The organism is Ruegeria sp. BHSC223 (genome assembly GCF_059613025.1).
In genome coordinates this window covers 389579-497909 of record NZ_JBXWRR010000002.1, presented here as the reverse complement: position 1 = coordinate 497909, position 108331 = coordinate 389579, and the positions used below count along the sequence as shown (strand labels likewise).

Below are 108331 nucleotides of genomic sequence, written 5' to 3'. Positions count from 1 at the left end.
CCGCCCTGCGCCTGCTAACGGTCATCCTTGCGGCGGCGGGCTGCGGTTTTGCCCTGCGCCATTGGGGTGCGCGGCACCTGAGTGATCTGAACCGCCGCGCGATGGACGGGCTGACGGTGATCGCGCTGGCGGTGATCGTGATCGCGCTGATGTCGGCGGTGCGCCCGGCCATGACCGAACGCCCGGGCGAGCTGGCCTTTTGGCTGCTGGCGGCTTTTGCCATCAATCTGGGCGGGCAGGCACTGTGCTTTCTGACCCTGCGCGCCACGGGCGGCGCCGATCCGGTACCCACTTCGATCGTTGCGGGCAACCGCAACTTTGCTCTGTTCTTTGTCGCTCTGCCCAGCGAAGTGACCGAGCCGCTGTTGATCTTTCTGGGATGCTACCAGTTTCCCATGTACCTGACCCCGACCCTGATGCGGAGGCTCTATGACCCGCGCTGACCCCTTTCCCCTGATACGGACCGTCGGTCTGGATGGTGCACTCGTCACCTTTGCCGACACCATGACCGAACCGTCGAACCGGGCCGCGCTGGCCTTTCGCGGCGCGCTGCACGAGGCCGGGTGGGAGGGCGTAGTGGAAAGCTCGACCTCGCTCGCCTCGGCCTATCTGCGCTTTGACCCGCTGCGGCTGAGCCATGCCGAGGTGCAGGCCCGGCTGGCCGCCCTGCTGGCCGAACGCGACTGGTATGCCGCGCCACTGCCCTCGGGCCGCAAACTGTGGCGGGTGCCCACGGTCTATGGCACCGATCTGGCGCCGCAGCTCGAGGACGCCGCCGCCGCCGCGGGTCTGGACGTGGACGAGGCGGTCCGCCGTCTGGGAAAATCGCGCGTGCGGGTGCTGACCATCGGCTTTGCCCCCGGCCAGCCCTATCTTGGCCCGCTGGCGCCCGAGTTCGACATTCCGCGCCTGCAACAGCTGACCCCGATGGTGCCAGAGGGCGCATTGGTCTGCGCCATTCGCCAGCTCATTGTCTTTGCCGGGCCCACACCCACCGGCTGGCGTCATATCGGACAGACCGCGTTCCGCTGTTTCCGTCCGGGGATGGAGCCGACATTTGCTCTCAACCCCGGCGACGAAATGGTGTTCGAACCTATCGAGCGGGCGGAACTGGAGCATATCCGCGCCCATAACGAGGACGGCACCGGCGGCGCCACGGTCGAGGAGATCGCGGCATGAGCCTGATCGTCCGCCGCATCGGTCCCGCCTGCACCATCCAGGACCAGGGTCGCGAAGGCTACCTGGACCAGGGCCTGTCCCGCTCGGGCGCCGCCGATCTGCGCGCGCTATACGAAGGGGCGGCGCTGCTCCGTCAGAAACCCGATCTGGCCGCGCTGGAAATGGCTGGCATGGGCGGCGAGTTCGAGGCCGTCTCGCCTGTGCGCATCGCACTCACCGGTGCACCGATGCAGGCCAGCATAGACGGCAGCCCGGTCGCCTGGAACGCCTCGCACGCGCTGGCCAAGGGCCAGAGGCTGAGCATCGGCGCGGTGCTGAAGGGCGGCTATGGATATCTGCATCTGGGTGGCGGCATTGCGAGCGAGCCTTTTCTCGGCTCACGCTCGGCGCATCTGGCGGCGCGGGTCGGCCGTGCGGTCGCCGTGGGCGATACGCTGGAAAACGGGCCGGACAAGGGCGAGGCGGGCATGAAGATCGCCGCCGAAGATCGGTTCTGTGGCGGCACCCTGCGGGTGGTGGCCAGTTTCCAGACCGCGCTGTTCGATGCCGAAACCTTGGCCCGGTTCGAGGCGACCGAGTTCCGCCGTGGCCCGCGCGCCAACCGGATGGGCATGCAGATGGACAGCGACGGTCCGGGTTTTGCCGCCAAGGGACAGCTCAACATCCTGTCCGAGGTGATCTCGCCCGGCGACATCCAGATGACCGGCACCGGCAACCCGTTCATCCTGTTGCCCGAATGCCAGACCACGGGTGGCTATCCCCGGATCGCGACCGTGCTGCCCTGCGACCTGCCGCGTGCGGCACAGACGCCGCCGGGGGGCGCAGTGCGCTTTCAGTTCGTGTCGCTGGACGAGGCGGTCACGCTGCACGCGGCCTGGCTCAAGGACCTTGCGCGGCTGTCAGCTCGGGTCGAACCGCTGGTGCGCGACCCGCATGACATTCCCGACCTTCTGTCCTACCAACTGATCAGCGGCGTCGTGTCCGCCAATGACTGAGGAGCATAGCATGACCCAAGTGGACCTGAACGCCGACATGGGCGAAAGCTTTGGCCCCTGGAAGATGGGCGACGATGACAGCCTGCTGAAGATCATCACCTCGGCCAATATCGCCTGCGGCTTTCATGCGGGCGACCCGGACGTGATGGCGAAGACCATGGCGCTTGCGGCGGAAAACGGCGTGGGGATCGGCGCGCATCCGGGCTTTCCCGACCTGCAAGGGTTCGGGCGCCGCAACATGAAGGTACCACATGACAGCCTGCGCAACATGGTGCGCTATCAACTGGGCGCGGCGCTGGGCATGGCGCGGGCGGTGGGCACGCAAGTGCGCCACCTGAAACTGCACGGGGCGTTGGCCAACATGTGCTCGGTCGATCAGGATATGGCGCGTGCCTGTTACCAGGGCGCGCTGGACGTCGACCCCGATATCATCATCATGGTGCTGGCGGTCACCAAACAGGAACAGGCGGTGCGCGAACTGGGCTGCAAATGGGTGGGCGAGATCTTTGCCGACCGCGCCTATAACGACGACGGCACGCTGGTCGACCGGTCGCTGCCCGGCGCGGTTATCCATGACCCGGAGGTGGCTGGGCCGCGCATGCTCGAAATGGTGCGCGCGGGCGCCATCATCACCGAAAGCGGCAAACATCTTGAGAGCTCGGTCGACACGATCTGCCTGCATGGCGATGGGCCGACCGCTGTCCAGATCGCCCGCTCGGTGCGGGCGTGCCTGGAAGAGGGCGGCGTCCGCGTCACCGCATTCGAACGCTGAGCGAGCGGGCAAAGAAAAGGCCGCAGCTTGGGACTGCGGCCAATACTCACGAGGTCGTCGTGCGCCGGGCCTTATGACGGCCCGATCATGAAACAGGTGACGTTGCGGGCCTGAAGTCGGCGGCAGGCGCGGTCGGCCTGATCGCGGGTCATGCCCTGAAACGTGGCTTCGAACCCTTTCGAGGACTGGTGCACCTTGCGCAACGAACCGTCCAGTGTCGACACTTCGGCCAGCGCGGTGCGCAGTAACACCTTTTCCGCGTCATAGCGGTTGGGATAGCGCCCGATATTGATGCCCCAAAGATGCCCGCCCGAGGTCGACAGCCGGGTGACCACCTCGCGTTCGGGTTCCGGTTCGGCATCGGGTTCAACCGCTGCAAGGATCAGGTTTTCAGGCCGCATGCTGGGACGGACGCCCACATTGGGAGCGTCGGTTTTCTGCGTGACGACATCGGCCTGGGCCATGGCGGCATTGATGCCGGCCTGAATGCGGTCTTCGTCTTGACGGGCGGTTTCGGCAACCGCCTGTGCAACAACGGTGGCGATAGCGCCGCCCGGGCGCTGATTGGGTCGCAGGCTGCTGCTGGGGGCGCCGGCGACGCGCACGGTTTTCGAGCTTTCCCCGACCTCGCCTGCATAGAGCGGCATGTCGGGACGTCGGATCGGTGCACGCGACGGCGCCTTGCGGAAACCGAGATCCAGCAACTCGGCGACCTTGGCGTTGCGCGCGGTGCTCGATTTGCCGCCAAAAACGGTGGCGATCACCCGCTCGTCGCCGCGCTTGGCCGAGGCGACAAGGTTGAAGCCGGCCGCCTGAGTATAGCCTGTCTTGATCCCGTCGGCACCCTGATAGGCGTCCAGCAGGCGGCGGTTGGTATTGGCAACGGTCTTGATCCCGGCGCTGGTCTGGCGGCGCGAGAACAGGTTGTAGTACTGCGGGTAATCATACAGCAGATGCCGCCCCAGCGTGGTCATGTCACGCGCGGTGCTGAGATGGCCGGATTCGGTCAACCCATGGGCGTTCTTGAACGTGGTGCGCGTCATCCCCAGCGCCTTGGCAGTACGGTTCATGCGCCGGGCAAAGGCGGCCTCTGACCCGGAAATGGCAATGCCGATCGATGTGGCGGCATCATTGGCCGATTTCACTGCCGCGGCCCGCACCAGATAGCGAAAGGCGATCTTCTGTCCCGCGCGCAGGCCCAGTTTCGAGGGCGGTTCCTTGGCCGCGAACGGGTCGATCCGCACCTGGGTGTCCATGGTCAACTCGCCATTCCGGACCGCCTCGAAGGCGATATAGAGCGTCATCATCTTGGTAAGAGAGGCAGGGTGCAGACGGGTATCGGCATTGGTGGAATGCAACACCTCACCGGTCCGCGCGTCGATCACCATCGCCGCATAGGGAGCTGCCCTGACAACGCCAGCGAGAACCGCGATCATCCAGAACGCGAAGAATAGCATTAGGCCCAAACGGGCCGGCATTGTTTGCCGAACCTGCACGATCATTGCCTCTGTCTGCCTCACGCCGCCGGTTTCCGGCTGGCTAGTTTGTTTTGCTTGCTACAAGGCTAACACAGCGGATTCCCGAAATAAACCCGCCCGCTGCATGCTTCGGCGGATTTTCCTTCGCTCAAGTGAACCATATGTAGGGGCTGGTTCAAAGCCTGACCCAACACCGGCGATCATGGCAATTTTGTGGCGCGAGACCACGTGATTCGAATGTGTACGCTTCGTAACACAGGTCACAAGACATGTTGGTTCTGCGTCAGTCGAGCCGCGCGACAAGACTGGCCAAGGCACCTAGGTCGGGCAGGCTGTGAAACCGGGACCGGTCCTCGGGCGGGTCGGCCCTTTCGATCTCCCATTCCAGGCCGTGAGGCACATGAACGCCCCAGGCCCCCGCCTGGATCGGCGCCAGCACATCCGAGCGCATGGAGTTGCCGACCATCATCGCCCGACCGGCCCCCTCGCCATGACGTTCGAAGACCCTCTCATAGGTTTTGGCCGTCTTTTCCGAGACGATTTCGACCCCGTGAAACAGGTCACCCAGCCCTGATTGCGCCAGCTTGCGTTCCTGGTCTATCAGGTCGCCCTTGGTGATCAGCAGCACACGATGGGTCTGCGCCAACGCCTCGACCGTGGCGCGGGCATGCGGCAACAGCTCGATCGGGTGCGCCAGCATCTCTTGCCCGGCCTCGATCAACTGCCGGATCACGGCCGCGGGTACCCGATCCTCGGTCACCTCAATCGCGGTTTCGATCATCGACAGGGTGAACCCTTTGACCCCGTAGCCATAGTGGCGGATGTTGCGCCGTTCGGCGGCCAACAGCCGCTCCATCAGGTGATCGGCTTCGGCGAAATCGGCCAGCAGCCCTGCGAAATGGTCCTGCGTCATTTGAAAGAACCGCTCGTTATGCCAGAGCGTATCATCGGCATCAAGGCCGACAGTGGTCAGATTTTGCGCCATCTGTCGCGTTTGCTTTCTCTTTTCCATTTCTGCGCTAAGGTTATATAAGCTTGCGACCAAACCGAACCCGGAATCGGAAACGCGCACCCCATGACCGCACAACAGCACATGATGTCGGACAAGCATGACCAGGACAACGATGCCTCGGTCCTGTTGCAGACGCGCCCCAGAACCAAGCGACCGCCGCTGTACAAGGTGCTGCTGCTGAACGACGATTACACCCCGATGGAATTCGTCGTGCATGTGCTGGAACGCTTCTTTGGCATGAACCATGCGCAGGCGTTCGAGATCATGCTGACCGTGCACAAGAAGGGGCTCGCGGTGGTTGGTGTGTTCAGCCACGAGATCGCCGAGACCAAGGTCAGCCTGGTGATGGATTTCGCCCGCCGCCATCAGCACCCGCTGCAATGCACCATGGAAAAAGAGGACTGATGCCGCGCCATTTGCGCCGCAAGGTCCCGGAACGGATATCCGAACATGTCTTCGCGTCTTGAGCTTGCGCTGGCCTCGGGGCTGGACCTGACCGCGCCTGTTTCGGTGCTGGGTCCGACGCCCGATCACGACCTGTCGGCGCTGCCGCCCGATACCGAGGTGGTGCAACCTTATCGCCCCTGGCACGACCATTTCGCCGCGCGCGGCTTTCATACCGTGGCGCAGTCGGATGCGCCCTGTTCTGATGCGGTGGTATTCCTGCCGCGCGCCAAGGCGCTGGCGCGCGCGATGGTGGCCGAGGCCTGCCGCCGTGCCTCCGGTCAGGTGGTGGTGGACGGGGCCAAGACCGACGGGATCGACAGCCTGCTGAAAGACATTCGCAAGCGGGTCGTGGTCGAGGGGCCGCTGTCCAAGGCGCATGGCAAGATTTTCTGGTTCCGCGCCGATGCGGTGGATTTTTCCGACTGGACCCCACCCGGCGATCAGCGGGTCGCAGGGTTCCGCACCGCGCCCGGCGTGTTTTCCGCCGATGGGGTCGATCCGGCCTCTGCCCTGCTGTTGGCCGCGCTGCCGAAGAAGCCCGGAAAGGTGATCGCCGATCTGGGCGCGGGCTGGGGGTATCTGTCTGCGGGGGTCCTGGCGCGCGAGGGGGTGCGAGCGCTGCATCTGGTCGAGGCCGACCATGTCGCGCTGGACTGTGCACGCACCAATATCGACGATCCGCGCGCCAGCTTTCATTGGGCAGACGTGCTGAGCTGGCAAGCACCCGAGCGGCTGGATTGCGTTGTGATGAACCCGCCGTTTCACACCGGGCGTGCTGCCGAACCGTCGCTTGGCCAGGGCTTCATCGCGGCGGCCGCGCGCAATCTGACCGGGTCGGGGCAGCTCTGGATGGTGGCCAACCGGCACCTGCCCTACGAGGCGGCGCTGAACGAACGGTTCCAGCAGGTGGACGAGGTCGCGGGCGACAACCGGTTCAAGGTTTTCCACGCCTCTCGCCCCCGGCGCTGAACCCGGCTAAGTTGCGCCCAAAGTCAGGAGAAAGCTCATGTCCTTTTCCATCGCAGGCAAGACCGCCATCGTCACCGGCGCGGCCAACGGTATCGGCCTTGCCATCGCGCGCCAGTTCGCTTCGGCCGGGGCCAATGTCATGTTCGCGGACATGGACGAAAAGGGGCTGGAGGAGCAGCTGGGCGATTTTGCCGAAGATGGCAACATCCGCTATTTCGCCGGCGACCTGCGCGAGCGGCTGACAGTCGCCAACCTGCTATCCGCCACGATAGACGCTTTCGACCAGATCGACATTCTGGTCAACGGTGCGCGGCAGGTGATTCCCACCGATCCCTTGGATTCCGAGGACGACTCGGTGCGCGTGGCCCTGAACCAGAACCTGTTCCCGGCCTATCGCCTTAGCCAGGCGGTGGCCAAGCGGATGATCAGGCAGGCCGGAGAAAACGGCGAAGGGCAGGCGGGTGCGATCATCAATCTCAGCTCGGTCGCCGCCCGGCGGACTCACCCCGACCTCTTGGCTTACTCGGTCTCGACCGCCGCGCTGGACCAGATGACCCGCGCCCTGGCGGTGGCACTGGCGCCGCAGCGGATCCGGGTCAATGCCATTGCCATCGGCTCGGTGATGAGTGCCTCGCTGCAAGTGGCGCTGAAGGACAACCGCGACTTTCGCAAGGATATCGAGCGGCACACACCGCTGGGCCGGGTCGCCGCCGCAAACGAATTGGTGCTGACCGCGCAATATCTGGCCTCGGATGCGTCGAGCTTCATGACCGGACAGATCCTGACGGTCGATGGCGGTCGCACCCTGCTGGACCCGGTGGCCGCCCCCGCGCATTGAAGGAAGACCAGATGTTCGAGACCGAGAAATCCACCGCCTGCGCCTGGTTCCGCGATCTGCGTGACCAGATCGTTGCCGCATTCGAGGGGCTGGAAGACAGCCATTCCGAGGGGCCGTTCAGTGACATGGCGCCGGGCCGGTTCGAGGTGACCGAGACCACGCGGCAATCCGACGATGGGTCGGACGCGGGCGGCGGGCTGATGAGCGTGATGCGCGGCGGCCGGGTGTTCGAGAAGGTCGGCGTCAATATCTCGACCGTCTACGGCACGCTGGGTGAGCGGGCGCAGGCGGCGATGGCCGCGCGCAAGGGCATTCCCGGCATGGCGGACGATCCGCGTTTCTGGGCCTCGGGCATCAGCCTGGTGGCGCATATGCAGAACCCGCATGTGCCGGCGGTGCATATGAACACGCGCATGTTCTGGACCCCGCATGCCTGGTGGTTCGGGGGCGGCTCGGACCTGAACCCCTGTATCGAATACGCCGAGGACACGGCGCATTTTCACGCCACGCAGAAGGCGCATCTGGACCCGCATGGGAGCGAGCATTATCCCCGACTCAAGGCCTGGGCGGACGAGTATTTCTATATCCCGCACCGCAAGCGGGCGCGCGGCGTCGGCGGTATCTTCATGGATGATCTTTGTACCGGTGACTGGCAGGCGGATTTCGCGCTGACGCAGGATATCGGTCGCGCCTTCCTGCCCGCCTATCTGCCGCTGGTCGAACGCCGCCGGGTGCAGCCGTTCGATGAGGCCGAGAAGGAGGCGCAACTGGTGCATCGCGGGCTCTATGCCGAATACAACCTGGTCTATGACCGGGGCACCAAGTTCGGGCTGGAGACCGGGCATGACGCCAACGCGGTGCTGATGAGCCTGCCGCCGATGGCGAAATGGATCTGACCGGGTTCAGGGGGCGCTGCCCCCGTCACCTGCGGTGACTCCCCCGGAGTATTTTCGGCAAAGTGAAGGGGCGGGCCGGTTTACCCATTGTCAGGGACGGAGCCAGAAATCGTCGGTCAGCCGGTCGTAGCAATAGTTCTGTGCCATCGACGCTGTCATGTTGTCGCCGACCTTTTTGACGCTGATCGAATAGCCCGGGTTGGTATCGGCGCCTTGGGGTGGTTGCAGGGAGAACTGCACGCCCTTGCGGCCCTTGACCGTAACCGCCGGTCCCACCGCCTGCCACAGGTAGATGCGCTGGGTCGCGCTGGTACGCAGCACGCGGATAGCGTAATCACCCGCGCCGCACCAGAAATCCTTGGGCGCGGAACCATGCCGGTTGACCACTTCGAACACCCCCTTGCTGACGGGATAGACTTCGAACCGGTTGAAGGCCTGAAACCCCATCGCCATACCGGGCAGCAGCAACGCCGCGGTGACGAGGGTCCAGCCTGTCCTGCGCCATGTCATGGTATTACTCCTGCTCTTCAATGAGTTGGTCGGGACAGGATAACGGGATTCGCCGCTAGCGCCAATGATGGCGGCGCGGGTCAGGCACTGCGCCAGCCGGCCTCGCGCAGGGCGGCGCCATAGCTGGGGGCGGTTTTCATCCGGCCACCCAGCCCCTTTTCCAGCAAGAGCGCGTGCATCCGGGGCAGGTTGTAGCAGGGCACATGCATGATCATGTGATGCTCCAGATGGTAGTTCACCCAATAGGGCGCCACCAGCAGGCGGGCGATGGGCCCGGCAAGGGTGGTTCGGACGTTCCGGAACGGGTCCTCGGATTGTTCGGTGGCGCCATGTTCGGCGATATTGCGGATACGCAGGACGAACTGGAACCAGGTGAGATAGGGCAGGATCCAGAAGGCCAACCCCCACCACCAGTCACCGGCAAAGCTGATCAACAGGGCCACGCCGAGGAAGACCGGCAGCGATTTCCACAGTTGCGGCGCCTTGAAGCTTTGCGCGAAATCGGACGCGGCGGCCTTGATCGCCTCGTCATCGCCCGCAAGGCGGAAGGACATCAGGATCTGGCCGGTGAGCTGCTTGATCCCGGTGCGCCCGGTCAGGTCGCGCGCGAATTTCCGTTTCATCGAGGCATGCGAGGTGGGGAATTTCGACGACAGCACAAGGTCGGGGTCCTTGTCGGTCTGGGTAAAGCGGTGGTGGGTTAGGTGATAGTGGCGATAGGCCGCCAGTTCCGCCAGGATCGGTCGTCCGCAGAGCCATTCGCCCACCAGATCGTTGAACCGCCGGTTGCGGAAGAGCGCGTTATGTGCCGCCTCGTGCATCAGGATGGCAAGGCCCAGCTGGCGCGAGCCGATGACGATCACCGCCAGCACAAAGGTCAGCGGGTTGGGCCAGAGCCCGAAGAGCGCCACCGCCAGCGCGATGGTGCCCCAGCAATGTGTGACCAGCCAGAGGCCCATGGCGTCTGAGCGTTCGGCCAGCGGACGGATTTCCTCGGTGCTGAGATAGGCCTTGCCCGGTGTCATGTTGCGTCCTCCCTGATGGTCAGGGTCTCAGGTCGGGGGTGGGCCTGTCAAACAGAGCGCCACGTCATTGCGCGGGCAGGCCGAGATCGATCAGGATCTGGAGATTGGCCTCGTCGGCGGCAACCCAGCGCGGCCAGACCGGGAAGCGGAAGGCGCGCCGCCAGAATTCAGCCGTCAGGGCCGGGTATCTTTCGCGTGCTTGAGCAAGGTAGTGGGCGGCCTTGTCCCGGTTGCCAAGCTTGGCGTGTTTCAGCGCAGTGGCCATGAAGACGAAGTAGTCCGCATTGGGAAACCGGCAGGCAGTTTCATAGGCGGCCAGCGCCTCGGGATCGGCGGCGTCGGTGTTGCGAAAGGTGAAGGCGTTGCCAAGCTGGAACCAGAAGCCCCAGGCCATCGGGTCCTTGGGGTTCAGGCGCAGTGCGGTGCGGGCGGCCCGTTCCAGCCGGTCGCAATCTGGTTCTTGCATGAACAGGCAGGCATGGCAGCGACCGAAATGCAGCACCGCGTTGTTGGGATTGAGCGCCTCGGCCTTGTCCAGCGCGTCGGCGGCATCCTGTTCCCGCCCCGTCATGGCCAGCAGGACGCCCAGCGCGACATAGCTGAGTTCCAGCCGGTCGTCGCGTTCGACGGCTTGCGCAGCATGGTCTAACCCGGTGGAGATTTCGGCAGCCGGGTCGCGCGACCGGCCGGTGATGACCTGCACCCAGCTCAGCCGCGCCAGCAGCGCATGCGGCAGGGCGAAACTCGGATCAGCGGCAAGGGCGCGGGTGTAGAAGGCATGTGCCTGCGAATAACCCTCGTCGGTGTAGCGGGTGAATTCGGAATAACCCTTTTGGCACATCTCCCAGGCGGTCAGGCTGTCGGTGGGCTTGCGGCGGGCCAGATTACGTTCGTGCGCGCCCAATTCCGGCTCCACCCCGGACACGATGGCGGCGGTCAGCTCGTCTTGCAGATCGAACAGATCGGCCATGGTCCGGTCCTAGCGTTCGGCCCAGACATGGGCGCCGGTCCGGGCATCGATCAGCTGCGCGGTGGCGCGCAGCCGGTCGCCTGCGCGGCGGACGGAACCCTCGACCACATAACGCACGCCCAGTTCCTCGGCGATCTGGCGCACGTCCTTGTGGCTGCCCTTGTAGGCAAAGGCCGAGTTGCGGGCGATCACGGTCAGGGTGCGGAAGCGGCTGAGTTCGGTGGTTACGTCCTCGACAATGCCGTCGGCCAGGAAATCCTGTTCCGGGTCGGCCGACATGTTGTCAAAGGGCAGGATGACAACGGCGGGCAGTTCGGTGCGCACCAGGGGTTTGTCCGCGGCGCAGGCGATGCCCTCTGCGCCCACCCGCCAGACCTCGACCGGGTCGGGGAGGTTCTTGACCGGCTGCGGGCCCAGTTCGATCAGTTCGGCAGCGACCTTGCCGCGCACCTGGTCATGGACACTGCGGGAGATGCAGATGCCGCCGGGGGTGGCCAGGCTTTCCAGCCGGGCGGCGATATTGACCGCGTCGCCCAGGATATCGTCGCCATCGCTGATCACGTCGCCTAGATGGATACCGACCCGGAACAACATCCGGGTGTCGGGGGCGGTTTCGGCCTGGTCGCGCGCCACCTGTTGCAGGATGGCGACGGCCGACCGCAGGGCGGCGACGGGCGAGGCGAACTCGACCAGCATGCCGTCGCCCATGGTCTTGATCAGCCGCCCGCCTTCGCGGGACAGGCCCGGGCGGATGATGTGATCAAAGAGGTGGCGCAGGCGGGTGACCGTGCCTTCCTCGTCCGCAGCCATCAGGCGCGAGTAGCCCGACAGGTCGGCAGCAAGGATGGTGGTCAAGCGTCGGTCCATGCAAGGTCTCCGGACGGGCGCAGGAATGCGCCCCGCCTACTATGCCCGGGGAACCGGCGATGGCAAAGCGGCAAAGGCCGCGCGGATGGTCATCCGCGCCAGTCGAAGAAGCCCGGCCCCGCCTGTGCCAGCAGGTCACGCGCCATCTGGGTACCCAGTGCCGGGCCATCGGCCACGTCGCCGCTGCGGTCGAGCGCGATCGCCTCGGACCCGTCGGGGCGCAGCACCTCGCCGCGCAGACGCAGGGTGGTGCCGTCCAGCTCGGCCAGACCGGCGATGGGGGTTTCGCAGGACCCGTCGAGTGCGGCGAGCAGCGCCCGTTCGGCGGCCAGCCGCTGATCGGTCTCGGCATGGTGGATGCCGGCCAGCATGTCGGCGGCGCGGGTATCATCGACGCGTCGCTCGATCCCGATGGCGCCCTGCGCGATGGCGGGCAGCATGTCGTCAGGCGAGATCGCGGTGGCGGGCACGTCGGCCATGTTCAGCCGCCGGATACCAGCCATGGCGAGGAAGGTGCATTCGGCGACACCTTCGGAGAGCTTGCGCAGGCGGGTCTGCACGTTGCCCCGGAACTCGACAACCTTGAGGTCGGGCCGGCGATTGAGCAATTGCGCCTTGCGGCGCAGCGAAGAGGTGCCGACCACGGCGCCCTGCGGCAGGTCGCGGATCGCCGAATGGTTGGGCGAGATGAAGGCATCACGCACATCCTCGCGCGGCAGGAAGGTGTCGAGCACCAGGCCCGCGGGCTGTTCCACCGGCATGTCCTTGGTCGAATGCACGGCGATGTCGATATCGCCGCGCAGCATCGCCTCTTCGATCTCCTTGGTGAAGAGGCCCTTGTTGCCGATCTCTTTCAGCGGGCGGTCCGCCTCGATCATCGCGCGGTTGTCGCCGGTGGTGGTGATCACCACGATCTCGAATGCGTCCTCGGGCAGGTCGAATGCGGCGCCGAGGCGGCGGCGGGTCTCATACGCCTGCGCCAGCGCCAAAGGCGAGCCACGGGTGCCGATCTTCAGCGGCGATGCGGGAGAGGGAAGTGCGATTTTCATGGACGTCAGCTTTAGTCGCGTCACATTGCCCTGACAATGGGGGCTGCGCTTGACAAATTGCCGCCGAACGCAGACCCGTGGCGCAAAGTGAAGGATGGGGGCGGATATGGCCGAGACAAAGAAACTGCTGCGGGTGCTGGCGGGCGAGGTGCTGGACACCCCGCCGATCTGGATGATGCGGCAGGCCGGACGGTACCTGCACGAGTATCGCGCCACCCGCGCGCAGGCGGGCGATTTCCTGTCGCTGTGCTATAACCCCGAGCTGGCTGCCGAGGTCACGCTGCAACCGATCCGCCGCTATGGGTTCGACGCGGCGATCCTGTTTGCCGATATCCTGTTGGTGCCGCAGGCGCTGGGCGCCGACCTGTGGTTCGAGACCGGCGAGGGGCCGCGCCTGTCGACCATCGGGGCGCAGGCGGATTTCGACCGGCTGAAGCCGGTCGAGGCGATCCACGAGACGCTGGCGCCGATCTATGAGACGGTTCGTATCCTGACCCGCGAACTGCCGTCAGAGACAGCGCTGATCGGCTTTGCCGGGGCGCCCTGGACGGTCGCCACCTATATGATCGCAGGGCGCGGCACACCGGATCAGGGCCCGGCGCATGCGCTGCGCGAGGGCAATCCGGCGCTGTTCGATGCGCTGATCGAACGGCTGACAGCGGCCACCATCGAATACCTGAGCGCCCAGATCGAAGCGGGCGCCGAGGTGGTCAAGATATTCGACAGCTGGGCCGGGTCGCTGAAGGGCGAGGCCTTCACCAAGTATGCGCTGGAGCCCTGCCGCGAGATCACAAAGGCGCTGAAAGAGCGCCATCCCGGTATCCCGGTGATCGGATTTCCGCGCGAGGCCGGCGAGGGCTATGTCGGCTTTGCCAAGGCCACCGGCGTCGATTGCGTGGCGCTCGACAATTCGGTGACGCCCGACTGGGCGGCGGCGCATGTACAGGTGGATGGCTGCGTGCAGGGCAACCTGGCCTCGTCGCATATGGTGACCGGCGGTCAGGCGCTGGTGGACGAGACGCGGCGCATTGTCGAGGCGTTTTCCAAGGGGCCGCATATCTTCAACCTGGGCCATGGCATCACGCCGGATGCCGATCCTGCAAACGTGCAGCTGATGATCGACACGGTGCGCGAAGGTTGAGTGCGGAGCGAGGGGCGCTGCCCCTCGCGCTCCCCGGAGTATTTTCAGCGAAATGAAGGGGCGGGTCAGGGAGTCCCTGGCTGGGCCAGTTCTGCAAGGATTTCCGCCGTGTGTTCGCCACGCGCGGGACTGGGTTTCGGCTGCCAGTCGCGGTCTTTGAAACGGGGAGCGGGGGCGGCCTGAAGCGTGCCGTCGATCTCGGCCCAGGTGCGGCGGGCGGCGTTCATCGGGTGGTGCTGCGCCTCGTGCGGGCTGAGGACGGGCGCGACGCAGGCATCGGTGCCGAGGAAGAGATCGGCCCAGTGCTCGCGCGGCTGTGTGGCGAAGAGCGCGGCGAGGCGGGTGGTGAGCGCGGGCCAGAGCTTCGGATTGAACTGCTGCGAGAACTCGGGGTCGTCCAACAGGCCGAGCCGCTCCAGGAAGAGCGCATAGAACTTGGGCTCGAGGCATTGCACGGTGATGTGGCCGCCATCGGCGCAGGTATAGGTCCGGCTCCAATGCGGGCCGTCAAGCAGGCTGCGGCCGCGCGTCTCTGACAGGCTGCCGGTCTGGCCGAGGCTCATCAGCAGGTTCATCATATGGGCCGAGCCGTCATAGATCGCGGCATCGACCACCGTGCCCTGCCCGGTGGCGCGGGCATTCAGCAGGCCCGCGAGCAGGCCGGTCACCAGATACATAGCGCCGCCGCCGATATCGCCCACCAGTGTCGCGGGCGTCTGCGGCGCGTCGCCGGGGGCCGAGCCGTACCAGAGCGCGCCCGAGAGCGAGATATAGTTGAGGTCATGCCCGGCGGCATGGGACAGTGGCCCGTCCTGGCCCCAGCCGGTCATCCGGCCAAAAACCAGCGCCGGGTTCAGCGCATGGCACTCCTCAGGACCAAGGCCAAGCTTCTCCATCACGCCGGGGCGGAAGCCCTCGATCAGGGCATCGGCACTCGCGATCAGGGTGCGGGCGGTGGCGATATCGGCGGCATCCTTGAGGTCGAGCGCGATGGAGCGTTTGCCGCGGTCCAGAAGCGAACGCTCCGGCATGCCGGGTGTCACCGCGCCGCCCTTGCGATGCACGGTGATCACGTCGGCGCCCAGATCCGCCAGCAGCATGGCGGCAAAGGGCCCGGGGCCCAGCCCCTCGATCTCGACGATGCGGATGCCGTTCAGCATGATGCTCTCCTTCTCTTTGCGGCAGGTTCCCGGCCCCGCTTGCCGAAATCAAGCGCGGCGGTGACGCATGACGTGGCGTTGCGTTTTGTGCGCGCCGTTTCGCATGCTCTGCTAGGGTGCAGTCAGGGAGGAAGACATGTCCGTTGTTGCCTATGAAAAGGACGGGCGTATCGCCCGGATCACGCTGAACCGGCCCGAGGTAATGAACGCCATCAATGACGAGCTGCCGGGTGCGCTGGCCGCTGCCGTGGCGCGGGCCGATGCCGATCCGGACGTGCATGTGATGGTGCTGTCGGGGGCAGGGCGCGCCTTTTGCGCCGGTTACGACCTGACCTATTACGCTGAGGGCAACGGGGCGGGCGACGTGACCCAGCCGATGCCCTGGGACCCGATCAAGGATTACCGGTTCATGTGGGCCAATACCCAGCATTTCATGTCGCTTTGGCGGGCAGTAAAGCCGGTGCTGTGCAAGGTGCACGGCTTCGCAGTGGCGGGCGGATCGGATATCGCGCTGTGTGCGGATCTGACGGTCATGGCCGAGGATGCGCAGATCGGGTACATGCCCTCGCGGGTCTGGGGCTGTCCCACCACGGCGATGTGGGTCTATCGACTGGGGGCCGAACGGGCCAAGCGGATGCTGTTCACCGGCGACAAGATCACCGGGCGTCAGGCGGCGGATATGGGGCTGGTGCTGGAGGCGGTGCCGGCCGACAAGCTGGACGACCGGGTCGAGGAACTGGCCGCGCGCATGGCGACGGTGCCCATCAACCAGCTGGCGATGCAGAAACTGGTGATCAACCAGGCGATCGAGCAGACCGGGCTGATGCAGACCCAGCGGCTGGCGACGATTTTCGACGGCATCACCCGGCACAGCCCCGAAGGCATCCATTTCAAGGAACGGGCCGAGGCGGTCGGCTGGAAACAGGCGGTGGACGAGCGCGATCAGGGCACCTGGGACTGGACCGCGAACGAGGCGATCCCCAAGCGGAACCGCTAGGCTCAGACCCGGCCCGCGCGGCTGCCCGATCTTACGCCTGTTCGGCGCTGGCGTTGTTCGCGCAGGAACACGAACAGGCCTGAACCTGCGATCAGCGCCATTCCGAACCAGACCTCCCAATCCGGCAGATCGCCCCATATCATCCAGCCCCAGAATACCGCCAGCGGCAATCCGACATATTCGAAGGGCGCCACCGTTGCCGCGTCGGCCTGGCGATAGGCCTGTGCCAGGCAATATCCGATGATGGCCGAGTTGAGACCCAGACCGGTCAGGAACAGCCAGTCCTGTCCGCTGGGCCATGTCCAGGCGCGCAGCAGAAAGATCAGGCTGGGGTCCGAGCTTTCATCAACGAACCGACCATCGCCCGCGACCAGATAGAACAATGCGCCCACCAGGATGAACATCAGCTGGATATAGACCGACAGGGCCGAGGCCTTGCTGCTGACCCCCAGCGTGCGCGTCATCAGTTGCAGCAGCGCATAAGTCAGGGCAGACAGAACCGGCAGCAGCAGGACAAGCCTGCTTGCCTCCAGGCTTTCGGCCCCTTGCCACGGGCGCTGCATCAGGATCACGCCCGAAAAGCCGACCAGCACCGCGCCCAGGCGCATCGGGCCGACACGCTCCTTGAGGATTGGCACCGACAACAGCGTGATGAACAGCGGTGCTGCAAAGAACAGCGCCGTCACATCCGCCAGAGGCGCCACCGCCAGCGCGGCGAAAAAGCTCATGTTCGAGATCACGACCAGCAGGCCGCGCAGCGCGTGCAGGAAGGGATGTTTGGTTTTCAGGATGCGCAAGCCACCCTCAATCCAGACCAGTCCTAGCGACAGCACGATCCCCACCGCCGACCGGATAAAGACGATCTGGTGCAACGGATAGGCGCCCGACAACTGCTTGACCAGCATGTCGTTGAGCGAAATGGCAAGCATTCCGGCCATGATAAAGGCAATTCCGGCACCTGGCCGGTGTTGTGCGGTCTCGGTCATATCGTGGATCCTGTCCGGGCGCCCGCGCCCTGTCTCTGGCTATCACGGATTGACCGGTGTGCCATGCCCATTTTCGATAGCCCCTGTGGTTGCCGCATGCCGGGCCGGGCGTTAGCACAGGTCCGGCACGCAGAACGGAGGCACCCCATGCACCTACACGACACCCGCACGATCGCGGCCGACCCTGCAACGGTTTTTAGCGCGCTTCTCGACCCCGCGGTCCTGTGCGCCTGCGTGCCCGGCGCGCAAGAGGTGACCGGCACCGCCGATGGCGGTTTCGAGGCGGTGGTGGTGCAAAAGGTCGGCCCGGTAAAGGCGATCTTTCGCGGCACCGTCACCCTCTCGGATCTGGTGCCGGGCGCCGGGTTGACCCTGACGGGTGAGGGCAAGGGCGGCGCGGCGGGCTTTGCCAAGGGCGGCGCCGAGGTCCGGCTTGCCCCCGGTGATGCAGGCGGGACGCTGCTGTCCTACCGGGCCGAGGCGCGGGTGGGCGGCAAGCTGGCCCAGCTTGGCAGCCGGATCATCGACGGGTTCGCCCGCAAGATGGCGGATCAGTTCTTTGACAATCTGCAAGCGCAGTTCACGGCCGAGGCCGAGGAGGACCCGCAAGGGGCCAAAGAGGCCGCCCCGCCCCGCAAATCCTGGTTCGGGCGCGGCTGAGCGGGGCTGCATATTCGCTCTGTTCCCTTGCTGCGGCAGATTGTAGGGTTCCGGCCAGAACGGGACCAATACATGACGACCATTCTTTCGATCCGGGACTTGCGAAAATCCTATGCCGACGGGTTCGAGGCGCTCAAGGGCGTTTCGCTCGACATTCGCGAGGGTGAGATTCTGGCGCTGCTCGGCCCCAATGGCGCCGGAAAAACCACGCTGATCTCGACCATCTGCGGCATCACCACGCCGACATCGGGCAGCGTCACCGTGGGCGGGCACGATATTCAGGAGGAGTTCCGTGCCGCCCGGCAGATGATCGGGTTGGTGCCGCAGGAAATCGCGCTGGAACCCTTTGAAAAGGTGATGAACACCGTCCGTTTTTCGCGCGGGCTGTTCGGCAAGCGCGCAAATGATGGCCGCATCGAGGAGGTGCTGCGCAAGCTGTCCCTCTGGGACAAGCGCCGCAACGCCATCAAGGAACTCTCGGGCGGGATGAAACGCCGGGTGCTGATCGCCAAGGCGCTGGCGCATGACCCGCGCGTGCTGTTCCTGGACGAACCCACCGCCGGGGTCGATGTGGAACTGCGCAAGGACATGTGGGAGATCGTGGCCGAGTTGAAGGCCGCCGGTGTCACCATCATCCTGACCACCCATTACATCGAAGAGGCCGAGGCCATCGCCGACCGCATCGGCGTCATCAACAAGGGCGAGCTGCTGCTGGTCGAGGACAAGGCCAAGCTGATGGCACGGATGGGCCGCAAGCAGCTGGACGTGCTGCTGACCCGACCGATTTCCACGATCCCGGCCAGCCTCGCCCGTCACAACCTGTTGCTGGGCGCGGCGGGGGATGTGCTGATCTATACCTATGACACCCATGCCGACCGGACCGGGATCACCACGCTGTTGAACGACGTGGCCGAGGCCGGTCTAGTATTGCGCGACGTGGTGACCCGCCAATCGAGCCTCGAAGAGATCTTCGTCACCCTCGTCAAGGGAGAGACACAATGAACTGGGCCGCCATTGCCGCCATATATCGGTTCGAAATGGCCCGGTTCTTTCGCACCCTGGCGCAGAGTTTCATTTCGCCGGTGCTCAGCACCTCGCTCTATTTCGTGGTGTTCGGCACGGCCATCGGTAGCCGCATCCAGGAAATCGAAGGTGTCTCTTATGGTGCTTTCATCGTGCCCGGACTGATCATGCTGTCGGTGGTGATGCTGTCGATCTCGAACGCCTCTTTCGGCATCTACTTCCCGAAATTCCTCGGCACAGTCTATGAACTGCTCTCGGCGCCGGTCAATTTCATCGAGATCGTCATCGGCTATGTCGGCGCGGCGGCGACCAAGGCGCTGTTTGTGGGGCTGGTGATCCTGGTGACCGCCAGCTTCTTTGTCGACCTCAGGATCGAGCATCCCTTTGCCATGGCAGCCTTTCTGGTGCTGACCTGTCTCAGCTTCTCGCTGCTTGGCTTCATCGTCGGCATCTGGGCCAGCAATTTCGAACAGATGTCGCTGGTGCCGCAACTGGTGGTGACACCACTGATCTTTCTGGGCGGTACGTTTTACAGCATCTCGATGCTGCCACCGGTCTGGCAAACGGTGACCCTGTTCAACCCGGTGGTCTATCTGATCTCGGGGTTTCGCTGGTCGTTCTACGGGCTGGCCGATGTGCCCGTTGGGTTGAGCCTGTTAGCGATTGCCGGGTTCACGGGGCTGTGCCTGGCAGTGATCTGGTGGATCTTCCGGACCGGCTGGCGCATTCGCAGTTAAGAGGAGGAGCACGTTGCAAATATGCCCGTTCGCTGTGGGAAATGTGTTGCCGTCGCGTATCTGTCATGCCGCGCGTCTTGTTTGTCGGCAGGGCGCGCTCTACATCGGCTGCCATGACACTCGCCCTTCCGTTTAAGAAAAAGCCGCCTCTGGTGGCCGTGGTTCGCCTGTCCGGTGCGATTGGTCTCGCCGGGCGCGGGGCGCTGAACGACACCACGCTTGCCCCCATGCTGGAGCGCGCCTTTCGCAAGGGCAAGCCTGCCGCCGTTGCGCTGGAAATCAATTCGCCCGGCGGCTCGCCCGTGCAAAGCTCGCTGATCGGGGCGCGCATCCGGCGCCTGGCGACCGAGCATGAGATGCCGGTTTATGCCTTTGTCGAGGATGTTGCCGCCTCGGGCGGGTATTGGCTGGCCTGCGCCGCTGACGAGATCTGGGCCGATGACAGCTCGGTCCTGGGCTCGATCGGGGTAATCTCGGCCAGCTTCGGCGCGCATGTGTTCCTGGCGCGCCAAGGGTTCGAACGGCGGGTACACACGGCGGGCAAGTCGAAATCCATGCTCGACCCGTTCAGCCCGGAAAAGAAAGAGGATGTGACCCGGCTCAAGGGATTGCTGGGCGACATCCACCAGAACTTCATCACTCATGTCAAAGAACGTCGCGGCGACCGGCTGGATGCCACCGAAGACCTGTTCACCGGCGAGGTCTGGCTGGGTGCGCGGGCCCGCGATCTGGGGCTGATCGACGGGATCGCCCATCTGAAACCCAAGATGCAGGAGCGGTTCGGCGACAAGGTGCGGTTCCGCCGCTATGGTATCCGCCGCCCGTTCTGGTCGCGCTTCGGCGTGCATCTGGCCGAGGACGCCCTTGCCGGTATCGAGGAGCGCGCGGCCTTTGCGCGTTTCGGTCTCTGACATGCTGACAAAGATCGTCGCCCTTTTCCTGGTTGGCATGATGGTTCTCGCCATGTTCGGACGTTTGCGGTTTCCGGGCGCGTCCCGGTTAAAATCGGCAAAATGTCCGCGGTGCGGGCGCTACAGGATCGGCAAGGGCCCCTGTGCCTGTGGACATGGAGGCCGCGCATGATGCCATGGATCCTATCGGCGCTGGGGCTGGTCATCCTGCTTCTGGCCGGGGACGCGCTGGTACGGGGCGCGGTCAATCTCAGCCTGCGGCTGGGCGTGCCCGCGCTGATCGTCAGCCTGACGATCGTGGCCTTCGGTACCTCGGCACCGGAGCTGCTGATCTCGATCAAGGCGGTGCTGGAGCACGCGCCGGGCATCGCACTGGGCAATGTGGTCGGTTCGAACACCGCCAACATCCTGCTGGTTCTGGGGGTTCCCGCGCTGCTGGCGACGCTGCACACCAGCGAATGCGACAGCCGTCGCAACTATGTGCTGATGATCCTTGCCTCGGTCCTTTTCATCGGTCTGGCCTTTTGCGGCACCTTTACCGCCACCAGCGGTCTGATCCTGCTGGCCGGTCTGGGATTGATGCTGGCCAATGCCTTTCGCGAGGCGCATGCCCATCGCAAGGCCTGTGGCGACCCCTGTGCCGATGACGATCTGGAGGTGCTGGAAGAAGCCGACCCCGACATGCCCTGGTGGCGCATCGGCATCTATCTGCTGCTGGGTCTGATCGGGCTGCCGATGGGGGCGCATCTGCTGGTCGACAATGCCTCGATCATCGCGCGCACCTACGGGGTCAGCGAAACCGTGATCGGCCTGACACTGGTGGCTGTCGGTACCTCGTTGCCCGAACTGGCCACCACCGTTATGGCGGCGCTCAGACGTCAGGCGGATGTGGCGCTGGGCAATGTGATCGGGTCGAACATGTTCAACCTGCTGGCCATCATCGGTGTGGCTACGATGTTCGGCCCCATCCCGGTCGATCCGGAATTCCTGCGTTTCGACCTCTGGGTGATGTTGGCAGCCTCGCTGCTGCTTATCCCCTTCGTGTTCTTCAAGTGGGACATCACCCGCACCTGGGGGGTGTTCCTGACGGGTATCTACCTCGTCTATATCGTTGTCGTCCTCGTTTAGGCGACCCGCAACAGAGAGGAGCGGTCATGGCATTGGCGCTTGTCACCGGGGCAGGTATCCGTCTGGGCCGCGCTATGGCGCTGTATCTTGCCGGGCGCGGTCATGATGTGGCGGTGCACTATGCCCGCTCCGAGACCGATGCGGCCGAAGTTGTGGAGCGGATCCACCATTTGGGACGACGCGCCGTAGCACTTCAGGCCGATCTGCTGGACGAGGACCAGATGCAGGCCCTTTTGCCGCGCGCGAGCGAGGCGTTGGGCGGTCTTGTCACCTGCCTGGTCAACAATGCCTCGATCTTTGAATATGACAGCCTGTCCAGCGCCAGCCGTCATAGTTGGGATCGGCATATGGAAAGCAATCTGCGCGCGCCATTCGTACTGACCCAGGCGATGGCAGCACAGGGGTTGGAACCGATACTGGACGACAATGGCGAGCCGATGGCGAGCGGGCTGATCGTCAACATGATCGACATGCGGGTGCGCAAGCTGACACCGGAGTTCATGACCTACACGCTGGCAAAGGCCGCATTGTGGACCCTGACTCAAACCAGCGCTCAGGCGCTGACGCCGGCGATCCGGGTCAATGCGATCGGACCCGGCCCAACCCTGAAAGGTCACCGCCAGTCGCCTGAGCATTTCGCGGCGCAGCGGGCCAACACGATCTCGGGGCGCGGTTCGAACCCGCGGGATATCATCGCTGCTTTGGGATATTTCCTTGATGCCCCTGCGGTAACTGGACAGTTGCTTTGCGTCGATGGCGGGCAGCACCTGGGGTGGCGCACACCCGATGTTCTGGGGGTGGAATAGAGGTTTGCGCCGCGAGTTTTGCACCGGCGTCAGTCATGTTACGAAAGCGTTACAAAAACACCTTTGTTTTCATTGGCTTGCAGCGAATTAAAAAAGTTTTGTTTAGATTCAATATGTTGCATTGGTGCCTAATTTTTAGGCAACTCGGCAAACCGCCCGCGAAACAAGGGAAAATCCCGCGCGTCTTAAACTTGTCTTCAGACTTATCCACATAATCCGTGGATTTGTTTCCTCTTGAAACGGACGCCACAAGATTGCAGCGGGGTCCAGAGAATCATATCTCGGTCCCATGCAAGACACGAACCCGTCCCAACCTGATTCCCCGGTCACCGGATATGCCTGTATCCAGGACTATCTTCGCAGTCTGAGCGGTGCGCCGGGAGTCTACCGGATGCTCGATGCACAGGCGCGGGTGCTTTATGTCGGCAAGGCGCGCAACCTGCGCGCGCGGGTGTCGAACTATGCTCGCCCAGGCCATAGTCCGAGGATCGAGCGGATGATCCGCGAGACCGCCTCGATGATGTTCCTGACCACGCGCACCGAGACCGAGGCGCTGCTGCTGGAACAGAACCTGATCAAGCAGCTCAAGCCGAAATACAACGTGCTGCTCAGGGATGACAAAAGCTTTCCCAATATCCTGGTGGCCAAGGATCATCCCTTTGCCCAGATCAAGAAACACCGGGGCGCGAAGAAGGAGAAGGGCACCTATTTCGGCCCCTTCGCCAGTGCCGGTGCGGTCAACCGCACCCTGAACCAGCTGCAAAAGGCGTTCCTGCTGCGCAACTGCACCGACGCGGTGTTCGACAGCCGTACCCGGCCCTGCCTTCTCTATCAGATCAAGCGGTGTTCGGGACCCTGCGTGGGGCTGATATCCGAGGCTGACTATGCCGCCGCCGTCAAGGATGCCGAACGGTTCCTCTCGGGCCGCTCGACCCGGGTACAGGAGGAATTGGCCGAACAGATGATGGCCGCCTCCGAGGCGATGGAGTTCGAGCGCGCCGCCGCCCTGCGCGACCGGATCCGGGCCTTGACCACGGTGCAGGGCGCACAGGGCATCAACCCGCGCGGCGTGGCCGAGGCGGATGTGGTGGCGCTGCATCTCGAAAACGGCCAGGCCTGCGTGCAGGTCTTTTTCATCCGGGCCAACCAGAACTGGGGCAACCGCGATTTCTATCCTCGCGTGGGCGAGGATGTTTCGGCGGCCGAGGTGATGGAGGCGTTCCTGGGCCAGTTCTATGACAACAAGGAACCGCCCCGGCAGCTGATCCTGTCGGACGCGATCGAGAATGCAGACCTGATGACCGAGGCGCTGAGCGAGAAGGCCGGGCGCAAGGTTGAACTGCTGGTGCCCCAGCGCGGCGAAAAGGCCGAACTGGTCTCGGGCGCGCTGCGCAACGCGCGCGAGTCGCTGGCCCGGCGCATGTCCGAAAGCGCGACCCAGACCAAGCTGCTGCGCGGCCTGGCCGAGGCGTTCGACCTGGACGGCCCGCCAAAGCGGATCGAGGTCTACGACAACAGCCATATCCAGGGCACCAACGCGGTCGGCGGCATGATCGTGGCCGGGCCTGAGGGACTGATGAAGAACCAGTACCGCAAGTTCAACATCCGGGGCGACGACCTGACGCCGGGCGACGATTTCGGCATGATGAAAGAGGTTCTGACCCGGCGGTTTACAAGGCTGCTGAAAGAGGACCCGGACCGCGACAAGGGGCTGTGGCCCGATCTGTTGCTGATCGACGGCGGCGCCGGTCAGGTCAGCGCGGTGCAGGAAATCATGGTGGCGCACGGGGTCGAGGATATCCCGATGGTCGGCGTCGCCAAGGGCATCGACCGCGACCACGGCAAGGAAGAATTCCACCGCATCGGCCAGCGCCCCTTTGCCCTGAAACGCAACGACCCGGTGTTGTATTTCATCCAGCGGCTCAGGGATGAGGCGCACCGGTTTGCCATCGGCACCCATCGCGCCAAGCGGGCAAAGGCGGTCAGCGCAACTCCGCTCGACGATATCCCCGGCGTCGGCGCCGCCCGCAAACGCGCACTGCTTGCGCATTTCGGCAGCGCCAAGGCGGTGAGCCGCGCCGATCTGGCCGACTTGATCGCGGTCGAAGGTGTCTCCGAGGGTCTGGCGCAGAAAATCTACGACTTCTTCCACGAAAGCTGACTTGCCATTTGCCTTGCCCTACGCTTGGCTGACGCGGGGAGGACGTTTCGATGACAGTGATGCAGGGGTTTCCGCCAGCCGAGGGTGACCGCGCCACATTGGCCAACTGGCGCACCCGGCCCTATTCGGCCTGGGCGTTCCATCATGTGCGCGAGATCGTCCCCTCGGCGCTGATCGCCAATGCGCCGGGCGACGTGTGGGCGCTGGAGCAGAGCGCGCCGCTGCTTTCCGAGGATATGCTGAACGATATCCTCGCCCCTACCTGCACCGATGCGCTGGTTGTGCTGCATCGAGGCCGCGTGGTCCACGAGATCTATCGCAACGGAATGGGGGCCGATGATCCGCATATCCTGATGTCGGTCTCGAAATCCATGCTGGGCCTTCTGGCCGGGATTCTGGCGGACAAGGGGCTGTTGGACCTGAACGCGGCGATCACCGATTATGTTCCCGAACTGGCAGCAACCGCCTATGCCGGCGCGATGGTGCGCCAGGCGCTGGATATGCGGGTGGGCGTCGCATTCTCCGAGGATTACACCGCCACCACCGGCCCGATCATTGCCTATCGCAAGGCGGCGAACTGGAACGTGGTCGAGCCGGGTGACACGGTACCCGATCTGCGCGGGTTCCAGCAAATGCTGACCGAGCGTGACGGTCCGCATGGCGGACGGTTTCACTATGTCTCGCCGGTGACCGACCTGCTGGCCTGGGTGATCGAACGGGCGGCTGGGCGGCGTTATGCCGACCTGATGTCCGAACACCTCTGGCGGCCCATGGGCGCCCAGCAGGCGGCCTATATCACTGTCGACCGCATTGGTGGACCGCGCGCGGCGGGTGGCATGTGCGTCTCCGCCCGCGATCTGGCGCGGGTGGGGCAGTTGATCTGCCAGGGCGGCGCGCGCGCGGACGGGCGTCAGGTGATCCCCGCCGACTGGCTGGACGATATCGCAACGCAGGGTGATCCCGAGGCCTGGGCGACCGGTGATTTCGCCGACCGTTTCCCGGAATATGACATGGTCTATCGCAGCAAATGGTATGTCCACCCCGGAGCCAAACCGCTGATCCATGGCATGGGCATCCACGGTCAATACCTCTTTGCCGATCCAGCCCGCGACCTCGTTGTGGCGTGGATGGCATCCGAGTCGGACCCAACCAGCGACCGCGCCTTTGGCCTGCGCTATCGCCTGATTGAACAGTTGCGCGCGGTTGTCTGAGAGATGTGGTACTTCTGTCCTCTTTCCCATTCGCTCGGGGCAGGATAAACCCGGCGCATGAAGTGGAACCTGCCCAATATCCTGACCCTGCTGCGCCTGCTTGCCGCGCCCGGCCTGGCCGTCATGTTTCTCTATTTCACACGGCCCTATGCAGACTGGTTCGCGCTAATCCTGTTTGTCTCTGCGGCGATCACCGACTGGTTCGACGGCTATCTGGCAAGGGCCTGGAAACAGGAAACCAAGATGGGTGCGATGATGGACCCGATCGCCGACAAGGCGATGGTGGTGATCGCGCTGATGATCCTTGTGGGCTATTCCACCGAACACTGGACGCCATGGCTGGTGCTGCCTGCCACGGTGATCCTGTTCCGCGAGGTCTTTGTCTCGGGCCTGCGCGAATATCTCGGCGATGTGGCCGGCACGCTCAAGGTCACCAAGCTGGCCAAGTGGAAGACCACCGCCCAGATGATCGCCATCGCGGTCCTGTTCAGTCAGGGCATTTTCGAACACTATCTGGTGATGTCCTCGTTCGGCATGGATCAGGGGATCGTCGATCAGATCATGGCGGGCGAGGTCGCGGACCTGCACGGCCTGCGTTGGAAGCTGGATGGCATGATCTGGTCCGGACGCGTGGGCCTGTGGCTGTTGTGGATCGCGGCGGCGCTGACATTGATCACGGGCTTTGACTACCTACGTAAAGCCATGCCGCACCTGAGGGAGACGCGCTGATGGATGTTCTCTATTTCGCCTGGGTCCGCGAGCGGATCGGTGTGCCGCGCGAGCGGGTCGAAACCGGGGCGCAGACAGTGGCGCAACTGGTCGAGGAGTTGCGCGCGCGCGAGCCGCGTTACGAGGCGGCCTTTGCCGACCTGACCGCCCTGCGGGTGGCGCTGGATCAGGATCTGGCCGATTTCGACGCATCGCTCAGCGGCGTGCGCGAAGTGGCCTTCTTTCCGCCGATGACCGGGGGCTGAGCCCGATGCGGGTGGTGGTCCAGAAGGAACCCTTTGACCTTGGCGCCGAGGCCAACGCCTTTGCCGCCGCCGATACAGGCATGGGCGCCATCGTGACCTTTACCGGCGTGGTGCGCGATCTGGCGCAGGGCGATCTGGATGTGATGGAGATCGAGCATTATCCGGGCATGACCGAAAAAGCGCTGACCAGGATCGCGACCGAGGCGCAGGAACGCTGGTCGCTGGGCGATGTGCTGGTAATCCACCGCTACGGGCGGTTGGCGCCCGGCGACCGGATCATGATGGTCGCCACCGCCGCACCCCATCGCAAGGATGCTTTCGAGGCCGCCGAATACCTGATGGACTATCTGAAATCCCGCGCTCCGTTCTGGAAAAAGGAAATCACCGGGACTGGCGCAGGCTGGGTCGCTGCCAAGGACGAAGACGAAGACGCCCTGACCCGCTGGTAGGCGCCCCGCGACGGTCGCTCAGCCGTGATGATGGCGTAGCTCTTCGGCCTCTTGCCGGGCGGCGCGCAACCCGTCCATGGCAGCGCCCAGTTCTGCCTCGGTCTGGGTTAGCTGATTGGTCAGCTCGGCCTCGCGCTGTTGCAGATAGGTGATCGCCTGATCGCGGGCCTCTTCGGCCTCGTGCAATTCCTGGCTCATCCGGTCCAGATCGGCCACATCGCTTTGCCGCACGCGGGTGAACCGGTGCACCAGCCAGTTCGCGAACCATCCCATGGAAAAGGCCACGAACAGGATGATGGCGGTGGTGATGATGAATTCGGTTCTGTTCACTTACTGATCCTCCCCGGTGGCCCCGGTGGTGCTCTGTTCGGTATCCGCATCGCCGGATTGCTCTGCCTCGACCTGTTCCAGCGCCGTGGTGTGTTCGTCTGCCTGTTCCGGTCGGATCAGGCGGAATTCGATGCGGCGGTTGGCTTCGCGACCATCCTCGCTCCCGTTATCGGCGATCGGTTGGCTTTCGCCATAACCGACGGCGGCATAGCTGGCGGTCAGCACCCGGCGCGCGCGTAGCTCGTTCAGAACCGACTGTGCGCGCGCCTGGCTAAGCTGCTGGTTCATCTCTTCGCGGCCCTGACTGTCGGTATGACCCTGGATTTCCAGCCGGATCGGTCCGCAGCTCTGCAACAGCTCCGCGATCCGGTCCATCGTGCCCGAGGCACTGGCCGCAATGGTGGCAGATCCGGGTTCAAAGGCGATCTTGTCATTCGCCTGCACCTCGGCCAGCAGAGCCTCGCACCGGTCGGCGTCCAGGCTGGTTTCTGCGGGTTCTGGCGGCGCCTCATAGGCGATTTCCAGATCGAAGCTCTGGTTCTCACCCAGCTTGTCGGCCAGCAGGCGGGCGATCTCGGCGCTGGCCTCTTCCAAATGGCTGGTACCGCGCAGGACAACCAGATCAGGAGTTACCACAAGAGCGCCCTTGCTGAGCGTCGCCAGCGCCTCGAGGCCGGCCAACACCCTGACGGGCCAGTCGGCCGGCAGATCGGGAACGATCCGGGCGGCGGTATAGACCGCAGCTGCGCCGAACGCCGCCTTAGCATAGCTGTCCACCATCTCGCGGGCATAGTCGCTGCCAAGGCGACCGCGCAGTTGCACCAGCCCCTCGGGGCTTAGTGTGGCGGTAAACTCGGGCGGGCCGACTGTTTGCTTGGTTTCTGGCTCGGGCAAGACCGCATGCAAGGCAAACACATCTGGCAGACCGGTTTCCAGTTCTCCGACCACGCGGTCGAACAGGGCCGGGTCGGTGCCCTGCGCAACGACCAGCGTGATGTCGGCATCCGCGATGGTCACCGTGCCCCGGCCCAGTTCGGCCAGTGCGGCAAGGCTCAACTCGGCCGCCTTGGCCCAGCGGGGCGACGGTACGCCCATCCCGATGGTGCACGAAGCATTGCCCTGCATCCCGGCATTGCGGGCGGCGGTCAGGATACGGTCGCGGGCGGCCTCGGTGTCGGCGGCGCAGGCATCGAAGCGGGCACCCTCCTCGTCGATCAGGAACCGCAGGGTAAACGGCGTCAGCACCGGACGCGGTGCCGCGATATCGAGACCGATCCGCAGCGACGGCGGCGCGGCGCGGTTCAGCGCCTGTTCCAGTCTTTTCTTGTCGGCGCCGCTGTCCGATATGGCGCGCACGGTCACCCGTCCGGCGCTGACCGAGATTTTCGAACGCGGCAGCATACCCAGCGCGACCACCGCGTAATCGAGAGCATCCTGCCAGCCTTCGGGGACGGGATAGCTGGCGGTTTCCAGCAGATCGGCCACTTGCTGCCCGTCGGCCAGCCGTTTCAGCGAGGTCAGAAGCGCCTTCCGGTTCATCGAGGCGGGAACCAGGCCGATGATCGACACGCCGGAATCGTTGCGTAGTATTTCGATCGAAAATTTCGGAGCGGCCAAGCCGGCCGAGGGTCGTACCTGCATCATGTCGATAACGCGCGAAGCATCGACCTCGCCCCCCACCACCGACAGCGCGTTGAACCGCGTCGCCTCGTCCGGGGCCATGCCGGTAACGATGACCTGCAAGCCATTGGCCTGAACCTCAGCCCAATTGTGGCCGGCCCGATCCAACCCGCGCCGCACGGCAATTTCCGAGTTCTCCTCGACTGCAGTCACGGCAAAACTGGCGGCCACACCGCAAATCAGCGCTGCCAGAACAAAGGTCAGCGCGACCACGAGGGTCAGAGGAAGTCGCATCAACAGGTCGTATCTCTCCGGTTTGTGGAAGAGTTCTTAACTCCCCGGGATCGATGGTGCAATCACACGAACAACGCGATCAGAAAGAAGATGAGCGGAATCAGGCCGGTGTCGCGATTGACCCGAAACAGTTGCAGCAGTTTGCGATTGTCTTTGAGGTCCAGTCCACGCAGTTGCCAGGCCATGTGCCAGCCCATCGCCCAGGGTCCCGCCAGCGCCAGGACCAGCGCCAGGATCGAGGCATCTGGCAGCGCGGCCTCGATCACCGCGATCCCCATCAGGCTGACGGTTGCGACCAGGAAATAGGCCATCCATCGCGGCGTCTGGTCGCCAAACAGCCGGGCAGTGGACTTGACCCCGATCAGCGCGTCATCCTCGGTATCCTGATGCGCATAGATCGTGTCATAGAACAGCGTCCAGGCGATGCCCGCCACATAAAGGAACACCGCCCCCCATCCCAGCGAGCCGGAATGCGCTGTCCAGGCCAGTAGCGCGCCCCAGTTGAACGCCAGCCCCAGAAACACCTGCGGCCACCAGGTGAAGCGTTTCGCATAGGGATAGACCGCCACCGGCAACAGAGACAGCACGCCCATGGCAATGGCCGCCCGGTTGAACGTCAGCAGGATCATCAACGCCAACAGCGCCTGCGCCACCATCCAGACCACCGCCATCCGGACGCTCACCTGCCCCGAGGGGATCGGGCGCGAGCGCGTCCGTTCGACCCGACCGTCGAAATCGCGATCGGTGATATCGTTCCAGGTACAGCCCGCGCCCCGCATCAGGAACGCGCCCATGCTGCAACCGACAGCAATCCACAGATCGCCCCAGCGCGCATCCTGCCCGTCAAGCATGGCCAGCGACAATCCCCACCAGCAGGGGATCAACAACAACCAGGTGCCGATGGGCCGATCGGCCCGACTCAGCCGCAAATAGGGGCGCGACCAGGCCGGTGCATGGATATCGACCCAGTTGCCGGTCACCGCATCTGCGACCTGACCGTCTGGCGTTGGGGCTTGGCCTTGCATATGTAGTCTTTCATGAGTGCAAAGATCAGACTGTATGTAGAGCAGGCGCTGGGCCAGGGGCAACCGGTTCCAGTGTCGCGCGACCAGGCGCATTACCTCTTCGGGGTGATGCGGCTTGACGTGGGCGCGGCCGTGGCGCTGTTCAACGGGCGTGACGGCGAATGGCTGGCCCAGGTGACCGAGGCTGGCAAACGCGGCGGTACGCTGGTCTGCGAGACGCAGACCAGACCGCTTCAATTGCCCCCCGATCTCTGGCTGCTGTTCGCTCCGATCAAGAAGGCGCGCACCGATTTCATCGTCGAGAAAGCGGCCGAGATGGGGGCGGCCCGGATCGTGCCGGTGCAGACCGATTTCACCAATTCCGAACGCATCCGCCAAGACCGGCTCCAGGCCCACGCCATCGAGGCCGCCGAACAATGCGGCGGCACCTTCGTGCCCGAGGTGACGGATCTCCAAAAACTCTCGCGCCTGCTGGATCATTGGCCCGCCGAGCGGCAGCTGATGTTCTGCGACGAGGCCGAGGCCGGGTCCGCCCTGCGCCTCGCCTCGGAGGCGCGGAACAAACCCTGGGCCATCCTGATCGGCCCCGAGGGCGGCTTCTCCGAAGCCGAGCGCAAGCGTCTGCACACAATGACCGAGGCCCATGTGGTCAGCCTTGGCCCCCGTATCCTGCGCGCCGATACGGCGGCGGTGGCAGCCATGACCCTGTGGCAACAAGCGCTAGGGGATTGGGCATGAGCTTCGTCCGACCCGAAGCGCGCGCCGCGCTGTGGCGCTGGCGTGAGGTGCTCGCAGGGCTTGCGCTGGTCCTTCTTGGGTTCAGCTGGATCGCGGGACCGGGTGGTCTGTTGGGCTGGACCGGGTGGCCGGTCGCGGCGGCCGGCGTGATACTGGCGGTCGTCGGGGTCCAGCGCGCACGGTTCCGCACCGGTGGTGGCGGGCCCGGTATCGTGCTGCTGGACGAGGGCGAGATCACCTATATGGGGCCGCTTGGCGGCGGTTCGGTTGCAGCGGCCGAGATCGAGCGGCTGACCTTTGACCCAACCGCCACCCCGCCGCATTGGCTGCTGGAACAAAAGGGGCGCGACGTGCTTGCCATCCCCGTCAATGCCGAGGGGGCCGAGGTCCTGTTCGACAGTTTTTCGGCATTGCCCGGTCTCAGGACCGAGCGCATGCTGACCGCGTTGAAAACCGAAGCCCGCCATGCGGTGGTAATCTGGGAACGTACACCCTCACGTCCCGCGGCGCTGCCTTTGCACTGATCCGGTCAGGGTGTTGCATCGTTTCCGGTGATGGGCAGGCCAACACAACCGCGTGAGTTTCTACCCCCCATTCCATTGACACTTGCGTCAAATGTGCCACTTGTCGGCAGATCTAGTAAAGCCAAGACGGAGCCCGAGCATGTCCATTCCCCAGTCCGGCGGCGGACCGATCGAACGCCATGAACAGCTGGCCGAATACCTTGCCTCGGGCTGCAAGCCCAAGTCCGACTGGCGTATCGGCACCGAGCACGAGAAATTCGGCTACTGCAAGGACACGCTGAAACCGCTCCCTTACGAGGGCGAGCGCTCGATTCTCGCCGTGCTCCAGGGTCTACGCGACCTGCACGGCTGGGCCCCGCTGGAAGAGGGCGGCAAGCTCATCGGCCTGACCAAGGACGGCGCCAATGTCAGCCTTGAACCGGGTGGGCAGCTGGAACTCAGCGGCGCTCCGGTGGAAACCATCCACCAGACCTGCGACGAGGTGAACGACCACCTGCGCGATGTCAAGGATATCGCCGACAAGATCGGCGTCGGCTTCATCGGCCTTGGCGCCGCGCCGATCTGGACCCATGACCAGATGCCGCTGATGCCCAAGGGCCGCTACAAGCTGATGGACAACTACATGCAACAGGTGGGCACTTCGGGCACCACCATGATGCGCCGCACCTGCACGGTGCAGGTGAACCTCGATTTCTCCTCCGAGACGGACATGGTGCAGAAACTGCGTGTCGCCATCGCGCTGCAACCGGTGGCCACCGCGCTGTTTGCCAATTCCCCCTTCCTCGAAGGCAAGCCCAACGGCCATAAAAGCTGGCGCGCCCGTGTCTGGCGGCATCTGGATGACGACCGCACCGGAATGGTGCCCTTCGTGTTCGAAGAGGGGTTCGGGTTCGAACGGTGGGTGCAATACGCGCTCGATGTGCCGATGTATTTCGTCTACCGCGACGGCGCGTATATCAACGCGCTGGGCCAGTCGTTCCGCGATTTCCTCAAGGGCGAACTGCCCGCGCTGCCGGGCGAGACGCCGACGCTCAGCGACTGGGCCGATCACCTGACCACGCTCTTCCCCGAGGCGCGGATCAAGAAATTCATCGAGATGCGCGGTGCCGATGGCGGCCCGTGGCGCAGGCTCTGCGCGCTGCCCGCCTTCTGGGTCGGGCTGATGTACGACCAGTCCGCGCTCGATGCCGCCTGGGATCTGGTCAAGGACTGGGATGCCGAAACCCGCGACACCTTGCGGGTGGAAGCCAGCCGCCAGGGGCTCCAGGCGCGGGCAGGCAATATCGACATGCACGCGCTGGCGCGCGAGGTGGTGGCGATCTCCGAGGCCGGCCTCAAATCCCGCGCCCGCCCCGGCGCCGGCGGCATGGTCCCGGACGAGACCCACTTCCTGAGCGCGCTGAAAGACAGCGTCGAAACGGGCAAGACCCCCGCCGACGAACTGCTCGACCATTACAACAGCGACTGGAACGGCGACCTGAGCCAGATCTACGCACAATACAGCTATTGACTGCCCCCGGCGGCCAGTTGCCTTTTCGGGCAGAGTCCTTGCTTGACGAGCGCAGTTCGCGCGCCATATCCGGCTAGGCTGTCAGTTGCGAGCTGGCCGCGTCAGTACGACCAAAATTCTGGGCGTTTTGGTCCAAATAGGCCTCCATGCTAGCGTCGACGATAGACCACTGTTTCGAAATCATCCGGAAACGAGGAGGCGCATCATTGCTGCAACGTTATTTGACCGTCTGGGAGGAGCGGACGGTATCCGACGCATCGTCGGTGTACTTGTCGATAATCACGCCAAAAACCCTGTCGTGGCGCCACGATTTGCGGGAAGCGATATGAAGAACCTCAAGAAAATGGCCGGAGATTTCTTCATAGCTGGCTCTGGCGGGCCCGAGATTTATACGGGCAAGGACATGATTGCGGCCCACAAGCACATGAATATCAGTGGAGACGAGTTTGTCGCAGTTCTCGACGATGCGATGAACGCTCTGCAAGCGAACAATGTTGGTCAGCGGGAACAAGAAGAAGTCTTGTTTATTTTGTACAGCCTCAAAGATCAGGTCGTCGGAATCTGACTGTCTCGACACCGCGGCAACCCTGGGCATCTGTCTATGAATTGCCTGGTGAATGATGCTTACGCGCTGCTGATATTCGAACATTGCGCGATAGGCCCCTCTATTCTACATGCCGTGGCCTTGTGGACGGTTCTGCTACAGACTGCCCTACCCGCACACTACAAAACGCGACCGGCGGCAGTATGCACTGCCGCCGATCCTTGTTCCGGAAACCGGACTCAGTTCTGCAGTTCAGCCGGGCTCTTCGCGGCGATGTCGGTCCAGTTGGTGTCGGCTTTCACGATAAAGCCGGAGATGTCTTCTTCCCACTTGGCCTGGATCTCGTCGGACAGGTTCAGATACAGTTGGCCGTCAACGATCTTCCAGTTGTCCGGGTCTCCATCGAACTTGAAGCCCATCGCAGCGCCGAAGGCGCAATAGCCGCCATAAGCCGGCAGATAGGCTTCCGGGTTTGCCTCGAACGCCGCCTTGTTCTCGTTGTTGGCAAAGCGATAGGTGGCGTCATGATAGACCGAGGTGATCTTCCAGTCGCCTTCAGTGGCTTCGCCCACGGTGAAATAGGCCACCGGGTCATAGCCTTGCAGCGCCAGTCCGGTCGAGCTGGCGTTCAGTTCGACACCGGCTGCCAGGGCCGACCCGGCCAGCGTCAGCGACAGGGCGACGCCGCCGATGAAAGATTTGAGAGTGTTCATTCTATGTGCCTTTCGCGTTGATGGCCCCTTGGCGGTCTATGCGCTGTAAGGGCCCTTTGATCCCGCACGGCGTAATGCGCCGTGGTGACCCCGATCTGGGAGGTCCCCCGATCACGTTCAAAGCAACTCTTTTTGAGTGGGCGTGTTGTGTCGGTGAGCACGCCGGGAGCAGCAGGACCTAGCCCCGGTTTCCGTCGCGGCGCAACTGGCTAAGGAAGGTGATGACCTTGTCCAGCGGCATCTCGCAGGGCGCCAGCCGCGGTCCTGCGGTCAGGTCGTAGAAACAAAGGCTGATGTAATCGTTGCCGCCGCGCTCGTGCGCGACCAGCTTGATCGAGCGTCCCCCCGCAAAGACGGTCTTGCAAACCAGATAGCGCTTGCCTCCGGACCGACCGTGATGCGTGCCGAGCGGCCAGTTCCGCAGGCAGGTCAGCGCCGTCGGGATGGGGGTCAACTGGATTTCTGTCCGATGCGCGGCTCGGTGCCGGCCTTGAGGCGGGCGATATTGGCGCTGTGGCGCCAATAGACCAGCAGGGTCAACGCGATGCCCAGGAACAGTGTTGTGCCATGGCCAAGAAAGACCAGCCACAGCGTCGAGCTGGCCGCCGCTGCCAGGGCACTGAGTGACGAAATACGGGTGACAAAGGCAACCACCATCCAGGTCAGACAGCAGGCGATGCCGACAGGCCAGGCCAACGCCAGCCACAGACCCAGAAAGGTGGCGACTCCCTTGCCCCCCTTGAAGCCCAGCCAGACCGGATAGCAATGGCCCAGGAACGCTGCCAGCGCCGCCAGTTGTGCGGCATCCTCGCCAGCGAACACCCGCGCCAGCAGCACCGCCACCGCCGCTTTGCCGCCGTCCAATAGCAGGGTCAGTGCCGCCGCCTTCTTACTGCCGGTGCGCAGCACGTTGGTGGCACCGATATTGCCCGAACCGATCTGGCGAAGGTTGCCCAGACCCATCATGCGCGACAGCAGCAGGCCAAAAGGTATGGAACCCAACCCATAGCCGATCAGGGCCCAGAGGATCAGAGTGTTGGTGGCGGTCTCGATCGGTGGCATCAATCTCTCCGATAGACGGGCAGGCCCGCGACATAGGTTGCCAGCACCCTACCTTGCATCCGCTGGCCGTCAAACGGAGTGTTCTGCGATTTCGATTTCAGCGTGAACCGGTCCAGTACAAAGGGTACATCCGGGTCGAACAGCACCAGATCGGCGGGCGCCCCCGCGCTCATCCGTCCCGACGCCAGCCCCAGCCGCCGCGCCGGGTTCAGCGCCATGGCCCGGAACAGGGTCGGCAGGTCCAGTTGGCCCGCGTGGTAAAGCCTGAGTGCCGCTGGAAGCAGGGTTTCCAGCGCCACCGCGCCACTGGCGGCCTCCTCAAAGGGCAGCCGCTTGCTTTCCTCGTCCTGCGGTGTGTGCATGGAACTGATCGTGTCGATCAGGCCCGTGCGCACCGCCTCGATCACCGCCTGCCGGTCGTCCTCGCTGCGCAAGGGCGGCTTGACCTTGAAGAAGGTGCGATAGCCCGACACATCCAGTTCGTTCAGCGTCAGGTGATGGATCGAGGTACCTGCGGTGATGTCCAGTCCGTTCCTCTTCGCGCGTTCCAGCGCGGGCAGGGCGCGCGCGGTGGTGATCTGGTCGGCGTGGTACTTCGCCCCGGTCATCTCCAACAGCGCGATATCCCGGTCCAGACCCATCCGTTCCGCCATGGGCGACACGGCGGGCAGGCCATAGAGTGCCGCGAACTTGCCGCTGGTGGCTGCCGCCCCCTCGCTCAGCCCCGGTTCCTGCGGATGCGCGATCACCAGAGCGCTGCAGGACCTGGCATAGGTCAGCGCGCGGGAAAACACCTTGGTATTGGCGACCACATGGTCGCAATCGGTGAACGCCACCGCGCCCGCATCCAGCAGGAAGCCGATCTCGGTCATCTCGCGGCCTTGCCGCCCCTTGGTCAGTGCCGCCATCGGCAGCACGTTGACCGGCGTATCGGCCTGCGCCCGGCGGGTGACAAACTCCAGCGCCTCGGGCGTGTCGATGGCCGGGTGAGTGTCGGGCCGGGTGATGATGGTGGTGACACCGCCCGCCGCCGCTGCAAGTCCTGCGGATTTAAAGCTCTCCTTGTGGCGCTCGCCCGGCTCGCCCACCTTGACCCCGATATCGACGATGCCGGGGGCCAGGCACTTGCCGCCGCAATCGACCACCTCGACATGCTCGGGCACGCCGGTCTCGTGGCCCTGCGCCACGATCCGCCCGCCCTCGACCAGCAACGCACCGCGTTCGTCGGTGCCTGCCTCGGGGTCGATCAGCCGGGCATTGGTGAAAAGGATGTTGCTCATGTCATCGCCCTTTCGATGGCGGCCTTGGTGGCGGCCGGATCCGCCTGATACTTGATCAGGTGCTTGTCACCGCCCTTGGTGATCACCTGCACATAGCTGCCCATGGTGCGCACCATTTCGATCTGGTTGAGCGGTACGCGGGGGCCGGGCCCGCTGAGCGTGCCCCCGGAGATCTCCCAGACCACCGCCAGTTCCTCGGAAGCGAGGTACCAGCCGCGCAGGGCAATCGCGGCCAGACCCGCTGGAGCGCCGGTCCAGATATAGGGGTTGCCCAATGCCCAGAGCACGGCCATGGCGCCACCCATGGCGATTGCCGCCATCCATGTGTGGTTGCGCAGATAGGCCTGCCGGTCTGCAACAAAGCGGATCACAGGATCAGCCATGCCAGCCCCACGATGATCAGTGACATGATGATGGCAAACAGGGCGAAGCCGATATTGCGTGCCTTGCGCCGTGCCGCGCGCGGAGAAAGGCGGGGCGCGGAATGGGGCAGGGCGCTGGCGGTCTCTATCGGGGTGCCGGTCCAGTCGGTTCCGGCCTCGCGATAGGTACCGATCGGGATCAGGGCAGGTGGCAGCGGCAGGTCCAGCGCCCGCCCGCCAAAGGCCCGGCTGCGCAGCATCAGCACCCAGCCAGTGCGCGCCCGCAAGTCCGCTCGGTCGAACTGGTCCTCGGGCACGCCCAACCCCTCGGCCAGATACCCGTCAAGGCCAAGCTCTTCGAGATCAGCAACCGGAAAGACCTCGACATGATCCATGTCGAGCGTTTCGGCCCCCAACAGCTGCGCCACCGCACCCGGCTCGCGCAGGAACCGCGCCTCTTCGGGCCGCATGTCGAGGGAATAGAGCCGGATCACGCCGTGTTCGGTTGCGGAAACGTCCAGCCGGGTCATGCGGCCTCGCGCTGGTTGCGGGCCAGCAGCTCCATCGCCGCCATACGCACGGCGACGCCCATTTCCACCTGTTCCTGGATCACCGAGCGGTTGATGTCGTCGGCCAGTGTTCCGTCGATCTCGACCCCCCGGTTCATTGGGCCGGGATGCATCACGATGGCGTCCGCCTTGGCGAGGCCGAGTTTGTCGCGATCCAGCCCGTAGCGGTGGTAATACTCGCGCTCGGACGGGATGAAGCCGCCATCCATCCGCTCGCGCTGAAGGCGCAGCATCATTACCACATCGACGTCTTTCAGGCCCTCGCGCATTTCGTCATAAACCTCGGCGCCGAACGCGGCGAACTGGCCGGGAACCAGCGTTGGCGGGCCGATCAGGCGGATCCGGTTTTCCATCTTGCCCAGCAGGATCAGGTTCGAGCGGGCAACGCGGCTGTGCGCGATGTCGCCGCAGATGGCGATGTTCAGCCGGTGCAGCCGCCCCTTGGCCCGGCGGATCGTCAGCGCATCCAAGAGCGCCTGTGTCGGGTGTTCGTGCCGCCCGTCGCCCGCATTCAGCACCGCGCAATTGACCTTCTGCGCCAGCAGGTCCACGGCGCCCGAATGCGGATGCCGCACGACAAGCAGGTCAGGATGCATCGCGTTCAATGTCATCGCGGTGTCGATCAGGGTTTCGCCCTTCTTGATCGAGCTTGCCTGCATCGACATGTTCATCACATCCGCTCCCAGCCGCTTGCCCGCCAGTTCGAAACTGGCCTGCGTGCGGGTGGAGTTTTCAAAGAACATGTTGATCTGGGTCAGCCCCGACAGCACGTCGGAATGCTTGGCCGATTGCCGGTTCAGGGCCACATAGGTCTCGGCCAGGTCCAGAATGGCGGTGATATCGGCGGGAGACAGCTGTTCGATGCCAAGCAGGTGTCGGTGGGCAAATGACATGGGCGGCTCCGGTCAGGCGATTGCGCCGCTTATAGAAAGGGTGCGGTCTGGGGGCAATACGGCCCTTCGCCTCAGTCGGCGGGCGCGCAGCCGCCCTCGGGCAGGCAGATCTCGCCCGGTTTGCACCATTTGCCCTGTCCGCAATCGACCGCCAGCTGCGGGACACAGCCCCGTTCGGCCGAGCATTTGAAGCCGGGCCTGCATTGCGATCCGGTCTCTTCGCAAAGGAACCAGCCGACGCGACTGCACCCGCCACCGGGCAGGCATTGAGTGCCTGCCGGGCAGACCCGCCCGTCCTTGCAGGGTGTGTTTATCGGAGTTTCCAGCTCGCGCGTTGTGATAGGAACGCATCTGCCACTGACGGTGCAGGTCATGCCGGGGCCGCAGGTCAGGCCCGATTGGCAGCTGCCGTCTCCCTTGGGGGCGCAGCGGGTACCACCCGCCACACATTGCTCGAACGGGCCGCACGAGCGCCCGCCGCCGCAACAAGTCGCGCCCAGGGGGATGCAATAGCCGTCCCAGGAACAGGTCTGCGCCCCTGAACAACAGCTTGTCGCACCACACCGCAAGGTTCCGGGCGGGCAATCTGCGGTTGCGGCGCCAGCAGGCAGCGTGACGCAGAACCAGAGCAGAAATGGCAACAGCAAGAGGTGGACGCGGGACATGACCCCATGCTCGACCCCGTCGCGCGCGCTGTCCAGCCCAATCCGCTTTCCCTTGCCGCAGGGACGGTTAGATTGGGGGCATGGAATCGGCACTTGACCCTCATACCGCGCTGGCCCTGCTGCAATGGCAGGTCGAACTGGGTGTGTCCGAGACGATCATGGATGCGCCGCTGGATCGCTATGCGCTGACCGACACCGAACCGCGCCAGTCGGTGCATGCGACGCCCGATCCGCGTCGCCCGGCAATGCCCGCGCCGCCTCCCAAGGCGCCCGAGGTCGATCCGGCCCAAGAAGCTGCGCACGCCGCGCGTGCGGCAGCTTCGCTCGATGCCTTGCGTGCTGCGCTGGCCGCGTTCGAGTATTGCGAATTGAAGCGCGGGGCCCGCAATCTGGTCTTTGCCGATGGGGCGCCCGGTGCGCGGGTGATGATCATTGGCGAGGCTCCGGGCCGTGACGAGGATCGCGAGGGCCGTCCCTTTGTCGGCCGGGCCGGGCAGTTGCTGGACCGGATGCTGGCGGCGATCGGTCTCAGCCGGTCGGAGAGCGTCTATATCACCAACGTCCTGCCATGGCGGCCCCCGCAGAACCGCGACCCGTTGCCGGTGGAAATCGGCATGATGAAGCCGTTTCTGGAACGGCATGTGGCATTGGCCTCGCCCGAGGTGCTGGTGTTGATGGGCAATATCAGCTGCGAAACGGTGCTGGGCCGACGCGGGATTACCCGGTTGCGCGGGCAATGGACCCAAGCCATGGGCCTGCCGGTGCTGCCGATGTTTCATCCGGCCTATCTGCTGCGTCAGCCGCAGATGAAGCGGCACGCCTGGGTCGATCTGCTGGAGCTTCAGGCGAAGCTGAGGGAGGCGTGATGCGCATTCTGGCCTTTTCCGATCTGCACATGGCGCGCGCCCGGGCCGCCGATCTGGTTGCCGCCAGTCTTGAGGCCGATCTGGTCATCGGGGCGGGCGATTATTGCAACGGGCGGCAGGGCCTGGATAAGGCGATGGCCATGCTGGCCGGGATCATGGTGCCGCTGGTGCTGGTGCCCGGCAATGCCGAAAGCGCCGACGAGCTGCGCGCTGCCGCCCCCGATGGTGCCCATGTGCTGCACGGCTCAGGCGCGCGCATCGACGGGTTGCGCCTGTTCGGTGTGGGATACGGTGTTCCGCCCACCCCCTTTGGCGACTGGTCCTGCGACCTGACCGAGGGCGCGGCGGCCGAATTGCTCGACCGCTGCACAGGTGCCGATATCCTGATCACCCATTCGCCGCCCAAGGGGATCGGCGATGTGACCGGAACCGGGCTTTCGGTCGGGTCGACCGAGATCCGCGACGCTATCGAACGGGTCCAGCCGCGGCTGGCGCTTTGCGGACATATCCATGACAGCTGGGGGGCCGAAGGCATGATCGGGCGCAGCCGCATTGTCAACCTTGGCCCCACCGTGAACTGGTTCGAGATACCGGCATGATCGATCCGGTCACCTTGCTTACATTCGTCCCCGCCGCGCTCGCGCTGAACCTGACACCGGGGGCCGACATGATGTTCTGTCTCGGGCAGGGGCTGCGCGCGGGTCCGCGCGCGGGCTGGGCCGCCAGCGCCGGGATTTCGGCGGGTGGCATGGTGCATGTTTCGATCGCGGGACTGGGTCTGGGGGCTGCGGTACAGGCGATGCCCTGGCTGTTCGACGTGATCCGCTGGGTCGGGGTTACCTATCTGCTCTGGCTGGCCTGGTGCGCGTTGCGGCAAGAGTTCAGCGCATCCGAGGTGCCGGTACGCCCGGCGCGCCGCGCCTTTCGTGACGGGATGCTGGTAAACCTCACCAACCCCAAGGTGATCCTGTTCGTGCTTGCCTTCATCCCGCAATTCATCGACCCGGCTGCCGGACCGATCCTGATGCAATTCCTGACCTTTGGCCTTGTAATCGCGATCGGCGGATTCATCGTCAACGGCATGGTGGGTCAGTTCGCTGGCGGATTGGGCAGACGGCTGACCGGCGATCCGCGATTGGGCCGTCTGCTCAGCCGCTTTACCGCCGGCATTTTCGCCGCGCTGGCGCTGCGGCTTGCCTTGCTAGAAAGGACCTGACCCCTTGTCCCGCATCGACGAAAGCCTCGATTTCATCCCGGTCCGTATCGCTGTGCTGACCGTGTCGGATACCCGCTCGCTGGAGGAAGACCGCTCGGGCCAGACGCTGGTCGACCGGATCGCACGGGCAGGCCATGTGCTGGCCGACAGGCGTATCATCCGGGACGAACGCGCCCAGATTGCCGACCAGCTGCGCGCCTGGGTTGCAGACCCCGAGATCGACGTGATCATCTCGACCGGCGGCACCGGCCTGACCGGGCGCGACGTGACCGTCGAGGCCCATCGCGACGTCTATGAAAAAGAGATCGAGGCCTTTGCCACCGTCTTTACCCTGATCTCGATGGAAAAGATCGGTACCTCGGCGGTACAGTCACGCGCCACGGGTGGTGTGGCGGGCGGCACTTATCTGTTCGCATTGCCCGGCAGCCCCGGTGCCTGCAAGGATGCCTGGGACGGAATTCTGGAAAAACAGCTGGATTATAGGCACCGGCCCTGCAATTTCGTGGAAATCATGCCCAGACTGGACGAACATCTGCGACGGAAATAGCTTTGCGACCCGTTCAAGCACTCGGGGCTTGGCGTTTTTCCATGCGCTGCTAGTTCTGTTACAGTGCGATCCTGAGCGAGCGGGGTGCGAAAACCGATGCGATTTTTGCGGCAGAGCCTTTTGGGTGTCTTTCTGGCCTCGGTGGCGTTTGCCCTGCTGATCTGGGCCGGACAGCTGGTGATGGAGGCGGTGCAAACCAGAATGGCCGGTGACCGCAAGCCGCCGGCCGCGCGCGAACGGGTCTTTGCGGTCAATGTGCAGCGTGCCGAATATGGCACCGTCACCCCGGTTCTCGAAGCCTTCGGTCAGGTCCAGAGCCGCCGCACGCTGGAACTGCGCGCCGCGATGGGCGGGCGGGTGATCGGCCTGTCGGACAATTTCGTCGAGGGCGGCACGGTCGCGATGGGCGAGGTGCTGGTGCGCATCGACCCGGCCAAGCCGCAGACCGAGCTGGACCGCGCGCGATCCGACCTGATGGATGCCGAGGCCGAGGAACGCGATGCCGCAAGGGCGCTGATCCTGGCCGGTGACGAGTTGCAGGCCGCCGAGGATCAGTCGGCCTTGCGGGCCCAGGCGATGAAGCGGCAACGGGACCTGGTGGAACGCGGCGTCGGCAGCGCCGCCGCCGCCGAGACCGCAGAGCTGGCCGATGCCCAGGCGCGGCAAGCCGTATTGGCGCGGCGCATCGCGGTGGCCCAGGCCGAGGCGCGCGTGGATCAGGCCGCGACCCGTCTGGCCCGCGCCCGGCTGGCGCTGGAACAGGCCGAACGCGATCTGACCGAAACCGAGGTGACAGCCCGGTTCGATGGCACGCTCAGCGGCGTGACTCTTGTCGAGGGGCGGCTGGTGGCGGTGAACGAGAAGCTGGCCGAACTGATCGACCCCGACGCGCTCGAAGTGGTGTTCCGCGTCTCGACGGCCCAGCATACGCGGCTGCTGGATGCGGCCGGTCGTTTGATTGGTGCTGCAGTCGAGATCGAGTTGGATGTGGCGGGGGCCGATCTGACCGCCACCGGCACTGTCAGCCGCGACAGCGCGGCAGCGGGCGAGGGACAGTCGGGCCGGGTGATCTATGCCCGTCTCGATGCGGCGCCGGGGTTCAAGCCCGGCGATTTCGTCACCGTCCGTGTCGAGGAACCGCCGCTGGCCGATGTGGTCCGCTTGCCGGCCTCGGCGCTGGATGCGGCGGACACGGTGCTGGTTCTGGACAGTGAGGACCGGCTGGAACAAGTGCCGGTCACCTTGATCCGGCGGCAGGGTGATATGGTACTTATCCGGGGCGAGGGGCTTGCCGGGCGCGAGGTGGTGCTGGGCCGCACGCCGCTGCTTGGCCCTGGTATCCGGGTCCGTCCCCTGAGGGACGAGGCGCAGGCGGGCAGCCCCGATCTGTCGATGCTGGAACTGAGCGACGAACATCGTGCCCGGCTGGTGGCGCTGGTCGAAGCCAATGAGCGGATGCCCTCTGAAGTGAAGGCCAAGGTGCTGGGCCAGCTCGCGGAAACCCGCGTTCCCGCCGGGCTGGTGGCCCGGCTGGAAGACCGGGCCGGGGGCTGATCCGCGATGGTGCGCGGCATCCCCAGCGCGGCGGGCGGCTTGCTCAGCTATTTCACCCGGCACCGGACGGCGGCGAACCTGCTCTTGATGGTGTTGCTGGTGCTGGGCGCGGCGGCGATACCCAACATGCGGGCGCAGTTCTTTCCCGATGTGATCGTGCAAAATGTCTCGGTCAACGTGGAATGGGAGGGCGCCGGCCCCGAGGATGTGGACAGCGCCATCGTGCAGGTGCTGGAACCGGCGTTGCTGGCGGTCGACGGGGTGGAAAGCACCACCGCCAGTTCCCGCGAAGGGCGCGCCGATATCGAGCTGGAATTCGAGCCCGGCTGGGACATGTCGCAGGCCGCCGACGATGTGCAGGCCGCCGTCGACGCGGTCACCACCCTGTCCGAGGATGCCGAGGACCCGGCGGTGCGCCGGGGCGCCTGGCGTGACCGGGTGACCGATGTGGTGATCACCGGGCCGGTCGGTCCACAGCAGCTGGCGCTCTTTACAGACGAGCTGATCGTGCGCCTGTTCGAGATCGGCGTCACCCGCACCACCATTCGCGGCATCGCCGCGCCGCGCACGGTGGTCGAGGTCTCCTCGGCCAAGCTGATCGCCAATGATATCTCGATGAACGAGATTGCCACGGCCATCGCCGCCGAGGTTACCGGCGACCCGGCGGGTGATGTCTCGGGCGCCAATGCGCGCATCCGAACCGGGGTGGAAAAGCGCAGGCCCGAGGATATCGCGGGCATTGTCCTGCGCTCGAACCCCGATGGCTCCAAGCTGCGGATCGCGGATGTGGCCCAGATCCGGGTCGAAGGCGTCACCCGCGACCGCTCCTATTGGGTCGGCGACCAGCCGGCCATGTCGATCCGGGTCGACCGCTCCGACCGGGGCGACGCGATCCGGGTACAGAAGCAGGTCGCCGAGGTGGTCGAGCGGATGCAGGCCAGCCTGCCCCAAGGCGTCACCATGCAGCTGATCCGCACCCGGGCCGAGGCGATCAGCGACCGTCTCAACATTCTGGTCGACAACGGGCTGATGGGGCTGGCGCTGGTGGTGATGCTGCTGTTCCTGTTCCTGAACGCGCGCACCGCCTTCTGGGTTGCGGCGGGGATCCCGGCCTCGATGTTCGCGGCGATCGCACTGATGTATGTGGGTGGGCTGACCATCAACATGGTGTCGCTCTTTGGCCTGATCATCACGCTAGGCATCGTGGTCGACGACGCCATTGTCGTCGGTGAACATGCCGATTTCCGCGCCCGGCGCCTGGGCGAACACCCCGTGGTCGCCGCCGAGACCGCCGCGCGCCGCATGGCGATGCCGGTCTTTGCCGCGACGCTGACCACGATCATCGCCTTTTTCGGCCTGACCGCGATTGGCGGCCGGTTCGGCGAACTGATCCGCGACATCCCCTTTACCGTGATCGCGGTGCTGGCGGCCTCGCTGGTCGAGTGTTTCCTGATCCTGCCCAACCACATGTCCCATGCCATCGCCCATTCGGCCAAGGAACACTGGTATGACTGGCCCAACCGGGTGGTAAATCGCGGCTTTCGCTGGCTGCGCGATCACCTGTTCCGGCCCTTTGTCGGCTGGGTGGTCCAGGCCCGCTATGTGGTGCTGGCCGCGACCGTCACCGTGCTGGCCAGTCAGGCGGCACTGTTCATCACCGGTGATGTGCAATGGCGGTTCTTCAACGCGCCCGAGCGCGGATCGGTCACGGGTAATTTCATCATGGCCGAAGGCGCCACCCGCGCCGACACGCTGGAGATGATGCGCGAATTGCAGCGCGCCACCGAGGAACTGGGCCGCATCTACGAAGAGCGTCATGGCCGCAATCCGATCGACTATGTCCTGGCCGAGGTGGGCGGCAATGCCGGGCGCGGTCTGGCGGGGGCCGAGACCAAGGATGGCGACCTGTTGGGCGGTATCTCGATCGAGCTGATCGACGCCGATCTGCGCCCCTATTCCAGCTTTGCTTTTGTCGGCGAGTTGCAGGATTTCGTCACCCGCCACCCCAAGGTCGAAACGCTCAGCTTCCGTGGCTGGCGCTCGGGGCCGGGTGGCGATGCGCTGGACGTTCAGTTCTATGGCGCCTCGGCACAGGTGCTCAAGGCGGCGTCGAACGACCTTCAGGCGGCGCTGTTGCGCTATCCCGAGGTGTCGGCGGTCGAGGATGATCTGGCCTATGACAAGGAAGAGGTGGTGCTGGACCTGACCGCGCAGGGGCAGGCGATGGGCTTTACCGTCGACGCGCTGGGCCGGGCCTTGCGGGCGCGGCTCAACGGGATCGAGGCGGCCACCTATCCCGACGGTCCCCGGAGTGCCGAGATCCGGGTGGAACTGCCCGAGGGCGAACTGACCGCCGATTTTCTGGAGCGCACGCTGATGCGGGCGCCCGCCGGGGTCTATGTGCCGCTGGCCGATATCGTTTCGGTCAGCCAGCGCACCGGGTTTTCGACCGTTCGGCGCGAAAACGGCATCCGCCGGATCTCGGTCACCGGGGATATCTCCGAGGACGACCCGGCCCGGGCCACCGAGATCTCGACCGCGCTGGAAACGCAGATCCTGCCGCGCATCGCCAGTGAACGGCAGGTCGAATGGCGCATGGCGGGGCTGAGCGAGCAGGAGGACACGTTCCTGTCCGAGGCGGCGACCGGGCTGACCCTGTGCCTGACCGGCATCTACCTGGTGCTGGCATGGATCTTTGCCAGCTGGACCCGGCCGCTGGTGGTGATGGCGATTATCCCCTTCGGCCTCGTCGGGACGATCTGGGGTCACTATATCTGGGAGGTGCCGCTGAGCATGTTCACGGTTGTGGGCCTCTTGGGCATGACCGGCATCATCATCAACGATTCCATCGTGCTGGTGACAACCATCGACGAATATGCCGAGAGCAGGGGGCTTTTGCCCTCGATCATCGACGGGACGGCCGACCGGTTGCGGCCCGTTTTGCTGACCTCGCTGACCACGGTGCTGGGTCTGGCGCCGCTGCTATATGAAAGCTCGCAACAGGCGCAATTCCTCAAGCCCACGGTGATCACGTTGGTCTACGGGCTGGGATTTGGCGTGCTGTTGGTGCTGCTGGTGGTTCCCGCGCTGCTGGCGGTGCAGAATGATGTGGCGCGCCCGTTGTCGGCGTTGCGCCGGGCGCTGCGCGGCGGGGCGCCTCTGGCGCGGGGGGCGGTGGCGGTAAGCGGTGTGCTGACCTTGGCCTGGCTGGGTGTCACGGTGGCCTGGGTTGCGGTAACCGGCGCGCTGCCTGTCTGGATGCTGGGGCTGGTACCGCAGGTGCAGAGTTTGGCGCCGATGCCTACCGCGCTGGTGTTGTTCATTGCAGGGGCGCTTGTTGTCTGCTTGCTGGCAATGGCGGTCTCGGCACTGATCCTGATGCGCAACGCTGGACGCAAACCGGCCTGAGCGGGGTTTAGCTGGCGCGCAGCGCGATTTCCATCAGTTCGGTCACCCGGTCGATCACCGGCACCGTACCATCGCGCAGGTGATCAATCGGGAACCAGCGTGCATCCATCGCATCGTCGCCCGCCTGCAACGTGCCCCCCTGATACCGGCAGAGCACACCGACCAGCAGGTAATGCACCACGGCCTGCCCGTTGTCGTCGTGGTGGATCAGATCGAAATGGGTCAGATAGCGCTGGGCGCGGGCCTCGATCGCGGTTTCCTCGCGCAGTTCGCGCAAGGCGGCCTCGCGCACGGTTTCGCCCCATTCCACGTGGCCGCCGGGAAAGCCCCAAAGCCCGCGCCCGGGATCCTTGCCGCGCTGCGCCAGCAACACCTGGCCCTCGTGGATCACCACGGCCAGTGCGCCGATCTTTGGCTGGGGTGTCACCGATCAGCCCGGCAGGCAGCCGTGGATATCCACCGCCCGCTTGGCCCCCAGTACCGTAATCCGGATGCGCGAGCGGTCGACGGCGAAGGCGGTGCCGCCGGCATTGAGGATTTCCGAACTGGCGATCAGGGTATTGCCCTGGCGCCGGGTCTGCGCCTCGCCCGCCCAGAGAGTCGGGTCGCCCGGTTCGAACACGGCAAGTTCCGAGCCGCCGGTTGAAGGCATCGCGATCCGCGCTTCGATCCGCATACCGTCCTGGCTGGGGCTGATCCGGCAAGTGGCCGAGGTCACGCCCGCCTCGGCCGCCGAATAGGGCCGCCGGGCCAGCGCCGCCACGATGGCCGGGTTGCGCGGTGCGCCAGCGTCAAGCGTATGATCGAAGTCCAGATTGCCCGGTACGCAGATATCCTTGCAGACGCCAAATTCCATCTCGCCGCGCAGCCGTACCGGGCGGTTGGAATCCTTTGGGGTGATCTCGATCGGCAGCACCATCTGGTCGGTATAGCCGATCGACCGCAGGCCGCTTTGCTCGAACACTTCGGGTGCGGGCCAGGTGATGCTCACCTCGCCCAGATTGCGCGAGCCGCGCCAGTCGAAACTGGGAGGGATACCCGCTTCGCCCGGAGCGCGCCAATAGGTTTTCCAGCCCTCGGACAGGGTCATGCGGATCGCGCCCAGATAGGTGCCGCGTGGGGTCAGCCCGCCGTCGAGGATTTCGATCTGCACCAGATCGTCCAGCCCTGCGGCAGGCGCGGGATTGGCGAGCGGCAGGCTCAGCAGCGCGACAAGCGCCAAGGCAGAAAAGCGGGTCGACATGACCAATAGATGCGCTTTCAAATGCGGTTTGCCAAGTCACAATGCGGTCAACCGCGGGATTTCCGCGCGTCCTGCCCGCTGTCCCTTGCACCCTGGCCTGCGGTTGCCCATTGTAGGGCAAAGGAGAGCCCTAGCCGATGATGGACCTGACCGGAAAACTGCTGATCGCGATGCCGGGGATGGGCGATCCGCGCTTCGAACGCTCGGTGATCTTCCTGTGCAGCCATGGCGAGGACGGTGCCATGGGGCTGATCGTGAACAAGCCCGCCGATCTGAACGTTGCCACGCTGCTGGAGCAGCTTGAGATTCCTGCGACCTCGGCCTCTGCCGCCCGGGCGCCGGTACGGCTGGGCGGACCGGTAGAGATGGCACGCGGCTTTGTGCTGCACTCACCGGATTACGCGGGCAAGTTGCAGTCGCTGAAAGTGTCGGACGCGTTCACCATGACCGCGACGCTGGATATTCTCGAAGACATCGCGCGCGACAGCGGCCCTGCCCGCGCGGCGCTGATGCTGGGCTATTCCGGCTGGGGTCCGGGCCAACTCGAGGCGGAAATCGCCGACAATGGCTGGCTGACCGCCGAGGCGGACCCCGACATCGTGTTCGGCAGTCGTGATGAGGGAAAATGGGAAGCGGCGTTGAAATCGCTGGGCATCGACGCGCTTTTGCTGTCGGCCAGCGCTGGCCACGCCTGACCCAATCGAGCGCCTGCGGCGCGCTCGATATCTCGTCGTCGTTCCTCCTCCTCGGTGTTTGTGGCGGCGTGACGTGCCGTCTTGCTGTTTGGGTCGTGAGGGGGCTGATGCCTCCGGCGGGAGTATTTGGGGCGAAATGAAGCGGGTTCAGGGCATGCGCGGGGCGGCGGCGCGGCGCAGGCGGTCGTTGATGGCAAGGCCCAGGCCGCGCTCGGGGATCGGGGCAATGGCGATGGGGTGGCCCGTTGCGTCGAGGCGGTGCAGCGCGGCAAAGAGATTGGCGGCGGCTTCGGTCAGGTCGCCGGTGGGTGAAAGGTTTTCGTCGCAGTCCACCGGGCCGAAGCCGAGAAAGACCTCGTCCTCAGAGGGGGCTGTGGCATTGAGTCGGACTGTGCTCTGAGGCGCGTAATGCGACAGCAGCTGACCCGGGGCGCTGATGTTGTCGCCCTGTTGGTGCCGCGCCAGAGGCTGGCCAAGCAGCGCCTCGATCGCTTCGGCGGGCAGGCCACCGGGACGCAGCAGGGTAGGCGTGCCGGAAAGGCCGATGATGGTCGATTCCACACCCACGCCGCAGGGGCCTGCGTCGAGCACCGCCGCAATCCGGCCATCGAGGCCCGCCAGCACGTGATCCGCCGTGGTTGGGCTGATCCGGCCCGAAGGGTTGGCCGAGGGTGCGGCGACCGGCCGGTCGAGGGTGGCAAGCAGCGTGCGGGCGGTCGGGTGGGCGGGCACCCGCACCGCCAGCGTATCGAGTCCGGCGGTAACCAGCTCTGAAACCCCATGATCGGAGCGCAGTGGCAGAACCAGCGTCAGCGGGCCGGGCCAGAAGGCGGTGGCGAGCCGCTCGGCGGTTTCGGACCACTGCACATGGCGCCGGGCCGCCTTGGCGCTGGCGACATGGGCGATCAGCGGGTTGAAGCTGGGCCGGCCCTTGGCGGCATAGATCCCCGCCACTGCCTTCCCGTTGGTGGCATCGCCACCCAGCCCATAGACAGTCTCGGTCGGAAAGGCGACAAGCTGGCCCGCCCGCAGCAGCTCTGCCGCGCGGGCGATGCCGTCGGGATCGGCGGCAAGGCGAAGGGTGTGTTGGACAGGCATGGCGGGGTGACGCGGCGTTTTGGTTGCTTGCCGGATGGCTCTGGATAGGTAATCGGACAAGCCTTGATACATACCGATGCGCCCGCAGCTTGCCAAGCCGCCAAGACCACCACCGAGGGGACCCCATGCCATACCGTTCGCCCGTGACCGATTATACGTTCCTGCTGAGCCATGTGGTGGGATATGACCGGGTGTCCGGGACCGAGAAATATGGCGAGGCGGGTGCCGATATGGTGAGCGCTATCCTGACCGAGGCAGGGCGGATGTGCGACGAGGTGATGGCGCCCTTGCAACGCGGTGGCGATCTGAACCCTGCGCGGCTGGAAAACGGGGCGCTGCGCAGCTCGCCCGGCTTTGCCGAAGGATGGAAGGCCATTGCCGAAGGCGGCTGGATCGGGATGAGCGGGTCGCCGGAGCATGGCGGCATGGGCCTGCCGATGGCCGTCACCACCGCCGTGAACGACATGATGAGCGGTGCCTGCCTGTCGCTGCAACTGGCGCCGCTGATGAGCCAGGGCCAGATCGAGGCGCTGGAGCACCATGCCAGCGACGCGATCAAGGAGCTGTACCTGCCCAAGCTGATCTCGGGCGAGTGGTCGGGCACGATGAACCTGACCGAACCGCAGGCCGGGTCGGATGTGGGCGCGCTGAGCTCCAAGGCCGAGCCCAATGGCGACGGCACCTATGCGGTGACCGGGCAGAAGATCTTCATCAGCTGGGGCGACAACGATTTCTGCGACAATGTCTGCCACCTGGTGCTGGCACGGCTGCCCGATGGTGTGCCCGGGACCAAGGGCATCTCGCTGTTCCTGGTGCCGCGCAACCTGCCGGATGAAAATGGCAATGCGGGCGTGGCCAATAGCCTCAAGGTGGTGTCGCTGGAGCACAAGATGGGCCTGCATGGCTCTCCTACCTGCGTGATGCAATATGACGGCGCCACCGGCTGGCTGGTGGGCGAGGAACATGGCGGCATGGCGGCGATGTTCACCATGATGAACAACGCGCGCCTTGGCGTGGGCGGGCAGGGCGTCGGCGTGGCCGAGGCCGCCTGGCAGCACGCGATGACCTATGCGATGGAGCGCAAGCAGGGCAAATCAGCCTCGGGCACCATAGCCGATCATGCGGATGTGCGCCGGATGCTGACCAGCATGAAGGCCGATGTCTTTGCCGCCCGCGCGATCCTGATGGCCTGTGCGGTGGCGATCGACATGGGCAATGCGACCGGATCGGCCGAGTGGAAGGCGCGGGCCGCTTTCCTGACCCCGATTGCCAAGGCATTTGGAACAGACACGGGTATCGCGGTCTCGGAAACCGGGGTGCAGGTGCATGGCGGCATGGGCTTTATCGAGGAAACCGGTGCGGCGCAGTTTTATCGCGATGTGCGGGTGACCGCGATCTACGAGGGTACCAACGGAATTCAGGCGATGGACCTGGTGGCCCGCAAGATGATGGATGGCGGTGAGGCTGCGGCCAAGCTGCTGGATGAGATCGAGGATCATGCCGAGCGCGCCCGTGGCCGCCTGCCGGAACTGGCCGGACCCGTCTGGGAGGCGACCGAAACCCTGCGCGAGGCGACCGAATGGATGGTGGCGCAAGGTGAGATGAACGACCGTTTTGCCGGGGCGGTGCCATTCCTGCGCGCCTTTGCGCGGGTGTTGGGCGGCCATTTCCACCTGATCGCGGCGCTGGCCGACCCCGGTGGCGCGCGCGAGAAACTGGCGCGGTATTACATCAACGCGCTGTTGCCCGAACATGCCGGCCTGCTGGAACAGGCGCAGGGCGGTTGTGCCGACCTGTATGCCATCAGCCTTGAAGAGCTGTCGGCGTGATGGATCGGACACCGGGCCTGGCCATGCGCTACCCCTGGGACGAGCCGCCCGCCCATGGTTCAGCGATCGAAGTGGCCGAGGGCGTGCTATGGATGCGCCTGCCGCTGCCGATGAAGCTGGATCACGTCAATGTCTATGCGCTGGACGATGGTGACGGCTGGACGGTGATCGACACCGGGTTTTCGTCAAAAAAGACGCGCGGCATCTGGCAGGCGTTGATCGACGGGCCGCTGGCTGGCAAGCCGGTGCGCCGGGTGGTCGTGACCCATCACCACCCCGACCATATGGGCAATGCAGGCTGGTTCCAGTCCGAACTGGGTGCCGAGTTGGTCACCACGCGCACCGCATGGCTGTTCTCGCGCATGCTGACACTGGATGTGCAGGAGACCTGGCCCGAGGAAACGCTCGACTATTACCGCAGCGCGGGCATGGCGCCCGAAATTCTGGCAAAGCGTATGGCCGAGCGGCCGTTCAACTTTGCCGATATGGTCTATCCGATGCCGCTGGGGTTCACCCGGATCAAGCAGGGCGACGTGTTCCGCATGGGCGGGCGCGACTGGGACGTGCATATGGGTAACGGCCACGCGCCCGAACATGCGACATTCTGGAGCCGCGATGACAATCTGGTCATCACCGGCGACCAGATCCTCAGCTCGATCAGCCCCAATATCGGCGTCTATGCGACCGAACCGATGGCCGACCCGCTGGCCGACTGGCTGGAAACCTGTGAACGGCTGGCGCCGCTGGCCCGGCCCGAGCATCTGGCGCTGGGCGGGCACAAGCTGCCCTTTACCGGCTTGCCGATCCGTATGCGGCAACTGATCGACAATCACCATGGCGCGCTGACGCGCTTGCGCGACCATCTCGATACGCCAAAGCCGGCCTCGGACTGTTTTGCGCCGCTGTTCAAGCGCACCATTGGCGAGGGCGAGTACGGGCTGGCGCTGGTTGAAGCGGTTGCCCATGTCAACCATCTCTATCATACCGGAGAGGTGACACGGACCCGGCGCGCGGATGGCGCCTGGCTCTATCAGCGGAAAGGATGAGCCATGGAAAACAAGATCGAGACCTCGGCCGAATATGCCGAGGCGGCGGTGCTGCCGCCGCGCTGCCACGAGGTACATGCCGATCCCGACAGCCCAGCCCGCATGACCGATGTGCCCGCGCCGATGCAGGAACCGGTCAAGGACAAGAGCCCGGCGCAATGGGCCTATGAACGTCTGATCCTCTATATCCGCAACTTCGAAGAACAGCTCGACGCCAGCCAAGAGGTGGCGATGGGCTTTGTCGGCGGCGATGCCGGGGTGTTGCGGATCGAGGGGATCGGCTATTTCGACCCCGATATCGTCACCTTTTACGGGGCCGATGGCACCGGCGCGCGGACCCAGCTGGTCCAGCATGTGAGCCAGTTGAACGTGATGTTGCGCGCCATGCCGGTGGCGACCGAGGATCGTCCGGCCCAGCGCATCGGTTTCCGGCTGGCCGCCGATCTGGAAGCGGACTAGGCGCTTTCAGCTTGCCTTGGCAGCGGTAGGGCCGTTCAATACCTGCATTGTTTGCAGGAGATAGCTGCCCGTGTCGCATTTTACCCATGTCCGCAATGCCTGGTCCGGTTCCTGGGCTCGGCGACGGGTCTTTGTTCCGCTCTATGCCGCACTGCGCCTGCTGGTTCTGGCGCTGATCGCTCCGGCGCTGGCTGGGCTGATCAATCTGGCCGTCGGCCTGTCGGACCAATCGGCGCTGACCGATCAGGATATCGCGCGTTTTGTCCTGTCTCCGCTGGGCTTTGCCGCGACGCTTGCGGTGCTGAGCATCCTTCTGGTTGCCGAGGTGCTGAGCTTTGCGGTGATGGCCGCGACCCTGCGCAGCGGTGCCAGCAATGTCTGGCACGCGGGCAGTTCCGGCCTGACGCTGGTGCTGCGGCACCTGCGGCCGCTGCTGGCCTTTGCCGCGCTCTTTGTTCTGCGGGTGCTGGTACTGGCGTTGCCCTTTGTCGCGCTTGCCGGGCTGATCGCCTGGTGGGTGCTGGGTGATTACGACATCAACTATTACCTGACCTTCCGCCCGCCCTCGTTCCGGCTGGCGATGGCGGCCATCGCGGTTCTGGTTCTGATCCTGGCCTGGCTCTTGATGCTGCGGCTCTCGGGCTGGGCACTTGCGCTGCATCTGGTCATCTTCGAAGGGGTCCGGCCGGCTCAGGCCTTTGCCGAAAGCACCCGCCGCATGGGCACCCGCCGTACCGCGCTCAAGATCGAGTTGGTGCTCTGGCTGCTGACCCGGTTGGCGCTGGCCGCCGTTCTGGGCGCTTTGGCCAGCGCGGCGCTGGCACTGGTACCGATCCCGGCCGAGGGCGCGTTGCGTCGGGCGTTGGTACTGGTGGTGCTGGTGATGGGGCTCTGGTCGCTGGCCGGGCTGGTGCTGGCCGCGACTGCGCTGGGGGCGCTGACCAAGCTACTGGATCGTTTCTACGACGGAGCCGCGGCGGCGGCCCCCCTGCCGCCCGCGGATCCGCAGGGCCTGCGCGCGCGGCTGATTGGAGCGGCGATACTGGCCGCTCTTGCGCTGGGCGTTGGCATGTGGGTCAGCGACGGGGTGCTGACCCAACTGACGGCTGCGGACGAGGTGACCGTGATTGGCCATCGCGGCGCCGCCGGGGCGCGGCCCGAGAACACCATGGCCTCGGTCGTCAAAGCGATCGAGGACGGCGCCGACTGGGTCGAGATCGACGTGCAGGAGACCGCCGATGGCGAGGTGGTCGTCATGCATGACAGCGATTTCATGAAGCTTTCCGGCGTGCCGACCAAGATCTGGGACGCCACCATGCAGGATATCGAGGAAATCGATATCGGCAGCTGGTTTTCTCCGGACTACGCGGCCGAGCGGGCACCTACCTTGCGCGCGGTTCTGGAGACCGCCAAGGGTAAATCCAACGTCCTGATCGAACTGAAATATTACGGCCATGACGTGGATCTGGAGAACCGGGTGATTGCCCTGGTCGAGGAATTCGGCATGCAGGACCAGATCGCCACCATGTCGCTGAAATACCCGGCGGTGCAAAAGATGCGTGCCTTGCGCCCCGATTGGCGCACCGGTGTTCTGGCGGCGACGGCAGTGGGCAATCTAGCCGGGCTCGAGGGTGACTTCGTTGCCGTCAGCAGTGCCAGCCTGCGCCCGTCGCTGCTGCGCGCCGCCCATGCGGCGGGCAAGGATGTCTATGTCTGGACGGTGAACGAGCCGCTGTTGATGTCCAAGATGATCTCTCTGGGGGTCGACGGGTTGATCACCGACGAACCCGCCATGGCGCGCGAGGTTCTGGAGGTGCGCGCCACGCTGAACCCCGCTGAACGGCTGCTCTTGTGGCTGACCCAGGAAATGGGGTGGGAGCTGAATGCAAAGGCCTATCGCGATGACAGCCCGTAACCTGTTGATCCTGTGCCTTTGCGTGGGCAGTCCGGTCGCGGCGCAGGATCTGAACCGGATGCTCGAACTGCCGGCGCACCGCGCGCTGATGGCGGCGCAACAGGCCGCGCCGCTGACACCGTTCACCACTGATGGCTGTTCGGGAGGGCTCAGCGCCGGTTGGACCATGGTTGCCGACACGTTTCCCGATTTTGCTGCCGCGCAGGGCAATCTTCCGCCTTGGGAGGCCTGCTGTGTCATTCATGACCGCGCTTACCACGACGCAGGCGGGTCAGAAACTGCCGAGGACAGCTATGCCGCGCGTTATGAGGCCGACCGGGCCTTGCAAAGCTGCGTGCGCGACACCGGCGAAAGCCATCTGGCGGATCTGGCGACACGTTATGACACCACGCCCGAAACGGTCCGCGCCGCCTATGGCACCATTGCTGACGCGATGTATCTGGCAGTCCGCTTTGGTGGTGGCCCCTGCTCTGGCCTGCCATGGCGCTGGGGCTATGGGTATGCCCATTGCACCCCCTTTGACTCAACCGCGCCTGCGCGCGATTGACGTCGTGACAGAGCGGCGAGAATCCGCTATCCAACCGAAAAAACGCGAATAGGATGATTGCTATGGCTGACTTCAAACCCGGTTCGATGGACATCACCACTCAGACCAAGACCTTTGATGGGTTCATCAAGGCGATGATCCGGGTCTGTGTCGTGATCTTCTTCGTCCTGCTGTTCATGGCCGTGTTTACCGCCTGATCCTGCGAGGGGCCTTCCCGTGAAGCTGATTTTTCTTGCCGGCGCGTTGGCGCTGAGCCTGATGGCTTGTACCCGCCAGAGCGCGCCGCAGGCCGATGATGCGACCGTCGCTGCCGTTCGCTATCGCGATCCGGGGCCGGCAAAGCTGACGCTTTATACTATGGTCAACAACCGGTCGGGCGCGGGGGCGCATACCTCGCTGATGATCAATGCCAGCGAGCGGGTGATCTTTGACCCGGCGGGCTCGTTCTGGGCCGATATCGTGCCGGAACAGAACGATGTTCTGTTCGGCATCACTCCGGCTGTCGAGACTGCCTATCGGGGCTCGCATGCGCGAGAGACGCATCACGTTGTTGTGCAAGAATTGGAAGTATCCCCGGAACAGGCAGAGGCGGCCTATCGGCTGGCGCGTACCATGGGGCCGGTGCCGGGTGCCTATTGTGCCAATTATACTGCGCGTCTGTTGCAGCAGGTGCCGGGGTTCGGTGACATCAAGGTCACGTTCCAGCCGACCAAATTGGCCGATCAGTTCGGTTCGCGCCCCGGTGCGGTGACGAACAAGTATTACGAGCAGGACGATGCCGACCTGCAAAAGGGTCTGGCCGCCAACAACGCCAAGCTGAACCAGCCGAGCTGAGCCTCGTCTCAGCCCAGCAGGTAGAGCAGGCCGTAAAGCGTGCCTGCGCCTGAAAAGATCGCGACCAGCACGTTTTTCGACCAGTATCCGGCGGCAAGCGCCACTGCCGCCGCGCTCATCCGGGGCACATCGGGCTGACCGCCGGTGGCCTGCGGCCAGATCACCAAAGGCGAGATAAGCGCGGGCAGGATCGCCACGGCAGTATAGCGCAGGTGCCGCAGCAGCCAGTCGGGCAGCGGGCGGTCGCCGACCAGCCCGATAAAGACAAAACGCAGGCCAAAGCTGCCAAAGGCAAGCCCGGCGATGACGATCCACATGGTTGATGGGTCGATCTCGGTCATGTGTTCTTGTTCCTGCGGGCGAGCATCACTTCGGCCTGCGCACCGGCCATCATTCCGGTGGTGCCCGCGATCAGCAGGCCCAGGTTGAACGGCACACCGGCCGTCAGCAGCGCGGTCACGATTGCCACCAGTGCCGCAATCACATGCGGCAGGGTGCGCAGCATCGGTCCGATCATTGCCAGAAAGGTGATCGGCAGGGCGAAATCCAGCGCCCAGCTTTCGGGAATGCGGGTGCCCAACACCGCACCCAGATAGGTCGCCAGGTACCAGGCGGGTGCCAGCGGAGTGACGGTGCCAAAGAAATAGGCCATCCGCTGCGGCACGGTCAGGTCCGGCTCGATCTCGAACCGCACCACGGACAAGGCATAGGACTGATCCACCGTGAAATAGGCGGCCACCGCCCGCTGCCAGAGTGGTGCTGCGCCCAGATAGGGCGTCAGCGCGGCGGAGTACATCGCCACCCGCAGGTTCACAGCCAGCGCCGACAAGAGCACGATCAGCGTCGGCGTGTCATCGAGCAAGAGTTGCAGCGCGGTGAACTGTGCAGCACCGGCAAAAACGGTGGCGGTAAAGGTCATCACCTGCACCAGGTTCAGCCCGGCCTCGGTCGCAAAGACGCCGAACAAGGTGCCAAAAGGGGCCGCCACCATGATGAAGGGCGCGCCGTCGCGAAAACCCTTCCAGTAGACGGATTTGGATGTGGTGAAGGACATGCCTAAATCCTAAGGTAAGCCCAACCGCTCTACCGGGCTATCGAAAGGGGTGCAATTGGCTATTTCGGACGACCAGTCGGATTACATCATCGCCCCTGACCCGGGAGCCGCCCGGCTGACCCGCGCGGTCGAGGGGCTGGACCAGACCGGCGCGCCCGCGCGTATCTCGGTAGTCGAGGAACGGCCGCTGACCATATTCCTCAACAGTCAGGAGATCGTGACCGCCATGACCATCGGGGATTACCCCGAGTATCTGGCGTTGGGCTTCCTGCGCAATCAGGGCATGCTGAAACCGGATGAAGAGATCACCGGCGTCGATTACGACGAGGACCTGGAAACCGTCGTGGTGCGCACCGCGGTGGAAACCAGCCACGAGGAAAAGCTGAAGAAAAAGACCCGCACCAGCGGTTGCGCCGTGGGCACCGTATTCGGTGACATGATGGAGGGGCTGGAAGAGGTGCGTTTGCCTCAGGTAGAGGTGCGAACCTCGTGGCTCTACGATCTGGCGGCGCGGATCAACCGCACACCCTCGCTCTATCTGGAGGCCGGGGCCATCCATGGCACGGTTCTGTGCCGTGAGAACCGGCCGCTGGTCTATATGGAGGATGTGGGCCGCCATAACGCGGTGGACAAGATAGCGGGCTGGATGCTGTCCACGGGCGAGGGGGCGGGTGACAAGATCCTCTATACCACCGGGCGGCTGACATCCGAGATGGTGATCAAGACCGCAATGATGGGTATCCCGGTACTGGCCTCGCGCTCGGGCTTTACCGCCTGGGGGGTCGAGATCGCGCGGCAGGTGGGGCTGACCCTGATCGGCCGGATGCGTGGGCAACGGTTTGTCTGTCTGTCTGGGGCCGAGCGGCTGGTCTGGGATGCCGACCCGGACAGCGTGCCGGTCGAAGACAGGAAACATCGCAGGAAGAGTATGGAAGGGTGACCGAATTTCGCACGAAATTCGGACCGGAAAACGCGCGTTTTCCGGCGCGGGAGGAGAGGGCATGACAGGACGTAGACCGTTGGGCGTGATCCTTGCCGGGGGGCTCGCTACCCGAATGGGTGGCGGTGACAAGGGGTTGCTGCCGCTTGGGAGACAGACGTTGCTGGGCCATGTCATCGACCGGCTGGCGCCGCAGGTAGGGGCGCTGGCGCTCAATGCCAATGGTGATCCGGCGCGGTTTGACGGGTTCGGCCTGCCGGTTCTGCCCGACACGGTCGAGGGGTTTGCCGGGCCGCTGGCGGGTGTGCTCGCGGGGCTCGATTGGGCCGCAGGGCAGGGGGCCGACAGCATCGTCACGGCCGCTGCCGACACGCCGTTCTTTCCGCGCGATCTGGTGGCGCGGCTGGTCGAGGCGTCCGAGGGGCAGACGCATCCGCTGGTGCTGGCCACAACCCCGCGCGATGGCGCGGCGTTGAAATCGGGCGGCAAGGTCAACCGGCATCCGACCTTCGGTCTCTGGCCCGTGGCCCTTCGCGGTGATCTGCGCGCAGCGCTGAACGGCGGGTTGCGCAAGGTGGTGCTGTGGACCGACCGGCATGGCGGGCGCGAGGCGTTGTTTGACGCGGAGCCGTTCGATCCTTTCTTCAACGTCAACACGCCCGAGGATCTGGCCCGGGCCGAAACCCTGTTGGAGCGCGCATGAGGGTCTATGGCGTCACAGGCTGGAAGAATGCGGGCAAAACCGGGCTGATGGAACGGCTGGTGGCCGAGATCACCGGGCGCGGGCTGACGGTGTCGACGGTCAAGCATGCGCATCATTCGTTCGACGTCGACCATCCGGGCCGCGACAGCTGGCGGCATCGGCAGGCGGGGGCGTCCGAGGTGATCCTTGCCTCGGGTTATCGTGTGGCGCAGATGACCGAGTTGCGCGGCGCGGCGGAACCGCCCTTGGCCGAGCTGCTGGGCCGCCTGTCGCCGGTCGATCTGGTGCTGATCGAGGGCTACAAGCGCGAGGGTCATCCCAAGGTTGAGGCATTCCGGGCCGAGGCGGGCACAGACCTGATTGCGCCGGGTGATCCGAGCATCCGCGCGGTGGCCAGTGACACGCCCCTGACGCTCGATCGGCCGGTGTTCGACCTGAACGACACATCCGCGATCGCCGATTTCATCCTCTCCGAGGTCGGGCTGTGACACCCTTTGACACCATTGCCATGGTCGATTGGTCGGGCGGCAACGATACCGGCCCGCGCCCGCGAAAGGATGCGATCTGGGTCTGTGTTGCCGGGGAGGAGCCGCAGTATTTCAGGAACCGGGGGCTGGCCGAGAACTGGTTGTGCGATCTGATCGAAACCGCGCTGGCTGCCGGTCGGCGGCTGATGCTGGGGTTCGATTTTCCATTTGGCTATCCGGCTGGCTTTGCCCGGGCGGTGAGCGGAACGGACGACCCGTTGCGCCTGTGGGACTGGTTCGAGGCCCGGATCGAGGATACGCCGCAGACCAATAACCGGTTTGATCTCGCGGGTGCGATCAATCGCGGTTTGGGCGGGAAAGGGCCGTTCTGGGCCAATGGGTTGAAACGCGACATCGCAGGGTTGCCACGAACCAAGCGGGACTACCACAATCCGTTCCCTGACCGGCGCTTGGTCGAGCGTTTCGCTCCGGGCGCCTTTACCTGCTGGCAGATGGCCGGGGCGGGGGCGGTTGGCGGGCAGGTGATGATGGGGCTACCGGTGTTGGCGCGTCTGCACCTCCGCTTTGCCGGGTGGGTTTCTGCCTGGCCGTTCGAACCGTTGGACAAGCCCGTGACCCTGGTGGAAATCTGGCCCTCGCTGACCTTGGGAAAGGGGCCAATGGACCGCATCAAGGATGCCTGGCAGGTAGAGCGTGTGGCCGGTGATCTGGCCACGTTGCCACAGGCAAGGCTCGGTTCCCTGCTGGACATAACCGCGCCCGAGGAGGGTTGGATATTGGGAGTGAACCAGACATGACCGGGCTGAAACCGCCACCGCTGCGCAACGATTGCTTTGCCCTGCCCGCCGGGGTCGAGTGGACACCGGTCGATGCGGCGCTGGAAATGCTGCGGGACAGGTTGGGACCGACGACCGGGACCGAAACGCGCCCGGTGGCGCAGGCCTTGGGCGCGGTGCTGGCAGCGGATGCGGTAGCGCTGCGCGCCAGCCCGCCGCAGGCCAACAGCGCGGTCGATGGTTATGGCTTTGCCGGGGCGGTACCCGAGGGCGCGCATGTGATGCCGCTGGAGCAGGGCCGCGCGGCGGCGGGAGTACCGTTTGATGGCGTCTTGCCCATGGGCCGCGCGTTGCGGGTGCTGACTGGCGCGGCGCTGCCCGAGGGGGTCGAGACCGTGATCCTCGAAGAGGATGTGACGCTGGGCGACGGTGAAGTCGCCTTTCGCGGGCCGCTCAAACGCGGCGCGAACACGCGCAAGGCGGGCGAGGATGTGGCCGCGGGTGCGGTTGTGCTGCGCGAAGGGCGGCGGTTGACCCCCGCCGATCTGGCGCTTTTGGCGTCGGTCGGCATTGCCGAGGTAGCGGTGCGGGCCACGTTGCGGGTGGCGATCCTGTCCACCGGCGACGAGTTGACCGAACCGGGGGCAGAGGCCGGGCCAGGCCAGATCTATGACGCGAACCGGCCGATGCTCTGCGCATTGGTGCAGCGGCTGGGATACAGGGTGTGCGACATGGGGCGGGTTCCGGATGACCGGGCGAGCCTGCGCGCGACCCTGGACCGGGCGGCCGCCGAGGCGGATGTGATCCTGACCAGCGGCGGCGCCTCGGCGGGGGACGAGGACCATGTCTCGGCGCTGTTGCGCGAGGCAGGCGCGATGCAGGAATGGCGCATCGCGCTGAAACCGGGGCGCCCACTGGCGCTGGGCTTGTGGCAAGGAAAACCGGTCTTTGGCCTGCCGGGCAATCCGGTGGCTGCGCTGGTGTGCAGCCTGGTTTTTGCCCGTCCGGCGATGGCGGTTCTGGCGGGCGAAACCTGGAGTGCGCCGCAAGGGTATGACGTGCCGGCAGGGTTCGAGAAACGCAAGAAACCCGGTCGGCGCGAATATCTGCGTGCCCGCATCCGTGAGGGCCGGGTCGAGGTCTTCGCCTCCGAAGGGTCGGGCCGGGTCAGCGGGCTCAGCTGGGCCGAGGGGCTGGTCGAGATCGGCGACGAAGCCTGCCATATCCGGCCCGGCGACCCGGTGCGGTTCATTCCCTATGGGAGTTTCGGGCTCTAGTTCTTTGGGCGGTCGGGCGCGGGTTAGTCGAACGTGCCCGCCACCCGGCCCAGCAGCATGAAGGCGCGTGCGGTACGTGTCTCTCCCAGGGCCGAAATCTCGGCATCGCTGGCTTGTGCCTCGAAGGTGGCGAACATCCGGTCGAACAGGCGCAAGAAATGGTGCGCCGCATCACGAAAGATCGGATCCTGCTTCATCCTGCCGGCGGTCAGTGCCAGCGACGAGCGGTCGCGCACCCCGCCCAAAGAGGCCACAGCGCGCCCGCGTGCGCCATGGGCAAACTGGCGCCAGACCTCGGGCCGCGCCATGTCGGGGCGCAGGTCGTCCATATAGATGCCCTCGTGGCTGAGCAGGGTCAGCACATCCTGCGCGGCCTGGATCAGTTGCGCCGCAGACCGGTCCTTGAGTGCGCGGCGCAGCGCTGCAAAGCCTTCGACATCCTCGGCTGTTTCCGGGAAATGCAGGGCGCGGATCAGATCCTCGGTCGAGAGCGGCGGCGACAGCGCCTCGGCTGGGGTGCCAAGCGCGAGCAGGCCCTGATCCTCGGCGCTTTCCGGTGCGGCGGCGGGGATGGGCAAGGGGCGCGCCCGCCGCGAGGTCGAAAAGGTGGCCAGCGTGGTCTCGGTCTTTTTTGCGGCGGCGGCGATCTCGTCCAGCTTCTTGGCGACCGAGGGTTCATGCCCGGCGGCCTGTTTCTGTTGCTGGGTGATATAGGCCTGGCGGATCGCGTCGATCGCCGCTTGCAGGCGCTGGCTTTCCTCGCGCATGACCCGGCTGGCCTTGGCCGCAGTGGCCGCGACCCAGATCATCGCCACCGGCATGAAGATCGCCAGCATGGTCACCAGAAACCCGATGCCGCCCCCTGCGCCCGCGTCCGCGAAGGCGAAGAGATAAACCGACACAGCCAGCCAAAGCAGGGTCAGAGCGATGGCGATGATTTCGATGCCGGTCACCGAAGCGCGCCGGGGCCGGTCATAGAGCCCGAGTGGTGTGTTGCGGGCGGGGTCTGGGTCAGGCGACGGGCCGGACATGGGCGATGCTCCGTCAGGAGTACTCGATACTCAGGATTTCATAGGACTTCTGGCCGCCCGGTGTCTTGACCTCGACGCTGTCGCCTTCGTCCTTGCCGATCAGCGCGCGGGCAATCGGCGATTTGATATTCAACAGGCCCTTTTCGATATTGGCCTCGTGTTCACCGACGATCTGCCAGGTCTTCTCCTCGTCGGTGTCCTCGTCCACCAGCGTCACGCGGGCGCCGAACTTGATGGCGCCGGTCAGCTTCGCAGGGTCGATGACATCGGCCAGAGACAGAACGCCCTCCAGTTCCTTGATGCGACCTTCGATAAAGGACTGCTTCTCGCGGGCCGAATGATACTCGGCGTTTTCCGACAGGTCGCCATGTTCGCGCGCCTCGGCGATGGCCTTGATGATGGCGGGGCGCTCGACGCTCTTGAGCTGTTTCAGCTCCGCTTCAAGCGCGGCAAAGCCCGAAGGCGTCATGGGGATCTTTTCCATATCGTCTTGTCCACGCAGAAATTGTATCGCCCCGCCGCGCGATGCGCCGGGGCGACTGTTGGGTTGATGATTACCTGACCCAAACCGGGCGTGGAATGCAAGAGGGGACAAGCGGTGGTTGGGCAGAACCCCGCCTCAGGCGTAGCTGATCACCTCGAATTCGATGCCATTGTCATCGTCGAAATAGAACCGGCGTCCGGGTTCGTAGTCGGCGTGGTTATGAGGGCTAAACCCGGCCGCGCGAACCCGTTCCTCTGTCGCGTCGATGTCATCGACCAGCACGCCCACATGGTTCAAACCGCCGATCACATCGTAACTGCTCTCGGTCGAAGCGACCGGCGCGGGCGGGGCGTAAAGGGCCAGATAGGTATGGTCATCACCCACATGCACGGTATAGCCCCCGGCCATCGCGGCGCCCTCCCAGCGGGTTTCCCAGCCGAAGACCGTGTTCAGCCAGGCGGCGGTCGCCTTGGGGTCGGCGACGGTGAAGTTTGCGTGTTCCAGTGTGGCCTTCATGAAAATCTTCCTTTTGCTCTGTTGCCACGAGTGAAGATAATTTCTAAACCTAACTTTAGGTCAAGGTCTGTGTGGGAAAAAAATATGTCGGCTTCCGAAGGTCTCTCTATCGGCGCTTTGGCGCGGCGCACCGGGCTGGCGGTGTCGGCGATCCGCTACTACGAAACCCAAGGGCTGATCGCGCCCTGGCGCAATGCAGGCGGGCAGCGGCGCTATCAGCGCGCCGACCTGCGGCGGCTGAGCTTTGTCATGATCGCACAGCAATTGGGATTGACGTTGCCGGAAATCCGCGAGGTCCTTGCCGGGCTACCCGGCAACCGCACCCCGACCCGCGCCGACTGGACCCGCATCAGCACCGGGCTGCGCGACCGCCTGAACCAGCGAATCGCAACGCTGGAACGGCTGCGCGACAATCTGGACGGCTGCATCGGCTGCGGCTGTCTGAGCCTGCCCAATTGTGCGCTTTACAATCCGGCCGACCGCGCCGGGAGCAAGGGACCCGGCCCCCGGTTGGTGCTGGACGAGACCGGGGATCTCTGACGCGGGTTTAACCGACCACCTCGCCGATCAGCATCTGCGGCGCATCGTTGTAGAAATTTGGGATATCCGCCACCACCGGCCCGGCGGCGGCCATCGCTGCGTTCATCGCGGCCTGGTCGGCGAACACGATGGTTGCAATCGCGTGGAACGGGGGCGGTATGTCGGGACCGCCTGCCAGACCCTTGGTCACAACCGTGTTCTGGATGTGGGCGCCCATGTGTTCAGCGACCAGACCTATATGGGTGCTAAGGTAGTAGTCGTAATCGAAGCTGGTGTCGTCGCGGGCGGGATAGGCGACTTGCAAGGATACGGGCATTCACTCTCTCCAGATAAAGGGGTGTGGACAGAGTAGGGCGATTCCCGAGGATGCGGCAAATTATCCTGAAAGGCCTGCAAGAACCCTCATCAGGCGCGGGAAATGCTGCATGTGCGAATATAACCTCGCGTTTCAATTGACGCTTGACCTGCATAGCCTGTAATCAAGCGCGAAACTTTATTGCGTCCGGCCCGCGACCGGAGAGCCAAACCAAAGCCAAGGAGCGTCACGATGGCCGAGATTGAACGCGAAGCGATGGAATATGACGTGGTGATCGTCGGGGCGGGTCCGGCGGGCCTGTCGGCGGCCATTCGTCTCAAACAACTCGATGCCGACCTGAACGTCGTCGTGCTGGAAAAGGGCTCGGAAGTGGGCGCGCATATCCTGTCGGGCGCGGTGCTGGACCCTTGCGGTCTGGACGCGCTGATCCCCGACTGGAAGGAAAAGGGCGCACCGCTGAACGTGCCGGTCAAGGACGACAACTTCTATATGCTGGGTGAGGCGGGGCAGATCCGCATCCCCAACTTCCCGATGCCGCCGCTGATGAACAACCACGGCAATTACATCGTTTCGATGGCCAATGTCTGCCGCTGGATGGCCGAGCAGGCCGAGGAACTGGGTGTCGAGATCTTCCCCGGCATGTCGTGTTCCGAACTGGTCTATGGCGACAATGGCGAGGTCAAGGGCGTGGTCGCCGGTGTCTTTGGCCTGGAGGCCGACGGCTCTTATGGCCCCAACACAGAGCCGGGGATGGAGCTGCACGGCAAATATGTCTTCCTCTCCGAAGGCGTGCGCGGGTCGCTGGCCAAGGAAGTGATCGCCAAATACGACCTGCAAAAAGGCAAGGAGCCGCAGAAATTCGGCGTCGGCATGAAAGAGATCTGGGAGATCGACCCGGCCAAGCACCGCGAAGGCTCGGTCACGCACACCATGGGCTGGCCGCTGGGCGGCAATGCGGGGGGCGGATCGTTCATCTACCACCTCGACAACAACCAGGTCTATGTCGGTTTCGTGGTGCACCTGAACTACAAGAACCCGCACCTGTTCCCCTACATGGAGTTCCAGCGCTTCAAGCATCACCCGATGGTGGCCGAGCTGCTGAAGGGCGGCAAACGCGTGGCCTATGGCGCCCGGGCCATCACCGAGGGCGGATACCAGTCGATGCCCAAGATGGTGGCACCCGGCGTGGCTCTGCTGGGCTGCTCGGTCGGCATGGTCAACGTGCCGCGCATCAAGGGCAACCACAACGCGATGCTGTCGGGCAAGGCCGCGGCCGAGGCCGCTCATGCCGCCATCAAGGCGGGCCGTCAGTCGGACGAGCTGAGCGATTACGAGACCGAAGTGCGCAGCGGCCCCATCGGCAAGGACTTGAAAAAGGTCCGCAACGTCAAGCCGATGTGGTCGAAATGGGGCTTGACCGCCAGCCTGGCGCTGGGCGGGTTCGACATGTGGACCAATACGCTGGGCTTTTCGCTGTTCGGCACCCTGGGCCATGGCAAGACCGACGCCGCCGCGACCGAGGATGCCAGCAAACACAAGCCCATCGACTATCCCAAGCCCGATGGCGTGCTGTCCTTTGACCGGCTGACCAACGTGTCCTTTGCCGCCACCAACCACGAGGAAAGCCAGCCCTGCCACCTGCGGCTGACCGACCCCGACCTGCCGGTCAAGGTCAACTTGCCCAAATACGACGAGCCGGCGCAGCGCTATTGCCCGGCCGGCGTCTACGAGGTGGTCGAGGACGAGGCGGGCCCGCGCTTTGTCGTCAACTTCCAGAACTGCGTGCACTGCAAGACCTGCGATATCAAGGACCCCAGCCAGAACATCACCTGGGTCACCCCGCAGGGCGGCGACGGTCCGAACTATCCCAACATGTGATCGGGCGCTGATACCAAGACAGACACCGGGCCGACATGCTGCCCGGTGGTTTCTTTTGTGCAGATGACCGGATCTTTATTGCTGCTTATCGATCCCGGACCCCCCCAGCCATTGCACCCGCGCCCGCAACGCCCTAGCTTTGCGGGAAAGCAGCAGGAAAAGGCGGATCCTTGGCGATGTCTCTGGTAAAAAAAGCGGTGGCGGCGGTACTGGTCTCGGCGCTGGCACTGCCGGTGTCGGCGGATGTGGGCGCGGGATCGTATCTGGCAGCGCGCCAGGCGGCATATGACAATGATTTCTCGGCTGCCGCGGATTACTTCGCGCGCGCCCTCGCCTTCGACCCCAAGAACCCGGCCCTGATGGAAAACATGGTTCTGTCTCAGCTGGCGCTGGGGCGGCACGAGCAGGCCTATCCGATCGCGCTGCTGATGCAGGAGGCAGGGCTGAAAAGCCAAGTTGCCAATATCGCCATCGCGGTTCATCTGCTGGCCGAGGAGCGCTATCAGGAAATTCTGGACCGCGACCCTGAAACCCGGGGTGTGGGCAAGCTGGTCGACGGGTTGGTTGCAGGCTGGGCCGAGATGGGGCTGGGCTCGGTCGCCCGTGCGCTGGCGCAGTTCGACAAGGTGGCGGACGAGGCTGGGCTGCGCGGTTTCGCCAATTACCACAAGGCGATGGCCTTGGCCTCGGTTGGTGATTTCGAAGGTGCCGAGGCGCTGTTCGCCGCCGATGACGGGGCATTGACCACCATCTCGCGGCGAGCGGCCCTGGCCCGTGCCGAGATCCTGTCGCAACTGGATCGGAATGACCAGGCGCTCGAAATGCTGGCCGACGTATTCAACGGCAGTTTCGACCCGGCATTGACCGATATCGCCGATCGTCTGGCAGCGGGGGAAACGCTGCCCTTCTCGCTGGTGCGATCAGTCCGAGACGGCCTGGCCGAAGTGTTCTTTACGATCGGCGCCGCGTTGAATGGCGAGGCGGCGGATGATTTCACCCTGATCTATATCCGCTCTGCGGTGCATCTGCGCCCCGACCATATCGACGCGCTGCTGATGACGGCAGGCCTGCTTGAATCGCTTGGCCAGTACGATCTGGCCGTGGCCACCTATAAGCAAATCCCCAGCGATAGTCCCGACTATCACGCCGCGGAATTGGGCCGGGCTGAGGCGCTGCGCCGCTCGGCCAAACCGGACGCTGCCATCGAGGTGCTGGAGAAACTGGCCAAGGATTATCCGACGCAACCGCAGGCCTTTGTGGCGCTGGGCGATCTGGAGCGGCAGCAAGAGGCCTATGACCGCGCGGCTGCCGCCTATGACAAGGCGTTGGAGTTCACCGAATCCGGCGCGCCGAACCTGTGGTTCCTGTATTATGCACGCGGCATCTGTCACGAACGTCTGGGCAACTGGCCCGGTGCCGAGGCCGATTTCCGGTCGGCGCTTGAGTTGAACCCGGATCAGCCGCAGGTGCTGAATTACCTGGGGTATTCGCTGGTCGAAAAGCAGGAGAAGCTGGACGAAGCACTGGACCTGATCGAACGTGCCGTCGCGGCGCGGCCCGACAGCGGCTATATCGTCGACAGCCTCGGCTGGGTTCTGTTCCGGCTTGGCCGCTATGACGAGGCCGTCGGGCATATGGAACGCGCGGTCGAGCTGATGCCGGTCGATCCTGTGGTCAATGATCATCTGGGCGATGTGCTCTGGGCGGTGGGCCGCGTGCGTGAGGCCGAATTCCAGTGGAAACGCGCGCTCTCCTTCATCAAACCCGACGATACCGATGGAGAGGCCGACCCGGACCGTATTCGCCGCAAGCTGGAAATCGGCCTCGACCGGGTTCTGGCCGAGGAGGGTGTGCCGCCGCTGAAGGTCGCCAATGGCGATTGAGGTCTTTGCGCCGGCAAAGATCAACCTGACCCTGCATGTGACCGGCCAGCGTGACGACGGCTATCACCTGCTCGATTCGCTGGTTGTCTTCGCGGATGTCGGTGACACGGTGCGGGTGACCCCGGCGGATCGGCTCAGCCTCGATATCGATGGGCCCGAAGCGGGTGGGCTTGACGCCGAGCCCGACAATCTGGTCCTGCGTGCCGCGCGCCTGCTGACGCCCGACCGTGGCGCTGCGATCACCCTAACGAAACGGCTCCCCGTCGCTTCGGGCATCGGCGGCGGCTCGGCGGATGCGGCGGCAGGTCTGCGCGCGCTGGCGCAGCTTTGGGATATGTCCCTGCCAGAGCCCGAGCAGGTCCTGTCGCTTGGCGCCGATGTTCCGGTCTGCCTGTCTGTGATGCCGCGCCGCATGCGCGGGATCGGCGAGCAGCTGGATCACGTGCCGCCGCTGCCCGCGATGGATATCCTGCTGGTCAATCCGCGCGTTGCAGTCTCGACGCCGACCATCTTCCGCACGCTTGCTGAAAAGAATAATCCGCACATGGAGCGGGACTTGCCGCGATGGCGCGATCTGCCCGATTTCGCCGGTTGGCTCGCAACCCAGCGCAACGATCTGGCCCTGCCAGCCATTGCCCAGCAACCGGTGATCACCGAAGTCATCGATGCATTGAGCGAGGCCGGCGCACTTTTTGCCGGTATGTCGGGATCCGGGGCGACCTGCTTTGGATTGTTTTCACCCGATCATCCGCCCGCTGAGCCGGTGCTTAGACGACGTCACCCGGACTGGTGGTGCGCAAGGGGTCGGGTGCTCTGACCTCCCGTTCCCTTCATTTCGCCAGAAATACTCCGGGGGTGAGGCCTGTCAGGGCCGAGGGGGCAGCGCCCCCTTGCTTTAGTTCAGCCGCGCCACCACATAATCGGCAAGATCGCTCAGCATGGCGCGGATCTCGTGATTGGGCAGCACATCCAGTGCGGCGCGTGCCTTCGCGGCCCAGGCGCGGGCATCGGCCCGGGTCAGCTCCAGCGTGCCGTATTTTTCCATCAGCGCCAGCGCCTGGCCCAGATCTCCCTCGGTCTGTTTGCCTTTTTCGATGGTCCGCACCCAGAATGCGCGCTCTTCGTCGGTGGCTTGCGCCACCGCCTTGATCACCGGCAGGGTCAGCTTGCGCTCGCGGAAATCGTCGCCCACGTTCTTGCCCGTCGCCTTGGCGTCGCCCTGATAATCCAGCAGATCGTCGGCGATCTGGAACGCGATACCCAGGGCATCGCCATAGTCGAACAGCGCTTTGACCTGTGCCTCGGGAACGCCCGCGATCACGCCGCCAACCTCTGTCGCGGCCGAGAACAGCGCCGCCGTCTTGCCCCGCACCACTTGCAGATAGATGCTCTCGTCCGTGCGCAGGTCGCTGGCCGCGGTCATTTGCAGCACTTCGCCCTCGGCGATGGTTGCAGCGGCATTGGCAAGGATGTCCAGCACCCTGAGCGAGCCGGTTTCCACCATCAGCTGGAAACTGCGGGCAAACAGGTAATCGCCCACCAGCACCGAGGATTTGTTGTCCCAGAGCAAATTGGCCGTAGGACGTCCACGGCGCTGGCCGCTTTCGTCCACCACGTCGTCATGCAGCAGGGTGGCGGTATGGATGAACTCGACCGTGGCGGCCAGTTTGACGTGGTCCTCGCCTTGGTAGCCGCACAGCCGCGCCGCCGCCAGTGTCAGCATCGGGCGCAGGCGCTTGCCACCCGCCTCGACCAGATGCGCCGTCACCTCGGGGATGCGGGGCGCGTGGTCCGACGCCATCCTGGTACGGATCAGCGTGTTTACCGCCGCCATCTCATCGGACAGGGTTGCGGCCAGCATCTCATGCGGTTTCGTGCTCACCTTGGCGTCCATCGCTCTCCTGCAACAAGGCTCGACAATGCGCCAACCTTGCCCTTACATCCATCCTTATGAAGGAACTTTTGCGCAGCACCGACCCGACCGTCATGGCCTTTGCATCCGCCCTTCTCGAGGGCGAGGATATAGACTGCTTTCAGATGGACGTAAATATGAGCATCCTCGAAGGCGGGATCGGAATCTTTCCGCGCCGCATGATGGTGCGGGATGAGGATTACGACCGCGCCCTGCAGGTGGTCACCGATAACGACATCCCGCTGGGCAGATGACCACCTTTGCCGAGAGCGAGCTGAGCTGTGACGCCTTTCTGGGTGGGCATCTGCAACTCTATCAACCGCGGGCTGGGTACCGGGCCGGGGTCGATCCGGTGTTTCTGGCGGCCAGCGTCGCCGCACAGACCGGGCAATCGGTGCTGGAACTGGGCTGTGGCGCTGGTGCCGCAATCCTGTGCCTGGGTCGTCGGGTGCCGGCACTGGCGCTGACGGGGGTCGAATTGCAGTCGGACTATGCCGATCTGGCCCGGCGCAATGCGGCGCTGAACGATATCGCGCTCGACGTTGTCGAAGGCGATATTACCGCCCTGCCGCAGGCGCTGCGACAGCAGAGCTTTGACCATGTCATCGCAAACCCGCCCTACTACCTTGCTGGCACCCACAGCCCGGCGAGCGATGCGGGGCGGGCCACCGCGTTGGGAGAGCAAACGCCGCTTGCGCGCTGGGTCGATGCGGCTGCGCGCCGTCTCCGCCATCGCGGCTATCTTCATATGATTGCCAAGGCCGACCGTCTGCCGGATATGCTGGCGGCCTGCGACGACAGGCTGGGCTCGCTTGAGGTGTTACCACTGGTTCCGCGTCAGGGCCGCGCCGCCGAGTTGGTGATTCTGCGCGCCCGCAAGGGCGGACGGGCGCCGTTTCGCCTGTATTCCGGCCTGATCCTGCATCAGGGCACCCGGCATCCGGGCGACCGCGACCATTACCTGCCTGAAATCGCAAAGGTTCTACGCGAACCGGCGCCGCTGCACTGGCCCGGTGCCGGATAGGCCGGGTTTGGCCGATATGTCGGTTTTATGACAGAATGCGACCGCTGCCCGCGTGACAGGCCGCTTGGGATGTGCTCAACTTGATTCATTGACAACAGAGAAGGAGGATCGCCATGAGTGTGAGCGCGCATTTGACCGAACTGAAGAAAAAGCACGCAAATCTCAGTCTCGAAGTTGAACAAGCCCAGCGTTCGCCAGGAACTGACGACCTTCAGATCAGCCAGCTGAAGAAACAGAAGCTGAAGCTCAAGGAAGAAATCGAGCGGCTGTCCGTCTAAGCCGCAAAGCTGGCGCGCGCTGCCAGCAGCGCGCCGCCAGTGATCAGAAGCGCAGAGATTGCCAGAACCCAGCTGGGCGCTGCGATGCCGCTGATCACCAGAACAAGTGTTGACAGCAGGGGGGCGGCATAAGAGCTCGTTCCCAGCAGTTGGATGTCTCCACGTTTCACCCCGATGTCCCAAACGTAAAAGGCCAGACCCACTGGCCCGAGGCCCAATGCCAGGGTCGAGGCCCAGCCCAGCGTGTCGCGCGGCCAGACCGTTTCTTCGACCATGAAATGCAGCCCCCATGAGGCCGCCGCGGTGGCGAGGCAGAATATGGCGACCGAACTGGTGGGGGCATTCCCAAGGCGTCGGGACAGGACCGAATAGCCCGACCATGTCAGCGCGCAAAGCATCGCAAGCCCGTAGCCCGGCAGAAACTGTGTCTGGAATCCGGGACCACCACCGCCGGTGATGATCAACGCCGCCCCGGAGAAGGCCAAACCCGCACCCACAAGATGGCCCCGCCGCAGGCGCTCCCCCGGCAGCAGGCCCGAAAACAGAACTATCAACAAAGGCCAGAGATAGGCGATCAGTCCCGCCTCGGCCGCAGGCGCCAGCCTGAGCGCCGAGAAATAGAGCGCGTGATAGCCGAACAGCCCCAGCGTTCCAAAGGCATATACCCTCCAGCCGACGCTGCGCAATTGCGAGAGGTTGCCGGTGGCCATGACCCAGATCAACCCCAGCGCCCCGCCGACGGTAAAGCAGAGCGCGTTCAGCAAAAGCGGTGGCACCGGCGCCGATCCGACCGTCAACAGCGCCAGCAACGCCCAGAGAAGGACGGCAACAAAGCCGATGGCGGTAGCGCGGGCGCGGGTCATGCGGGCGGAATGTCCTTGACAGGAACGATTGTCAAACCGTCCGAGATATGAGCGGTTTTTGCGATCTCGGCAAGGAACCAATCACGGAATGCCGCGATCTTGGGTTGGGTTTCCGAGCCGGCAAGGCAGACGAAGCGAAACCGCGCATCGGTCTCGACCGCAGTCTTGAACGGCATCACGAGTTTCCCCTCGATGACGTCCTTGATGATCATCGGGCGGCGGCCCAGCACCACGCCCACCCCTGCGACCGCCGCGTCGATGGCATGGTCCGCATTGGAAAAATGTGCCCCGCGTTTGGGGGCGAAATCCATGCCCACCGCGCGGAACCATGTGGGCCAGTCGATGGGTGGATCCAGAAAGCTGATAGATTCGTCAAAGATCAGCGGCGCTTCGCGCAGGCTTTCTGGTGTCGGGTACCGGCTCGCCAGCTCGGGGGTCATCACCGGGATCATCCATTCCTTGCGGGCAGAGATGGAATAAAGACCTGCGTCCAGCCCCTGGCCAAAGCGGATCGCCACATCGACCCCATCCCGCGCAAGGTCGACCAGCCGCAGGCTGGTCGAGATGCGCAGGTCGATCTCGGGATGCGCCCGCGCAAAATCGTAAAGGCGGGGCGCCAGCCATTTGGCGGTGAGCGCGGGTCCGGCGGTCACCGTCAGAGTGGTGTTGTCCTGAAGCCGCCGGGCGGCCCGCCAAGCGGCGGCCAGCACCTCGAACCCTTCCTGTGCGCCCGGGGCCAGGGCGCGCCCTTCCTCGGTCAGTTCTACCGCGCGATTGAGACGCCGGAACAAGGGGCGACCCAGATGCTCTTCCAGCGATTTGATCTGAAAGGACAGCGCCGCAGGGGTCACGCTCAACTCGGCTGCCGCCTTGGCAAAGGACATGTGTCGGGCCGCGGCATCAAAGGCGCGCAGGGCGGTCAGCGGGGGCAGGCGGTCGCTCATGTCGATTCAGTTTTTCTTGCCTGAAGGTCGAAAATGTCTCGTTTGTGATGTTTTTTGATTGGGCGCATATTCACATCAAGTCAAGCAAAACTGAATAATTTACAAAGGAGCTCCGCCATGATCGAGATGACAACCAATCCCGCCGCCCGTCGGGCTATGGACCGTGCGCACATGGAACGCGCACAAGCCTTGCGCACAGTCTGGGGATGGCTTTTCGGTTCCCGCTGACCGCTGCGCGCGCGGACTTACGGGATGAGGGGTCGGCCAGATGCGCCGGCCCCTTCGTCGTATTGCAGGAACGAAAAAGGCCGCCCCTCAATGGGGCGGCCAATCTCCCGGATCGCACCAGGTCAGACGAAGAACTGTGCGCCGTTTGCCGAAATGGTCGAGCCGTTGATGAAGCCCGAGTCCTCAGACGCCAGGAAAGTCACGCAGCGCGCGATTTCCTCGGGTTCTCCAAGGCGCCCAGCGGGGATGCCAGCGACGATCGAATCGCGCACCTTTTCGGGGATCGCCATCACCATCTCGGTGGCGATATAGCCGGGGCAGATGGCGTTTGCGGTGATACCGGCGCGGGCGCCTTCCTGGGCCAGCGACTTGACGATGCCCAGATCACCCGCCTTGGTCGCGGCATAGTTCACCTGTGCGAACTGGCCCTTCTGGCCGTTGATCGAGCTGATCACGATGACGCGGCCGAACTTGCGCTCGCGCATACCGGGCCAGACCGGATGGACGGTGTTGAACACACCGGTCAGGTTGGTGTCGATCACCTGATGCCACTGTTCCGGGGTCATCTTGTGGAACGGTGCGTCGCGGGTGATGCCCGCATTGGCGACCACGATGTCGATCGGGCCGATTTCGGCCTCGACCTTGGCGATACCGGCGGCCGATTCATCGTAATCGGCGACGTTCCACTTGTAGGTGGCGATGCCGGTTTCGGCGGTAAATTTGGCTGCGGCTTCATCATTACCGGCATAGGTGGCGGCGACATTGTAGCCTTCGGCCTTGAGCGCCTTGGAAATCGCGGCGCCGATGCCGCGCGAACCGCCGGTGACGAGTGCTGTACGTGCCATTGAAGAATCCTCCAGATCTGAATTGGCTTGATAATGCTGTTACGCTGCGGGGGCAAAATACGCAATATTGTTTCGCGGAGATTTTCCGCGTTGCAGAACGTCAATATTGTCGCAGATGCAGCATGCTCTTGGAATGCCACGAAAAAGGGCGCCTGACGGCGCCCTGTTCCTATGGCCGGTTCGGGCGATCAGTCGCGCTCCACACAAAGGGCCACGCCCATGCCGCCACCGATGCAGAGGGTTGCGAGACCCTTTTTGGCGTTGCGGCGCTTCATTTCGAACAGCAGGGTGTTCAGGACGCGGCAGCCCGAGGCGCCGATCGGGTGGCCGATGGCGATGGCACCGCCGTTCACGTTGACGATGGCCGGATCCCAGCCCATGTCCTTGTTCACCGCACAGGCCTGTGCGGCAAAGGCTTCGTTGGCCTCGACCAGGTCCAGGTCCTCGACTTTCCAGCCGGCCTTGGCCAGCGCCTTGCGGCTGGCGTGGATCGGGCCGACGCCCATAATCGACGGGTCGAGCCCGGCGGTGGCGTAGGAGGCGATGCGGGCCAGCGGCTCGATCCCGCGCTTTTCGGCATTCTTGGCGGTCATCAGCAGGGTGGCGGCGGCGCCGTCGTTCAGGCCGCTGGCATTGGCGGCGGTGACGGAACCGTCCTTGGTGAAGGCGGGGCGCAGTTTCTGCATCGCCTCGATGGTGGCGCCGTGACGGATGTATTCGTCGCTGTTCATCACGACATCGCCCTTGCGGGTCTTGATGGTGAAGGGCGTGATCTCGTCGGCGAACTTGCCGGCCTTTTGCGCGGCTTCGGCCTTGTTCTGCGAGGCGACGGCGAATTCATCCTGCATCTCGCGGCTGATCTGCCATTGTTCGGCGACGTTCTCGGCGGTCTGGCCCATGTGATAGCCGTTGAACGCATCCCACAGACCGTCGCGGATCATGGTGTCGATGTATTTCATGTCGCCCATCTTGTGACCGGCGCGCAGGGCGGCGGCATGGGGTGACAGGGTCATGTTCTCCTGGCCGCCGGCGGCAACGATCTCGGCATCGCCCAGCAGGATGTGCTGGGCGCCCAGCGCCACGGCGCGCAGGCCCGAACCGCAGACCTGGTTGATGCCCCAGGCGGCGCTTTCCTTGGGCAGGCCGGCATTGATATGGGCCTGGCGGGCGGGGTTCTGACCCTGGGCGGCGGTGAGGACCTGACCCAGAATGGTCTCGCTCACCTCGGCCTTGTCGATGCCGGCGCGCTCGACAACGGCTTCAAGCACCGCGGCGCCCAGGTCATGCGCCGGGGTATTCGCGAAAGAGCCGCCAAAGCTGCCGACGCCGGTGCGGGCGGCAGATGCAATTACTACGTTGGTCATGTGATCCGATCCTTTGCCGTCATGATCCTATTGGGGAAATCTGACGGCATGACGGGGCGATGTCGACCCCGGAGCGCCCTTATCCCCGCTCTAGCCCCCTTGACATAGCCCAGTGCTGCACATGCAGCAACTGACAGCTTGTCTCACAAGTAGTGCCAGGATGGTGATCAGCCGTTGGCCTTTGCGGTTTCGGGTCGTTCCCAGGCCGGCGTGACGGTCGGCGCGCCATAGAGGTAACCTTGCAAGCAATCGACCCCGTTTTCAGCGAGAAAGCGCGCGTCCTCTTCGGTTTCGACCGATTCGGCGATAATCAGCATTTCGAACTCGCGGGCCAGCGCGATCAACGCTCTCACGGTGGCGCGATTGGCGGCGTCGGTGCTGACCTGACGGATGAAACGACCGTCGATCTTGACCGCGTCAAAAAAGAAGTCGCGGAAACTGTTGAAGTCGATGGGGCCGTCACCGAAATCATCCAGCGCAAAGGCGATCCCGCGTGGTTGCAGCCTGTCCATGAAGTCGATCACGAGTTCCGGAACGGCCATGGCCGAGGTCTGATTGATCTCGAGGATAAGCCGATCACCCAAGGTTTCGTCCCGCTTGAGAAAGCGTTCCAGCACCTGCATCCACTTGCGGTAGCCTATCGAGCGGGCGGACATGTTGATTGACAGGCGCAGCGTCGGATTGCGAACCAGCGCCCGCAGACCGGTTTCCAGCGCGATACAGTCCAGTTCCCGTCCGATTTCGGTATTCTCGACAGCTGGCATGAAATCGCGAGCGGGGATGACCCGGCCGGTTTCGTCCAGCACGCGGATGAAGCCTTCATAGAAGGCGGTGCCATGTGGTGGCGCGGTTTGCAGGACCGGCTGATAGGCGAGCAGACAATCGCCATGCCGTACAGCCTCGGTCGCCATGGCCACGGCGGATCGGTCACGGCTCGACACCGCCACGCTCAGGGGGTTTTCCGCCCCTTCGGGCAAGTCTGCCAGTTTCTTGATCCGGGGGCGCATCGAGGTTCCTTGTCGGACAGGCCAGAACGAGAGATGTGCCCAGCCTTGGCCAAAATCGTAAATCGCAGGTTAAGCGCAGGATTTGACTAAAAGACGGATCACCCGGAGCTGTGTCATGTTGCGCTCGGATATCCATCTGATTTCAGTGGAATTTCACGGCAATTACGATGGCGCGGCCCATGATCTTGCGACGAGATTGTTAGAATGTGACCGAGTTTCTAACCTTCGAAACCGGGTGTCCCCTTCTGTTCGGGGTGACGGGCCAGGTAGCGCGCCTTGATCCCCTCCGAGGTTTCTCGGCTGCCATCGTGGCTGTAGCCCGGCGGAGCAAAGGCATAGGCCAGCCGCTGGCGCCAGGTCAGGCCCGGTTGGGTCACATCGCGCCAGATGCCCAGCCATTCGTGAAAGGCCACGCGCAGCGGGTTGAATGTGCCTAAGTTGTGGACGAGGCCGTAATCGACCCTCTCATCGTCCTGCTCGGGAACGAAGGTGCCGAACATCTTGTCCCAGATGATGAAGACACCGGCATAATTGCAGTCCAGATAGCGCGGGTTGCGGCCGTGGTGCACGCGGTGATGGCTGGGCGTGTTCATCACCGCCTCGAACCAGCGGGGCAGCTTGTCGATCGCCTCGGTATGGATCCAGAACTGGTAAATCAGGTTCAACCCACCGCAGAACAGGACCAAAGCCGGATGAAAGCCCAACAGCACCAGCGGCGCCTTGACCACCATCATGAAGGTAAACGTGCCGGTCCAGGTCTGCCTGAGGGCTGTGGTCAGGTTGTAGTGCTGGCTGGAGTGATGGTTCACATGGCTGGCCCAGACCCAGCGTATCCTATGGCCGAAACGGTGCACCCAATAATAGCGCAGGTCGTCCAGCACGAAACAGATCAGCAGCGCCCAGATGGATGTGCCCATGTCCAGCGGCGTAATCTGCCAGAGCAGCATGAAGAACCCCCAGGCGATGAAGCCCAGCACAATGCCCTCGGCCACCGATCCGGCCCCCATGATAAGTGAGGTGACGGCATCGCGGGTCTCGTACCGCCCGCCGCGTTTCTTGATGGCGATCCACAGGAATTCGATCAGGATCGCAGCGATGAAGAAAGGCACAGCCAGCTGGGTTGCATCGGGGTAGCTGATCGAATCGGTCATGCGCGGGCCAGTCTTTGTTGCCAGATGGGGGCTTCATCGGGGTCGAGTCTCAGGGTGACGCGGGGCGCGGTGAAATCGTGGAACGTGATGGTCAACCCGCCCGAAACCTCGTCTATCTCATAGTCCCGAAGGTGTCGGCCCACGGTATCGGCGCCCAGTGCCCAGATCAGGCCAGGACCGCTCTGTGTCTCGACCAGAGCCGCATGACAATCGCGTGCGAGCAGCGTGCCCATCACGTGGTCTTCGGGGAAATGTCGCAACCAAGCGGTTTGCAGTGTCTCAGGGCGCAGTATCGCGCGCTCTGACCGGCCGGTCAGATGCAGAACAATGGCGATGGCCGATATGCCGCCGATCACCAGGATCAGCAGGATTTCAAGTGGCATGGGCGTCTCCCTGCGACGCAGAGTGAAACCCGGGCGCGCGCTCTGTCAAAGGTCGCGTGGCGTCAACGCTCGCTCAATTGATGGTGAATGGATCACCGACCTTGCCTTTGCCCTTGGAACGGGTGAAGCGGGTCGTATTGCCATCGATCTCGACCAATTGGCAGTCGGTGCCGATTTCCTTCTTGCCGATGATCCCGTTGCGGCACCAGAACTTGCCGTTCCAGGTCCATGCCCCCTTGTAGGTCTTGCCGCCAAAGCTTCCGGTCTGACTGCCATCGGATTTGATGATGGTCCAGTTGCCGTTGGCGTCGGTCAGCTTGCGGTCAACAAGCTGGGCGCGAAAGTCCTTCTCTTTCTTGATCGGCTTGAACTCGGCCAGCGCAGCGGAACCGGCGAGGCCAAAAGAGAGTGAAAGGATGACGAAGGCGGTACGTTTCATGAAAACCCTCTGATTTGAATGATCGCTGTAAAACGCCCCAAAACAGGGCCCTGAAATACTGCAGGATCAAAGAGGTCGAATCAAACGTTCCTTTGTCCGGACAAAAAAGGAGCGCCCAAAGGCGCCCCGCTGAGGGAATGATCCGGAATATGCCTGGTCGCTTTGGCGTAGCGGCACCGCGCTATTGCATCAACGCTGCGATGATCGCGCGGGCGCTGTCCGAGTTCCAGTCGGCATCGCCGATCAGGCGGGCGACTTCCATCCCGTCGGCATCGATCAGCACCGTGATGGGCAGGCCGATCACCGCCATCTCGCGTGCCAGCGCCTGACGCGGGTCCTGGTGCCGGGGCAGGTTGTCGACGCCGATCTCGCCAAAGAACTTCTCGATCCCGGCGGGCGAGTTGCGGCCGGTGGCGATGGTCAGCACCTCGAACCTGTCGCCGCCCAGTTCGGACTGGAGCGCCGAAAGCTGCGGCATCTCCTTGCGGCAGGGGGCACACCAGGTGGCCCAGAAATTCAGCAGAACCACCTTGCCCTTGTAATCGCCCAATGTGGCTTCTCCCGCGCCGTCGGCCAGTTGAAACGGTACCTGCGAGACAGCGCGCGCTTCGGGCAGCACGATCAGTTTCTTCATGTCACCGTCGCGCAGCGCCTCGATCTCGGCGCGGTCGGCGGCCAGGCCGAGCGATGGATTTGCGCCCAGCGCGGCGGCGGTATAGACGAGGGCGAGCAACAGTTTCTTCATATCCCCTCCGAAGGGTTCTCTCAGATGACCGACAAGACCTCGAACCAGATGTGGGGCGGCCGCTTTGCCGCCGGACCGGACGCGATCATGGAGGCGATCAATGCCTCGATCGGGTTCGACAAGCGACTGGCGGCCCAGGACATCGCGGGCTCGCGGGCCCATGCGGCCATGTTGGCGGCCACGGGCGTTATTACGGATAGTGATGCCGAGGCCATTCGGGAAGGGCTGCTCACCGTTTTGTCAGAGATCGAGGCGGGAGAGTTTACCTTTTCCACCGCGCTGGAGGACATTCACATGAATGTCGAGGCGCGGCTGAAGGAGATCATCGGCGAGCCGGCGGGGCGGTTGCACACGGCGCGGTCGCGCAACGACCAGGTGGCGACGGATTTCAAACTGTGGGTGCGCGACCAGTTCGACGCCGCCGAACAGGGGCTGTTGGCGCTGATCCGGGCGCTGCTCGGTCAGGCCGAGGCGGGGGCCGATTGGGTGATGCCGGGGTTCACCCATCTCCAGACGGCGCAGCCGGTGACCTGGGGTCATCACATGATGGCCTATGTCGAGATGTTCGGCCGCGATCTGAGCCGGGTGCGCGATGCCCGCGCGCGGATGAACGAATCGCCCCTGGGCTCGGCGGCGCTGGCGGGCACCTCTTTCCCGATCGACCGGCACATGACGGCGGCGGCGCTCGGGTTCGACCGGCCCACGGCCAACTCGCTGGATGCGGTCAGCGATCGCGATTTCGCGCTGGAGTTCCTGTCGGTCGCCTCGATCTGTGCCATGCACCTGTCGCGCTTCGCCGAGGAACTGGTGATATGGTCCAGCGCGCAGTTCCGGTTCGTGATCCTGTCTGACCGGTTCTCGACGGGCTCGTCGATCATGCCGCAGAAGAAGAACCCCGACGCGGCCGAGCTGATCCGGGCCAAGGTGGGCCGCATCTTTGGCGCCAATACCGCGCTGATGATGGTGATGAAGGGGCTGCCGCTGGCCTATTCCAAGGACATGCAGGAAGACAAGGAACAGGTCTTTGACGCCGCCGACAACTGGATGCTGGCGCTGGCGGCGATGGAGGGGATGGTACGTGACATGACCGCGAACCGCGATAGCCTCGCCGCGGCTGCGGGCTCCGGTTTCTCCACCGCGACCGATCTGGCCGACTGGCTGGTGCGCGTGCTGGGCCTGCCGTTCCGCGATGCGCACCACGTGACCGGCGCGCTGGTGGCGCTGGCCGAAGGCAAGGGCTGCGACCTGCCGGATCTGAGCCTGGACGAGATGCAATCGGCCCATGCCGCGATCACCGAGGATGTCTATGGTGTCCTCGGGGTGGAAAATTCGGTAAACTCGCGTCAGAGCTATGGCGGCACCGCGCCCGCGCAGGTGCGCGCGCAGCTCGCCCGCTGGAAGGAGATGCTGGCATGACACCGATCCGCCTGACCCTCGCGCTTGCACTGGCCGCGCTGGTATCCGGTTGCGGTGCCGATGGCGAACCGGTGCAGCCGACGGTTGCCGCAAATGTCGGCGTCTCGGGCAGCGGTACCCATGTGAGCGGCGGTGTCGGGTTGGGCAAGGGTCCGTTCAACCTCTGGCTCGGGTTCTGAGCGGCCCGTCGTGTCCGGGGGCGCTGCCCTCGCCGCGGCAAGCCGCGACTCCCCCGGAGTATTTTCGGCAAAGTGAATGATCTTGGGGCTGCTGCTTCTTTCTGGTTCAAAATACTCCGGAGCGCGAGGCGGAGCCTCGCAAAAATCTTCTCCGCTTTGCGTGGCGGCAATTGATCCGCCACCGGATTTCAGGCTAAGCGCGCGACATGGATCATTTTCTTTATCGTGACGGTGCGCTCTGCGCCGAGGATGTTCCCCTGGCCGAGATCGCGGCCACGGTGGGTTCGCCATTCTATGTCTATTCCACAGCGACGCTGCTGAGGCATTTTCAGCTGTTTGACGAGGCGCTGGACGGGACAGAGCACCTGATCTGCTACGCGATGAAGGCGGCCAGCAACCAGGCCATCCTGCGCACCCTTGCGCAGGCAGGGGCGGGGATGGATGTGGTCTCGGTCGGCGAATATCTGCGTGCACGGGCGGCAGGTGTGCCAGGTGAGCGAATCGTCTTTTCCGGCGTCGGCAAGACGGCCGAGGAGATCCGGATCGCGCTCGAAGGTGGCATCCGCCAGTTCAATGTGGAATCCGAACCAGAGATGGAGGTCATCAACGCCATCGCTCTGGAACTGGGCAAGGTGGCGCCGATCACCATCCGGGTGAACCCGGATGTGGATGCCAAGACGCATGCCAAGATCGCGACCGGCAAGTCCGAGAACAAGTTCGGTATTCCGATCGCGCGCGCCAGCGCGGTCTATGCCCAGGCCGCGGCTTTGCCGGGGCTGGAGGTAGTGGGGATCGACGTTCATATCGGCTCGCAACTCACCGATCTGGCGCCGTTCGAAACCGCCTATCGCAAGGTGGCGGAACTGACCGAGCGGCTGCGCGCCGAGGGTCACGATATCCGCAGGCTCGACCTGGGCGGGGGGCTCGGCATTCCCTATACCCGCTCGAACGAGGCGCCGCCGCTGCCGATGGAATACGGCGCGTTGATCAAGCGAACGCTGGGCCATCTGGGTTGCGAGATCGAGATCGAGCCGGGACGGCTGATCGCGGGCAATGCCGGGCTGATGGTGTCGAAAGTCATCTATGTCAAATCCGGCGAGGGGCGCGATTTCCTGATCCTTGATGCGGCGATGAACGACCTGATCCGCCCGGCCATGTATGACGCCCATCACGACATCGTGCCGGTGATCGAACCCGAACCAGGGGTCGAGCCACAGCCCTATGATATCGTTGGACCTGTTTGCGAAACCGGCGATACCTTTGCCAAGGCGCGGATGATGCCGCCGCTGGCCGCCGGCGATCTGGTGGCGTTTCGCAGCGCCGGCGCCTATGGCGCGGTGATGTCAAGCGAGTACAATACGCGCCCCCTGATCCCCGAGGTTTTGGTGCATGGGGATCAATTCGCGGTTATTCGCCCACGCCCGAGCTTTGACGAAATCATAAACCGCGATACCATTCCCTCATGGCTCTGACGCGGTGACCTCATCGTGCGGGCCGACAGGAGGCCCGATGTGATCCCGAACCGCCAGCCGAACCTGCCGCTGCCTCGCTTTGCGCTGGGCCTGACCCATGCGGGCCTTTGGGCCGAACGGCTGTGGCGGGCGCTCTGGCCGTTCCTTTCGGTCCTGATGCTGACGGCATCACCTCTGCTGCTGGGTCTGCACGCGCATGTGCCGCTGGAATGGGCCTGGGGGCTCGCAGCTGTGCTGGCCCTGATGGCGGGTGCGACGCTGGTTATGGGCTTGCGGCGGTTCCGCAGGCCGTCCCGGGGCGAGGCGCTGTCGCGGCTCGACGCCGCGCTGCCGGGCCGACCGATCCAGACCCTCCTCGATGAACAGGCGGTCGGCGCGCAAGATCCGTCCTCGGCCGCGCTCTGGCGGGCGCATCAGGCCCGCATGGCGGCGCGGGTCGCAAGCGCCGAACCGGTCGCGCCCGATCTGGTGCTGACCAAGCGCGATCCCTATGGTCTGCGCTTCATGGCGGCGCTTTGTTTCGTCGCGGCGCTACTCTTTGGCTCGGTCTGGCGGGTGGGGAGCGTGGCCGATCTGGCGCCGGGTGCGGCGCAGGCTGCGGCAGGGCCAAGCTGGGAAGGCTGGATCGAGCCTCCACGCTATACCGGTCTGCCGACGCTCTATCTGAACGACCAGAACGATGAGGTGCTGCAACTGCCGCAGGGCAGCCGTATCACGCTGCGGTTCTATGGCGAGCTAGGGCAGCTGCGTCTGGCCGAGGATGTCTCGGACATACCGGTGGAGCGCCCCGAACACCCGGAACAGACGGTTGAGGTCACTCGCAGTGGCCCCTTCGAGATCGAAGGGCGCGGGGGGCGCGGATGGCAAGTGGTGATGCTGTCTGACAATGCCCCGCAGGTCGAGATCGTGGGTGCGGCCGAGACCCAAGCAGGCGGAAAGATGGTCCTGCCTTTTGCCGCGATGGACGACTATGGCATCACCGGTGGACGGGCGATCATTGCACTGGACATCGAGGCCGTCGACCGCCGGCATGGGCTTCGGATCGACCCCGAACCGCGCGACCCGGTGGTCGCCGATCTGCCTCTGCCGATCACCGGGGACCGGCGCGAATTCACCGAGAACCTGATTGAGGATTTTTCGCAGCATCCGTGGGCACACTTGCCGGTTACGATTACCTTGATCGCCAGCGATGCGGCGGGGCAGGAGGCCGAGACGTTGCCCTTTGGCACGATCTTGCCGGCGCGGCGGTTCTTTGACCCATTGGCAGGGGCTGTGATCGAGCAGCGCCGCGACTTACTCTGGTCGCGCGACAACGCTCCGCGTGTGGCCCAGATTTTACGCGCGATTTCGCACCGCCCCGACGATGTGTTCCGCTCGCAAACCGCCTATCTGCGTCTGCGGGTCATTCTGCGCCGGATGGAGGCGTTGCAGCGATTTGGTCTGCAACCCGCACAGCAGGACGAAATCGCCCAGGCGCTTTGGGATCTGGCGATCATGCTCGAGGACGGCACCCTGTCGGACGCGCTGGAGCGGATGCGTCGGGCTCAGGAGCGACTGAGCGAGGCGATGAAGAACGGCGCCTCGGACGAAGAAATCGCAGAACTGATGCAGGAGTTGCGCGAGGCGACACAGGACTATCTGAGGCAACTGGCGCAGAATCAGCAGAACGAGCAGGATGGCGAGCGGCAGGCGCAAGAGGGCGAGCGCCTGCAAATGACGCAGGACGACCTGCAAAAGATGATGGACCGCATCCAGGAACTGATGGAACAGGGCCGCATGGCCGAGGCGCAGCAGGCGCTGGAAGAGTTCCAGCAGATGATGGAGAACATGCGTGTCACCCAGGGACAGGGCGACAATGGCCAGTCCGAAGGGCAGCGCGCGATGGAGGGGCTGGCCGAGACCCTGCGCAACCAGCAAGGACTGAGCGATCAGGCCTTTCGCGATCTTCAGGAACAGTTCAACCCGGGCGCGCAGGCGGGGGAGAGCCAGCAGAACGAAGGCCGCAATGGGGGCCAGGGCCGGGGGCAAAGCCACGAGGGCGAGGGCCAGGGCAGCCGCCAGTCGGGCACCGGACAGGATGGTGCGCAACCGGGTGAACCCGGCGAGACCGGCGAGGGTTCTTTGGCCGACCGGCAGCAGGCTTTGCGCAACGAATTGGGACGGCAGGAACAGAACCTGCCCGGTCAGGGTACCCCCGAGGGCGACGCCGCGCGCGAGGCATTGGATCGGGCCGGGCGCGCGATGGAGGGCGCCGAGGAGGCGCTGCGCGAGAACGATCTGGCCGAGGCAATCGACCGCCAGGCCGAGGCGATGGAAGCCATGCGCGAGGGCATGCGTTCGCTGGGCGAGGCGCTGGCGCAGCAAAGCCAACCGGGACAAGGCAGCCAGGAAGGCGATCAGCGCGCCCGCAGTCAGGACCCGTTGGGGCGCACTCCCGGTTCTCAGGGGGGTGTCGACACCGACGAGTCGCTGGTACCGGGCGATGATGTTTATCGCCGGGCGCGGGATCTGCTTGACGAGATCCGACGCCGCTCTGGAGAAAGTGATCGGCCCAAGATCGAACGCGACTATCTCAAGCGCCTGCTCGACCGGTTCTGAGGAAGGTTCTCGGGTGCTTTATCGCGGCATCAGGTCGCCGGCTTGTGCCTCGAGCCAGAGCCGCGCCTGATCCACTAGCGCCACATAGGCGCTGAGCATCGGGTCCGCCTGCGGCAGGGTCCGCGCCACCAGCGGGGCGTTCGCGTAAAGCAGGAACAGCACTGCACCAAAGATCAGCATCATCAGGAAACCGCGCATGAAACCGCCGGGACGGCGCTTTCGGGCAGGACCGGCATGTACAGTCGCAGGCGCAACCGCTGACCCGTCCGAGTTGCGCAGACTTGAATTGATTTCCTCGATATCCGGCAATAGGCCCCGGCGCGAGGTACTATCGGCCTCTTGTGCCACTGGTTCCTGGCCGCGCATCCTGGCCATACGGTCCTGGGCTTCGCGCGCGCGGCGGCCGGGTTCGTCGCCGGGATAGGCATCAAGACCCAGATCGGGCTGGCTTTCCAGCGCTTCGGTTTCGCGCGCGCGCAATTCAGCCTCGCGCGCGGCCTCTTCGCGCAAGATGTCCGAGACATCGGGTCCGACGCCGCGGCCCAGCGCGGGCTCCGCCGGCTCGGGGTCGTTGTCGAAATCATCCTCATCCTCGTCCCAGTCGTCCTGATCGTCGCGCTGGTCCGGGCTTTCGTTGGTGTCTTCTTCGGGGACTGGTGTCGGATTGGACGCGAAACCGTCCCCGGCATCGCCTTGATCCGTGTCGAGTGCCTCACCAGCGGGGGGTTGAAACCAGGTATGGCCGCAGTTTGAGCATTGTACATCGCGGCCTTCGGGCGGGATAACCTCGTCTGGCACCTCGTATTGGGCGTCGCAATTCGGACATGTCAGACGCATGCTGTCTCCCGGTTTCTTCGTTCTGCCTGATCTTCGTTTTTCCGCTGATCATAGGCGCTTGTGCCAATCGCGGGAAGAGCGTTTTGCGGCAAGGACCCGCGAGTGTCGCCCAACGGACTCAGCAGCCAGGCAGGCGGGCATTGAAACCGCGTGCCCCATCGGGCAAGAAGAGCCGGAAACGTCAGGGGGCCGATGTGATCGAGCTTGAGAATGTGGGCTATAGCTATGGGGGCGGTGAATTGCTGGACGATATCTCGGTTGAGCTGTCGCCGGGGTCTTTCCATTTCCTGACCGGCCCCTCGGGTTCTGGCAAGACCACGCTGCTGAAACTCTGCTACGGGGCGCTGCTGGCGACCTCGGGCCAAGTGCGCGCCTTTGGCGAGGATATGCGGCGGCTGGATCGGGATCAGATGGCGCTGTTCCGCCGCCGCATCGGTGTGGTGCATCAGGATTGCCGATTCCTCGACCATCTGCCGCTGGCCGAGAACATCGCATTGCCGCTCACTGTTTCAGGCCATGATCTGGAGGGCGAGCAGGAGAATTTGCGTGAGTTGATGGCTTGGGTCGGGCTGTCAAAACGGGCCGAGGCCCTGCCACCGGAACTGTCGGGGGGTGAGCGCCAGCGCGCGGCACTGGCCCGTGCGGTGATCATGTCACCCGATGTGGTGGTAGCGGATGAACCCACCGGAAACGTCGACTGGGAGATGTCGCAGCGGCTGTTGCAGCTGCTGGTCGAGCTGAACCGGATGGGCAAGACAGTGCTGATCGCCACCCATGACCTAAGCCTGATCCGCGCCGCTAAAAGCCAGGTTCAGGCGCGTGTGCTGCGAATCTCGAATAAGCGGCTGCAACTGGCGGGGGCGGATCTGTGAGCAAGGGAACGATCCGTGCATTGCTGATGGCCGACAAACAGGCCGACCGGGTGGTGCCGCCCTCGGGCTTTACCGCGCAGCTGACACTGTTCGTCTCCGGCGCCATGGCCTTTCTAGCGGTGTTTGCGCTGGCGTTGTCGCTGGCTTCGGGGCGGCTGGCGGATCGCTGGGCCTCGGAACTGGCCCAGGCGGCAACGCTGCGGATCAACGCGCCCGCCGATCAGGTCGCCGCACAGACGCAGGCGGCGCTCTCGATCCTGAAACAGACACCTGGTGTGGCCGAGGCCCGCGCGCTGAGCCGCGAGGAACAGGCGGCGCTGCTGGCGCCCTGGCTCGGGCCTGATTTACCGTTGGACACCCTGCCGGTGCCGCAACTGATCGAGATCGTTGGCGGCGAACCCGCCTATGACGCACAGGGGTTGCGACTGCGACTGGTGGCCGAGGTTCCGGGCGCTGTATTGGATGATCACCGGCGCTGGCGCGAGCCGCTGGTGGATGCCGCCAATTCGCTGCGCCGTCTGGCGCTGGTGTCGATCCTGCTGATCGGTGGCGCCACGGCGGCGATGATCACGCTGGCGGCCAATGCCGCGCTGGCGGCCAATGCGCAGGTTATCGAGGTTTTGCGGCTGGTTGGCGCGCGCGACCGCTATATCGCGGGCGCCTTCGTGCGCCGGTTCACCCTGCGGGCGTTGATCGGGGCCGCCGTGGGGGTGGTGCTGGGCATGGGCGGAGTGTTGTTGCTGCCCGAAGCCTCGGACGAGGGTGGCTTTCTGACCGGGCTCGGTTTTCGTGGTGCCGGTTGGCTGCTGCCTTTGTTGATCCCGGTTCTGGGCGCTGTGGTTGCGTTTGCCGCAACCTGGAACGCGGCCCGACGCAGGTTGAAGGAGCTTGCATGATGATCCAGTGGGTGCGTTCCATCGTCTTTACCATCGTCATTTACATCTGGATGGCCATCCTGGGGCTGCTCTTCACCCCTTATGCGCTGGTCTCCAAGAAGGGCGCGCTCAGGGCCTGCAAGCTATATGCCCGCAGCACGATCTGGATGGCGCGCTGGATGGTCGGCATTCAGGGCGAGATACGCGGGCCGGTGCCGACGGGTGAGGTGCTGATCGCCGCCAAGCATCAGTCTTTCTTTGACATCCTGCTGATCTTTCACGCCGTGCCGCATGGCAAGTTCATCATGAAACGCGAGCTTTTGTGGACGCCCGTGATCGGGGTCTATGCCAAGCGGCTGGGCTGTATCCCGGTGAACAGGGGCAAGCGCGGTGCAGCGGTGGCCAAGATGGTCAAGGACGTGGCCAAGGAATTCGCCGAACCCGGTCAGCTGGTAATCTATCCGCAGGGGACCCGGGTCGCGCCGGGCGTGTCGAAGCCCTACAAGGTGGGCAGCGCGGTTCTCTATGAGGGGTTGCAATATAGCTGCATCCCGGTGGCGACCAATGTGGGGTTGTTCTGGCCGCGTGACGGGTTGCTGCGCAAGCCGGGTCGCGCGGTGGTCGAGTTCCTGGATCCGATTCCGCCGGGGGTGCCGCGCGATGCCTTCATGCGGCAACTGGAGACCGAGATCGAGGGCGCCTCGGACCGGTTGATGCGTGAAGCAGGATATGAGAACGCTCAGAGTTGAGGCATGACAGGGGGCGCTGCCCCCGTCGCCTGACGGCGACTCCCCCGGAGTATTTCGAGCGAAATGAAGCCCTGAGGGCGCGTATAACGGGGCGGCGGTGCTGCCGCCCCGAAGCGTTTTAGGGTTACGAGTGGATTGGGCCGTCGCCGCAGGCCAGCGCGGCCTCGCGCACCGCCTCGGAATAGGTCGGGTGCGCGTGGCATGTCAGCGCCAGATCCTCGGCCGAGGCGCCGAATTCCATCGCGACGCAGACCTCGTGGATCAGCTCGCCCGCCGCCGGGCCGATGATATGGGCGCCAAGGATGCGGTCGGTGTCCTTGTCGGCGAGGATCTTGACGAAACCGTCGCCCGCGAAATTGGCCTTGGCGCGGCCATTGCCCATGAACATGAACTTGCCGACCTTGTAGGCGCGGCCCGCCTCCTTGAGGCTTTGTTCGGTTTCGCCCACATTGGCGACCTCGGGCGTGGTGTAGATCACGCCGGGGATGACGCCGTAGTTGACATGGCCATGCTTGCCAGCGACCTGCTCGGCGGCGGCCATGCCCTCGTCCTCGGCCTTGTGAGCGAGCATCGGGCCTTCGATCACGTCACCGATGGCGTAGATGCCGGGCACGTTGGTCTGCCAGTCCTTGCCGACCTTGATCTGGCCGCGCTGGGTCATCTCGATCCCCAGCTTGTCGAGGCCGAGACCGGCGGTGTAGGGTTTGCGCCCGGTGGCGACCAGCACGGTATCGGCTTCGATCTCGTGCTCGGTGTCCTTCTTCATCAGCTTGTAGGTGACCTTGGCCTTGCCCCTGGCCACTTCGGTCTTTTGCACCGCGGCGCCCATGACGAAGTTCAGGCCCTGCTTTTTCAGGATGCGCTGGAAGGTCTTTTGCACCTCGCCATCCATGCCGGGGGTGATCACGTCGAGGAATTCGACCACGGTCACCTCGGCACCCAGGCGCGAATAGACCGAGCCCAGTTCCAGCCCGATGACACCGGCGCCGATCACCACCATGGATTTCGGGATCTTGCCCAGTTCCAGCGCGCCGGTGGAGGTCACGACGGTTTTCTCGTCCACCTCGACACCGGGCAGCGAGGCGGGCTCGGACCCCGAGGCGATGATGATGTTCTTGGCCTCGTGGGTGTCGTCGCCCACCTGCACCTTGCCCGCGGCAGGGATGGTGGCCCAGCCCTTGATCCAGTCGATCTTGTTCTTCTTGAACAGGAATTCGATGCCCTTGGTGTTGCCCTCGATCACCTCGTCCTTGTAGGCGAGCATCTGTTTCCAGTCGACCGAGGGCGCCTTGCCCTTGAGCCCCATCTTGGCAAAGTTGTGCTGCGCCTCGTGCAGGCTGTGCGAGGCATGCAGCAGCGCCTTGGAGGGGATACAGCCCACGTTCAGGCAGGTGCCGCCCAGGGTTTCACGGCCCTCGACAACAGCTGTCTTCAGGCCCAGCTGGGCGCAGCGGATGGCGCAGACATAGCCGCCGGGGCCGGCGCCGATTACGATGACGTCATAGTTAGCCATTTTAACTCTCCTTCGTGTGCGCCGGGTGGGGTAGTGCGGCCCGGTGCCTGAAATGTCGTGCCGGTGCCGGATCAGACCGGCGTCAGCAGCTTCACCGTGATATGGGCAATGCCGCCGCGTTCGTGGTGCATGGCCAGTTCTTCGCTGTCGAAGAAGGCCTTGGCCGAGGCGAGGTCGGTGATCTCGAACAAAGCCACCGCATGATCGGCGCGATCAGGGTCGCGCCAGATATGCAAATCGCGGATGCCCGCGGCCTTGCGCATCGCGCGATCCTCGCGGAACACCTTGAGCCAGGCGTCGAAATCGGCCACATCGGCCTGCCAGAGGGCGTGGGTTGCCATGGGTCAGTGTCCTTCTAATCCGGCATGTAAGGCAGCGGGTCGCCGATGCGTGACCCGGAGCGCGGCGAATCTGGATAGCATTCCGTCAATCATCTGATCCGTCATACTCGGCTTTCTTGTCTGTCCGGCCTGAGATGGTTTCGGCCTCGCACCGGACATGGTGCGAGACCGGTTGTCTTTGATCACAGATCCATCAGCAGGCGGCGGGGATCTTCGAGCGCCTCTTTCACGCGCACCAGGAAGGTCACGGCGCCCTTGCCGTCGACGATGCGGTGATCGTAGCTGAGCGCCAGGTACATCATCGGGCGGATCTTGATCTCGCCGTTGATGACCATGGGGCGGTCCTGGATCTTGTGCATGCCGAGGATGCCCGACTGCGGGGGGTTCAGGATCGGCGAGGACATCAGCGAGCCGTAGACGCCACCGTTCGAGATGGTGAAGGTGCCGCCCTGCATCTCGGCCATGGACAGTTTGCCGTCGCGGGCGCGCTTGCCCTTTTCGGCGATGGCCTTTTCGATTTCGGCAAAGGACATCTGGTCGGCGTCGCGGATGACCGGCACCACGAGGCCCTGCGGCGTACCGGCGGCGACGCCCATATGCACGTAGTTCTTGTAGACGATGTCCTGGCCGTCGATCTCGGCGTTGACCTCGGGCACCTCTTTCAGCGCGTGGCAGCAGGCCTTGGTGAAGAACGACATGAAGCCCATGCGCACGCCGTGCTTCTTCTCGAACGCGTCCTTGTATTGGTTGCGGATCGCCATAACCTCGGTCATGTCCACCTCGTTATAGGTGGTCAGGATCGCGGCGGTGTTCTGGGCGTCCTTCAGGCGCTTGGCGATGGTCTGGCGCAGGCGCGTCATGCGAACGCGCTCCTCGCGCACGGCATCCTCTGCCAGGGCAGGCGCGCGGGGGGCCGCGGCGGGGGCCGAAGCCGCGGCAGGTGCGGCGGCCGGTGCGGCGGCTGCGGCGGCAACGGCTGCGGCGACATCCTCTTTCATGATGCGGCCATCGCGTCCGGTTCCGGTGACCTGTGCCGGGTTGATCCCGGCCTCGGCCATCGCCTTTTCGGCCGAGGGCGCGTTGGCAATGTCCTTGCCGGTGGAAGCTGCGGCAGCGACAGTGGTGGACGGGGCGGCGGGTGCGGGAGAGACGCCCGAGGCGCTGCCCGAGATCACCGCCAGCTTGGCCGATGCGTTCACGGTGGTGCCTTCGGCGGCGACGATTTCGGCCAATACGCCCGACGCCGGTGCAGGCACCTCGACCGAGACCTTGTCGGTTTCCAGCTCGCACAGCATCTCGTCTTGCGCGACGGTGTCGCCCACCTTCTTGAACCAGGTCGAGACAGTGGCTTCGGTCACCGATTCACCCAAGGTGGGCACCATCACGTCAACCGAACCGCCCGCCTCGGCGGCAGGCTCTGCCGCCGCTTTCGCGGGTTTTTCGCCTGCGGCAGGGGCCGCACCTTCGCCGGCGGCAATGGTTGCCAGCAGCGCGTTCACGCCAACGGTTTCGCCTTCCTTGGCCACAATTTCACCCATCACGCCTGCGGCGGGGGCGGGGACCTCGACGGTTACCTTGTCGGTTTCCAGCTCACAGAGCATCTCGTCCACTGCGACGGCGTCGCCGGGTTTCTTGAACCAGGTGGCCACTGTGGCCTCGGTCACGGATTCGCCAAGCGTGGGGACACGAACTTCGATCGTCATCGCTTATTTTCCTTCGATGCTCAGCGCTTCGTTCACGAGCGCCTCTTGTTGGGCTTTGTGTTGACTGGCCAGACCGGTCGCGGGAGAGGCCGAGGTGGCGCGGCCCACATAGGTCGGGCGGGTGTGTTTGGCGCCGATGCGGGTCAGCACCCATTCGATATTGGGCTCGATGAAGCTCCACGCGCCCTGGTTCTTGGGTTCTTCCTGGCACCAGACCATCTCGGCCCCCTTGAACCGCTCCAACTCGTTGATGAGCGAATGGGCGGGGAAGGGGTAATACTGCTCGATCCTGAGCAGATAGACATCGTCGATGCCGCGCGCGTCGCGTTCCTCGAGCAGGTCGAAATAGACCTTGCCCGAGCACAGCACGACCCGCTTGATCTTGTCGTCGGCGACCAGCTTGGTCTCCGAGTTGCCATATTGCGCATCATCCCACAGAACCCGGTGGAAGGACGAGCCGGTGGTGAATTCCTCGGCCTTCGACACTGCCAGTTTGTGGCGCAGCAGCGATTTCGGAGTGACCAGGATCAGCGGCTTGCGGAAGGTGCGGTGCAGTTGACGGCGCAGGATGTGGAAATAGTTGGCCGGCGTGGTGCAGTTGGCCACGATCCAGTTGTCCTGACCGCACATTTGCAGGAACCGTTCCAGACGGGCAGAGCTGTGTTCGGGACCCTGGCCCTCGAACCCGTGCGGCAGCAGGCAGACAAGGCCCGACATCCGCAGCCATTTGCTTTCGCCCGAGCTGATGAACTGGTCGAACATGATCTGGGCACCGTTTGCGAAGTCGCCAAATTGCGCCTCCCAAAGGGTCAGCGCGTTTGGTTCGGCCAGAGAATAGCCGTATTCAAAGCCCAGCACCGCGTATTCGCTAAGCATCGAGTCGATAACTTCGTACTGCGCTTGACCGTTGCGGATGTTGTTGAGCGGATAGTATCGCTCTTCGCTGTCCTGACTAACCAGGCCGGAATGGCGCTGGCTGAAGGTGCCGCGGGTGGCGTCCTGACCGGCCAACCGGACCGGATAGCCCTCGGTCAATAGCGAGCCATAGGCCAGCGCCTCGCCGGTGGCCCAGTCGATGCCCGTACCGGTATCGAACATCGCCTTCTTGGTTTCAAGCAGGCGTTCGACCGTGCGGTGCAGCGCGAACCCCTCGGGCGCGCGGGTCAGGGCGTTGCCGACCTCGGCCAGCGTTTCGGGCGTGATCGCGGTCTCTCCGCGCACATATTCCTCTTTGTTCTTGTCCAGATGCGACCAGCGGCCATCCAGCCAGTCGGCCTTGTTGGGCTTGTAATCCTTGCCGGCCTCGAACTCTTCGTTCAGATGCGCCTGGAAGGCGGCCTTCATGTCCTCGATCTCGCCTTCGGGGATCAACCCGTCCTTGACCAGACGCTCGGTATAGAGGCTGAGCGTGGTCTTGTGGGTCTTGATCCGCTTGTACATGATCGGGTTGGTGAACATGGGCTCGTCGCCCTCGTTATGGCCAAACCGGCGATAGCAGAAGATGTCGATCACCACATCCTTGCGGAACTTTTGCCGGAACTCGGTGGCCACCTTGGCGGCGTGAACCACCGCCTCTGGGTCGTCGCCGTTGACATGGAAGATCGGCGCCTCGACCATCAGGGCGATATCGGTCGGATAGGGGCTGGAGCGGCTGAAATGCGGCGCGGTGGTAAAGCCGATCTGGTTGTTGACCACGATATGCATGGTGCCGCCGGTGCGATGGCCGCGGATGCCCGAAAGCTGGAAGCATTCGGCCACCACGCCCTGACCGGCAAAGGCAGCGTCGCCATGCAGCAGCACCGGCATGACCGAAGTGCGGTCCCTGTCGCCGAACTGGTCCTGCTTGGCGCGAGCCTTGCCCAGGACCACGGGATTCACGGCCTCGAGGTGCGAGGGGTTGGCGGTGAGGCTGAGATGCACCCGGTTGCCGTCGAACTCGCGGTCCGAGGAGGCGCCGAGGTGGTATTTCACGTCGCCCGAGCCATCGACATCCTCGGGCTTGAAGCTGCCGCCCTGGAATTCGTTGAAGATGGCGCGATAGGGCTTGCCCATCACGTTGGCGAGGATGTTCAGGCGGCCGCGGTGCGGCATGCCGATGACGATCTCGCGGACCCCCAGCGCGCCACCACGCTTGATGATCTGTTCCATCGCGGGGATCAGCGCCTCGCCGCCATCAAGGCCAAAGCGCTTGGTTCCCATGTATTTGACATGCAGGAACTTTTCGAAGCCTTCGGCCTCGACCATCTTGTTCAGGATGGCCTTGCGCCCTTCGCGGGTGAACGAGATCTCCTTGCCGTAGCCTTCGATCCGCTCTTTCAGCCAGGCGGCCTCTTCAGGGTTCGAGATGTGCATGTATTGCAGCGCAAAGGTGCCGCAATAGGTGCGTTTGACGATGTCGATGATCTGCCGCATCGAGGCATGGGTCAGCCCCAGCACGTTGTCGATGAAGATCGGCCGGTCCATGTCGGAATCGGCAAAACCATAGGTCTTGGGATCCAGCTCGGGATGCGGGGTGCCCGCGCGCATGCCAAGCGGGTCCAGATCGGCCACCAGATGGCCCCGGATACGATAGGCGCGGATGATCATCAGGGCGCGGATCGAATCCAGCACCGCACGCTTGATCTGGTCATCACTGACCGGAACGCCGGCCTTGACGGCCTGTTCCTTGATCTTGCCACCAGCGGCCTTGGCGTCGATCTCGGCCCATTGCCCGGTCAGCGCGCCGGTCAGGTCGTCGGCGGGCATCGGCGGCCAGTCGGCGCGCGCCCAGCTGGGGCCGTCGGCCTCCTTCTTCACATCGGTATCCGCATCGCCCATCGCGCGGAAAAACTCGGCCCATGCGGCATCCACCGCGCCGGGGTCGTTGGCGTATCGGGCATAGAGTTGTTCGAGGTATTCCGCATTGTGCCCCTGCATGAAGCTTGAGGCATGAAACTGGGAGTTGGGCGATTGTTCGGTCATTGGGTCACCTGACTTTCCTAGCTCTGGATTTCGCGCGTTGCGATGGCCAGAACGGGTTCTTTGAGCGATCTGAAACTGTGGCCTGCATTCGGTATGGCGGTGAATGTGGCGTTCAGGCCGCGTGCCTGGGCCTTGGCCACATAGTCCCGGGCAAGGCCGGGCTGCGTATTGGAATCGTTCTGGCCGGTCACCGCGATGATCCGGGTTTGCCGTGGTATCTGGTCGAGATAGCGGATCGGCGACTGGCTTTTGGGCCAGGGCGTGCCGCGCGCAGCCCGCCAGCGCGGAATGTCGAACGGGCCGGACACCATGATTGCCGTGTCGATCAGGCCGGGTACTGTTCCCAGCAGGGTGGCGGTCTGTGCCGCTCCGCCGGAATGGGCCACCACCAGCTTTTGATGCGGATATGCCTGGCCAGCCGCCGAGATACCCTGTGCCAGCAGATTGTTGTTCTGCTTGGTGTAATGGTCACGACTGCCGTTATTCGATCCCTTGCTGCGGCGCCCGGCGACGGAATAGCCGGGCCGCGCCATCTGGATAACGGTTGACTGCGGGTTTCGCGCGGCCAGTTCCGTGGCAAAGGACGTGATGTAGTCCGGCCCGGAATCTCCATGCAGGACGATAACCAGCACCTTTGGTCCCACACCATGAACCTGGCCTGAAACCGGACCGAACATCTCGGCCAGCAACGGGGTGCCAAGACACAGGAACAGCGCGGCAAGGCCAGCCGCGAGGCGCTGGTGAAAGCGGGCCGGATGCGAGACGTGGGCACTCATGGCGACACCGCCTGGTTGGGATGGGGACCGTATTGATTGGTGCCCGGCTGGCTGGGCCGGGTCAGCCACCACAGAACCAGAAGCGGCGAGACGATCAGGACGGCAACAGTCGGGATCAGCAACAGCAGCGTGGCGCGGGTGAAGAGAAGGTCGAGCGAGCCGCCAGCGGCAAAGCTGGAGGCGATGCCGATGCCGAAGACCAGGATCAATCCGGCGCCGATCATCAGCAAGATGGGAAACAGCGCAAAAAGCCCGTTGCGGCCGGTGTCGTGCATCCGGCGAAAGGCCACCGCCAGATGCGGCAGGAACACGGCGAGTGAGAACAGCGCGGCGAGGGGGCCGGTATTCTCGATACTGGCGCCGGCGCCGGTGTCCGAGGTTTCGACCGTGGTGGTCACGGAATCGAACAGCGCCGCGTCGAGCAGGGTTGCCACCACGTTGCCCAGCACCATGAACAGGAAAAAATACCAGTACTCCGGGCGAGAGGCCCGCCCGGAGAAGGTGAAGTATTTCGAGAAACACGTTCCTATGGCCTTGCCGAACGTCATGTGTCCTCCCGATTTGCGCGCCGCCCCGCATTGACGCGGGGCAGGCCGGTTACTTGCCGATGGCCGCCAAAACGGCCTCGCCCAGGGTTGCCGGGCTGTCGGCCACGACGATCCCGGCCGAGCGCATGGCTTCGATCTTGTCCTCGGCGCCGCCCTTGCCGCCGGCGACGATAGCGCCCGCGTGACCCATGCGGCGGCCCGGAGGGGCGGTGCGGCCCGCGATGAAACCGGCGACCGGCTTCCTGCGGCCCTTCTTGGCCTCGTCTTTCAGGAACTGGGCGGCCTCTTCCTCGGCGCTGCCGCCGATCTCGCCGATCATGATGATGCTTTCGGTTTCATCGTCGGCCAGGAACCATTCCAGCACATCGATATGCTCGGTCCCCTTGATAGGGTCGCCGCCGATGCCCACGGCGGTGGATTGGCCCAGACCGATATCCGAGGTCTGTTTCACCGCCTCATAGGTCAGGGTGCCCGAACGAGACACAACGCCGACGCTGCCGCGCTTGTGGATATGGCCGGGCATGATGCCAATCTTGCAGGCATCGGGCGTGATGACACCGGGGCAGTTGGGGCCGATGAGGCGCGAGGACGAGCCTTCGAGCGCGCGCTTGACCTTCATCATGTCCAGCACCGGGATGCCTTCGGTGATGCAGACGATCACCTCCATCTTGGCGTCGATCGCCTCGAGGATCGAGTCGGCGGCAAAGGGCGGCGGCACATAGATCACGGTTGCATTGGCCTCGGTCACGGCCTTGGCCTCGTGCACCGAGTTGAAGACGGGCAGGTTCAGGTGGGTCTGCCCACCCTTGCCGGGGGTGACCCCGCCGACCATCTTGGTGCCATAGGCGATGGCCTGTTCCGAGTGAAAGGTACCCTGCGAGCCGGTGAAGCCCTGGCAGATGACCTTGGTATTTTCGTCGATGAGGACTGCCATCTTGGCGTTCTCCTTTGAAATCTGTCGTAGGGTGGGCAGACTTGCCCACCATTCATTGAGGGATGGTGGGCGGGCCGCCCACCCTACGTTCAGCCCTTGACCGCTTTCACGATCTTCTCGGCACCATCCGACAGGTTGTCGGCGGCGATGACGTTCAGGCCGGAGGTGTTGATGATCTCCTTGCCTTTCTCGACATTGGTGCCTTCGAGACGGACGACCAGCGGAACCTGAAGGCCCACTTCCTTGACCGCGGCGACCACGCCCTCGGCGATCACGTCACAGCGCATGATACCGCCGAAGATGTTCACGAGGATGCCTTTGACGTTGGGGTCCGAGGTGATGATCTTGAACGCTTCGGTCACCTTCTCCTTGGTGGCGCCGCCGCCGACGTCGAGGAAGTTGGCAGGCTCGGCACCGTAGAGCTTGATGATGTCCATGGTTGCCATCGCCAGACCGGCGCCGTTGACCATGCAACCGATCTCGCCATCCAGTGCGATGTAGTTCAGGTCGTACTTGGAGGCTTCCAGTTCCTTGGGATCCTCCTCGGTGGTGTCGCGCAGTTCGGCGATGTCCGAGTGGCGGTAGATCGCGTTGCCGTCAAAGCCGACTTTGGCGTCCAGCACCTTGAGGCTGCCACCCTCGGCCACGATCAGCGGGTTGATTTCCAGCATCTCCATGTCCTTCTCGACGAAGGCCTTGTAGAGGAGACCCATCAGCGAGACGCATTGTTTCACCTGCGGGCCGGAAAGGCCGAGCGAAAACGCGATGCGGCGGCCATGATAGGGCTGGTAGCCGGTCACCGGGTCGACGCTGAAGGACAGGATCTTCTCGGGCGTGCTGGCGGCGACCTCTTCGATGTCCATGCCGCCCTCGGTCGAGCAGACAAACGAGATGCGGCTGGTCTGACGGTCGACCAGAAGGGCCAGGTACAGTTCCCGTTCGATGCCCGATCCGGCCTCGATATAGATGCGGTTGACCTGCTTGCCTGCCGGGCCGGTCTGATGGGTGACCAGGGTGCGGCCCAGCATCTTCTTGGCTTCCTCGGCGGCCTCTTCGACCGATTTGGTCAGACGGACGCCGCCCTTTTCACCGGCATCGGCCTCCTTGAACTTGCCCTTGCCACGGCCGCCCGCGTGGATCTGCGCCTTGACGACCCACAGCGGGCCGTCCAGTTCCCCGGCGGCGGTTTTGGCGTCTTCTGCACGCAGCACCACGCGGCCGTCCGAAACCGGCGCGCCATAGCTGCGCAGAAGGGCCTTTGCCTGATATTCATGGATGTTCATTGCATCTGTCCCGTCTGACTGCGATTGACCCGATATAGGGTGGTCTAGCGGCCATTTTTAAAGGGTTATTTGACGCGGACGGGAAATATCGTGAAGATTTTGTATATTTGTGATCACACGCTTTCTGGCTGTGATCACATATGCGAAACCTTGCGAACGTTTGTGATTCGCCGTTTGCGCCTGCAGGGAAAAACGGCTTTGTAGCGGGGTTTTGCGGCTTTTGGGCTAACGGCTCGGCGGGCTGGTGGTTGATCTGAACCAGGGTGACCGATAGCGTGGGGCCAGCGCCGTCAGAGAGCGTAGCGAGAGCAGGAATGTATTTTCGAAAGGGTGGAGACGGGCAAGCTAGTTGGGCGGTGGTGACCACCTGCCGCGAACCGGGGGTGCTGGTTCTGGCCTTTGTCGCGCATCACCTTTCGCTCGGCGCAAATTATGTCGAGCTCTACCTCGATGCGCCGGATCCGGCGCTGCAATCGGCATTGGCGGGCATTTCGGGGTGCAGGGTCACGTTGTGCGACGACAGCTATTGGCAGGACGAAGTTGGCGGCCCGCGCCCGGCGACCAATGAAAAGCGTCAGATTCGCAACGCAAGCCGAGCCTATTTGCGGGCAGAGGCCGATTGGCTGCTGCATCTGGATGCGGACGAGTTTCTGGAAACTGATCTGCCGTTGGTCCGAATCCTGGGCGGACTGCCCGAAACGGTGGATTTTCTACATCTGCCCAATCTCGAACGAGTCTTCGATGCGGCAGAACCCCAGGAGAACTTGTTCGACGGCTACATGCGCGCACCTTTGCTCCGGGGCTGGCCAGAGCAGGCCGATATGCTCGATCCGGCGATCCAGCCCTTTCTGCATCGGGGAATTGTCGCCCATTCGCAGGGGAAATCGGCGGTTCGGACCGGTCGCAAGCTGTGGCCGGGCATTCACTCGCCTCGAGCGCCGGCGGGCCACGACAGGCTACTGCTCTGGCCTGCCGTCAATGCGCGAGTTCTGCATTTCGACGGGCTGACAGGGTTCCATTGGATCATGAAGCTTTTGCGCGGTTGGACAGACCGTGGCGGAGGGGCTGCCGCTCATGCAGGGCTTGCACCCGCTCGACAGGCGCAGATTGCCTATGTCGACGAGAATAGGGGGGACATGTTTGCCCTGTTGCAGCTTCATCAGCAACTCAAGGCCCTGCCTCTGAGCGATCTGGAGCGGTTGGAGGCGATCGGCTTGTTGCGACGCTCGCGGATCGATCCGGGCGCCGCCCTTCGCGCGCTGGGGCAACCCGCCGACCTGTCACGAGCCAGCTTTGACGAGGGGCTGGAGTTCGACATTCCGGATTTCGACCGACACCGGATCAGGTGGCGACGACTCTATCGCCTGCATTTTGCAGAAGCCGATCGGAAACAGGCATGAAGAAGGCCGGCCCTAATGCGGACCGGCCCTGAAGATTGCATCGCCAGGGATCAGGCCAGCGAGTTGTCGATGCCCTTGCAGGCCTCGACCAAACCTTTGACCGCGTTGACCGAGTTGTCGAACATTTCCTGCTCTTCCTTGGTCAGCGTCACGTCGATGATGCGCTCGATCCCGCCTGCGCCGATCACGGTGGGCACGCCCACATACATGCCCTTGACGCCCAGTTCGCCGTTGCAATGCGCGGCGCAGGGCAGAACGCGTTTCTGGTCCTTCAGATAGGCTTCGGCCATTTCGATGGCGCTGGTGGCGGGCGCGTAATAGGCCGAACCGGTTTTCAGCAGGCCGACGATCTCGGCGCCGCCGTCACGGGTGCGCTGCACGATGGCGTCCAGCTTCTCCTGGCTGGTCCAGCCCATCTTGACCAGGTCGGGCAGGGGGATGCCGGCAACGGTCGAGTAGCGGACCGACGGCACCATGGTGTCGCCATGGCCGCCCAGCACGAATGCGGTGACGTCCTTCATCGACACGTTGAATTCCTCGGCCAGGAAGTGACGGAAACGAGCCGAGTCGAGCACGCCTGCCATGCCGCAGACCTTGTTCGCGGGCAGGCCCGAGAACTGTTGCAGCGCCCAGACCATCGCGTCGAGCGGGTTGGTGATGCAGATAACGAAAGCGTCCGGCGCGTTGTCGCGGATCCCTTCGCCGACCGATTTCATGACCTTGAGGTTGATGCCCAGCAGGTCGTCGCGGCTCATGCCCGGCTTGCGCGGCACACCGGCGGTGACGATGCAGACATCGGCGCCCGCGATATCGGCATAGGACTGGGTGCCCTTGAGCTTGGCGTCGAACCCTTCCGATGGGCCGGATTCCGCGATGTCGAGCGCCTTGCCCTCGGGCGTGCCTTCGGCGATGTCGAACAGGACAACATCGCCCAGTTCCTTCAGCGCGACGAGGTGGGCGAGCGTGCCGCCGATCTGACCTGCGCCGATGAGCGCGATCTTGGGTCTGGCCATTTGGAGTATCTCCGGTCCGGTTGAAAATCGTCGCTGTGCTAGAGCGTAAAGCGGCGTCGTGCAAGTGTTCTGCGACGCGGCATCACGGCGCATTCCCCCTGTCCGAAGGCGGGTGACTGCGCTAAAAGCGTTGTGATGTCGCAGGTTAGGGGGAATTGGCGCGTGCTGGAACCGGATATCGGCTTTTTCGCGGTGACCATTCCAGCGGTGATCTTTGCGGGTATTTCCAAGGGCGGCTTCGGCTCGGGTGTGGCCTTTGCCTCTGCCTCGATTCTGGCGATCTACCTTGACCCGGGGCAGGCGCTGGCGCTGATGCTGCCCTTGTTGATGCTGATCGACCTGGCGACGCTGAAGCCCTATTGGCGCAGATGGAGTGGGCCGGATGCCCGGTTACTGATCCTGGGAGGGTTGCCCGGTGTGGCGCTGGGCGCGCTGCTCTACCGCGCGACCGATGCCGATCTGTTGCGCCTGCTGATCGGGGGAATTTCGCTGGCGTTTGTGGCTTGGCAGATGGCGCGCGGGCGCGGTTGGGTGCGCGAATTCACCTCGCGCCTGCCTCCGATGGCTGGGTTGCTGGCGGGGACGGTGGCCGGGTTCACCAGCTTTGTCAGCCATGCGGGCGGGCCGCCGGCGGCAGTTTATCTGCTGTCTCAAAGGCTGGGAAAGACCGAGTTTCAGGCCACCACGGTGTTGACCTTCTGGGCGCTCAACATCGCAAAGTTCATTCCCTATGCGTGGCTGGGGATGTTCACCCTGGACACCGCGCGGGCGGGTCTCTTGCTGGCACCCTTTGCCCTGCTCGGGGCGTGGCTGGGCGTCAAGGCCCATCACCTGGTGCCGGAACGGGCCTTTTTTGCGCTGGCCCATGTGATGCTGACACTTACCGGGGTCAAACTGATCTGGGACGCGCTCGGCTGAGCCGGGTCAAAGTGGCGCGCCGATCCGATCCGCAAGGGCCCCACGAGGGACGGGGGCACATCGGACCGGCGCGCAACCCGGTTCAGGCGTCGTTGCCGCTGGTCGGCAGTGCCTCGGCCAGCGCCTCATAAGACTGGCCGCTGGCCACCATGCAGGTCATGCCATTGGGCAGGGTCACCGTGATGGTCCAGGTTCCGGTCTCGTCCGAGGCAAAAACCTCCATCACCGAGCCCTGTTGCACCAGCCCGATGCCGCGCCGCGCCTCGCCATATTTCTGCGCCAGTTGGTCCAGCACCATCTGGCGCGGCGCGCAGTTGTTGCCCTGCGCCTGAAGCTGACCTGCGGCCAGTGCCATCAGGCCAAGGCCCATCGTCATCTCGATCATCATCGTCTTCATGGGTCGTCCCCTTTTTCCGGGGCAGCCGCGATGCGCCCAGGCCTGCCGGTAGTCCCGGTCAGCCGCACCGCCCGTTGCCGTTAGTCATGGCAGAACATGTCTGGGCCCGTCTTGCCCGGTGGCCTGCCCCAAGGACCCGCATGCCCTGTTCCGATACGAAAACCCTGCCGAAAAGGTGCTGAAAACCGGTTAATCCGGCGCGCGCCAGCCCGTTGCGCAAGGTTCATGCTGCAATGCGGCGTTTTTTGCCTTGAACATTCCGGCAAAAAATGCACCTCTCCGCGCAACAATATTTCTCTCGGGAGACCTGACATGGATCCGCGCCAGCGCCCCTATCGTTCCGTCCTCTATATCCCCGGCTCCAAGGAGCGGGCGTTGGACAAGGCGCGCAGCCTGCCGGTGGATGCGATCATCTTTGACCTTGAGGATGCGGTCGCCGCCGATGAAAAGGACAACGCCCGCGAGACGTTGAAGGCGGCACTGGCGCAGGGCGGTTATGGCGCGCGGGTCAAGATCGTGCGGATCAACGGGCTGGACACGCCCTGGGGCCGGGCCGATGCCGAGGCGGTGCGCGAGATGGATGCCGACGTGGTGCTGTTGCCCAAGGTGGGCAGCGCGGCCGATGTGGATGCGCTGGCCGCGATCACCGGCGACCTGCCGATCTGGGCGATGATGGAAACCCCGCGCGGCATGCTGAACGCCGCGCAGATCGCCGCGCATCCACTGCTGACCGGGTTCGTGATGGGCACCAACGACTTGGCAAAGGAGTTGCAGACCCGGTTTCGGGCCGACCGTCTGCCGATGATGACCTCGCTGGGCCTTTGCCTGCTGGCGGCCAAGGCCGAGGGGCTGATCGCCATCGACGGCGTCTATAACGCGTTCAAGGATGACGAGGGGCTGGCGGCCGAATGCGCACAGGGCCGCGACATGGGGTTTGACGGCAAGACGCTGATCCATCCGGCGCAGGTGGATATCGCCAACGCGGCCTTTGCCCCGTCCGAAGCCGAGATCGACCTGGCCCGCCGCCAGATCGCTGCCTTTGCCGAGGTCGAGGCCAGCGGACAGGGCGTTGCCGTGGTGGATGGCAAGATCGTGGAAAACCTGCACGTTGCCACCGCCCGTGAAACTCTGGCAAAAGCAGAGGCGATATTGGCTTTGCAAGCGGGATAAACTCTCATGGGCTTCGTTCTTTTGATCCTTGGTGTGGCACTCTGGTGGGCCGCGCATCTGTTCAAGCGGGTTCGGCCTGCGCAGCGCGCCGCAATGGGCGATCGCGGCAAGGGCAAGGTGGCGCTGGTGTTGCTGGGCTCGGTCGTGCTGATGGTGATCGGGTTCCGGATGACGCCCTATGTGCATGTCTGGGCGCCGCCCGCCTATCTGACCCATGCCAACAACCTGTTGGTTCTGGTTGCGATCTGGATGATGAGCCCGGCCGGAACCAAGGGCAAGTTGCTCAACAAGATGCGCCATCCGCAATTGGCTGGTTTCCGGGCCTGGGCGGCGGCGCACCTGTTGGTGAACGGAGATCTGGCGTCGATTATCCTGTTCGGTGGCCTGTTCCTGTGGGGCATTGTCGAGGTCGCCGCGATCAATGCCGCGGAACCAGAATGGACCCCGGGCAAGCCCGGCACGCTGGGCAAGGACGCGATGTTCCTTGTCGCCTCGGTCGTGCTGATGGCGGTAATCGGCTATGTCCACGGGCTGGTCGGGCCCTGGCCTTTCCCGGGATAAGGCGCGCTCATGGCCAAGCTCTATCGCCTCCTGACCGAAGAAGACACCGCCGCCTTCTGCCACAAGGTTTCCGATGCGCTGGCCAAGGGGTGGGAGCTTTATGGCTCCCCCGCCTATGCCTATGACGCGGCGAACGGCATCATGCGCTGTGCGCAGGCTGTGACCAAGGATGTTCCGGCCGACTATTCCCCTGACATGAAACTGGGACAACAATGATGGCAAAGACCAATCCGGGCCGCTTCTTCGAAGACTACGCTGTCGGCCAGACCCTGCATCACGCGGTTCCGCGCACCGTGACCAATGGCGAGCGCGCGCTCTATCATGCGCTCTATCCCGCGCGGCATGCGCTGTATTCCTCGGACGCGTTTGCGCAATCCTGCGGGCTGTCGGGCAGCCCGATCGACGATCTGGCAGCGTTTCATGTGGTGTTCGGCAAGACGGTTCCGGATGTGTCGCTGAACGCGGTGGCTAATCTCGGCTATGCCGAAGGCCGCTGGCTGAAACCGGTTTATGCGGGGGATACGCTGCGCTCGGTTTCCGAGGTGATCGGGCTCAAACAGAACTCCAACGGCAAGACCGGGGTGGTCTATGTCCGCACGCGCGGCTTGAACCAGCGTGACGAGACCGTGATGGAATATGTCCGTTGGGTGATGGTGCGCAAACGCGACCTGGATGCGCCTGCGCCCGAAACAGTGGTGCCCGAGCTGAAAAAGGTGCTGGCGCCCGCCGATCTGGTGGTGCCCGAGGGACTGGATTTCTCGTCCTACGACTTTGCACTGGCGGGCGAGCCGCATCGTTGGGATGATTATGCCGTTGGCGAAACCATCGACCATGTGGATGGTGTCACTGTGGAAGAGGCCGAGCATATGCTGGCCACCCGCCTGTGGCAGAACACGGCCAAGGTGCATTTTGACCTGACCTTCCGCCCCGACGGGCGGCTGATCTATGGCGGGCATGTGATCTCGATGGCGCGCGCGCTGAGTTTCAACGGGCTGGCCAATGCGCAGATGATCGTGGGTCTGAACGGCGGGGCGCATGCCAATCCCTGCTTTGCCGGCGACACGATCAAGGCCTGGACCGAGGTGCTGGACAAGGCCGATACCGGCGCGCCTGGCGTCGGAGCGCTGCGTCTGCGATTGGTGGCTACCAAGGGCGGCAAGCCGTTCGATTTGCGCGGGGCGGATGGCAAGTATCTGCCCGACGTCCTGCTTGATCTGGACTATTGGGTGCTCATGCCGAAATAAACGGACAGCCGGGGAAAGGGCGCGTTGTTCTGTCGGACATGACGCGCATGTGATCGCATTTGCAAACAACTGTGTTAGCCTGTGGTCATGTCTTTCTGGCGCGCATTCGTTTCTAGTCTTTTCCTGACCCAGCCTGCTCTCGCTTGCGATCTCGCCTTGGCGCTGGCGGTGGATGTGTCCGGCTCTGTCGATGAAGGCGAATACCGCACCCAGATGGATGGGCTAGCCCATGCACTGCGCGATCCGGTTGTGTCCGAGGCGCTGGTGCGGGCAGAGGCGCAGTTGATGCTGGTGCAATGGACCGGCGCCGCACGCCAGCGGGTGACCATCCCCTGGACCCAGGCCAGCAGTTTCGAGGCGCTGGACCGGTTCGCCGACCGGGTTGCAGCCGACCCGCGTGTCTGGCGCAACTACTCCACCGCAATAGGCGAGGCGCTGGAAGTCACCATGGCCGCCTTTGCCCAGGTGCCAGACTGTGCCCGCCATCTGATCGACGTTTCCGGCGATGGCCCCTCGAACGAGGGGATCGAGCCGTTGGCGGTGCATCGCGATCTGCGTGCGCTGGGGATCACGGTGAATGCCATCGCTATCGAGCAGAGTGAGCCAGACCTGACCGCCTATTTCTATGAAAACGTCATCGTGGGCGAAGGGGCCTTTGTCGAGACTGCCAATGGCTTTGCCGACTATCCCGCGCGTATCCGCAAAAAGCTGCTGCGCGAGGTCACGCAGCAGACTGCGGCATTGGACTGAGGTGCCGGTGAGAGATTCGTGATCACATCCGACCTGCCCTGCTAACGCTCACATGTGGAGAATGTGGAGAATAATGTGATCACACGCTAGATCACCGTGATCACAAAGGGGCAAATCTTGCCGGGCGTGCCAAAAAACCGCGCCCTTTTGCAGTTGCGGCGCGTGACAGGACGCAAAAAAGAGGTAAAACCAAGCGCAGCCAACGGAAAGGAGCCATCATGGCCGATGTCAATCGGGGTAACCGCCCGCTTTCGCCGCATCTTTCGATCTATCGACCGCAGCTGACCTCGATCACCTCGATCCTGACGCGGATCACGGGCAATGCGCTGTTGCTTGCGGCGTTGCTGATCGTCTGGTGGTTCCTGGCCGCCGCGACCTCGCCCGAGTATTTCGCTGTCGCCGATGCAGTGGTCACCTCGCTGATCGGGGATCTGGTGATGGCGCTGTCGCTTTGGGGGCTGTGGTATCACACGCTGGCCGGTATCCGGCACCTGATCTGGGACAACGCGCTGGGCCTTGACCTTCCGACAGCCGAGAAACTGGGCTGGGCCGTTGTGGTCGGGTCTGTCGTCCTCACCATCCTGACCCTTCTGGTCATCGCGTAACGGAGGCCAAAGATGCGCTATCTCACAGACCGCAAACGCGCCGTTGGCATGGGCTCGGCCAAGACGGGCACCGCCCATTTCTGGGCGATGAAGGTCAGCTCGGTGGCCCTGCTGATCCTGATCCCGCTGTTCGTCTTTACCTTCGGCCCGATGCTGGGTGAGCCACACCAGGCGGTGCTGGACTATTTCTCGCGCCCCTTCCCGGCCATCGTCGCCGCCCTGACACTGGTCGTCGGTTTCAAACACTTCGCCGACGGCGCCCAGGTGCTGATCGAGGATTACGTGCATGGCCTGATGCAGAAAATCCTGATCATCCTGGTGATCTGCCTTTCCTATGCCGCTGCTGCGACCGGCCTTTTCGCCATCGCCCGCATCGCCCTTTAAGACCGGAGCTTTTTCAATGGCTGCTTACGAATACGAAACGCATGAATATGATGTGGTCGTGGTCGGCGCCGGCGGTGCCGGTCTGCGGGCCACGCTGGGCATGGCCGAGCAGGGCCTGCGCACCGCTTGTGTGACCAAGGTGTTCCCGACCCGCTCGCACACTGTCGCCGCGCAGGGCGGGATTGCCGCGTCGTTGTCGAACATGGGGCCCGACCACTGGCAGTGGCACATGTACGACACCGTCAAGGGGTCGGACTGGCTGGGCGATACCGACGCAATGGAATACCTCGCGCGGGAAGCCCCCAAGGCGGTGTACGAGCTGGAGCACTATGGCGTTCCCTTCTCGCGCACCGAAGAGGGCAAGATCTATCAGCGCCCGTTTGGCGGCCACACCACCGAGTTCGGAGAAGGCCCGCCCGTGCAGCGCACCTGTGCAGCGGCGGACCGCACCGGTCACGCGATCCTGCATACGCTCTATGGTCAGAGCCTCAAGAACAACGCCGAATTCTATATCGAGTATTTCGCCATCGACCTGATCATGTCCGAGGACGGTCAGTGCCAGGGCGTGGTCTGCTGGAAGCTGGATGACGGCACCTTCCACGTCTTCAACGCCAAGATGGTGGTGCTGGCAACCGGCGGATATGGCCGCGCCTATTTCAGCGCAACCTCGGCCCATACCTGCACCGGCGACGGTGGCGGCATGGTGGCACGTGCCGGCCTGGCGCTGCAGGACATGGAATTCGTGCAGTTCCACCCGACCGGGATTTACGGTTCGGGCTGCCTGATCACCGAAGGCGCGCGTGGCGAGGGCGGGTACCTCACAAACTCCGAAGGCGAACGGTTCATGGAGCGTTATGCGCCCCAGTACAAGGACCTGGCGCCGCGCGACTATGTCAGCCGCTCGATGACCATGGAAATCCGCGAAGGCCGTGGCGTGGGCAAGGATGGCGACCATATCCACCTGAACCTGAGCCACCTGCCGGCCGAGGCGCTGGCCGAACGCCTGCCGGGCATCTCGGAAAGCGC

At 64.2% G+C, this 108331-nt stretch carries 117 protein-coding genes and 1 pseudogene (2 of these 118 cut by a window edge); 68 read left to right on the top strand and 50 right to left on the bottom strand.

All coding sequences use genetic code 11. The features are described from left to right. The 4 genes in view from AC2FNY_RS06445 to AC2FNY_RS06430 are tightly spaced (at most 10 nt apart) and all read left to right on the top strand, a layout consistent with a single transcriptional unit that may run on beyond the window. On the top strand, window positions 1-443 hold the end of the coding sequence (locus AC2FNY_RS06445) for a hypothetical protein (protein ID WP_496801965.1). The gene continues 478 nt to the left of window position 1, outside the view; 443 of the gene's 921 nt are visible here — the last part of the coding sequence; its start codon lies beyond the left edge, outside the window; its stop codon occupies window positions 441-443. Next, window positions 430-1179, top strand: a complete 750-nt coding sequence (locus AC2FNY_RS06440; protein WP_234137143.1) for a 5-oxoprolinase subunit B family protein — start codon at window positions 430-432, stop codon at window positions 1177-1179. Before AC2FNY_RS06445 ends, AC2FNY_RS06440 begins: the two co-directional genes overlap by 14 nt. Then, complete coding sequence (locus AC2FNY_RS06435) at window positions 1176-2174, top strand: 5-oxoprolinase subunit C family protein (RefSeq protein WP_234137144.1); 999 nt, start codon at window positions 1176-1178, stop codon at window positions 2172-2174. The genes AC2FNY_RS06440 and AC2FNY_RS06435 overlap by 4 nt, the downstream gene beginning before the upstream one ends. 10 nt (window positions 2175-2184) lie before the next feature. Then, window positions 2185-2946, top strand: a complete 762-nt coding sequence (locus AC2FNY_RS06430) for a 5-oxoprolinase subunit PxpA (protein ID WP_234137145.1) — start codon at window positions 2185-2187, stop codon at window positions 2944-2946. Between the two features lie 71 nt (window positions 2947-3017). On the opposite strand, the gene AC2FNY_RS06425 is transcribed toward AC2FNY_RS06430, so the two are convergent. Together AC2FNY_RS06425 and AC2FNY_RS06420 are read right to left on the bottom strand one after the other, a co-directional pair. Continuing rightward, on the bottom strand, window positions 3018-4424 hold the full coding sequence (locus tag AC2FNY_RS06425) for a D-alanyl-D-alanine carboxypeptidase family protein (protein WP_496801964.1): 1407 nt from the start codon (window positions 4422-4424) through the stop codon (window positions 3018-3020). Between the two features lie 283 nt (window positions 4425-4707). Continuing rightward, on the bottom strand, window positions 4708-5409 hold the full coding sequence (locus AC2FNY_RS06420) for an HAD family hydrolase (RefSeq protein WP_496801963.1): 702 nt from the start codon (window positions 5407-5409) through the stop codon (window positions 4708-4710). 90 nt (window positions 5410-5499) lie between these two features. On the opposite strand from AC2FNY_RS06420, the gene clpS reads away from it, so the two are divergent. Genes clpS through hemF form a run of 4 tightly spaced genes read left to right on the top strand, consistent with a single transcriptional unit; the run spans window position 5500 to window position 8586 of the window. Continuing rightward, the gene (gene clpS, locus AC2FNY_RS06415) at window positions 5500-5841 is read left to right on the top strand and encodes an ATP-dependent Clp protease adapter ClpS (protein ID WP_496801962.1); all 342 of its coding nucleotides are present in this window, start codon (window positions 5500-5502) and stop codon (window positions 5839-5841) included. 45 nt (window positions 5842-5886) lie between these two features. Then, complete coding sequence (locus tag AC2FNY_RS06410; protein WP_496801961.1) at window positions 5887-6852, top strand: class I SAM-dependent methyltransferase; 966 nt, start codon at window positions 5887-5889, stop codon at window positions 6850-6852. Window positions 6853-6889: 37 nt separating this feature from the next. After that, window positions 6890-7690 carry an SDR family NAD(P)-dependent oxidoreductase gene (locus AC2FNY_RS06405; RefSeq protein ID WP_496801960.1) on the top strand — a complete coding sequence of 267 codons (801 nt, stop codon included), beginning with the start codon at window positions 6890-6892 and terminating at the stop codon, window positions 7688-7690. 11 nt (window positions 7691-7701) lie between these two features. Further along, entirely contained in the window at window positions 7702-8586 is an 885-nt protein-coding gene (gene hemF, locus AC2FNY_RS06400) for an oxygen-dependent coproporphyrinogen oxidase (protein ID WP_496801959.1), read from the top strand. 90 nt (window positions 8587-8676) lie between these two features. On the opposite strand, the gene AC2FNY_RS06395 is transcribed toward hemF, so the two are convergent. The 5 genes from AC2FNY_RS06395 to hemC all read right to left on the bottom strand — a co-directional run bounded on the left by AC2FNY_RS06395 (window position 8677) and on the right by hemC (window position 13007). After that, on the bottom strand, window positions 8677-9096 hold the full coding sequence (locus tag AC2FNY_RS06395) for a hypothetical protein (RefSeq protein ID WP_234142445.1): 420 nt from the start codon (window positions 9094-9096) through the stop codon (window positions 8677-8679). Window positions 9097-9176: 80 nt separating this feature from the next. After that, window positions 9177-10121, bottom strand: a complete 945-nt coding sequence (locus AC2FNY_RS06390; protein ID WP_496801958.1) for a fatty acid desaturase family protein — start codon at window positions 10119-10121, stop codon at window positions 9177-9179. Window positions 10122-10185: 64 nt separating this feature from the next. After that, window positions 10186-11091, bottom strand: a complete 906-nt coding sequence (locus tag AC2FNY_RS06385; protein ID WP_496801957.1) for a hypothetical protein — start codon at window positions 11089-11091, stop codon at window positions 10186-10188. A 9-nt stretch (window positions 11092-11100) separates the two neighbouring features. After that, window positions 11101-11958 (bottom strand): adenylate/guanylate cyclase domain-containing protein, encoded by an 858-nt coding sequence (locus AC2FNY_RS06380; protein WP_496801956.1) that lies wholly within the window; start codon window positions 11956-11958, stop codon window positions 11101-11103. Window positions 11959-12047: 89 nt separating this feature from the next. After that, complete coding sequence (gene hemC, locus AC2FNY_RS06375) at window positions 12048-13007, bottom strand: hydroxymethylbilane synthase (protein WP_496801955.1); 960 nt, start codon at window positions 13005-13007, stop codon at window positions 12048-12050. Between the two features lie 106 nt (window positions 13008-13113). Here hemC and hemE point away from each other — a divergent pair, with 106 nt between their 5' ends. After that, window positions 13114-14148, top strand: coding sequence for a uroporphyrinogen decarboxylase (hemE, locus tag AC2FNY_RS06370; protein WP_496801954.1), 1035 nt, complete (start codon window positions 13114-13116; stop codon window positions 14146-14148). A 65-nt stretch (window positions 14149-14213) separates the two neighbouring features. Here hemE and AC2FNY_RS06365 read toward each other — a convergent pair whose 3' ends face one another. After that, window positions 14214-15308 carry a CaiB/BaiF CoA transferase family protein gene (locus tag AC2FNY_RS06365; protein ID WP_496801953.1) on the bottom strand — a complete coding sequence of 365 codons (1095 nt, stop codon included), beginning with the start codon at window positions 15306-15308 and terminating at the stop codon, window positions 14214-14216. Window positions 15309-15444: 136 nt separating this feature from the next. Between AC2FNY_RS06365 and AC2FNY_RS06360 the strand changes: the two genes are divergently transcribed. After that, window positions 15445-16305 carry a crotonase/enoyl-CoA hydratase family protein gene (locus tag AC2FNY_RS06360; RefSeq protein ID WP_496801952.1) on the top strand — a complete coding sequence of 287 codons (861 nt, stop codon included), beginning with the start codon at window positions 15445-15447 and terminating at the stop codon, window positions 16303-16305. A 2-nt stretch (window positions 16306-16307) separates the two neighbouring features. On the opposite strand, the gene AC2FNY_RS06355 is transcribed toward AC2FNY_RS06360, so the two are convergent. Continuing rightward, complete coding sequence (locus AC2FNY_RS06355; RefSeq protein ID WP_496801951.1) at window positions 16308-17291, bottom strand: DMT family transporter; 984 nt, start codon at window positions 17289-17291, stop codon at window positions 16308-16310. 147 nt (window positions 17292-17438) lie between these two features. On the opposite strand from AC2FNY_RS06355, the gene AC2FNY_RS06350 reads away from it, so the two are divergent. From AC2FNY_RS06350 to AC2FNY_RS06300, 11 genes and pseudogenes are all read left to right on the top strand, one after another. Further along, window positions 17439-17951: an SRPBCC family protein gene (locus AC2FNY_RS06350; RefSeq protein WP_496801950.1), complete on the top strand. Its 513-nt coding sequence runs from the start codon at window positions 17439-17441 to the stop codon at window positions 17949-17951. 72 nt (window positions 17952-18023) lie between these two features. Next, window positions 18024-18953: an ABC transporter ATP-binding protein gene (locus AC2FNY_RS06345; protein ID WP_234165563.1), complete on the top strand. Its 930-nt coding sequence runs from the start codon at window positions 18024-18026 to the stop codon at window positions 18951-18953. Then, a complete protein-coding gene (locus AC2FNY_RS06340; RefSeq protein ID WP_234137162.1) occupies window positions 18950-19711 on the top strand; it encodes an ABC transporter permease in 762 nt (253 codons plus the stop codon). Before AC2FNY_RS06345 ends, AC2FNY_RS06340 begins: the two co-directional genes overlap by 4 nt. Before the next feature lie 113 nt (window positions 19712-19824). Beyond that, complete coding sequence (locus AC2FNY_RS06335) at window positions 19825-20622, top strand: S49 family peptidase (protein WP_234137163.1); 798 nt, start codon at window positions 19825-19827, stop codon at window positions 20620-20622. Window positions 20623-20790: 168 nt separating this feature from the next. Next, entirely contained in the window at window positions 20791-21750 is a 960-nt protein-coding gene (locus AC2FNY_RS06330; RefSeq protein WP_234137164.1) for a calcium/sodium antiporter, read from the top strand. A 17-nt stretch (window positions 21751-21767) separates the two neighbouring features. Next, window positions 21768-22556, top strand: a pseudogene (locus AC2FNY_RS06325) (SDR family oxidoreductase); the annotation flags it as partial. 289 nt (window positions 22557-22845) lie between these two features. After that, window positions 22846-24717 (top strand): excinuclease ABC subunit UvrC, encoded by a 1872-nt coding sequence (gene uvrC, locus AC2FNY_RS06320; RefSeq protein ID WP_496801949.1) that lies wholly within the window; start codon window positions 22846-22848, stop codon window positions 24715-24717. 50 nt (window positions 24718-24767) lie between these two features. Next, window positions 24768-25928 carry a serine hydrolase domain-containing protein gene (locus AC2FNY_RS06315; protein WP_496801948.1) on the top strand — a complete coding sequence of 387 codons (1161 nt, stop codon included), beginning with the start codon at window positions 24768-24770 and terminating at the stop codon, window positions 25926-25928. A 57-nt stretch (window positions 25929-25985) separates the two neighbouring features. Then, a complete protein-coding gene (pgsA, locus tag AC2FNY_RS06310; protein ID WP_234165567.1) occupies window positions 25986-26657 on the top strand; it encodes a CDP-diacylglycerol--glycerol-3-phosphate 3-phosphatidyltransferase in 672 nt (223 codons plus the stop codon). Continuing rightward, window positions 26657-26902, top strand: coding sequence for a molybdopterin converting factor subunit 1 (gene moaD / locus AC2FNY_RS06305; RefSeq protein ID WP_234162818.1), 246 nt, complete (start codon window positions 26657-26659; stop codon window positions 26900-26902). The genes pgsA and moaD overlap by 1 nt, the downstream gene beginning before the upstream one ends. Window positions 26903-26907: 5 nt before the next feature. Then, the gene (locus AC2FNY_RS06300) at window positions 26908-27351 is read left to right on the top strand and encodes a molybdenum cofactor biosynthesis protein MoaE (RefSeq protein ID WP_234162817.1); all 444 of its coding nucleotides are present in this window, start codon (window positions 26908-26910) and stop codon (window positions 27349-27351) included. An 18-nt stretch (window positions 27352-27369) separates the two neighbouring features. On the opposite strand, the gene AC2FNY_RS06295 is transcribed toward AC2FNY_RS06300, so the two are convergent. From AC2FNY_RS06295 to ubiA, 3 genes are all read right to left on the bottom strand, one after another. Then, window positions 27370-27681, bottom strand: coding sequence for a hypothetical protein (locus tag AC2FNY_RS06295; RefSeq protein ID WP_011049311.1), 312 nt, complete (start codon window positions 27679-27681; stop codon window positions 27370-27372). Next, window positions 27682-29595, bottom strand: coding sequence for an OmpA family protein (locus AC2FNY_RS06290; protein WP_496801947.1), 1914 nt, complete (start codon window positions 29593-29595; stop codon window positions 27682-27684). Between the two features lie 62 nt (window positions 29596-29657). Further along, window positions 29658-30620 (bottom strand): 4-hydroxybenzoate octaprenyltransferase, encoded by a 963-nt coding sequence (ubiA, locus tag AC2FNY_RS06285; protein WP_496801946.1) that lies wholly within the window; start codon window positions 30618-30620, stop codon window positions 29658-29660. 12 nt (window positions 30621-30632) lie between these two features. Here ubiA and AC2FNY_RS06280 point away from each other — a divergent pair, with 12 nt between their 5' ends. From AC2FNY_RS06280 to AC2FNY_RS06265, 4 genes are all read left to right on the top strand, one after another. Continuing rightward, on the top strand, window positions 30633-31358 hold the full coding sequence (locus AC2FNY_RS06280; protein WP_496801945.1) for a 16S rRNA (uracil(1498)-N(3))-methyltransferase: 726 nt from the start codon (window positions 30633-30635) through the stop codon (window positions 31356-31358). Next, entirely contained in the window at window positions 31355-31882 is a 528-nt protein-coding gene (locus AC2FNY_RS06275; RefSeq protein ID WP_496801944.1) for a hypothetical protein, read from the top strand. Before AC2FNY_RS06280 ends, AC2FNY_RS06275 begins: the two co-directional genes overlap by 4 nt. 139 nt (window positions 31883-32021) lie before the next feature. Continuing rightward, window positions 32022-33392, top strand: coding sequence for a glutamate--cysteine ligase (locus AC2FNY_RS06270; RefSeq protein ID WP_496801943.1), 1371 nt, complete (start codon window positions 32022-32024; stop codon window positions 33390-33392). An 85-nt stretch (window positions 33393-33477) separates the two neighbouring features. Beyond that, entirely contained in the window at window positions 33478-33957 is a 480-nt protein-coding gene (locus tag AC2FNY_RS06265; protein ID WP_496801942.1) for a group I truncated hemoglobin, read from the top strand. 218 nt (window positions 33958-34175) lie between these two features. Here AC2FNY_RS06265 and AC2FNY_RS06260 read toward each other — a convergent pair whose 3' ends face one another. From AC2FNY_RS06260 to AC2FNY_RS06225, 8 genes are all read right to left on the bottom strand, one after another. After that, a complete protein-coding gene (locus AC2FNY_RS06260) occupies window positions 34176-34649 on the bottom strand; it encodes a YHS domain-containing (seleno)protein (protein ID WP_234162815.1) in 474 nt (157 codons plus the stop codon). Window positions 34650-34827: 178 nt separating this feature from the next. Beyond that, the gene (locus AC2FNY_RS06255) at window positions 34828-35103 is read right to left on the bottom strand and encodes a hypothetical protein (RefSeq protein ID WP_496801941.1); all 276 of its coding nucleotides are present in this window, start codon (window positions 35101-35103) and stop codon (window positions 34828-34830) included. Continuing rightward, window positions 35100-35711, bottom strand: a complete 612-nt coding sequence (gene plsY, locus AC2FNY_RS06250) for a glycerol-3-phosphate 1-O-acyltransferase PlsY (protein WP_496801940.1) — start codon at window positions 35709-35711, stop codon at window positions 35100-35102. The genes AC2FNY_RS06255 and plsY overlap by 4 nt, the downstream gene beginning before the upstream one ends. Continuing rightward, window positions 35711-36991, bottom strand: coding sequence for a dihydroorotase (pyrC, locus tag AC2FNY_RS06245; RefSeq protein WP_496801939.1), 1281 nt, complete (start codon window positions 36989-36991; stop codon window positions 35711-35713). The genes plsY and pyrC overlap by 1 nt, the downstream gene beginning before the upstream one ends. Further along, window positions 36988-37374 (bottom strand): hypothetical protein, encoded by a 387-nt coding sequence (locus AC2FNY_RS06240; protein ID WP_234137181.1) that lies wholly within the window; start codon window positions 37372-37374, stop codon window positions 36988-36990. The genes pyrC and AC2FNY_RS06240 overlap by 4 nt, the downstream gene beginning before the upstream one ends. Continuing rightward, window positions 37359-37883 carry a hypothetical protein gene (locus AC2FNY_RS06235; protein WP_496801938.1) on the bottom strand — a complete coding sequence of 175 codons (525 nt, stop codon included), beginning with the start codon at window positions 37881-37883 and terminating at the stop codon, window positions 37359-37361. The genes AC2FNY_RS06240 and AC2FNY_RS06235 overlap by 16 nt, the downstream gene beginning before the upstream one ends. After that, window positions 37880-38815 carry an aspartate carbamoyltransferase catalytic subunit gene (locus AC2FNY_RS06230; protein ID WP_496801937.1) on the bottom strand — a complete coding sequence of 312 codons (936 nt, stop codon included), beginning with the start codon at window positions 38813-38815 and terminating at the stop codon, window positions 37880-37882. Before AC2FNY_RS06230 ends, AC2FNY_RS06235 begins: the two co-directional genes overlap by 4 nt. A gap of 71 nt (window positions 38816-38886) precedes the next feature. Further along, window positions 38887-39261, bottom strand: a complete 375-nt coding sequence (locus AC2FNY_RS06225; protein WP_496801936.1) for a hypothetical protein — start codon at window positions 39259-39261, stop codon at window positions 38887-38889. Between the two features lie 299 nt (window positions 39262-39560). On the opposite strand from AC2FNY_RS06225, the gene AC2FNY_RS06220 reads away from it, so the two are divergent. The 6 genes from AC2FNY_RS06220 to AC2FNY_RS06195 all read left to right on the top strand — a co-directional run bounded on the left by AC2FNY_RS06220 (window position 39561) and on the right by AC2FNY_RS06195 (window position 47071). Beyond that, window positions 39561-40346, top strand: a complete 786-nt coding sequence (locus AC2FNY_RS06220; RefSeq protein ID WP_496801935.1) for a uracil-DNA glycosylase — start codon at window positions 39561-39563, stop codon at window positions 40344-40346. After that, on the top strand, window positions 40346-40945 hold the full coding sequence (locus AC2FNY_RS06215) for a metallophosphoesterase family protein (RefSeq protein ID WP_496801934.1): 600 nt from the start codon (window positions 40346-40348) through the stop codon (window positions 40943-40945). The genes AC2FNY_RS06220 and AC2FNY_RS06215 overlap by 1 nt, the downstream gene beginning before the upstream one ends. Next, window positions 40942-41562, top strand: coding sequence for a LysE family translocator (locus AC2FNY_RS06210; RefSeq protein WP_496801933.1), 621 nt, complete (start codon window positions 40942-40944; stop codon window positions 41560-41562). The genes AC2FNY_RS06215 and AC2FNY_RS06210 overlap by 4 nt, the downstream gene beginning before the upstream one ends. Before the next feature lie 4 nt (window positions 41563-41566). Further along, a complete protein-coding gene (gene moaB / locus AC2FNY_RS06205) occupies window positions 41567-42109 on the top strand; it encodes a molybdenum cofactor biosynthesis protein B (RefSeq protein WP_234137188.1) in 543 nt (180 codons plus the stop codon). 96 nt (window positions 42110-42205) lie between these two features. Next, window positions 42206-43663, top strand: coding sequence for an efflux RND transporter periplasmic adaptor subunit (locus tag AC2FNY_RS06200; RefSeq protein WP_496801932.1), 1458 nt, complete (start codon window positions 42206-42208; stop codon window positions 43661-43663). Between the two features lie 6 nt (window positions 43664-43669). Continuing rightward, a complete protein-coding gene (locus AC2FNY_RS06195) occupies window positions 43670-47071 on the top strand; it encodes an efflux RND transporter permease subunit (RefSeq protein WP_496801931.1) in 3402 nt (1133 codons plus the stop codon). Between the two features lie 7 nt (window positions 47072-47078). Here AC2FNY_RS06195 and AC2FNY_RS06190 read toward each other — a convergent pair whose 3' ends face one another. Together AC2FNY_RS06190 and AC2FNY_RS06185 are read right to left on the bottom strand one after the other, a co-directional pair. Beyond that, window positions 47079-47498 carry an NUDIX hydrolase gene (locus tag AC2FNY_RS06190; RefSeq protein WP_234137191.1) on the bottom strand — a complete coding sequence of 140 codons (420 nt, stop codon included), beginning with the start codon at window positions 47496-47498 and terminating at the stop codon, window positions 47079-47081. 3 nt (window positions 47499-47501) lie between these two features. After that, window positions 47502-48314: a protein-disulfide reductase DsbD domain-containing protein gene (locus tag AC2FNY_RS06185; protein WP_234165587.1), complete on the bottom strand. Its 813-nt coding sequence runs from the start codon at window positions 48312-48314 to the stop codon at window positions 47502-47504. Window positions 48315-48454: 140 nt separating this feature from the next. Between AC2FNY_RS06185 and AC2FNY_RS06180 the strand changes: the two genes are divergently transcribed. Next, complete coding sequence (locus AC2FNY_RS06180; protein WP_496802101.1) at window positions 48455-49009, top strand: YqgE/AlgH family protein; 555 nt, start codon at window positions 48455-48457, stop codon at window positions 49007-49009. 147 nt (window positions 49010-49156) lie between these two features. On the opposite strand, the gene AC2FNY_RS06175 is transcribed toward AC2FNY_RS06180, so the two are convergent. Continuing rightward, window positions 49157-50107, bottom strand: a complete 951-nt coding sequence (locus AC2FNY_RS06175; RefSeq protein ID WP_496801930.1) for an L-threonylcarbamoyladenylate synthase — start codon at window positions 50105-50107, stop codon at window positions 49157-49159. A gap of 125 nt (window positions 50108-50232) precedes the next feature. Between AC2FNY_RS06175 and AC2FNY_RS06170 the strand changes: the two genes are divergently transcribed. The 7 genes from AC2FNY_RS06170 (at window position 50233) to AC2FNY_RS06140 (ending at window position 56737) form a co-directional block, all read left to right on the top strand. After that, window positions 50233-51936: an acyl-CoA dehydrogenase family protein gene (locus AC2FNY_RS06170; RefSeq protein ID WP_496801929.1), complete on the top strand. Its 1704-nt coding sequence runs from the start codon at window positions 50233-50235 to the stop codon at window positions 51934-51936. Continuing rightward, window positions 51936-52982, top strand: coding sequence for an MBL fold metallo-hydrolase (locus tag AC2FNY_RS06165; protein ID WP_496801928.1), 1047 nt, complete (start codon window positions 51936-51938; stop codon window positions 52980-52982). The genes AC2FNY_RS06170 and AC2FNY_RS06165 overlap by 1 nt, the downstream gene beginning before the upstream one ends. Before the next feature lie 3 nt (window positions 52983-52985). Beyond that, a complete protein-coding gene (locus AC2FNY_RS06160; RefSeq protein WP_496801927.1) occupies window positions 52986-53441 on the top strand; it encodes a DUF6173 family protein in 456 nt (151 codons plus the stop codon). Between the two features lie 70 nt (window positions 53442-53511). Then, a complete protein-coding gene (locus tag AC2FNY_RS06155; RefSeq protein WP_496801926.1) occupies window positions 53512-55356 on the top strand; it encodes a glycerophosphodiester phosphodiesterase family protein in 1845 nt (614 codons plus the stop codon). Continuing rightward, window positions 55343-55903: a hypothetical protein gene (locus tag AC2FNY_RS06150; protein WP_496801925.1), complete on the top strand. Its 561-nt coding sequence runs from the start codon at window positions 55343-55345 to the stop codon at window positions 55901-55903. Before AC2FNY_RS06155 ends, AC2FNY_RS06150 begins: the two co-directional genes overlap by 14 nt. A gap of 62 nt (window positions 55904-55965) precedes the next feature. After that, on the top strand, window positions 55966-56100 hold the full coding sequence (locus tag AC2FNY_RS06145; protein ID WP_496801924.1) for an aa3-type cytochrome c oxidase subunit IV: 135 nt from the start codon (window positions 55966-55968) through the stop codon (window positions 56098-56100). A gap of 19 nt (window positions 56101-56119) precedes the next feature. Then, entirely contained in the window at window positions 56120-56737 is a 618-nt protein-coding gene (locus AC2FNY_RS06140; RefSeq protein WP_496801923.1) for a hypothetical protein, read from the top strand. Window positions 56738-56745: 8 nt separating this feature from the next. Here the strand turns inward: AC2FNY_RS06140 and AC2FNY_RS06135 are convergent, their stop codons facing one another. Both AC2FNY_RS06135 and AC2FNY_RS06130 read right to left on the bottom strand, forming a co-directional pair. Beyond that, window positions 56746-57078, bottom strand: a complete 333-nt coding sequence (locus AC2FNY_RS06135; protein ID WP_496801922.1) for an AzlD domain-containing protein — start codon at window positions 57076-57078, stop codon at window positions 56746-56748. Further along, the gene (locus tag AC2FNY_RS06130; RefSeq protein ID WP_496801921.1) at window positions 57075-57791 is read right to left on the bottom strand and encodes an AzlC family ABC transporter permease; all 717 of its coding nucleotides are present in this window, start codon (window positions 57789-57791) and stop codon (window positions 57075-57077) included. Before AC2FNY_RS06130 ends, AC2FNY_RS06135 begins: the two co-directional genes overlap by 4 nt. A 49-nt stretch (window positions 57792-57840) precedes the next feature. Here AC2FNY_RS06130 and AC2FNY_RS06125 point away from each other — a divergent pair, with 49 nt between their 5' ends. The 5 genes from AC2FNY_RS06125 to AC2FNY_RS06105 all read left to right on the top strand — a co-directional run bounded on the left by AC2FNY_RS06125 (window position 57841) and on the right by AC2FNY_RS06105 (window position 61975). After that, window positions 57841-58731, top strand: a complete 891-nt coding sequence (locus tag AC2FNY_RS06125; RefSeq protein WP_496801920.1) for a formate dehydrogenase accessory sulfurtransferase FdhD — start codon at window positions 57841-57843, stop codon at window positions 58729-58731. Window positions 58732-58792: 61 nt separating this feature from the next. Next, window positions 58793-59434, top strand: coding sequence for a molybdenum cofactor guanylyltransferase MobA (mobA, locus tag AC2FNY_RS06120; RefSeq protein ID WP_234137204.1), 642 nt, complete (start codon window positions 58793-58795; stop codon window positions 59432-59434). Next, window positions 59431-59922, top strand: coding sequence for a molybdopterin-guanine dinucleotide biosynthesis protein B (gene mobB, locus AC2FNY_RS06115; RefSeq protein WP_496801919.1), 492 nt, complete (start codon window positions 59431-59433; stop codon window positions 59920-59922). Before mobA ends, mobB begins: the two co-directional genes overlap by 4 nt. Further along, entirely contained in the window at window positions 59919-60719 is an 801-nt protein-coding gene (locus AC2FNY_RS06110) for a molybdopterin guanine dinucleotide synthesis (protein WP_496801918.1), read from the top strand. Before mobB ends, AC2FNY_RS06110 begins: the two co-directional genes overlap by 4 nt. Next, window positions 60716-61975, top strand: coding sequence for a molybdopterin-binding protein (locus AC2FNY_RS06105; RefSeq protein ID WP_234165599.1), 1260 nt, complete (start codon window positions 60716-60718; stop codon window positions 61973-61975). The genes AC2FNY_RS06110 and AC2FNY_RS06105 overlap by 4 nt, the downstream gene beginning before the upstream one ends. A gap of 23 nt (window positions 61976-61998) precedes the next feature. Here AC2FNY_RS06105 and AC2FNY_RS06100 read toward each other — a convergent pair whose 3' ends face one another. The 3 genes from AC2FNY_RS06100 to AC2FNY_RS06090 all read right to left on the bottom strand — a co-directional run bounded on the left by AC2FNY_RS06100 (window position 61999) and on the right by AC2FNY_RS06090 (window position 64006). Then, complete coding sequence (locus tag AC2FNY_RS06100; protein WP_234137208.1) at window positions 61999-63006, bottom strand: hypothetical protein; 1008 nt, start codon at window positions 63004-63006, stop codon at window positions 61999-62001. 13 nt (window positions 63007-63019) lie between these two features. Then, entirely contained in the window at window positions 63020-63490 is a 471-nt protein-coding gene (gene greA, locus AC2FNY_RS06095; protein WP_234137209.1) for a transcription elongation factor GreA, read from the bottom strand. Between the two features lie 135 nt (window positions 63491-63625). After that, window positions 63626-64006: a VOC family protein gene (locus AC2FNY_RS06090; protein ID WP_496801917.1), complete on the bottom strand. Its 381-nt coding sequence runs from the start codon at window positions 64004-64006 to the stop codon at window positions 63626-63628. Between the two features lie 84 nt (window positions 64007-64090). On the opposite strand from AC2FNY_RS06090, the gene soxR reads away from it, so the two are divergent. Further along, window positions 64091-64546 (top strand): redox-sensitive transcriptional activator SoxR, encoded by a 456-nt coding sequence (gene soxR / locus AC2FNY_RS06085; protein ID WP_234165600.1) that lies wholly within the window; start codon window positions 64091-64093, stop codon window positions 64544-64546. A gap of 7 nt (window positions 64547-64553) precedes the next feature. On the opposite strand, the gene AC2FNY_RS06080 is transcribed toward soxR, so the two are convergent. Then, window positions 64554-64862 (bottom strand): EthD family reductase, encoded by a 309-nt coding sequence (locus AC2FNY_RS06080; protein WP_496801916.1) that lies wholly within the window; start codon window positions 64860-64862, stop codon window positions 64554-64556. Window positions 64863-65093: 231 nt separating this feature from the next. Between AC2FNY_RS06080 and AC2FNY_RS06075 the strand changes: the two genes are divergently transcribed. The 3 genes from AC2FNY_RS06075 to AC2FNY_RS06065 all read left to right on the top strand — a co-directional run bounded on the left by AC2FNY_RS06075 (window position 65094) and on the right by AC2FNY_RS06065 (window position 69440). Next, window positions 65094-66740 (top strand): electron transfer flavoprotein-ubiquinone oxidoreductase, encoded by a 1647-nt coding sequence (locus AC2FNY_RS06075; RefSeq protein ID WP_234142528.1) that lies wholly within the window; start codon window positions 65094-65096, stop codon window positions 66738-66740. A 176-nt stretch (window positions 66741-66916) separates the two neighbouring features. Continuing rightward, window positions 66917-68623, top strand: coding sequence for a tetratricopeptide repeat protein (locus tag AC2FNY_RS06070; RefSeq protein ID WP_234176310.1), 1707 nt, complete (start codon window positions 66917-66919; stop codon window positions 68621-68623). Beyond that, window positions 68613-69440, top strand: a complete 828-nt coding sequence (locus tag AC2FNY_RS06065) for a 4-(cytidine 5'-diphospho)-2-C-methyl-D-erythritol kinase (protein ID WP_496801915.1) — start codon at window positions 68613-68615, stop codon at window positions 69438-69440. The genes AC2FNY_RS06070 and AC2FNY_RS06065 overlap by 11 nt, the downstream gene beginning before the upstream one ends. Before the next feature lie 78 nt (window positions 69441-69518). Here AC2FNY_RS06065 and AC2FNY_RS06060 read toward each other — a convergent pair whose 3' ends face one another. Continuing rightward, on the bottom strand, window positions 69519-70517 hold the full coding sequence (locus AC2FNY_RS06060) for a polyprenyl synthetase family protein (RefSeq protein ID WP_496801914.1): 999 nt from the start codon (window positions 70515-70517) through the stop codon (window positions 69519-69521). 56 nt (window positions 70518-70573) lie between these two features. Between AC2FNY_RS06060 and AC2FNY_RS06055 the strand changes: the two genes are divergently transcribed. The 3 genes from AC2FNY_RS06055 to AC2FNY_RS06045 all read left to right on the top strand — a co-directional run bounded on the left by AC2FNY_RS06055 (window position 70574) and on the right by AC2FNY_RS06045 (window position 71837). Further along, on the top strand, window positions 70574-70789 hold the full coding sequence (locus AC2FNY_RS06055) for a putative signal transducing protein (RefSeq protein WP_496801913.1): 216 nt from the start codon (window positions 70574-70576) through the stop codon (window positions 70787-70789). Further along, window positions 70786-71559 carry a tRNA1(Val) (adenine(37)-N6)-methyltransferase gene (locus AC2FNY_RS06050; RefSeq protein ID WP_496801912.1) on the top strand — a complete coding sequence of 258 codons (774 nt, stop codon included), beginning with the start codon at window positions 70786-70788 and terminating at the stop codon, window positions 71557-71559. Before AC2FNY_RS06055 ends, AC2FNY_RS06050 begins: the two co-directional genes overlap by 4 nt. Window positions 71560-71672: 113 nt before the next feature. After that, window positions 71673-71837 carry a YdcH family protein gene (locus AC2FNY_RS06045; RefSeq protein WP_011046083.1) on the top strand — a complete coding sequence of 55 codons (165 nt, stop codon included), beginning with the start codon at window positions 71673-71675 and terminating at the stop codon, window positions 71835-71837. Here the strand turns inward: AC2FNY_RS06045 and yddG are convergent. From yddG to AC2FNY_RS06000, 9 genes are all read right to left on the bottom strand, one after another. Then, the gene (gene yddG / locus AC2FNY_RS06040; protein WP_496801911.1) at window positions 71834-72700 is read right to left on the bottom strand and encodes an aromatic amino acid exporter YddG; all 867 of its coding nucleotides are present in this window, start codon (window positions 72698-72700) and stop codon (window positions 71834-71836) included. The two genes, AC2FNY_RS06045 and yddG, sit on opposite strands and share 4 nt — an antisense overlap. Beyond that, complete coding sequence (locus tag AC2FNY_RS06035) at window positions 72697-73644, bottom strand: transcriptional regulator GcvA (protein ID WP_496801910.1); 948 nt, start codon at window positions 73642-73644, stop codon at window positions 72697-72699. Before AC2FNY_RS06035 ends, yddG begins: the two co-directional genes overlap by 4 nt. A gap of 350 nt (window positions 73645-73994) precedes the next feature. Further along, the gene (gene phbB, locus AC2FNY_RS06030; RefSeq protein WP_234162798.1) at window positions 73995-74717 is read right to left on the bottom strand and encodes an acetoacetyl-CoA reductase; all 723 of its coding nucleotides are present in this window, start codon (window positions 74715-74717) and stop codon (window positions 73995-73997) included. Window positions 74718-74905: 188 nt separating this feature from the next. Beyond that, the gene (locus tag AC2FNY_RS06025) at window positions 74906-76081 is read right to left on the bottom strand and encodes an acetyl-CoA C-acetyltransferase (protein WP_496801909.1); all 1176 of its coding nucleotides are present in this window, start codon (window positions 76079-76081) and stop codon (window positions 74906-74908) included. A gap of 167 nt (window positions 76082-76248) precedes the next feature. Continuing rightward, the gene (locus tag AC2FNY_RS06020; RefSeq protein WP_496801908.1) at window positions 76249-77088 is read right to left on the bottom strand and encodes an EAL domain-containing protein; all 840 of its coding nucleotides are present in this window, start codon (window positions 77086-77088) and stop codon (window positions 76249-76251) included. A gap of 218 nt (window positions 77089-77306) precedes the next feature. After that, a complete protein-coding gene (locus AC2FNY_RS06015; RefSeq protein ID WP_234137224.1) occupies window positions 77307-78239 on the bottom strand; it encodes a sterol desaturase family protein in 933 nt (310 codons plus the stop codon). Then, complete coding sequence (locus AC2FNY_RS06010) at window positions 78236-78622, bottom strand: hypothetical protein (RefSeq protein ID WP_496801907.1); 387 nt, start codon at window positions 78620-78622, stop codon at window positions 78236-78238. Before AC2FNY_RS06010 ends, AC2FNY_RS06015 begins: the two co-directional genes overlap by 4 nt. 73 nt (window positions 78623-78695) lie before the next feature. Beyond that, window positions 78696-79061, bottom strand: coding sequence for a hypothetical protein (locus tag AC2FNY_RS06005; protein ID WP_234137226.1), 366 nt, complete (start codon window positions 79059-79061; stop codon window positions 78696-78698). A gap of 181 nt (window positions 79062-79242) precedes the next feature. After that, complete coding sequence (locus tag AC2FNY_RS06000; protein ID WP_234137227.1) at window positions 79243-79806, bottom strand: TlpA disulfide reductase family protein; 564 nt, start codon at window positions 79804-79806, stop codon at window positions 79243-79245. A 24-nt stretch (window positions 79807-79830) separates the two neighbouring features. Here AC2FNY_RS06000 and argH point away from each other — a divergent pair, with 24 nt between their 5' ends. The 4 genes from argH to AC2FNY_RS05980 all read left to right on the top strand — a co-directional run bounded on the left by argH (window position 79831) and on the right by AC2FNY_RS05980 (window position 85471). Continuing rightward, window positions 79831-81222 carry an argininosuccinate lyase gene (gene argH, locus AC2FNY_RS05995; RefSeq protein WP_234142544.1) on the top strand — a complete coding sequence of 464 codons (1392 nt, stop codon included), beginning with the start codon at window positions 79831-79833 and terminating at the stop codon, window positions 81220-81222. Next, window positions 81219-81401 (top strand): hypothetical protein, encoded by a 183-nt coding sequence (locus tag AC2FNY_RS05990; protein ID WP_234137229.1) that lies wholly within the window; start codon window positions 81219-81221, stop codon window positions 81399-81401. The genes argH and AC2FNY_RS05990 overlap by 4 nt, the downstream gene beginning before the upstream one ends. Window positions 81402-81607: 206 nt before the next feature. Next, complete coding sequence (lysA, locus tag AC2FNY_RS05985; RefSeq protein ID WP_234142545.1) at window positions 81608-82873, top strand: diaminopimelate decarboxylase; 1266 nt, start codon at window positions 81608-81610, stop codon at window positions 82871-82873. 39 nt (window positions 82874-82912) lie between these two features. Then, complete coding sequence (locus AC2FNY_RS05980) at window positions 82913-85471, top strand: TIGR02302 family protein (RefSeq protein ID WP_496801906.1); 2559 nt, start codon at window positions 82913-82915, stop codon at window positions 85469-85471. 18 nt (window positions 85472-85489) lie between these two features. Here AC2FNY_RS05980 and AC2FNY_RS05975 read toward each other — a convergent pair whose 3' ends face one another. Continuing rightward, the gene (locus AC2FNY_RS05975) at window positions 85490-86308 is read right to left on the bottom strand and encodes a zinc-ribbon domain-containing protein (protein WP_234137232.1); all 819 of its coding nucleotides are present in this window, start codon (window positions 86306-86308) and stop codon (window positions 85490-85492) included. A 194-nt stretch (window positions 86309-86502) separates the two neighbouring features. On the opposite strand from AC2FNY_RS05975, the gene AC2FNY_RS05970 reads away from it, so the two are divergent. From AC2FNY_RS05970 to AC2FNY_RS05960, 3 genes are read left to right on the top strand one after another with little or no spacing between them, the layout of a single operon-like run. Beyond that, entirely contained in the window at window positions 86503-87180 is a 678-nt protein-coding gene (locus AC2FNY_RS05970) for a cell division ATP-binding protein FtsE (RefSeq protein WP_234137541.1), read from the top strand. Continuing rightward, window positions 87177-88076, top strand: a complete 900-nt coding sequence (locus tag AC2FNY_RS05965) for a cell division protein FtsX (protein ID WP_496801905.1) — start codon at window positions 87177-87179, stop codon at window positions 88074-88076. Before AC2FNY_RS05970 ends, AC2FNY_RS05965 begins: the two co-directional genes overlap by 4 nt. Continuing rightward, window positions 88073-88804 carry a lysophospholipid acyltransferase family protein gene (locus AC2FNY_RS05960; RefSeq protein WP_496801904.1) on the top strand — a complete coding sequence of 244 codons (732 nt, stop codon included), beginning with the start codon at window positions 88073-88075 and terminating at the stop codon, window positions 88802-88804. The genes AC2FNY_RS05965 and AC2FNY_RS05960 overlap by 4 nt, the downstream gene beginning before the upstream one ends. Before the next feature lie 124 nt (window positions 88805-88928). Here AC2FNY_RS05960 and lpdA read toward each other — a convergent pair whose 3' ends face one another. From lpdA to sucC, 8 genes are all read right to left on the bottom strand, one after another. Beyond that, window positions 88929-90317, bottom strand: a complete 1389-nt coding sequence (gene lpdA, locus AC2FNY_RS05955; protein WP_496801903.1) for a dihydrolipoyl dehydrogenase — start codon at window positions 90315-90317, stop codon at window positions 88929-88931. A gap of 71 nt (window positions 90318-90388) precedes the next feature. Then, window positions 90389-90658 (bottom strand): hypothetical protein, encoded by a 270-nt coding sequence (locus AC2FNY_RS05950; RefSeq protein WP_234137236.1) that lies wholly within the window; start codon window positions 90656-90658, stop codon window positions 90389-90391. 182 nt (window positions 90659-90840) lie between these two features. Beyond that, a complete protein-coding gene (gene odhB / locus AC2FNY_RS05945; protein WP_496801902.1) occupies window positions 90841-92361 on the bottom strand; it encodes a 2-oxoglutarate dehydrogenase complex dihydrolipoyllysine-residue succinyltransferase in 1521 nt (506 codons plus the stop codon). 3 nt (window positions 92362-92364) lie between these two features. Beyond that, complete coding sequence (locus tag AC2FNY_RS05940) at window positions 92365-95322, bottom strand: 2-oxoglutarate dehydrogenase E1 component (RefSeq protein WP_496801901.1); 2958 nt, start codon at window positions 95320-95322, stop codon at window positions 92365-92367. 17 nt (window positions 95323-95339) lie between these two features. Next, on the bottom strand, window positions 95340-96098 hold the full coding sequence (locus AC2FNY_RS05935) for an alpha/beta hydrolase family protein (RefSeq protein ID WP_496801900.1): 759 nt from the start codon (window positions 96096-96098) through the stop codon (window positions 95340-95342). Then, complete coding sequence (locus AC2FNY_RS05930; RefSeq protein ID WP_496801899.1) at window positions 96095-96646, bottom strand: DUF805 domain-containing protein; 552 nt, start codon at window positions 96644-96646, stop codon at window positions 96095-96097. The genes AC2FNY_RS05935 and AC2FNY_RS05930 overlap by 4 nt, the downstream gene beginning before the upstream one ends. A gap of 49 nt (window positions 96647-96695) precedes the next feature. After that, complete coding sequence (sucD, locus tag AC2FNY_RS05925) at window positions 96696-97580, bottom strand: succinate--CoA ligase subunit alpha (RefSeq protein ID WP_234176324.1); 885 nt, start codon at window positions 97578-97580, stop codon at window positions 96696-96698. An 89-nt stretch (window positions 97581-97669) separates the two neighbouring features. After that, the gene (gene sucC / locus AC2FNY_RS05920; protein ID WP_234137243.1) at window positions 97670-98863 is read right to left on the bottom strand and encodes an ADP-forming succinate--CoA ligase subunit beta; all 1194 of its coding nucleotides are present in this window, start codon (window positions 98861-98863) and stop codon (window positions 97670-97672) included. 314 nt (window positions 98864-99177) lie between these two features. Between sucC and AC2FNY_RS05915 the strand changes: the two genes are divergently transcribed. After that, the gene (locus AC2FNY_RS05915; protein ID WP_496801898.1) at window positions 99178-100263 is read left to right on the top strand and encodes a glycosyltransferase family 2 protein; all 1086 of its coding nucleotides are present in this window, start codon (window positions 99178-99180) and stop codon (window positions 100261-100263) included. A 50-nt stretch (window positions 100264-100313) separates the two neighbouring features. Here AC2FNY_RS05915 and mdh read toward each other — a convergent pair whose 3' ends face one another. Beyond that, window positions 100314-101276, bottom strand: coding sequence for a malate dehydrogenase (gene mdh, locus AC2FNY_RS05910; RefSeq protein WP_234137245.1), 963 nt, complete (start codon window positions 101274-101276; stop codon window positions 100314-100316). A gap of 162 nt (window positions 101277-101438) precedes the next feature. Here mdh and AC2FNY_RS05905 point away from each other — a divergent pair, with 162 nt between their 5' ends. Then, on the top strand, window positions 101439-102194 hold the full coding sequence (locus AC2FNY_RS05905; protein WP_234137246.1) for a TSUP family transporter: 756 nt from the start codon (window positions 101439-101441) through the stop codon (window positions 102192-102194). A gap of 82 nt (window positions 102195-102276) precedes the next feature. On the opposite strand, the gene AC2FNY_RS05900 is transcribed toward AC2FNY_RS05905, so the two are convergent. Next, a complete protein-coding gene (locus AC2FNY_RS05900; RefSeq protein ID WP_496801897.1) occupies window positions 102277-102591 on the bottom strand; it encodes a hypothetical protein in 315 nt (104 codons plus the stop codon). 312 nt (window positions 102592-102903) lie between these two features. Here AC2FNY_RS05900 and AC2FNY_RS05895 point away from each other — a divergent pair, with 312 nt between their 5' ends. The 8 genes from AC2FNY_RS05895 to sdhA form a co-directional block, all read left to right on the top strand. After that, entirely contained in the window at window positions 102904-103761 is an 858-nt protein-coding gene (locus AC2FNY_RS05895; RefSeq protein WP_234137248.1) for an HpcH/HpaI aldolase/citrate lyase family protein, read from the top strand. A gap of 6 nt (window positions 103762-103767) precedes the next feature. After that, window positions 103768-104322 carry an NnrU family protein gene (locus AC2FNY_RS05890; RefSeq protein WP_234137249.1) on the top strand — a complete coding sequence of 185 codons (555 nt, stop codon included), beginning with the start codon at window positions 103768-103770 and terminating at the stop codon, window positions 104320-104322. A gap of 9 nt (window positions 104323-104331) precedes the next feature. Beyond that, the gene (locus AC2FNY_RS05885; protein ID WP_234137250.1) at window positions 104332-104538 is read left to right on the top strand and encodes a DUF1737 domain-containing protein; all 207 of its coding nucleotides are present in this window, start codon (window positions 104332-104334) and stop codon (window positions 104536-104538) included. Then, the gene (locus tag AC2FNY_RS05880) at window positions 104538-105566 is read left to right on the top strand and encodes a MaoC family dehydratase (RefSeq protein ID WP_496801896.1); all 1029 of its coding nucleotides are present in this window, start codon (window positions 104538-104540) and stop codon (window positions 105564-105566) included. Before AC2FNY_RS05885 ends, AC2FNY_RS05880 begins: the two co-directional genes overlap by 1 nt. An 87-nt stretch (window positions 105567-105653) precedes the next feature. Next, window positions 105654-106316 carry a DUF1194 domain-containing protein gene (locus tag AC2FNY_RS05875; protein ID WP_496801895.1) on the top strand — a complete coding sequence of 221 codons (663 nt, stop codon included), beginning with the start codon at window positions 105654-105656 and terminating at the stop codon, window positions 106314-106316. A gap of 218 nt (window positions 106317-106534) precedes the next feature. Further along, on the top strand, window positions 106535-106921 hold the full coding sequence (gene sdhC, locus AC2FNY_RS05870) for a succinate dehydrogenase, cytochrome b556 subunit (protein ID WP_234165621.1): 387 nt from the start codon (window positions 106535-106537) through the stop codon (window positions 106919-106921). Between the two features lie 12 nt (window positions 106922-106933). Next, window positions 106934-107305, top strand: coding sequence for a succinate dehydrogenase, hydrophobic membrane anchor protein (gene sdhD / locus AC2FNY_RS05865; protein WP_011046120.1), 372 nt, complete (start codon window positions 106934-106936; stop codon window positions 107303-107305). Window positions 107306-107321: 16 nt separating this feature from the next. After that, window positions 107322-108331 carry the 5' portion of a succinate dehydrogenase flavoprotein subunit gene (gene sdhA / locus AC2FNY_RS05860; protein ID WP_238904165.1) on the top strand. Its footprint extends 796 nt past the window's final position, so the window shows 1010 of its 1806 coding nt (coding positions 1-1010); the start codon lies at window positions 107322-107324; its stop codon lies beyond the right edge, outside the window.

What these genes read in the sequence shown, in the direction of transcription:
- AC2FNY_RS06240 (WP_234137181.1), bottom strand. Translation starts at nt 37,374, where the DNA reads ATGGCTGATCCTGTGATCCGCTTTGTTGCAGACCGGCAGGCCTATCTG.
- AC2FNY_RS05885 (WP_234137250.1), top strand. Translation starts at nt 104,332, where the DNA reads ATGGCCAAGCTCTATCGCCTCCTGACCGAAGAAGACACCGCCGCCTTC.
- AC2FNY_RS06130 (WP_496801921.1), bottom strand. Translation starts at nt 57,791, where the DNA reads ATGTCCTTCACCACATCCAAATCCGTCTACTGGAAGGGTTTTCGCGAC.
- mdh (WP_234137245.1), bottom strand. Translation starts at nt 101,276, where the DNA reads ATGGCCAGACCCAAGATCGCGCTCATCGGCGCAGGTCAGATCGGCGGC.
- hemE (WP_496801954.1), top strand. Translation starts at nt 13,114, where the DNA reads ATGGCCGAGACAAAGAAACTGCTGCGGGTGCTGGCGGGCGAGGTGCTG.
- AC2FNY_RS06100 (WP_234137208.1), bottom strand. Translation starts at nt 63,006, where the DNA reads ATGTCCGGCCCGTCGCCTGACCCAGACCCCGCCCGCAACACACCACTC.
- AC2FNY_RS06075 (WP_234142528.1), top strand. Translation starts at nt 65,094, where the DNA reads ATGGCCGAGATTGAACGCGAAGCGATGGAATATGACGTGGTGATCGTC.
- AC2FNY_RS06315 (WP_496801948.1), top strand. Translation starts at nt 24,768, where the DNA reads ATGACAGTGATGCAGGGGTTTCCGCCAGCCGAGGGTGACCGCGCCACA.
- AC2FNY_RS05875 (WP_496801895.1), top strand. Translation starts at nt 105,654, where the DNA reads ATGTCTTTCTGGCGCGCATTCGTTTCTAGTCTTTTCCTGACCCAGCCT.
- AC2FNY_RS05890 (WP_234137249.1), top strand. Translation starts at nt 103,768, where the DNA reads ATGGGCTTCGTTCTTTTGATCCTTGGTGTGGCACTCTGGTGGGCCGCG.
- AC2FNY_RS06020 (WP_496801908.1), bottom strand. Translation starts at nt 77,088, where the DNA reads ATGCGCCCCCGGATCAAGAAACTGGCAGACTTGCCCGAAGGGGCGGAA.
- lpdA (WP_496801903.1), bottom strand. Translation starts at nt 90,317, where the DNA reads ATGGCTAACTATGACGTCATCGTAATCGGCGCCGGCCCCGGCGGCTAT.
- AC2FNY_RS05880 (WP_496801896.1), top strand. Translation starts at nt 104,538, where the DNA reads ATGGCAAAGACCAATCCGGGCCGCTTCTTCGAAGACTACGCTGTCGGC.
- clpS (WP_496801962.1), top strand. Translation starts at nt 5,500, where the DNA reads ATGACCGCACAACAGCACATGATGTCGGACAAGCATGACCAGGACAAC.
- sdhD (WP_011046120.1), top strand. Translation starts at nt 106,934, where the DNA reads ATGCGCTATCTCACAGACCGCAAACGCGCCGTTGGCATGGGCTCGGCC.
- AC2FNY_RS06060 (WP_496801914.1), bottom strand. Translation starts at nt 70,517, where the DNA reads ATGGACGCCAAGGTGAGCACGAAACCGCATGAGATGCTGGCCGCAACC.
- AC2FNY_RS06410 (WP_496801961.1), top strand. Translation starts at nt 5,887, where the DNA reads ATGTCTTCGCGTCTTGAGCTTGCGCTGGCCTCGGGGCTGGACCTGACC.
- uvrC (WP_496801949.1), top strand. Translation starts at nt 22,846, where the DNA reads ATGCAAGACACGAACCCGTCCCAACCTGATTCCCCGGTCACCGGATAT.
- AC2FNY_RS06355 (WP_496801951.1), bottom strand. Translation starts at nt 17,291, where the DNA reads ATGACCGAGACCGCACAACACCGGCCAGGTGCCGGAATTGCCTTTATC.
- AC2FNY_RS06220 (WP_496801935.1), top strand. Translation starts at nt 39,561, where the DNA reads ATGGAATCGGCACTTGACCCTCATACCGCGCTGGCCCTGCTGCAATGG.
- AC2FNY_RS06340 (WP_234137162.1), top strand. Translation starts at nt 18,950, where the DNA reads ATGAACTGGGCCGCCATTGCCGCCATATATCGGTTCGAAATGGCCCGG.
- AC2FNY_RS06395 (WP_234142445.1), bottom strand. Translation starts at nt 9,096, where the DNA reads ATGACATGGCGCAGGACAGGCTGGACCCTCGTCACCGCGGCGTTGCTG.
- AC2FNY_RS06035 (WP_496801910.1), bottom strand. Translation starts at nt 73,644, where the DNA reads ATGAGCGACCGCCTGCCCCCGCTGACCGCCCTGCGCGCCTTTGATGCC.
- hemC (WP_496801955.1), bottom strand. Translation starts at nt 13,007, where the DNA reads ATGAAAATCGCACTTCCCTCTCCCGCATCGCCGCTGAAGATCGGCACC.
- AC2FNY_RS06440 (WP_234137143.1), top strand. Translation starts at nt 430, where the DNA reads ATGACCCGCGCTGACCCCTTTCCCCTGATACGGACCGTCGGTCTGGAT.
- AC2FNY_RS06065 (WP_496801915.1), top strand. Translation starts at nt 68,613, where the DNA reads ATGGCGATTGAGGTCTTTGCGCCGGCAAAGATCAACCTGACCCTGCAT.
- AC2FNY_RS06345 (WP_234165563.1), top strand. Translation starts at nt 18,024, where the DNA reads ATGACGACCATTCTTTCGATCCGGGACTTGCGAAAATCCTATGCCGAC.
- AC2FNY_RS05895 (WP_234137248.1), top strand. Translation starts at nt 102,904, where the DNA reads ATGGATCCGCGCCAGCGCCCCTATCGTTCCGTCCTCTATATCCCCGGC.
- AC2FNY_RS06425 (WP_496801964.1), bottom strand. Translation starts at nt 4,424, where the DNA reads ATGCCGGCCCGTTTGGGCCTAATGCTATTCTTCGCGTTCTGGATGATC.
- AC2FNY_RS06385 (WP_496801957.1), bottom strand. Translation starts at nt 11,091, where the DNA reads ATGGCCGATCTGTTCGATCTGCAAGACGAGCTGACCGCCGCCATCGTG.
- AC2FNY_RS06350 (WP_496801950.1), top strand. Translation starts at nt 17,439, where the DNA reads ATGCACCTACACGACACCCGCACGATCGCGGCCGACCCTGCAACGGTT.
- phbB (WP_234162798.1), bottom strand. Translation starts at nt 74,717, where the DNA reads ATGGCACGTACAGCACTCGTCACCGGCGGTTCGCGCGGCATCGGCGCC.
- AC2FNY_RS06360 (WP_496801952.1), top strand. Translation starts at nt 15,445, where the DNA reads ATGTCCGTTGTTGCCTATGAAAAGGACGGGCGTATCGCCCGGATCACG.
- AC2FNY_RS06335 (WP_234137163.1), top strand. Translation starts at nt 19,825, where the DNA reads ATGACACTCGCCCTTCCGTTTAAGAAAAAGCCGCCTCTGGTGGCCGTG.
- AC2FNY_RS06045 (WP_011046083.1), top strand. Translation starts at nt 71,673, where the DNA reads ATGAGTGTGAGCGCGCATTTGACCGAACTGAAGAAAAAGCACGCAAAT.
- AC2FNY_RS06105 (WP_234165599.1), top strand. Translation starts at nt 60,716, where the DNA reads ATGACCGGGCTGAAACCGCCACCGCTGCGCAACGATTGCTTTGCCCTG.
- argH (WP_234142544.1), top strand. Translation starts at nt 79,831, where the DNA reads ATGACCGACAAGACCTCGAACCAGATGTGGGGCGGCCGCTTTGCCGCC.
- AC2FNY_RS06260 (WP_234162815.1), bottom strand. Translation starts at nt 34,649, where the DNA reads ATGAACACTCTCAAATCTTTCATCGGCGGCGTCGCCCTGTCGCTGACG.
- AC2FNY_RS06390 (WP_496801958.1), bottom strand. Translation starts at nt 10,121, where the DNA reads ATGACACCGGGCAAGGCCTATCTCAGCACCGAGGAAATCCGTCCGCTG.
- ubiA (WP_496801946.1), bottom strand. Translation starts at nt 30,620, where the DNA reads ATGCAAGGCCAAGCCCCAACGCCAGACGGTCAGGTCGCAGATGCGGTG.
- AC2FNY_RS06005 (WP_234137226.1), bottom strand. Translation starts at nt 79,061, where the DNA reads ATGAAACGTACCGCCTTCGTCATCCTTTCACTCTCTTTTGGCCTCGCC.
- AC2FNY_RS06365 (WP_496801953.1), bottom strand. Translation starts at nt 15,308, where the DNA reads ATGCTGAACGGCATCCGCATCGTCGAGATCGAGGGGCTGGGCCCCGGG.
- AC2FNY_RS06080 (WP_496801916.1), bottom strand. Translation starts at nt 64,862, where the DNA reads ATGCCCGTATCCTTGCAAGTCGCCTATCCCGCCCGCGACGACACCAGC.
- AC2FNY_RS06270 (WP_496801943.1), top strand. Translation starts at nt 32,022, where the DNA reads ATGTCCATTCCCCAGTCCGGCGGCGGACCGATCGAACGCCATGAACAG.
- AC2FNY_RS06405 (WP_496801960.1), top strand. Translation starts at nt 6,890, where the DNA reads ATGTCCTTTTCCATCGCAGGCAAGACCGCCATCGTCACCGGCGCGGCC.
- AC2FNY_RS06180 (WP_496802101.1), top strand. Translation starts at nt 48,455, where the DNA reads ATGGACCTGACCGGAAAACTGCTGATCGCGATGCCGGGGATGGGCGAT.
- AC2FNY_RS06275 (WP_496801944.1), top strand. Translation starts at nt 31,355, where the DNA reads ATGAGCTTCGTCCGACCCGAAGCGCGCGCCGCGCTGTGGCGCTGGCGT.
- AC2FNY_RS06210 (WP_496801933.1), top strand. Translation starts at nt 40,942, where the DNA reads ATGATCGATCCGGTCACCTTGCTTACATTCGTCCCCGCCGCGCTCGCG.
- AC2FNY_RS06150 (WP_496801925.1), top strand. Translation starts at nt 55,343, where the DNA reads ATGACAGCCCGTAACCTGTTGATCCTGTGCCTTTGCGTGGGCAGTCCG.
- AC2FNY_RS06015 (WP_234137224.1), bottom strand. Translation starts at nt 78,239, where the DNA reads ATGACCGATTCGATCAGCTACCCCGATGCAACCCAGCTGGCTGTGCCT.
- AC2FNY_RS06025 (WP_496801909.1), bottom strand. Translation starts at nt 76,081, where the DNA reads ATGACCAACGTAGTAATTGCATCTGCCGCCCGCACCGGCGTCGGCAGC.
- AC2FNY_RS06230 (WP_496801937.1), bottom strand. Translation starts at nt 38,815, where the DNA reads ATGTCATTTGCCCACCGACACCTGCTTGGCATCGAACAGCTGTCTCCC.
- hemF (WP_496801959.1), top strand. Translation starts at nt 7,702, where the DNA reads ATGTTCGAGACCGAGAAATCCACCGCCTGCGCCTGGTTCCGCGATCTG.
- mobB (WP_496801919.1), top strand. Translation starts at nt 59,431, where the DNA reads ATGAGGGTCTATGGCGTCACAGGCTGGAAGAATGCGGGCAAAACCGGG.
- AC2FNY_RS06290 (WP_496801947.1), bottom strand. Translation starts at nt 29,595, where the DNA reads ATGCGACTTCCTCTGACCCTCGTGGTCGCGCTGACCTTTGTTCTGGCA.
- AC2FNY_RS06050 (WP_496801912.1), top strand. Translation starts at nt 70,786, where the DNA reads ATGACCACCTTTGCCGAGAGCGAGCTGAGCTGTGACGCCTTTCTGGGT.
- pgsA (WP_234165567.1), top strand. Translation starts at nt 25,986, where the DNA reads ATGAAGTGGAACCTGCCCAATATCCTGACCCTGCTGCGCCTGCTTGCC.
- AC2FNY_RS05915 (WP_496801898.1), top strand. Translation starts at nt 99,178, where the DNA reads ATGTATTTTCGAAAGGGTGGAGACGGGCAAGCTAGTTGGGCGGTGGTG.
- AC2FNY_RS06185 (WP_234165587.1), bottom strand. Translation starts at nt 48,314, where the DNA reads ATGTCGACCCGCTTTTCTGCCTTGGCGCTTGTCGCGCTGCTGAGCCTG.
- lysA (WP_234142545.1), top strand. Translation starts at nt 81,608, where the DNA reads ATGGATCATTTTCTTTATCGTGACGGTGCGCTCTGCGCCGAGGATGTT.
- AC2FNY_RS06160 (WP_496801927.1), top strand. Translation starts at nt 52,986, where the DNA reads ATGGAAAACAAGATCGAGACCTCGGCCGAATATGCCGAGGCGGCGGTG.
- AC2FNY_RS06430 (WP_234137145.1), top strand. Translation starts at nt 2,185, where the DNA reads ATGACCCAAGTGGACCTGAACGCCGACATGGGCGAAAGCTTTGGCCCC.
- AC2FNY_RS06170 (WP_496801929.1), top strand. Translation starts at nt 50,233, where the DNA reads ATGCCATACCGTTCGCCCGTGACCGATTATACGTTCCTGCTGAGCCAT.
- soxR (WP_234165600.1), top strand. Translation starts at nt 64,091, where the DNA reads ATGTCGGCTTCCGAAGGTCTCTCTATCGGCGCTTTGGCGCGGCGCACC.
- AC2FNY_RS05960 (WP_496801904.1), top strand. Translation starts at nt 88,073, where the DNA reads ATGATGATCCAGTGGGTGCGTTCCATCGTCTTTACCATCGTCATTTAC.
- plsY (WP_496801940.1), bottom strand. Translation starts at nt 35,711, where the DNA reads ATGCCACCGATCGAGACCGCCACCAACACTCTGATCCTCTGGGCCCTG.
- AC2FNY_RS06380 (WP_496801956.1), bottom strand. Translation starts at nt 11,958, where the DNA reads ATGGACCGACGCTTGACCACCATCCTTGCTGCCGACCTGTCGGGCTAC.
- odhB (WP_496801902.1), bottom strand. Translation starts at nt 92,361, where the DNA reads ATGACGATCGAAGTTCGTGTCCCCACGCTTGGCGAATCCGTGACCGAG.
- sdhC (WP_234165621.1), top strand. Translation starts at nt 106,535, where the DNA reads ATGGCCGATGTCAATCGGGGTAACCGCCCGCTTTCGCCGCATCTTTCG.
- AC2FNY_RS06145 (WP_496801924.1), top strand. Translation starts at nt 55,966, where the DNA reads ATGGCTGACTTCAAACCCGGTTCGATGGACATCACCACTCAGACCAAG.
- AC2FNY_RS06090 (WP_496801917.1), bottom strand. Translation starts at nt 64,006, where the DNA reads ATGAAGGCCACACTGGAACACGCAAACTTCACCGTCGCCGACCCCAAG.
- AC2FNY_RS05930 (WP_496801899.1), bottom strand. Translation starts at nt 96,646, where the DNA reads ATGACGTTCGGCAAGGCCATAGGAACGTGTTTCTCGAAATACTTCACC.
- moaD (WP_234162818.1), top strand. Translation starts at nt 26,657, where the DNA reads ATGGATGTTCTCTATTTCGCCTGGGTCCGCGAGCGGATCGGTGTGCCG.
- AC2FNY_RS06215 (WP_496801934.1), top strand. Translation starts at nt 40,346, where the DNA reads ATGCGCATTCTGGCCTTTTCCGATCTGCACATGGCGCGCGCCCGGGCC.
- AC2FNY_RS05935 (WP_496801900.1), bottom strand. Translation starts at nt 96,098, where the DNA reads ATGAGTGCCCACGTCTCGCATCCGGCCCGCTTTCACCAGCGCCTCGCG.
- mobA (WP_234137204.1), top strand. Translation starts at nt 58,793, where the DNA reads ATGACAGGACGTAGACCGTTGGGCGTGATCCTTGCCGGGGGGCTCGCT.
- AC2FNY_RS05990 (WP_234137229.1), top strand. Translation starts at nt 81,219, where the DNA reads ATGACACCGATCCGCCTGACCCTCGCGCTTGCACTGGCCGCGCTGGTA.
- AC2FNY_RS06070 (WP_234176310.1), top strand. Translation starts at nt 66,917, where the DNA reads ATGTCTCTGGTAAAAAAAGCGGTGGCGGCGGTACTGGTCTCGGCGCTG.
- AC2FNY_RS06055 (WP_496801913.1), top strand. Translation starts at nt 70,574, where the DNA reads ATGAAGGAACTTTTGCGCAGCACCGACCCGACCGTCATGGCCTTTGCA.
- AC2FNY_RS05950 (WP_234137236.1), bottom strand. Translation starts at nt 90,658, where the DNA reads ATGGCAACCCACGCCCTCTGGCAGGCCGATGTGGCCGATTTCGACGCC.
- AC2FNY_RS06420 (WP_496801963.1), bottom strand. Translation starts at nt 5,409, where the DNA reads ATGGCGCAAAATCTGACCACTGTCGGCCTTGATGCCGATGATACGCTC.
- AC2FNY_RS06195 (WP_496801931.1), top strand. Translation starts at nt 43,670, where the DNA reads ATGGTGCGCGGCATCCCCAGCGCGGCGGGCGGCTTGCTCAGCTATTTC.
- AC2FNY_RS06280 (WP_496801945.1), top strand. Translation starts at nt 30,633, where the DNA reads ATGAGTGCAAAGATCAGACTGTATGTAGAGCAGGCGCTGGGCCAGGGG.
- AC2FNY_RS06000 (WP_234137227.1), bottom strand. Translation starts at nt 79,806, where the DNA reads ATGAAGAAACTGTTGCTCGCCCTCGTCTATACCGCCGCCGCGCTGGGC.
- AC2FNY_RS06010 (WP_496801907.1), bottom strand. Translation starts at nt 78,622, where the DNA reads ATGCCACTTGAAATCCTGCTGATCCTGGTGATCGGCGGCATATCGGCC.
- AC2FNY_RS06235 (WP_496801938.1), bottom strand. Translation starts at nt 37,883, where the DNA reads ATGACCCGGCTGGACGTTTCCGCAACCGAACACGGCGTGATCCGGCTC.
- sucD (WP_234176324.1), bottom strand. Translation starts at nt 97,580, where the DNA reads ATGGCAGTCCTCATCGACGAAAATACCAAGGTCATCTGCCAGGGCTTC.
- yddG (WP_496801911.1), bottom strand. Translation starts at nt 72,700, where the DNA reads ATGACCCGCGCCCGCGCTACCGCCATCGGCTTTGTTGCCGTCCTTCTC.
- AC2FNY_RS06435 (WP_234137144.1), top strand. Translation starts at nt 1,176, where the DNA reads ATGAGCCTGATCGTCCGCCGCATCGGTCCCGCCTGCACCATCCAGGAC.
- AC2FNY_RS06200 (WP_496801932.1), top strand. Translation starts at nt 42,206, where the DNA reads ATGCGATTTTTGCGGCAGAGCCTTTTGGGTGTCTTTCTGGCCTCGGTG.
- AC2FNY_RS06330 (WP_234137164.1), top strand. Translation starts at nt 20,791, where the DNA reads ATGATGCCATGGATCCTATCGGCGCTGGGGCTGGTCATCCTGCTTCTG.
- AC2FNY_RS06165 (WP_496801928.1), top strand. Translation starts at nt 51,936, where the DNA reads ATGGATCGGACACCGGGCCTGGCCATGCGCTACCCCTGGGACGAGCCG.
- sucC (WP_234137243.1), bottom strand. Translation starts at nt 98,863, where the DNA reads ATGAACATCCATGAATATCAGGCAAAGGCCCTTCTGCGCAGCTATGGC.
- greA (WP_234137209.1), bottom strand. Translation starts at nt 63,490, where the DNA reads ATGGAAAAGATCCCCATGACGCCTTCGGGCTTTGCCGCGCTTGAAGCG.
- AC2FNY_RS05900 (WP_496801897.1), bottom strand. Translation starts at nt 102,591, where the DNA reads ATGAAGACGATGATGATCGAGATGACGATGGGCCTTGGCCTGATGGCA.
- AC2FNY_RS05940 (WP_496801901.1), bottom strand. Translation starts at nt 95,322, where the DNA reads ATGACCGAACAATCGCCCAACTCCCAGTTTCATGCCTCAAGCTTCATG.
- AC2FNY_RS06175 (WP_496801930.1), bottom strand. Translation starts at nt 50,107, where the DNA reads ATGCCTGTCCAACACACCCTTCGCCTTGCCGCCGATCCCGACGGCATC.
- AC2FNY_RS05975 (WP_234137232.1), bottom strand. Translation starts at nt 86,308, where the DNA reads ATGCGTCTGACATGTCCGAATTGCGACGCCCAATACGAGGTGCCAGAC.
- AC2FNY_RS06300 (WP_234162817.1), top strand. Translation starts at nt 26,908, where the DNA reads ATGCGGGTGGTGGTCCAGAAGGAACCCTTTGACCTTGGCGCCGAGGCC.
- AC2FNY_RS06135 (WP_496801922.1), bottom strand. Translation starts at nt 57,078, where the DNA reads ATGACCGAGATCGACCCATCAACCATGTGGATCGTCATCGCCGGGCTT.
- pyrC (WP_496801939.1), bottom strand. Translation starts at nt 36,991, where the DNA reads ATGAGCAACATCCTTTTCACCAATGCCCGGCTGATCGACCCCGAGGCA.